Source organism: Bacteroides finegoldii DSM 17565 (genome assembly GCF_000156195.1).
GTDB lineage: Bacteria > Bacteroidota > Bacteroidia > Bacteroidales > Bacteroidaceae > Bacteroides > Bacteroides finegoldii.
This window is the reverse complement of record NZ_GG688319.1, coordinates 1-115,343: the sequence shown is the minus strand read 5'-3', so window position 1 is coordinate 115,343 and position 115,343 is coordinate 1. Positions and strand designations below refer to the sequence as shown.

At 43.2% G+C, this 115,343-nt stretch carries 83 protein-coding genes and 3 pseudogenes (1 of these 86 running past the window's edge); 41 read left to right on the top strand and 45 right to left on the bottom strand.

Going from position 1 to position 115,343, the window contains the following annotated elements:
• The 5 genes in view from BACFIN_RS15230 to BACFIN_RS15250 are tightly spaced (at most 18 nt apart) and all read left to right on the top strand, a layout consistent with a single transcriptional unit that may run on beyond the window.
• On the top strand, positions 1–1,753 hold the 3' portion of the coding sequence (locus tag BACFIN_RS15230; protein ID WP_007750016.1) for a DUF4458 domain-containing protein. 917 nt of this gene lie to the left of the window's left edge; 1,753 of the gene's 2,670 nt are visible here — the last part of the coding sequence; its start codon lies beyond the left edge, outside the window; it ends in the stop codon at positions 1,751–1,753.
• Positions 1,754–1,766: 13 nt separating this feature from the next.
• On the top strand, positions 1,767–3,518 hold the full coding sequence (locus tag BACFIN_RS15235) for a BACON domain-containing protein (protein ID WP_007750012.1): 1,752 nt from the start codon (positions 1,767–1,769) through the stop codon (positions 3,516–3,518).
• A 3-nt stretch (positions 3,519–3,521) separates the two neighbouring features.
• Complete coding sequence (locus tag BACFIN_RS15240; RefSeq protein ID WP_007750010.1) at positions 3,522–5,579, top strand: S8 family peptidase; 2,058 nt, start codon at positions 3,522–3,524, stop codon at positions 5,577–5,579.
• Positions 5,580–5,597: 18 nt separating this feature from the next.
• Positions 5,598–6,401, top strand: coding sequence for a DUF1573 domain-containing protein (locus tag BACFIN_RS15245; RefSeq protein ID WP_007750007.1), 804 nt, complete (start codon positions 5,598–5,600; stop codon positions 6,399–6,401).
• Between the two features lie 16 nt (positions 6,402–6,417).
• On the top strand, positions 6,418–6,885 hold the full coding sequence (locus BACFIN_RS15250; RefSeq protein ID WP_007750004.1) for a lipocalin-like domain-containing protein: 468 nt from the start codon (positions 6,418–6,420) through the stop codon (positions 6,883–6,885).
• 271 nt (positions 6,886–7,156) lie between these two features.
• Here BACFIN_RS15250 and BACFIN_RS20530 read toward each other — a convergent pair.
• From BACFIN_RS20530 to BACFIN_RS15305, 10 genes and pseudogenes are all read right to left on the bottom strand, one after another.
• Positions 7,157–7,497, bottom strand: a pseudogene (locus BACFIN_RS20530) (hypothetical protein); the annotation flags it as partial.
• A gap of 454 nt (positions 7,498–7,951) precedes the next feature.
• Complete coding sequence (locus BACFIN_RS15265) at positions 7,952–8,188, bottom strand: winged helix-turn-helix domain-containing protein (RefSeq protein WP_007749986.1); 237 nt, start codon at positions 8,186–8,188, stop codon at positions 7,952–7,954.
• A gap of 369 nt (positions 8,189–8,557) precedes the next feature.
• On the bottom strand, positions 8,558–9,760 hold the full coding sequence (locus tag BACFIN_RS15270) for a tyrosine-type recombinase/integrase (protein ID WP_007749984.1): 1,203 nt from the start codon (positions 9,758–9,760) through the stop codon (positions 8,558–8,560).
• A gap of 205 nt (positions 9,761–9,965) precedes the next feature.
• Positions 9,966–11,450, bottom strand: a complete 1,485-nt coding sequence (locus BACFIN_RS15275; RefSeq protein WP_007749977.1) for an OmpA family protein — start codon at positions 11,448–11,450, stop codon at positions 9,966–9,968.
• A gap of 53 nt (positions 11,451–11,503) precedes the next feature.
• Positions 11,504–12,961: a MobV family relaxase gene (gene mobV, locus BACFIN_RS15280; RefSeq protein ID WP_007749975.1), complete on the bottom strand. Its 1,458-nt coding sequence runs from the start codon at positions 12,959–12,961 to the stop codon at positions 11,504–11,506.
• Between the two features lie 217 nt (positions 12,962–13,178).
• Positions 13,179–14,027 carry a hypothetical protein gene (locus BACFIN_RS15285; RefSeq protein WP_007749973.1) on the bottom strand — a complete coding sequence of 283 codons (849 nt, stop codon included), beginning with the start codon at positions 14,025–14,027 and terminating at the stop codon, positions 13,179–13,181.
• A complete protein-coding gene (locus BACFIN_RS15290) occupies positions 14,024–14,617 on the bottom strand; it encodes a hypothetical protein (RefSeq protein ID WP_007749972.1) in 594 nt (197 codons plus the stop codon). The genes BACFIN_RS15285 and BACFIN_RS15290 overlap by 4 nt, the downstream gene beginning before the upstream one ends.
• Positions 14,614–15,009, bottom strand: a complete 396-nt coding sequence (locus BACFIN_RS15295; RefSeq protein WP_007749970.1) for a hypothetical protein — start codon at positions 15,007–15,009, stop codon at positions 14,614–14,616. The genes BACFIN_RS15290 and BACFIN_RS15295 overlap by 4 nt, the downstream gene beginning before the upstream one ends.
• Complete coding sequence (locus BACFIN_RS15300; protein ID WP_007749968.1) at positions 15,006–15,458, bottom strand: hypothetical protein; 453 nt, start codon at positions 15,456–15,458, stop codon at positions 15,006–15,008. Before BACFIN_RS15300 ends, BACFIN_RS15295 begins: the two co-directional genes overlap by 4 nt.
• A gap of 20 nt (positions 15,459–15,478) precedes the next feature.
• Entirely contained in the window at positions 15,479–16,528 is a 1,050-nt protein-coding gene (locus BACFIN_RS15305) for a hypothetical protein (protein ID WP_007749958.1), read from the bottom strand.
• A 235-nt stretch (positions 16,529–16,763) separates the two neighbouring features.
• Here BACFIN_RS15305 and BACFIN_RS15310 point away from each other — a divergent pair, with 235 nt between their 5' ends.
• From BACFIN_RS15310 to BACFIN_RS15325, 4 genes are all read left to right on the top strand, one after another.
• A complete protein-coding gene (locus BACFIN_RS15310; protein WP_007749956.1) occupies positions 16,764–17,420 on the top strand; it encodes a recombinase family protein in 657 nt (218 codons plus the stop codon).
• A 316-nt stretch (positions 17,421–17,736) separates the two neighbouring features.
• On the top strand, positions 17,737–18,393 hold the full coding sequence (locus tag BACFIN_RS15315; protein ID WP_007749950.1) for a ParA family protein: 657 nt from the start codon (positions 17,737–17,739) through the stop codon (positions 18,391–18,393).
• Between the two features lie 5 nt (positions 18,394–18,398).
• Positions 18,399–18,770, top strand: coding sequence for a hypothetical protein (locus BACFIN_RS15320; protein WP_007749947.1), 372 nt, complete (start codon positions 18,399–18,401; stop codon positions 18,768–18,770).
• 374 nt (positions 18,771–19,144) lie between these two features.
• Entirely contained in the window at positions 19,145–19,426 is a 282-nt protein-coding gene (locus BACFIN_RS15325) for an HU family DNA-binding protein (protein ID WP_007749943.1), read from the top strand.
• Positions 19,427–19,531: 105 nt separating this feature from the next.
• On the opposite strand, the gene BACFIN_RS15330 is transcribed toward BACFIN_RS15325, so the two are convergent.
• The 3 genes from BACFIN_RS15330 to BACFIN_RS15345 all read right to left on the bottom strand — a co-directional run bounded on the left by BACFIN_RS15330 (position 19,532) and on the right by BACFIN_RS15345 (position 21,554).
• Positions 19,532–19,846 carry a hypothetical protein gene (locus BACFIN_RS15330; RefSeq protein ID WP_007749941.1) on the bottom strand — a complete coding sequence of 105 codons (315 nt, stop codon included), beginning with the start codon at positions 19,844–19,846 and terminating at the stop codon, positions 19,532–19,534.
• Positions 19,847–20,266: 420 nt separating this feature from the next.
• A complete protein-coding gene (locus BACFIN_RS15340) occupies positions 20,267–20,794 on the bottom strand; it encodes a hypothetical protein (protein WP_007749937.1) in 528 nt (175 codons plus the stop codon).
• A 379-nt stretch (positions 20,795–21,173) separates the two neighbouring features.
• Positions 21,174–21,554, bottom strand: a complete 381-nt coding sequence (locus BACFIN_RS15345) for a single-stranded DNA-binding protein (protein WP_007749933.1) — start codon at positions 21,552–21,554, stop codon at positions 21,174–21,176.
• 140 nt (positions 21,555–21,694) lie between these two features.
• Here BACFIN_RS15345 and BACFIN_RS20525 point away from each other — a divergent pair, with 140 nt between their 5' ends.
• The gene (locus BACFIN_RS20525) at positions 21,695–22,030 is read left to right on the top strand and encodes a hypothetical protein (RefSeq protein WP_157037686.1); all 336 of its coding nucleotides are present in this window, start codon (positions 21,695–21,697) and stop codon (positions 22,028–22,030) included.
• Positions 22,031–22,317: 287 nt separating this feature from the next.
• Here BACFIN_RS20525 and BACFIN_RS15350 read toward each other — a convergent pair whose 3' ends face one another.
• The 15 genes and pseudogenes from BACFIN_RS15350 to BACFIN_RS15420 all read right to left on the bottom strand — a co-directional run bounded on the left by BACFIN_RS15350 (position 22,318) and on the right by BACFIN_RS15420 (position 38,646).
• Positions 22,318–22,551, bottom strand: a complete 234-nt coding sequence (locus BACFIN_RS15350) for a hypothetical protein (protein ID WP_007749923.1) — start codon at positions 22,549–22,551, stop codon at positions 22,318–22,320.
• Between the two features lie 36 nt (positions 22,552–22,587).
• Entirely contained in the window at positions 22,588–22,875 is a 288-nt protein-coding gene (locus tag BACFIN_RS15355) for an LPD11 domain-containing protein (protein WP_007749918.1), read from the bottom strand.
• 475 nt (positions 22,876–23,350) lie between these two features.
• Positions 23,351–23,608 carry a hypothetical protein gene (locus BACFIN_RS15360; RefSeq protein ID WP_007749910.1) on the bottom strand — a complete coding sequence of 86 codons (258 nt, stop codon included), beginning with the start codon at positions 23,606–23,608 and terminating at the stop codon, positions 23,351–23,353.
• Positions 23,609–23,622: 14 nt separating this feature from the next.
• A complete protein-coding gene (locus BACFIN_RS15365; protein ID WP_007749907.1) occupies positions 23,623–23,916 on the bottom strand; it encodes a hypothetical protein in 294 nt (97 codons plus the stop codon).
• Between the two features lie 11 nt (positions 23,917–23,927).
• Positions 23,928–24,260 (bottom strand): hypothetical protein, encoded by a 333-nt coding sequence (locus BACFIN_RS15370; RefSeq protein WP_007749904.1) that lies wholly within the window; start codon positions 24,258–24,260, stop codon positions 23,928–23,930.
• A gap of 18 nt (positions 24,261–24,278) precedes the next feature.
• Positions 24,279–24,452: a hypothetical protein gene (locus BACFIN_RS15375; RefSeq protein ID WP_007749901.1), complete on the bottom strand. Its 174-nt coding sequence runs from the start codon at positions 24,450–24,452 to the stop codon at positions 24,279–24,281.
• Positions 24,453–24,469: 17 nt separating this feature from the next.
• Entirely contained in the window at positions 24,470–24,763 is a 294-nt protein-coding gene (locus tag BACFIN_RS15380) for a hypothetical protein (RefSeq protein ID WP_007749899.1), read from the bottom strand.
• 762 nt (positions 24,764–25,525) lie between these two features.
• A pseudogene (locus BACFIN_RS15385) lies at positions 25,526–26,134 on the bottom strand (glycoside hydrolase family 125 protein); the annotation flags it as partial.
• A gap of 38 nt (positions 26,135–26,172) precedes the next feature.
• Positions 26,173–27,333: a glycoside hydrolase family 76 protein gene (locus tag BACFIN_RS15390; protein ID WP_007749894.1), complete on the bottom strand. Its 1,161-nt coding sequence runs from the start codon at positions 27,331–27,333 to the stop codon at positions 26,173–26,175.
• 22 nt (positions 27,334–27,355) lie between these two features.
• On the bottom strand, positions 27,356–28,861 hold the full coding sequence (locus tag BACFIN_RS15395; RefSeq protein WP_007749891.1) for a sulfatase family protein: 1,506 nt from the start codon (positions 28,859–28,861) through the stop codon (positions 27,356–27,358).
• 7 nt (positions 28,862–28,868) lie between these two features.
• On the bottom strand, positions 28,869–30,257 hold the full coding sequence (locus tag BACFIN_RS15400; protein ID WP_007749889.1) for a sulfatase-like hydrolase/transferase: 1,389 nt from the start codon (positions 30,255–30,257) through the stop codon (positions 28,869–28,871).
• Positions 30,258–30,302: 45 nt separating this feature from the next.
• Complete coding sequence (locus BACFIN_RS15405; protein WP_007749887.1) at positions 30,303–31,808, bottom strand: sulfatase family protein; 1,506 nt, start codon at positions 31,806–31,808, stop codon at positions 30,303–30,305.
• A gap of 113 nt (positions 31,809–31,921) precedes the next feature.
• Positions 31,922–33,592, bottom strand: coding sequence for a hypothetical protein (locus BACFIN_RS15410; protein ID WP_230325644.1), 1,671 nt, complete (start codon positions 33,590–33,592; stop codon positions 31,922–31,924).
• Positions 33,593–33,624: 32 nt separating this feature from the next.
• Positions 33,625–35,469, bottom strand: a complete 1,845-nt coding sequence (locus tag BACFIN_RS15415) for a RagB/SusD family nutrient uptake outer membrane protein (RefSeq protein WP_230325643.1) — start codon at positions 35,467–35,469, stop codon at positions 33,625–33,627.
• Positions 35,470–35,490: 21 nt separating this feature from the next.
• Positions 35,491–38,646 (bottom strand): SusC/RagA family TonB-linked outer membrane protein, encoded by a 3,156-nt coding sequence (locus BACFIN_RS15420; protein ID WP_007749881.1) that lies wholly within the window; start codon positions 38,644–38,646, stop codon positions 35,491–35,493.
• A gap of 405 nt (positions 38,647–39,051) precedes the next feature.
• Here BACFIN_RS15420 and BACFIN_RS15425 point away from each other — a divergent pair, with 405 nt between their 5' ends.
• The 4 genes from BACFIN_RS15425 to BACFIN_RS20520 are packed head-to-tail and all read left to right on the top strand — an operon-like array spanning position 39,052 to position 43,372.
• Complete coding sequence (locus BACFIN_RS15425; protein ID WP_007749880.1) at positions 39,052–40,431, top strand: sulfatase-like hydrolase/transferase; 1,380 nt, start codon at positions 39,052–39,054, stop codon at positions 40,429–40,431.
• Positions 40,432–40,452: 21 nt separating this feature from the next.
• A complete protein-coding gene (locus BACFIN_RS15430; RefSeq protein ID WP_007749878.1) occupies positions 40,453–41,814 on the top strand; it encodes a sulfatase-like hydrolase/transferase in 1,362 nt (453 codons plus the stop codon).
• 27 nt (positions 41,815–41,841) lie between these two features.
• The gene (locus BACFIN_RS23205) at positions 41,842–42,357 is read left to right on the top strand and encodes a sulfatase-like hydrolase/transferase (RefSeq protein WP_007749875.1); all 516 of its coding nucleotides are present in this window, start codon (positions 41,842–41,844) and stop codon (positions 42,355–42,357) included.
• Positions 42,338–43,372 (top strand): sulfatase-like hydrolase/transferase, encoded by a 1,035-nt coding sequence (locus BACFIN_RS20520; RefSeq protein WP_007749873.1) that lies wholly within the window; start codon positions 42,338–42,340, stop codon positions 43,370–43,372. Before BACFIN_RS23205 ends, BACFIN_RS20520 begins: the two co-directional genes overlap by 20 nt.
• A 119-nt stretch (positions 43,373–43,491) precedes the next feature.
• Here the strand turns inward: BACFIN_RS20520 and BACFIN_RS15435 are convergent, their stop codons facing one another.
• The 4 genes from BACFIN_RS15435 to BACFIN_RS15450 all read right to left on the bottom strand — a co-directional run bounded on the left by BACFIN_RS15435 (position 43,492) and on the right by BACFIN_RS15450 (position 47,332).
• Positions 43,492–45,093, bottom strand: coding sequence for a DUF6377 domain-containing protein (locus BACFIN_RS15435; protein ID WP_007749871.1), 1,602 nt, complete (start codon positions 45,091–45,093; stop codon positions 43,492–43,494).
• A gap of 187 nt (positions 45,094–45,280) precedes the next feature.
• Positions 45,281–46,201 carry a carbohydrate kinase family protein gene (locus BACFIN_RS15440; RefSeq protein ID WP_007749869.1) on the bottom strand — a complete coding sequence of 307 codons (921 nt, stop codon included), beginning with the start codon at positions 46,199–46,201 and terminating at the stop codon, positions 45,281–45,283.
• The gene (locus BACFIN_RS15445) at positions 46,189–46,794 is read right to left on the bottom strand and encodes an SIS domain-containing protein (protein ID WP_007749866.1); all 606 of its coding nucleotides are present in this window, start codon (positions 46,792–46,794) and stop codon (positions 46,189–46,191) included. The genes BACFIN_RS15440 and BACFIN_RS15445 overlap by 13 nt, the downstream gene beginning before the upstream one ends.
• 4 nt (positions 46,795–46,798) lie before the next feature.
• Positions 46,799–47,332 carry an LOG family protein gene (locus BACFIN_RS15450; protein ID WP_007749864.1) on the bottom strand — a complete coding sequence of 178 codons (534 nt, stop codon included), beginning with the start codon at positions 47,330–47,332 and terminating at the stop codon, positions 46,799–46,801.
• A gap of 104 nt (positions 47,333–47,436) precedes the next feature.
• Here BACFIN_RS15450 and BACFIN_RS15455 point away from each other — a divergent pair, with 104 nt between their 5' ends.
• From BACFIN_RS15455 to BACFIN_RS23200, 11 genes and pseudogenes are all read left to right on the top strand, one after another.
• On the top strand, positions 47,437–48,657 hold the full coding sequence (locus BACFIN_RS15455) for a M16 family metallopeptidase (RefSeq protein ID WP_007749862.1): 1,221 nt from the start codon (positions 47,437–47,439) through the stop codon (positions 48,655–48,657).
• Positions 48,658–48,905: 248 nt separating this feature from the next.
• Complete coding sequence (locus BACFIN_RS15460) at positions 48,906–49,517, top strand: HU family DNA-binding protein (protein ID WP_007749859.1); 612 nt, start codon at positions 48,906–48,908, stop codon at positions 49,515–49,517.
• Between the two features lie 138 nt (positions 49,518–49,655).
• Complete coding sequence (locus BACFIN_RS15465; RefSeq protein WP_007749855.1) at positions 49,656–50,594, top strand: ATP-binding protein; 939 nt, start codon at positions 49,656–49,658, stop codon at positions 50,592–50,594.
• Positions 50,595–50,634: 40 nt separating this feature from the next.
• Positions 50,635–52,278 (top strand): DUF6377 domain-containing protein, encoded by a 1,644-nt coding sequence (locus BACFIN_RS15470; RefSeq protein WP_007749853.1) that lies wholly within the window; start codon positions 50,635–50,637, stop codon positions 52,276–52,278.
• 209 nt (positions 52,279–52,487) lie between these two features.
• Positions 52,488–55,493, top strand: a complete 3,006-nt coding sequence (locus BACFIN_RS15475) for a SusC/RagA family TonB-linked outer membrane protein (RefSeq protein ID WP_007749852.1) — start codon at positions 52,488–52,490, stop codon at positions 55,491–55,493.
• Complete coding sequence (locus tag BACFIN_RS15480) at positions 55,493–57,028, top strand: RagB/SusD family nutrient uptake outer membrane protein (RefSeq protein WP_007749848.1); 1,536 nt, start codon at positions 55,493–55,495, stop codon at positions 57,026–57,028. Before BACFIN_RS15475 ends, BACFIN_RS15480 begins: the two co-directional genes overlap by 1 nt.
• A 20-nt stretch (positions 57,029–57,048) precedes the next feature.
• Positions 57,049–58,539, top strand: coding sequence for a glycoside hydrolase family 30 protein (locus BACFIN_RS15485; RefSeq protein WP_007749847.1), 1,491 nt, complete (start codon positions 57,049–57,051; stop codon positions 58,537–58,539).
• A 21-nt stretch (positions 58,540–58,560) separates the two neighbouring features.
• A complete protein-coding gene (locus BACFIN_RS15490; protein WP_007749845.1) occupies positions 58,561–60,558 on the top strand; it encodes a DUF5016 domain-containing protein in 1,998 nt (665 codons plus the stop codon).
• Between the two features lie 34 nt (positions 60,559–60,592).
• Positions 60,593–63,166 (top strand): GDSL-type esterase/lipase family protein, encoded by a 2,574-nt coding sequence (locus tag BACFIN_RS15495; protein WP_007749843.1) that lies wholly within the window; start codon positions 60,593–60,595, stop codon positions 63,164–63,166.
• A 13-nt stretch (positions 63,167–63,179) separates the two neighbouring features.
• Positions 63,180–65,432 carry a glycoside hydrolase family 3 C-terminal domain-containing protein gene (locus BACFIN_RS15500; protein ID WP_007749841.1) on the top strand — a complete coding sequence of 751 codons (2,253 nt, stop codon included), beginning with the start codon at positions 63,180–63,182 and terminating at the stop codon, positions 65,430–65,432.
• A gap of 104 nt (positions 65,433–65,536) precedes the next feature.
• A pseudogene (locus tag BACFIN_RS23200) lies at positions 65,537–65,722 on the top strand (hypothetical protein); the annotation flags it as partial.
• 28 nt (positions 65,723–65,750) lie between these two features.
• Here the strand turns inward: BACFIN_RS23200 and BACFIN_RS15505 are convergent.
• The 4 genes from BACFIN_RS15505 to dapB all read right to left on the bottom strand — a co-directional run bounded on the left by BACFIN_RS15505 (position 65,751) and on the right by dapB (position 69,750).
• Entirely contained in the window at positions 65,751–66,404 is a 654-nt protein-coding gene (locus BACFIN_RS15505; RefSeq protein WP_007749839.1) for a WbqC family protein, read from the bottom strand.
• 80 nt (positions 66,405–66,484) lie between these two features.
• Positions 66,485–67,426 carry a signal peptidase I gene (gene lepB / locus BACFIN_RS15510; protein WP_007749836.1) on the bottom strand — a complete coding sequence of 314 codons (942 nt, stop codon included), beginning with the start codon at positions 67,424–67,426 and terminating at the stop codon, positions 66,485–66,487.
• 42 nt (positions 67,427–67,468) lie between these two features.
• A complete protein-coding gene (locus BACFIN_RS15515) occupies positions 67,469–68,953 on the bottom strand; it encodes a S26 family signal peptidase (RefSeq protein WP_007749831.1) in 1,485 nt (494 codons plus the stop codon).
• A 32-nt stretch (positions 68,954–68,985) separates the two neighbouring features.
• The gene (gene dapB, locus BACFIN_RS15520) at positions 68,986–69,750 is read right to left on the bottom strand and encodes a 4-hydroxy-tetrahydrodipicolinate reductase (protein WP_007749829.1); all 765 of its coding nucleotides are present in this window, start codon (positions 69,748–69,750) and stop codon (positions 68,986–68,988) included.
• Between the two features lie 83 nt (positions 69,751–69,833).
• On the opposite strand from dapB, the gene BACFIN_RS15525 reads away from it, so the two are divergent.
• Together BACFIN_RS15525 and BACFIN_RS15530 are read left to right on the top strand one after the other, a co-directional pair.
• Entirely contained in the window at positions 69,834–71,117 is a 1,284-nt protein-coding gene (locus tag BACFIN_RS15525) for a DUF2851 family protein (RefSeq protein ID WP_007749828.1), read from the top strand.
• 63 nt (positions 71,118–71,180) lie between these two features.
• Positions 71,181–71,705, top strand: a complete 525-nt coding sequence (locus tag BACFIN_RS15530; protein WP_007749826.1) for a hypothetical protein — start codon at positions 71,181–71,183, stop codon at positions 71,703–71,705.
• A 23-nt stretch (positions 71,706–71,728) separates the two neighbouring features.
• Here the strand turns inward: BACFIN_RS15530 and BACFIN_RS15535 are convergent, their stop codons facing one another.
• From BACFIN_RS15535 to BACFIN_RS15555, 5 genes are read right to left on the bottom strand one after another with little or no spacing between them, the layout of a single operon-like run.
• On the bottom strand, positions 71,729–72,244 hold the full coding sequence (locus BACFIN_RS15535) for a DUF1573 domain-containing protein (protein ID WP_007749824.1): 516 nt from the start codon (positions 72,242–72,244) through the stop codon (positions 71,729–71,731).
• 40 nt (positions 72,245–72,284) lie between these two features.
• On the bottom strand, positions 72,285–74,438 hold the full coding sequence (locus tag BACFIN_RS15540; protein ID WP_032839306.1) for a DUF4838 domain-containing protein: 2,154 nt from the start codon (positions 74,436–74,438) through the stop codon (positions 72,285–72,287).
• Positions 74,413–77,379 carry a hypothetical protein gene (locus tag BACFIN_RS15545; protein WP_007749817.1) on the bottom strand — a complete coding sequence of 989 codons (2,967 nt, stop codon included), beginning with the start codon at positions 77,377–77,379 and terminating at the stop codon, positions 74,413–74,415. Before BACFIN_RS15545 ends, BACFIN_RS15540 begins: the two co-directional genes overlap by 26 nt.
• Positions 77,380–77,402: 23 nt before the next feature.
• Entirely contained in the window at positions 77,403–78,875 is a 1,473-nt protein-coding gene (locus tag BACFIN_RS15550) for a glycosyltransferase family 2 protein (protein ID WP_007749815.1), read from the bottom strand.
• Positions 78,876–78,882: 7 nt separating this feature from the next.
• Positions 78,883–80,055 (bottom strand): HEAT repeat domain-containing protein, encoded by a 1,173-nt coding sequence (locus BACFIN_RS15555; RefSeq protein WP_007749811.1) that lies wholly within the window; start codon positions 80,053–80,055, stop codon positions 78,883–78,885.
• 325 nt (positions 80,056–80,380) lie between these two features.
• Here BACFIN_RS15555 and BACFIN_RS15560 point away from each other — a divergent pair, with 325 nt between their 5' ends.
• The 3 genes from BACFIN_RS15560 to BACFIN_RS15570 all read left to right on the top strand — a co-directional run bounded on the left by BACFIN_RS15560 (position 80,381) and on the right by BACFIN_RS15570 (position 85,633).
• Positions 80,381–81,700: a DUF4842 domain-containing protein gene (locus BACFIN_RS15560; RefSeq protein ID WP_007749804.1), complete on the top strand. Its 1,320-nt coding sequence runs from the start codon at positions 80,381–80,383 to the stop codon at positions 81,698–81,700.
• Positions 81,701–81,816: 116 nt separating this feature from the next.
• A complete protein-coding gene (locus BACFIN_RS15565) occupies positions 81,817–82,509 on the top strand; it encodes a DUF6250 domain-containing protein (RefSeq protein WP_172676218.1) in 693 nt (230 codons plus the stop codon).
• A gap of 46 nt (positions 82,510–82,555) precedes the next feature.
• On the top strand, positions 82,556–85,633 hold the full coding sequence (locus tag BACFIN_RS15570; RefSeq protein ID WP_007749801.1) for a chondroitinase family polysaccharide lyase: 3,078 nt from the start codon (positions 82,556–82,558) through the stop codon (positions 85,631–85,633).
• Between the two features lie 305 nt (positions 85,634–85,938).
• On the opposite strand, the gene BACFIN_RS15575 is transcribed toward BACFIN_RS15570, so the two are convergent.
• Together BACFIN_RS15575 and BACFIN_RS15580 are read right to left on the bottom strand one after the other, a co-directional pair.
• A complete protein-coding gene (locus BACFIN_RS15575) occupies positions 85,939–87,195 on the bottom strand; it encodes a DcaP family trimeric outer membrane transporter (protein WP_032839304.1) in 1,257 nt (418 codons plus the stop codon).
• A 54-nt stretch (positions 87,196–87,249) separates the two neighbouring features.
• Positions 87,250–88,194, bottom strand: coding sequence for a tRNA-dihydrouridine synthase family protein (locus BACFIN_RS15580; RefSeq protein ID WP_032839352.1), 945 nt, complete (start codon positions 88,192–88,194; stop codon positions 87,250–87,252).
• 143 nt (positions 88,195–88,337) lie between these two features.
• On the opposite strand from BACFIN_RS15580, the gene BACFIN_RS15585 reads away from it, so the two are divergent.
• From BACFIN_RS15585 to BACFIN_RS15625, 10 genes are all read left to right on the top strand, one after another.
• On the top strand, positions 88,338–91,517 hold the full coding sequence (locus BACFIN_RS15585) for a SusC/RagA family TonB-linked outer membrane protein (protein WP_007749794.1): 3,180 nt from the start codon (positions 88,338–88,340) through the stop codon (positions 91,515–91,517).
• A gap of 37 nt (positions 91,518–91,554) precedes the next feature.
• The gene (locus BACFIN_RS15590) at positions 91,555–93,366 is read left to right on the top strand and encodes a RagB/SusD family nutrient uptake outer membrane protein (RefSeq protein WP_007749789.1); all 1,812 of its coding nucleotides are present in this window, start codon (positions 91,555–91,557) and stop codon (positions 93,364–93,366) included.
• A 42-nt stretch (positions 93,367–93,408) separates the two neighbouring features.
• Entirely contained in the window at positions 93,409–94,527 is a 1,119-nt protein-coding gene (locus BACFIN_RS15595; RefSeq protein WP_007749787.1) for a DUF5017 domain-containing protein, read from the top strand.
• A 20-nt stretch (positions 94,528–94,547) separates the two neighbouring features.
• Positions 94,548–96,446, top strand: a complete 1,899-nt coding sequence (locus BACFIN_RS15600; RefSeq protein WP_007749785.1) for a PL29 family lyase N-terminal domain-containing protein — start codon at positions 94,548–94,550, stop codon at positions 96,444–96,446.
• 12 nt (positions 96,447–96,458) lie between these two features.
• Positions 96,459–97,319, top strand: a complete 861-nt coding sequence (locus BACFIN_RS15605) for a PL29 family lyase N-terminal domain-containing protein (protein ID WP_007749782.1) — start codon at positions 96,459–96,461, stop codon at positions 97,317–97,319.
• Between the two features lie 28 nt (positions 97,320–97,347).
• Positions 97,348–99,276, top strand: coding sequence for a PL29 family lyase N-terminal domain-containing protein (locus BACFIN_RS15610; protein WP_007749779.1), 1,929 nt, complete (start codon positions 97,348–97,350; stop codon positions 99,274–99,276).
• 99 nt (positions 99,277–99,375) lie between these two features.
• Positions 99,376–101,658: a DUF4955 domain-containing protein gene (locus BACFIN_RS15615; protein WP_149923694.1), complete on the top strand. Its 2,283-nt coding sequence runs from the start codon at positions 99,376–99,378 to the stop codon at positions 101,656–101,658.
• Between the two features lie 14 nt (positions 101,659–101,672).
• Positions 101,673–103,961, top strand: coding sequence for a DUF4955 domain-containing protein (locus BACFIN_RS0219515; RefSeq protein ID WP_007749771.1), 2,289 nt, complete (start codon positions 101,673–101,675; stop codon positions 103,959–103,961).
• A gap of 34 nt (positions 103,962–103,995) precedes the next feature.
• A complete protein-coding gene (locus BACFIN_RS15620) occupies positions 103,996–106,419 on the top strand; it encodes a polysaccharide lyase family 8 super-sandwich domain-containing protein (protein WP_232281633.1) in 2,424 nt (807 codons plus the stop codon).
• A gap of 25 nt (positions 106,420–106,444) precedes the next feature.
• The gene (locus tag BACFIN_RS15625) at positions 106,445–108,241 is read left to right on the top strand and encodes an alpha-L-fucosidase (protein WP_230325676.1); all 1,797 of its coding nucleotides are present in this window, start codon (positions 106,445–106,447) and stop codon (positions 108,239–108,241) included.
• A 292-nt stretch (positions 108,242–108,533) separates the two neighbouring features.
• On the opposite strand, the gene BACFIN_RS15630 is transcribed toward BACFIN_RS15625, so the two are convergent.
• Positions 108,534–110,069 carry a sulfatase-like hydrolase/transferase gene (locus BACFIN_RS15630; protein WP_007749768.1) on the bottom strand — a complete coding sequence of 512 codons (1,536 nt, stop codon included), beginning with the start codon at positions 110,067–110,069 and terminating at the stop codon, positions 108,534–108,536.
• Positions 110,070–110,187: 118 nt separating this feature from the next.
• Positions 110,188–114,249: a hybrid sensor histidine kinase/response regulator transcription factor gene (locus BACFIN_RS15635; protein WP_007749767.1), complete on the bottom strand. Its 4,062-nt coding sequence runs from the start codon at positions 114,247–114,249 to the stop codon at positions 110,188–110,190.
• Positions 114,250–114,360: 111 nt separating this feature from the next.
• Between BACFIN_RS15635 and BACFIN_RS15640 the strand changes: the two genes are divergently transcribed.
• Positions 114,361–115,002, top strand: coding sequence for a carbohydrate-binding family 9-like protein (locus tag BACFIN_RS15640; protein ID WP_007749764.1), 642 nt, complete (start codon positions 114,361–114,363; stop codon positions 115,000–115,002).
• Positions 115,003–115,343: the final 341 nt, after the last annotated feature.

Genomic DNA, 115,343 nt, shown 5'->3' with positions numbered 1-115,343 from the left:
GCCCAACTGGAAATACTACGGTGAAGCAGCTCCTATGGGCTGTAACTGGAACTTCGACAAGGAAATTGACATGTGGGGTGACCAGCCTGGCGTACAGTTGCTGGACAACGGTCGAGTGGCATCGCTCGTAATTTCCGGATTCGGTGCCGATGGTGTAGTGCCCGATGCTATCGGACAGTTGACTGAACTACGTATTCTGAACCTCGGTGCTCACGATGAACTCATTGGTGGACACCTGTTTGAAGGCGTAGGAACTACCATGACTCCAGAACAACGTCAAAGAATCCGCATGGATTATGAACAGAAATTCCTGTATCGTGACATCCGCGAGAACCTCTCACAAATTCTGATTGACGGTATCAATGCCAACCCTGACTTCAAACCTATCAAGAAAAGCAACCGCATTGACAAGAAGGACGTACAGTTCGGTAACCTGACCAACAACATCAAAGGTATCTCTAAAGCCCTGATGCGCTGCACCAAGCTGGAAAACTTCTTCATTGCCAACTCTCCTATCGTGGCAGATAATTTCTGCATGAAATTGGTAGATGACTCTGAATCTGCTTACCGCAAAGCATACGAAGAAGAAGAAAATGACTGGAACTGGAACAACTTCACCATGCTGACAGACATGGAAATCTATAACTGCAAGGAACTGACCTCTCTTCCGATGAACATGCTCTTCGAATTGCCCGAACTGCAGATGCTGAACGTGGCTTGCAACCAGAAAATTAAAGGTGATGTACTGTTGGATAACTGGAAAAAGTTCATCGAAGGAAAGAGCGGCAAGAAAATCCAAGTGCTCTATCTGGGCTATAACAATCTGGAAGAAATGCCGGATTACGAACATCTGAGCCAGATGGAAAAACTGGGCTTGATTGATTTGACCAACAACTCCATAACAGAGGTTAACGCATTCGGTAAGGAAATCAACCTGACCAAGGTATATCTGGACTACAACCAAATCAATAAAATCAACACAACAGAGGATGGTTACTTCTGCGGATATTACGACATGGAATCATTCACTTGTACTTACAACAAGCTGACCGAAATGCCTGATATCTTCAACGCAAAGTCCAAGTATGTCATCGGCTCTGTCAGCTTTGCACACAATGAAATAACCGGTATGCAAAACGATGACAACCACCGCGGTGTGAACACCAACAATCTGGATTTGTCGTACAACCATCTGGAAAAATTCCCTGGAGTAATCATCAAAAAAGGTTCTCCGCTGGGCATCTTGATTCTGCAGGCCAACGGTATGACTACTATTAAGGAAGGTGACCTGGTAGGTCCGAACTCTCACCTGCTGACCAGTCTCGACTTTCAGTTCAACAAACTGAAAGAGATTCCTTTTGAAGATTTCGTACCGGAAAACATGCCTTATATCTATGGCATAGAATTCAGCTACAACCGGTTCGCTGAATTCCCGGTTGCTCCGCTGAACTGTAAAGGTCTGACCGTATTTGGTATCCGTCATCAACGTGATGAAAGCGGTAACCGCTGCTTGAGCCAATGGCCTACCGGCTTGTACACTTGCCCCAGCCTGATGGCCTTCTTTATCGGCTCTAACGACTTGCGCAAGATTGAAGATACCATTTCACCGTATATCCGTATCTTCGAAATCAAGGACAATCCGAACATCTCTATTGATTTGACTCAGGTATGTCCGTATATCCAAGCAGGTCAATACCAACTGATTTATGACAAGACGCAGAATATTCAGGGATGCGATTACTTATTGGATTAAATAAAAAAGGAAAATGAAACATTTACTTAAAATAGCATTAGGATTAGCCCTCTGTCTGGGTCTGTTCACCGCTTGCGATGACGACGAGGACAGTGCTGCTGTCAGCGGCTTCAGTCTGAGCAAGACTGAAGTGGCTGCCAATGCAGAAGGAGGCAAGGAGACGGTCACCGTAAGCTCGGAAGGCGAATGGGTGGCCAAATCATCCGAACCGTGGTTGAGCATTTCGCCGGCCAACGGTTTCGGCAACACAGAGTGTGTCATCACCATCGACGAGGCTCTGAAGAACGAAGTGCGTGAAGCAGAAATCCGCTTCATACCGAAAGGACAAGCTCCCAAGGTAATCACAGTTACTCAGTTGGGCTATGGCAAAATGATTCACGTAAAAGAGGCAGAAGTTAACCTCAAAGCTTCAGACGTGTATGAGAAGCGTTATTTTGAAGCAATCATTACTGCCAATGTTTCTTTCAAGATTGCCTACGAATGGCTCACCACGACCGAAGAGGGTGTGACACTGGAAAACTGGATTTCTTTAGAAAAGAAGAATGAACCGGTATTCAATCTGGAAAGTGCCCGCCCACAAACCTACAAGGTACGCTTTGATTGGAAAATGAATCCGGAATGGATAGAACGTCGGGCTAAAATCAACTTCGAACCGATGGAACAGAACGGAAAATCTGCAGAAGAAGTAGCGATTACGCCGATTCTGGTGACTCAGGCTGCTTCGCCGGTGATTACTGACGATCGAGCCGGAGACTCACTGGCTATCCTTACCATACACGAACGTCTGGCCTCGGATATCGCCATCAACTCCAGCGAAAACATGATGTACTGGGATAACGTAAGCTTATGGAAACGGACAGACAAGGAGTTGCCGGGTCCGGAAGCAGTAGGCCGCGTCCGTTCAGTAAACTTCGGTACCATTACTACCAAAGAATCCCTTCCGCAAGAAGTAAGATACCTGAAATACCTGGAAACTTTCCAAGTATACGGCAATGCCAACACCATGCTGCTGAGCATCGATTTGGAAAATCATATCTGCGAACTGGAATACCTGAAGAACCTGCAGATTGGTGGTTATGGTTTGGTGTCACTGCCTGAAGATTTCGACAGACTGGGAAATTCACTGGAAAGCCTGGACTTGAGCGCCAACAACTTCACCGGTGTACCCGCTGTATTGACTCAAAACAACTTCCCAAAACTGAAAAGTCTGATATTTAGCGGTAACCGCCGCTGGACAGTAAGCAATCTGAAAGATTCTCAATATAACAAAGACACAGAACTGGGCTTCCATATTAATATGGACGAGAATCCAACAGAAATTGACCAACTATTCTTGTGGGATAATCTGGAAGAGCTGGTACTTTCTTATAATTATCTGGAAGGTACTCTGCCTACTTACGAAGGCAGGACAAGCTGGCAGGCAGATGATCTGAAACAATATGGTGATACATTGAACTATCTGCTCCAACATCCAGAAATTCCAAAGATTCTGCCGAACATGAAGCGACTGACACTGAACCTGAACTTCTTTACAGGTAAAATACCCGAATGGTTGCGCTTCCATCCGCACCTGTTGGATTGGTTCCCCGAAGTACTGATTTTCAATCAGCAAGAAATGGGGCAAGACTCCAAGGGAACACCGGTAAAATTCAGCGATGAACCAAGTAGCTTTACATACTACTTCGATGCTTATCCTTTATACAAACAGAAATATGAAGTGGAAGGAGAAGACGAAACATTAAAACCAGAAGAACAAAAGAAGTAACTTATGAAGAAAATATATATCTATGCACTTGCATGTGCCCTGACGGCTATTTCTTGCCAGGACAACGAATGGGTGACCGATAGCACCACTCCGCAAGTCCCTGAAATTGAAATTCCGATGGGAGCAGCAGACGGTGAACTACTCATCAAGTTTGTTCCTGAAATGAGTGATATCCTGGACCAGACACTGACGCGTGCTGGCGGGGTATCCACCCGCTCGGGTATTCCTTCTACCGATGAGGTACTCAACATCCTGGGTGCCTATCACTTTGAAAGAGTGTTCCCGGTAGATCCCAAAACAGAAAAACGTACCCGCGAAGCAGGTATGCACCTGTGGTATATCGTTCGCTTTGACAAAGACACCGACTTGAAAGAAGCCGCCCGGCAACTCAGAAAGTTGGGTGAAATCTCCAAGATTCAAAGCAACCCTATCATCCGGCGTGCCTACGACCCGAAGAAAAAACCGCTGTACCTCTCGGCCAGCGATTTGCAACATGTGACTCGTACCAGCGAAGGACTGACCTTCAACGACCCGGGATTGAAACACCAATGGCATTACCAGAATACGGGTAGCTACGATTTTGTAAAAGAAGGACGTGCCGAAGCTATTGCCGGTGCAGACGTAAATTGCGGCGAAGCTTGGAAACTGTGTAAAGGAGACCCTACCATCATTGTAGCAGTACTCGATGAAGGTGTAATGTGGAACCACCCGGATTTGATTGGCAACATGTGGACCAACGAAGCCGAAGAAATAGGTTCTACAGAAGATAAAGACGGCAACGGCTACAAAGGTGACCGTTACGGTTATAACTTTGTAAAAAACACCGGAGTTATCAGCTGGACATCGGCAGAAGATACCGGTCATGGTACCCACGTAGCCGGAACCATTGCAGCAGTAAATGGCAATAACAAAGGTGTAGGTGGTATTGCCGGCGGTGACGGAACAGAAAATTCAGGAGTTAAGATTATGACCTGCCAGCTGTTCGATGGTGCGTATGGATGTACCTTGGCAGCTGAAGCCAAAGCCATCAAGTATGCCGCCGACAATGGTGCTGTGATTCTGCAGTGTAGCTGGGGTTACAACTCACCGGATGCCAACGAGGCACTGGGCTATACCCCCGGACCGAAAGACGAACAGGATTGGGAAAACCAATATCCTCTGGAAAAAGAAGCACTGGATTACTTCATCCACAATGCCGGTTCACCCAACGGTGTGATAGATGGTGGTCTGGCTATCTTTGCATCGGGTAACGAATATGCACCTTCTTCTTCATATCCTGCAGGCTATTCCAAATGTATTTCTGTCAGTGCCATCGCTGCCGACTTTACTCCGTCTAGCTATACCAACTATGGTGAAGAGATTACCCTCTGTGCACCGGGCGGTGACGGTGACTACTACGGCACGCCAGGGGTAGCAGATGACGAGTTTGCCTGGGAAGGTAAAACACAAGGTCTGATACTCTCTACTGCCATCAAGAACGGACAACCGGCTTATGCTTATATGGAAGGTACTTCCATGGCTTGTCCCCATGTATCGGGCGTAGCTGCCTTGGGGCTGTCGCATGCAGTGAAAGAGCGTCGCCACTTCAAGGTCGCAGAGTTCATTGAACTGATGAAAGAAACTGCCAATGACCAGTTCTATAACTTCTACGATGAAAAAGTGGAAAAACTGTATTATTACAATCACACGACTTTTGGCGCCCCTCCAACTTTAATGAATCTGATAGAGCGTAAAGGGAAAATGGGTAGACTGGTAGATGCCGGTGCATTGCTCAAGGCTATTGGTAATCACGGTTCAGACATGATTGTACCAAATGTATATCTGGCAACGGGGAAAAGTACATCCATTGATCTGGCCCGTTATTTTATAGATGGAGAAAGTCTGAACTACAGTTGTACCGTTGCCAATGAAAATATAGCAACCACAAGTGTAGACAAGACAATACTAACTATAAATGGCATTGCAGACGGTAGTACGACTGTGACTATCCAAGCTGGCAGTAAATCACAGACAATAACGATTACTGTTCGTAAAAATGCTGGTGGCAGTGGCTGGTTATAATCGAGAGATTAAATAGACATGAAGAAGCGACAATTGATGATACTGACACTCTTTGTGGGCGGATTGACCGGTTCCATTCCTGTAATAAAAGCGCAGGAATGGCGGTTAATGTCCCGTGAAGAGATAGAAGCCAAGGTACATCCTGTTTTGTTGGAGCAAGCCGGGGAATTTCTTCATTTTGATACGTGCCGTCTATCGGTAGGTACCATAAATGAAAAAAGTCAACCTAAAACCGTATACTTCCATTTTCAGAATGTAAGTCAGCAAACCATTACGTTGAACAAAGTTACCACTACGTGCGGTTGTACTGTTGCCGGATTCAGCAAAAAGCCATTGGCACCCAATGAGGAAAGTATTATTAGCCTGACTTTTCATCCCAAGAACAGACCGGGTACAGTTGATGCAGAAGCATTGGTATATACCAATCTGTCCGATTTTTCACCTGTGGCACGATTGTCACTATGCGGCTATGTAAGTTCGTCTGATGAATGGAAGCACCTGCCTCAAAATATGGGACATCTACGACTTACCCGCAAGCAGGTGTCATTCAGCAAAGCAGGAAAGATCACCATTGAACGCATTGCATGTGCCAATAGTGGAGACCATCCGCTCAAACTGAGCGCGTTACTGCTACCTTCATGCCTAAAATTCCATACCGAACCTGCGGTACTTGCTCCCGGACAAGAAGGTGATCTTGTGATTACACTTGATAAGACAAAGTTGCCCAGCTTCCATACTGAGGAAAAACATCTTTCTCTCATTATAGATGGTGTGATAGGCAAACCTTCGGAAAAAACGATAGAAGTAATTATTAAAAACTAAAAAATAAAAACAAGATATGAAAACCTTATTCAGAATAATGACGATTTTCTTGATGCTTTTCTGTTTCGCAGGCTGTGACGATGATAAAGAAGAAGTACTGTCCACATTGGACGTTACAGCTGCTAATCTGAATGGGACTTGGAAATTAGTGGAATGGAACGGCGCCCCCCTGCAAGCAGGCAGTTACTGCTACATTACATTCAGCCGTAAGGATAAGACTTATAAAATGTATGATAAGTTTGACAGTATGTATCCCATTCTCAAAACGGGTAGTTTTGAGATTGAAAAAGAAAAGAATTTAGGCTATATCATTAGTGGGGACTATGATTTCGGCAATGGTGAATGGGCTAATTCCTATATCGTAACCGACCTTTTGGCCACTTCCATGATTTGGACTATAAAAGATACCCCATCAGATATACAAAAATTTGAACGCTGCGATAGGGTACCTGAAGAAATAGAAAATGAAGTCCGAGATTTTTAGGAAGGTATCGAAATTCTCGTAGTAATAACGAACGTTATCCGTAGAGGGTGTCAAAACCTCTTTTCTTGAAATATTATCCTTGTTACAGCTATGTGAAAAGGCTAATTTCCATATTCAAGATGTCTTGGTACCTCATTTGACAATATAAAATTCTCAAAATAAATTTCATAGTCTCTTCTATTTTAAGAGAGGAGTAATTAAAGTTTAACAACATTAAAAGGGCATGTCTGTGAAGATATAGCCCTTTTTTAGTAATGAGTTGTTTGAAACAATAAATGACACATCTCGGTTCTTCCGCCTGATAATAGTAGTGGAGTGACGGAAAAACTGACATGCAAAGTCAAGCACTTCGTTACAAGGTGTCCACGCCGTTTCTGTTGTAAACCGCAAGGTGTCACCATTTATTTCAAGATTAGCCCATTCTCCCCGGCAACTCACTTCGTTCCAGTCTTTACCCAAAGCATCTACCATACACCCGAGCCATTTAGTCCCGAATCCGTTTTTAATGAACGGTTCTTTCCGGCTTCCCAGGTCTTTCATTAACCCGTAAAGTTCTTTCACTTCTTTTGCGTCACCGTCTATGACGTACACGCTTTTGCTCCAGTTTCGCATGATTGTAATTTTTGATTGATTTTATTTTTCCCTCTTATCGAAGCCTTTCCGGCTTCCTTTCGGGATTGATTTTACATGCGGGTCCAATAGCGGGAAAAGGACGGCAAAGGCAAGTAAATAAGCCGGGAATTTGACGGAATACCCAAATCTTTGATTTGCGGAAGGCTGCCGTTTGATTCGTGGCCCGGTTAGCGCAGCGGTACTTGACGACCGGACGGACGCTGTACCTTTGCATGGGAAAATCTCACCGACAAGGATTGCCGGAGAAGAGAGACGGGAAAGTGATACCGAAGGAAGATAGAAGGGGAAGGAAAAGAAGCCAATTATACAACGGGAGGCAAATCATGCACGTTGCATTTGTGAGGGGAGTTCTTGACGTAGATGCTCCGAAATGCCCCCAAAAGTTCAGTGTCTAACTTTTGGGGTACAATTCATTCTCTCGGAGGTCTTGTTTTCAGAAATACACGTTCAGCATAAGATATACGTATGCCTTTTTATCTTTCCCATTTGGGTACTGGAGTTCAAACTGAATTTTATCTTCACGTGCCAGCCATCCGATCGCGCTGGCCAGTTCCATATCATCCATTCCAGTACCTTTTTTAACTTCCGTGAGTTCCCATCTTTTATGTGCGTCTGTACTTAGGAAACGCCATAAGATTCCAGCATTTTCGCCAATAATGCTCTTATTCATAATTTTCCTTTTTATAAAGTTGTTTTTTATACATCAAATGTACTGAAATTTATAATCCATTGATGCGGATTTACTGTTGGATTGTAATTTACCCCCCCCCGATTTTATGTTTCTTTAACATATCAAAGAAAATTTAGTATTCCGCAAGATTGAATGTATGTACATGTCTGCAAACAACAAGCATTGCATGGTAAAATAACGCACCGATAAGAAATGTGATAATGCAAAAAACGGATCTCTGTAACGATAAAAAGTTGAAGATGAAATCCTTGTGTAAGAATTTAAGGACATAAAATATGCCATAAACCGAACTTGGGCAAAGTAACGGTTTAATGGCCATATAAACGGATGCACTTATGCAATTCCCTGTTACAGTGATTTAAGAATCAGGCTGTTTGCCTTGTCCACCACCGTGGTGTCGAGTGAAGCGAGATAGATGCGGGTGGTGTTCTCGGAATCGTGTCCCATCGCCTCGCTGATGGTAGCGATAGGAATATTCTTGCTTTTGGCGATACTTGCCCAGCTATGACGTGCCACATAACTCGTCAGCGATATGGCCAGTCCCAACATTTTACCTATTTTCTTCAAGCTCTGATTTACCCGATGCGCGTCGCTCTTGTACTGTTTTCTTGCATCATTGTCGCAATTCTTGATAATAGGTAGCAAATAAGGTGTCCCGGAGGTGTCGAATTTGTCAATCAACTCCTGCATGGGTTTCTCCCACTTGATGAACAACTGCTGGTTGGTCTTGTGCCGACGGTAGGACAAGACACCGTTTTGCAAGTCTTTTTTCTTCAGGAACGCCATGTCAATGAATGACATGCCACGCGTGTAAAAAGAGAACATGAAGATATTCCTCGCGTAATCCATGGCCGGGTGCAAGTTCAAGTCCAAATCCCGAATCTGGCGGATCACGCTCAGAGGAACCGCGCGTTTGACTGTTTTGTCAATGCCCGTATAAACATGTTTGAACGGATTGCGCTGCTCGGTCAGCTCCTTATCTACCGCACGGTTGTATATGGCCCGGAGATTACGCATGTAAAAGGAACTGCTGTTAGGACAGATGCCTTTCGATTTGAGGTATGCCTCGTATGCCATCATCAGGTCGGAATCCACCTCGTCCAGGGGAACGTCCTGTTCTTTCCGGAACCTCGTGAAACTGTTTATGGCTGTCTCGTATGCCGTATATTGTTTCCCGATCTGTTTCAGCTGCCCGACAAGCGTGTGGGCAAAGGATATAAAACTGTGGGTATCGGTCGGTGAAAGGTAACTTTCCACCACATCCTCTGCCGTATAAGATCCGTCCGCACGTTCAAGACGCGAAATAATACTTTTCAACCGTTTGATGTCTTTCCGAAGGGCATCCTTTAAGGAGGCCAGATAGTTGCGGCGATTATCCCCAATCCCGGGAGGGAACACGATTTCCTTGTTTTCCGCATCCCATTCCTGCGGGTACAGTTTATAACCGGTGTGTATCTGTCTTGGTACACGCTTGTGAATCACTTGGTAGAACAATGTGCCCTCTTTCGTACTGGAGGAGGATGCACGGAATTTTGTTTTAACTGTTGCCATTATATATTATTTAATTGTTTCAGATATAAAATAGCCCGCGTAATGACGAAAATGAAAAACCGACCGTGCATCTATGATTTCCCCGGTGTGAAACTTTACGGGAAGCCATGGTGGGGAGACACGGGGAAAGCCTCTGTCCCGGGTGCCCCAAGAGTCCCGGTTCTGTAATCGGCACTCTTGGGTCCATAAAACAATACGGCGGGCATTATTCCACGGTTTGGATAGTCCTGGAAAAGAACAATTCCACTTTCGTATGCCTGTTGGCTTCCGTCGGCAGATAGTCGTCTATGCCGCCTCTGCCGGCTTTTAGAAGTCTCCCGGACGGTATTCCCCGTCGCTCCAGCTCTGTTGCAATAAACTCGGCTCTCGATACGCTCAGCGAGTCGTTGATAACTGCCGTGCCCGTCGAGCTGTCGGCTGCACCCGTAATTTTCACGGACAGATTATGCTTTTTCGCCACGCGGGCCAGTTCGTCGAGATTGAGCATTTGCGAGGTATCTGTCAGGTGGGCCGTATTCAGGGTGAAAAAGAAATAAACGGGAGAACCGATACACTCGTTTCCGGAACATACCAGGGCGATATATTCCGCAGGAGTGGGTATGGTATCGGAAAGGTTACCGGTCGTTTTCCCAGACTTTTCAAGTCCATACCCGTCACCCCGCGTACCCGTAAGGGTGTCCGCCGGTACATTACCGTCTGAACCGTCTCCTTCAAGAAGCGACCTGCCGTCCCAACGGCGGTTCTTCAACCTTGCCCTAAGCGAGTTCAGCCCGCTATAATTATTTACCGGGAATCCGCGTCCAATGGTATCGTCGTCCTCAAAGAGGTGGCTGTATGTATCGAGCAGCCCTTCGATTTCCAGAATCTTTTTCAACTCGGCCAGTGTCCGCCTGTCCTGATCGGACCTTCCTTTGCAGCGTATGTTCTCTTCCTTTAACAAGTTGGCGTAATCCGCAAGCCACTCGTTTTGGCGGATATAGGGTGTTGCGTCTATCGCCCGTTTCCAGCCGGTTCTTCCGATATGGAATGTAAATCCTGCGGTCAGCGACAGCATGTGGTCGCCGGGGCGGTTCGCCTTGCCGTACCCGTCGAAATCCTGAAACGTGGTCATGCCGGAAAGTTCCAGGGTGGCACTTACCCGTTTGGTGATGCGGTACTGTCCCTGCACTCCGTAGGAAATTGCGAACGGGTTATGCCCGTTGGTGGCGTGGTGAAGCAGACCGACACCTGCAAAAGGTGCAAGCCCCCAGCGTACCTGTTCCTGCCGGGCATACCTGCGGCCAAGGACATTCCATAGCAAATCCGCATGGATATGGTGGTAGTCTTGTGTGGACAATGCGCCGTCCTTGAATTGCAACCCGCTGTAGTTTATCCGTGCCCCGACCGAAGGTGTAAACCACTTGCCGACAGCGAGGCTGTACGACGGTTTCAACCGCCCGAACAAGTCTTCGCAGCCGAGAGGCGTGCCGAGAAAGGCGGTCGCTCCTGCGGCGACACTGACAAACCAGTTGCTGTTTCCGGACATCGGCACCACCACTCCGTCAAGATAGACAGGCTGCATCGGCAGGAAGCGTTCGGTGGCAGCGTGAAAGGATGTGCATCGTACAGTGTCTCCTCGTGCGGGTACGACATCTGCACGGGCTTGCAATGAACAAAGTATTGCAAAAACAATGATGATTTGTTTTGTCATATTCCAAAGATTTTATTTGTTAGACTTCTGATTATTGTAAGGCATACCACCACTTATCGTTTGGGCTTCTTGCCGATGGCCGGGCGCATCATGCGATGTGCCATCCTCATACAGCGAAGCGCCCATGCCCGGTTGTCCTCGTCTTCGTCGCGGCCCCATTTAAGGTCGCTCCCGCCACCTCCGCCACCACGGGTTTCGGCAAAAGTGGTGGCGTCGTCAACCATTCCGAGGAAGAGCATCGTCGCACAGTGCATGACTTCCGCGCCACGCTCGGCGATGGACTGCACGAGCGTGCCGTCGAATACCTGACGTTCCGAAACGTCCATCCGTGCCGATATGTTCCGGTATTCGCCGACTAAATTTTCCAGCAGGACATCCTTGAGCAAGCTGTCCACTTTGGAATGTACATCACGTGAATATTGGTAGGCTTCTTTCCTGAGTTCTTCGGTACGCTCCTCAATAGCACTCATGTTCTCTCTCAGGTCGGAGAGCTGCCGGTCAGCCGTCTGTAACTTGTCCTGCTTGTCCGCCAGTTGCCTGCTGATTCCTTGCAGTTCTTTTTCCAACCCTTGAATCTGCGCGGCCAACTGTGCCACATCGCCCCTGTTCGCTTTCAAATCATGTTCGGCTGCCGACAACTGTGCCTGCTTTTCGGCTTTCGACTTTTCGAGGTTATCGACCATTGTCGTGAGACCTTTGACCCTGCGTTCTGCCAGCCGGATGTCCGATTGGAGGCCGGCCAGTGCCTTTTGATGACGGTCGATGTCTTCTTCAATGTTCGTACACTCTTCAGACAGCATCCGGCGGTATTCTTCGGTTGTCCTGTGGCGTGCGCCGGTCTCCGCGACACTTCTTCCACGTGACATACCCCATTTCGTATTGACTTCAGCGAAAAAGTCTGTATGAAGTTGTTTCATCCGTTCGCTGTATTCGTATTTGTCCTTTCCGGCAAAAATCTCCTTGTAGGCAAAGCGTCCCTCCTTGATTGGCAGAAGTGTGCAGTGTACATGCGGATTCAATTCGTCGAGGTGTACAATGAACGCGGCAATATTCTGCTCGCCATATCTGCCGCTCACGAATGAGTAAACGTCTTTCGCCCATTGCTCGATTTCCTTCTTGCGGACGATACGGGCATTGTCCGCACCTTTGTCAAAATTTACTTTCTGCCTCCCGAAGGCAAGTTCGTGCATACGTTCCCGCGAACCGCCGAAAATGATGTTTACCACTGTGCGAAACTTCGGTTCGGCCAACCCTTCGTTAGGGTCTTTGATTCCTCGCCACTCCAGGATTTCTGACATCCGTTCCGGGATGCTGCGCGTCTTGTCGATGGGACGAATCTTCCTCCCGGAGACAACCTCGAAATTCAGGTGTTCACGTGTAGGATCGTAATTGCCTATTTCGACCGCCCGTTTCCAGCCTTTCTCCGTCCACCGGCGCGTATGTTCGTTGCTCTGTGCCGTCGTTATGCCTTTCGACACCCGGACGTCGAGCACTTGTTTTGCATTTGCCATACTGTTTTCTTGTTATTCGGACAATCCCCCGTGTCCCAGCTTGCTGCTTGCCCGGACACCTCTCCCAACGACGTAAGGCGGTTGGGGTATTAGGCTACCCTTCCCTTTGCTCGGTGGCAGACGGGCAAGCCCGGATGCCTCCCTATAACTGGCAGGATACCAGTACCGGGGTAGAGTCGGATTGTTCGCGGTTATACAATCTGTTTCCTGTTCCGGTTCAACCCACCGGTTCCTGCATTTGTGCGGCGAGTGCCAGAAAGGGGCTGCGGAATGATTTAAGGCTTTCTTCTTCCTCGTCCATATCAATGGCAGCCCCGCCCGCTTTGAAATCGAGAATAAGCTCCGCAAGCTCTTTAGAGGTCTCGATAAACGAAGTCCATTCCCCTTCGAGATCGAGGCGGAAAAAATCCATGAAGTCCAGAATATCGTCGAACTTCGACTTGCGCAGTACGCGCTGCATGGCGGCAAGGGCGATACATCCCATTGCCGTCGCACGGATTTTTATCACCCGGGGGTCATCGTTTTTCGACATCAGATCCAGATTGACGCGAATGCCGGTACACGGCCTGTCTTCCACGCCGACTTCGGCCATAGCCTGACGGATGAACTGTCCGCACGCGGTTCCGGTTTGAACGGAATCCGTTTGGCCGGTTATCCAACCGGACAACACGCCACGAAGCCGTGCGGCAAGGTCCGGGTATTCTTGCCCGCTTTCCCCCGCGAGGACTTCGCCGGTCTGCAAAGGCATGGTAATAACAACACTTTTCGTCAGCCGGGTACGTTCCAGTTGTCCGAATGATTCGAGCGTGTCCAGAAATGAGCGGACAGTAGCGCGATGCCAGCGCCACTCTGCGGCAAGGTCGGAAACGGTCACATGGCACTGGCAAGGCCGGAGTCCGTAGTCCTGCTTCCTTAGAAACGGGGAAACGAACCCTGCCAGCGATTTGTTCAACAAGTCACAATAGGCTTCCGTTTTTGTTTTGCGGTCGCCGGTTTTTTCTTTGAGGTAGTCGAAAACCTTGATGTCTGCCAATATACTGGCAGGCTTTTCCTGATTACTTTTCATACTCGTTCTTTTTTTGATGATTTGTCATTATAGGGATTATGGGAATATGCGGCGTTACCCTTGTCCGCATCGTATGGCGGCTTCACCTGCCGGTTATCGTGATAACTTTCGGCAAATGTTCCGGGATGCCTTATCCACCCGGCAACCTTGTCCGCGTCACCATATTCGGACATTACCCGGACAGAGGGATAGAACAAGGCTGCCAAAAGAATGCAGGCGATAGTAACAGCCGTCGTGTAGAGATGCGGCATGAAGCCGATGACCATTGCCACGAGCGCGAAGATGACGAAAGCCCGAGGCCGGTCAAGCAACCGCCGCAGCCACCGGTCCGCACGTTTGGCAGAGGACAACATGGCACACACGATGGTCGAGAGCACGACACCGAACTCGCCGGGATGTCCGCTCGTATAGACATAATGGAAGAGCATCAGCAAGATCAACAAGACCTGCGCGTACAGTTTGCGGGCTTTGGCGCTGCGTGCCATGACATCGTAGAACTTTGCCATGAAACGGCGCTTACTCTTGTACAATGCCATCGGCAAGACGAAAGGCAAGGCAAGGAAAATAAATTGCAGTATAATCCAGATCATAGGTAATAGGGTTTTGAAGGTATGTAAACGGGACGTACCACGAGTTCCAGCCGGATAACGCCGTAGGTCGCCAAACGGATAATGTTCTCGGCATCTTCTGCCGTGATATAGTTCGCCCCTTTTTTAATCCGGGATTTGAACGTGCCGTTCTGTTTCCGGTAGGCCGCCAGAGCCTTATCCAGTTCATGTTCGGGAATCGTCCACGCTGTACCTTTGTCGTATGCGCCATGCGCCTTGTAGGTCCGCAGCACCAGTGTACGGGAAACAAGGTGGTCGGTTCTGCCGCTTCTTGAAATGACATGCTCCTTGTAGAGGTTGGCATCGGCGACCTCTATCCACGTCCGGTAAGCGTCGATGCAGAATACTATTTGCCGGTATATCGTATTTCTCATAGGAAGTCCATCAGTACATCTTCTTTGCATTTCTTGTATTTGAAGTGCCCGTTCCCCTCGTGAAGTTTCAGATCGAGGCACAGGTCGCCGTACATCATTTCCAGCGAATCGTAAACGGTCGCGATAATCCGGCTGACTTTGCCGTCCGCATCCGTCTTGGCGTTCATCTTGAACATCTGGCCGAAAGCCGGGTTGGAATAGGCGCATGTGCTGTGACCGAATTTATCCGACCTGAAAGGGATATGGTGGTAGAGCGTGATTAGTTCTATGTCATCCTCAAACGCATCCATGACCTCTTCCAAATCGTAGGGGTCGCGAAGAGGGAACGTGAGCAGGGCATAATCACCGAAGAACTGAGGGGGCTCCATTGTCGTGATGTCGAGCAGTTGCGGCAGTTGCAGGGGGACGAATGTCATGAAATCGTCGAAAAAATGTCGTAGCATAATCATATCTCGTATTTGTTAAGGCTTTATAATGTGGCGATGAATATCTCCATGAGCATACCGGGCAGCTCTTCCAGGCGGTCGTTTCCCGCGTGCATCATTTCCTTCAACGCCCTGAACGCTTCGGGTGTCCTGCCCGCGAGCTTGTAAAGGGTTTCTTTTTCCCGGTCTGAAAGCAACGCGATGCAGAAACCGTCCAACGAGGCGTATGGCTGGAGTATCATCCAGATATAGGCGTGTGCCTGCTCCGGCGTGGTGACTTTTCCCCGGTGTATATCATCGAGGCAGGTCTCCACGTTCAGTATAAGCCGTCGGTTAGTCCGCATGGCCATATATATCATGGCTTCCTTGTAAGTAATCTCCTGCCGTCCGGCGGCGAGGAATATCCGGGCACAGCACTTTTCCGTGTCGCGCGTAATGTCAGACATGTTTACTTTACCGAAGCTATGCAGGTGTGCCATGAAAGTCCGGAACACGGCATCTTCCTTTTCGATGAACCTTTTCAGGTCATCATGGCCGTGTATGTCGTCCTTCAGCGTCCCGGAAAGCAACGCACGGTAGGACGGCAGTATTTTTTCCTTGTCGCCCCGATAGGCCGGGCGTTTATCCAGCGAGGCAAAGAACGGCCTGACTTCTTCTGCGGAACGGTGCAGTTCCTTGTCCCCGGCATAAGGGGATAACCGTTCTTTGAGCGTCAACACTTCCTTGTAAGTACGCGATCTCGATATAGCCAGCCGGGAAAATTCCGCCCGGATGGAATCGTGCAGCGTGAGGCATTCTTCGCGTGTTCCGGAGTGGACTTGTTGTGTCGTGTCCCTGCGGACATAGGCGAAAACGGAATCCCTTACCGTCAGCCACTGGCGGAGAAGTACCGTCAAACTGTCGGTGGAGAGTCCGTCCTGCATTCTTATTCCGGACAGGTACTCCCTGTATATACCGGCAGGGTTATCTTGGAGTTCAAGCGACGGGTTGCCATATTTCCCTCCGCATGATGAGAGTATGAAAACGGCAGCTGAAGCGGCAGATAATCTGGCTGTAAAAATTGCGGTGTTTAAGTATGATTTAATGTTTACCATATCATATTTTTAATTCAAACATCGCAAAGCTAAGTATTATTTTCAATACAATAGCAAAGCAGAATCATATTTTAATGAGATTTTAATATCATACTTAAAAGTATGATTTACAATGAAAACAAGTGCAGTGAAAGGAGCTTTTTCAGGCGTTTTTCCAGAATTTCATTCAAAGTATGATTGCGGGTAAAATAAAACTCTTATCTTTGCAGTTGTTATCATGACATCGTACAACGACATGGCAAAAGTAGGTTACATATTCAAGGCGAACTTTTATGACGGGTTCGAGGCGGACAAGGAATGGATGCAACAGTACGGCTGCGTACAGGTGATAGAGGAAACGGTCGAGCACGAGGCGCTCAGGCCACAGTGGAAACAGCTCATGGCGAGCCTTGAGAGGGGCGACGAGATTGTGCTGTCCAAATTCAGCAACGCCGTACAAGGAGTGCGCGAACTTGCGTCATTCATTGAGCTTTGCCGCATAAAGGTAATACGAATCATCTCCATTCATGACAGGATTGATTCGCGGGGTGCGCTGTTTCCTGAAACAACGGCAGGTGAAGTATTGTGGATGTTCGGGGCGCTCCCCGAAGAAGCCGCCGCGATACGCAAGGCTTCAGCCCATGTCATGCACCTGCAGCTCAGCATCAAGCCGCCGACAAGGAAAACGGCTGCCCTGCCCAAAGACGACAGGGAAAGCCGGGAGAGAACTATCGTGGACATGTATAACAACGGCTACGATATTGATGACATTCTCGCTGCCAGCGGGTTTTCAAGCCGCAGTTCGATATTCCGCGTGCTCAACAAGCATAACGTGAAGCTCAACCGGGGAAAATTCAGCGGGCCGCTGGGGAAGAGGAAAAAGAAAGAAGGAGACGCCCCTGACGAAGAATAAGCCGGCTCGAAAACAGCTTTCCGGGTGACGGCCCGGCAGGTGCATGGATTGGTGTAAGGCTAATTTCCCGATAGCCGGAAGCTATATTTAATTATATAATTATATAATTAGGTTTTCTCTTAAAAAGCGTTATAACAAGACGCTTTGCATCACATTGAAAATATATATATAATATTGATTTTAAGCATTATTCAGCCTTTTGTTTGTGTATATAATTATATAATTACATAAGATATTAAATATATAATTAAATACTTGGATATTCGGACAATATTCGCTATCTTTGCGGAAAGAAACAAATGAATTTATTACGGCAATGAAGAACAGGATTGTTATATTCAGCAACATAAAAGGAGGCGTGGGGAAAACCACGCTTTGCGCGTTGTTCGCGAGTTACCTCGCGGAGAGAGGCTATCCCGTCATCGCGATCGACGCGGATTTGCAGGCATCGTTGTACCGCCACCGGCAGCGGGAAAAGGATGTCGCTCCCGACGTGCAGGCCCCGTGGAACGTGGATTTGCTGGACACGGCAAAGGGGGATCATTTGAAAAACGTCATGAGCAAACTGAAGACGGTACCGGGTATCGTCCTCATTGACTGTCCGGGTAACTTGAACGACCGGAATCTTGAGTACATCTACAAATCGGCTGACACGGCCATTATCCCCATATCGTTCGACGCGGATACAGTGGACGCGACCGGAATATTCGTTAAAGCCCTGAAAACCGTGTCTTCGGCCAACCTCGTGTTTATACCCAACCGGATCAACACCTCCGAACGGAAATCGGAAGAATTGCGCCAGAGAGCGCAAACAACCGAATTTCTCGGGTTGGTAGGTGTGGTTATGCCGACAGTAAAACAGAGCGTGTCCGTCAAAAGATATACGACCCTGTACCCGTTGGAAAGAAACCAACTTGCGGCAGTCGAGCCGTCATTCTGCAAGATTGTCGAGGAACTTCAACTTAACGATTAAGGACCATGGCAAAGATTAAGAAACCGGAAATAGGCAATCCCCTGGCAGGAATGGGACTTGACGAGATTGTTCGCAATATAACCGCCCCGGAAAAAGCTGCCGTGGAAATCAACAAAGAAACCGCCGGCGAAACTCCGGACACACCCAGGAAAACGGGCAAATCCCGACGTGGCGGAATGAAAGCCTTCGAGGAAAACCTTGCCAGGTACACGGGCGTCAACGAGCAGGGAATCGCCATTTGGCTACCCAAGGAGGTCAAGAAGAAATTAGAGCTTATACGCGTCAACGCGAGCCGCAATATCCCGTTGCGCTCTTTGGCATCTGCTATCATCATGACGTATATAGCTGAAAACGAAGATAAACTAAATTCGTTGTAAATCAAAAATATAGTGATATTTAATTATATAATTGTTTAATTACATAACTGCATAATTCAATAATTATGTGGTTATATAAAAATATAATGGAAGTATGGAAATTTTAGTGTTAATCGCCGTGTTCTGGGTAGTGGGGAAAATCCTGAAGGCTTTGTTCGGCGGCTTCAGTAAAAGCGACTACCGGCGCGACCAGTAGCCGATAGGCACCGGTGATAGAAAACCGGAATAAAGTGACGTGCCTTCTTTGGGCGTGCCGGATCTTTGTCAGCCGAGTAGTTTCACACGGCTTGAATCAGATTTCCGGTATTGTGAAACGGAAGATAGAACGGCAATCATTATCTTTAATGCAAATTTTATTATAAACTTTTTTTGGTATGACAAAAGCAGACATTGTAGCCCGGGTTGCACAACAGACCGGCGTGGAAAAAGCGGTCGCGATGACCGTTGTGGAAGCATTCATGGAGACCGTGAAAGATTCGATGATTGCAGGGAATGATGTTTTCCTGCGGGGCTTCGGCTCTTTCGTCGTTAAACAGAGGGCTGAAAAAGTTGCCCGGAATATTTCAAAGAACACGACTATCGTGATTCCGGCCCACTCTATCCCTGCCTTCAAGCCTGCAAAGACATTCCTGGATGCTGTAAAAGAGGGAAAGTAAAAAAGTTACTCCCGCCGGGAAGCCGTCCGCGAGTTGGCATTCCGGCCGTTTGATAACAAAAGAGGCTGTCAGCCTCTTTTCTTTATATATGGAGCGGGTATATATTTAGTCTGTTACCTCGTAAAAATAGCTTAACTCGTCATCCTTCAGATTTTCCTCCGCGTACAGGTCAGTCTGAGTCCAAAGGGTATTGTAAAGTATCGCCATATCCGGTCTGGTCTCGTGATATTGCCATATCTTGTGATTGAGTACCAATACCAGTTCTGTGAGATATTTGTAGTTATTTTTCCACTCCTCGAAAGCACGGTTGAAGGTGTCCTGAATAGCTGACAACCCAAATCTGTCCGCTATCGAGAAATCATCCCAAAAAGTAGTTTGCAACTCGTAACCGTTCTCCTGCATAAATTCTCTAAATGTCATAACGCTTAAAATTTAAGATGTTAATTTTTTTATTTTCCCTCTGATACATTCCGTACCGAAAGGTTGATTATTTTTTTGCCCACAGGATTGGAGGCAAGTACGGGCAAGGAGGCAACGAAAAATACGCTCTCCAACGAAGTCGGGGAGGAAGATTTTTCGGCTGCAAGCGTCAGCGGTCCTTGCTGGAACTGACAGCCGACAATCAAAATTTGCAGAAAAATAACCGGCTTTCGGCATGGAGTGTTGGGAAATAGGCGTAAGTAAGATAAAACAGGGAAACCGAGGAGTTATAAGAGGATTTCTTTCCGGTTGGAAGAACTGGTTACAAAAGGGCATACTGGGTATAAGCGTTTCATCGGCCAGAAAAGAGAATACCGCAACGCATCCGCCAAAGATGGTTGCGGTATTTGTGGACAGCATTTATGCTGCTTTGTCCGGCTTGCGCTGCCTTGTTTTCCAACCGTACACGGCGGCTACATACGGATAGAGGGAACGTGTTCTCCGGCGGAAACCTTCTCCGTCGATTTCACGATTGTAAATCTTATCGGCGATACGTTCCGCTTCGTCACGGTCTTTGGCGATACGATACAAGGTGTAGTTCGTACCGTCATGGTGGCCCATCCGTCCGCGAATGTTGTAGCCGTCGCCGTACCATTCTGCATCGTCGCACAGGGATTTCAAAATATCGGCAATGGTGCTGCCCAATATTTGATAGCCTTGTCTCCTACCGTTCCATAATCCCAAGTTTCCGAACACGACAATAATACCGTCCACTTCTTCATTCAGGTTGCTCCGTTCATCGTCCAACCAGCGATATACTTCTTCTGCCCACTCTTCATCGCTGACCTCGTAACTGTCATCGTCCAATATTTCCCTCTGGGAATTTTGATATTCTTCTTTTGCCGTTTCGTCCAACAGGTCATAGCTTGACCAAATCATCTGCTTCATGTGTTTTGAATTTTAAGTTTGACTTCTGTTTTTTATCCCTGCTTTCGGAGGGTTCCCCTCGTCCGGCGGGATTTGATTTTACGTGCGGACCACAAGGCGGACAAAAGGGAAACAAGGCAAGGAGGAAGCGGATAGTCCCGTGGACGATTTCATTTGCGTTCAACAAGTATTGACGAGCTTGCGAGTTGATGGTTGTTAACCGGAAATGAAGCCGCGCCTTGCCGATTCCCGACCGCCTTAACTTTGCACGGGAAAATCAATGGACGGCGGCGGACTCTTCGTGTGGAGTATGAAGGAGTATAAAAGTGTGGACGTTCCGGAACGGTAACGAGCAAAACAAAAGCGGCTTGAAAGCCGCTTTGTCCGGATAAGGCAGAGGTTATTTCTTGCCTTTTTTCGGTTTCTCTTCCGACTCGGCGGGAGCTTCCTCCTTTTCGACGGCCGGATAGAACTTGGTGGCGACCATCACGATGCGGTTGTGCTTCACGCCGTCCTTGTCGGACCACTCTTCGGGTTTGAAATAACCCTCCACGGTCAGGAGCGTACCTTTGGTCAGTTGGTCGAACGAACCGGCATTCTCTTTTTTGCGCCATGCTTCCATGCTCATTAGAGCTGATATGCGGCTGGTTTCATCGCCGTTCTTCTCCTGACGGCTGATTGCCAATGGGAAACGTGCTACACTGGTGTTGGTGAACTGGCGGATTTCAGCGTCCTTTGGCACGAATCCGGTTACTACGAAACTGTTCTCGATCTTTTTCATTGCGATTGTTTTTTGAAGTTAATGAATCATTTTTACGGTGCGGAAAAAGTAGGTGCAGTCAAAGGGATGCACCAAGGATAGTGCGTAAATACTCTTTATTTTGGAGCGTAGCCCCAAACCGAAGGCCCGATAAAGGAAGATTGACGCGGTACGCCATTGGTCAAGGCCGCATGGCCGTTCCCGTCTGCACACTAACTTTGCAACGGAATAATGATGATGACTTCGATAGGAAACGGTCGCGAAAAGACGAGGCCAAACAGCTCGTGGCGGATTTTGGACCGGAAGGACTTGTTCGCCTGACAGACAACGCAGGGGTGGCTTGTTCCGGCATGAAGCCGGGAAGAACATCAGGCATAGGGAGCATGTTATCCGCCGACAAGGTGGAAACGGCACAAGCGGGTATGCCGTCCGACCAACCCATAGGGCTGCTTTCGCGGGGGATTTCGACTGACGAAGAACCGGCAATCGGCGTGTGAGGGTATCAGTGTGGGGCTGTCCTGTCTGTTCCCGGTCGAAGGAATAGAGAGACGGCTGAAGGAAAAACGGCGGAACGCTGCCTTATGGACGAAGCGGCAAGGCGGTTCTCGCACGAGTGGACGTTCGATATGAAAGGGGATGGCACAGCCAGAAGGTATAAAGGGTTGTTTCCGTAGGAAACGGTATGGGAGTCTATTAGGGAGATAAAAAAGGGATTCCTGCCGGTGTACCTGTTTAGCCGGTATAAGCGGGCTGAAACCGATGTTACGTTCAGCCCGCTTGCATTTTACCTATTTTCTGTTTCGGTCTGTAATTCCACCGGCTCATCATCCCATGTCAGCTCCTTGCCGAGTAGTTTGTAAACAGACCCTTTGGGGAGTTCTATCTCGATTGATACGCTTCCTCGTTCGCTCTCGATATACACTTCTTCCAAATACTCCCAATGCCCACACCAGCCCCTAACGGGCTTTTCGGGCATAATCCATTCTGTTCCGTCTTTATTTACTGCCAACCATGCCATAATATTACATTTTTAATCTGTTTCTCTGTGATAATTTTATTCTTCTTGTGTTATCATTCTCTTGCTGTATTCCAAAATTTTATCCATCGTAAGCCATTCCGGTTTTTCGTCTTCTTTGAAACTCTCATGCAGTTTTATCATAAACTCAATTTGTAATTTTTCGTCACCAGCCCATAAGGATTTGGGGTGTCTGTTACCGTAATTAAGGTAATACTCACAATCTGACTGTAAGCGTCCTAATAACTGGTATCTGAAAACCGAATCCCTGTGTATTACTTCTTCTACCGTTACTCTTCCATTTGAATTTGTTACATCGTTTGCCATAATCTATAAAATTTTGAGTTTTCTTTTTTCCCTCTTATAGCACCTGCTACTTTCGGGCTTGATTTAATTATGTCGCCTCGAAAGGTGTCATGGCTCTTTATGCAAGGTTTCACGATTAAATACTACCCGTGCGAAGCGGAGGGTGGAGATTTTGTCGTGAACCGTCAGGCTTTGACCTTGCATACAAGAATGACATGACAAGTACCTTTGCGACACAATTCATATCAGGCAGCCCGAAAGCGATGTGCGAATACAGGGAAGAGAAGGTCTCTTGCAAAAGGTCCGATAGTTTATATAAAAGGGTTGCAGCGAAAAGAAAAATATAAACGGGTATTCCGGGGCAGTATAAGAATTTTGATCGTGAGGATAAAAGGGGATTGCGCCGGCGTGTCTGCTGTGAGAAAAAGAAACGGGCTGAAACTGGCAGTTCCAGTTCAGCCCGCAAAGTGCATTAAAGGTCTTTTGCCTGTTCCCGTCAGAAATGGGCTACCATTATCCGGTGTCTGAAGATCCTGGTTTTATCACTCGGTCGCCGTTGGTTTATCCAGATATGGTGTGCTCCGTATCCGAATATGAAATACTCGTCGAGCTTGGTTTCGTTCTTCAAGCGTTCCATACTTGCACGAAGTTCGGTTTCGTCAGTTGAAAAAAGAATCGTGTTCATGATTCGGAAGTAGATTTCTTCCGCTTCATCGCAATAGCGGCAAAATGCGTGTTCGATTGTTACGTTCATAATTCGTGGCTCTTTCAATTTAATTGGGGTGTTTCGGGTATATTGTTCATTATTGTTTCTCCGTGTTGGTTGAAAATCTCCATTGTAGGATTGCCATCGTTTTCTTCGGGAAACATAAATTCTGATGTATCGGTCAATGCTTGCCACTCTTCATAGCAAAGACGGTTGTCAATGATGTTCGACACGTCCTCACAGTTCCACGAGCGGACGATTGCCTTGGCTTCCTCGTAACCGTCCGCTTCCACACTGAAATAATCCCGTTCCCAACTTGTAACCTTACGGTCTTGATAAAATTTGTATTTTCCCATATCCTTGTTTTTTAACTGTTTACTTCTACAATATCCTCGATTCTGCCGTACAGTATTGAGCGTAACGCTGTTTTGTCAATCGCATAATACTCGTGAATGCTTCCGTGCTGTTTTACGAAATACCGTTTGAGAACGTCGGAAAAGTCAAAGTGATAACCGCTCAAGGCAATCCCACGTCTGAAGTAGATGCTTTCTCGCACGTTACGGGTAATCCAGTTTTTTTCTTCCCGGTTTAACTTGCCTCCGTTGTTCAGGTGTACCCGCAATTTGTAAACCTTGCTGTCTTGTAATGTCGCCAGTTCGGGAATGTCCCATTTGACGAATTTTGCTGCTATCTGTGTCATACGTTTGCTATCGTTTAATCAATGGATAATCACTTCATCACGGTATTCTGAAATTTCCTTGCCGCTTTCAAGGCGGACAACTATGGTATTGCCATAGTCGCCCACGATTGTGCCTTCCGTGTAACCTTTATATGGATTGAGTAGCGTGCAGGATAAGCCGATAATATCGCTGTCTTCTTCGTATTCGTACATAGTGAATGTGTTTTAGGTTACAACTTGATGTCCCATTTGCCTTGCGAGAATATCCGAAAGCTCACGTATTCGTTCTCCAGCTCGTATGTCAGTATGCGGATATAGATTTTGTCTTTGGCATCCAATAAGGCTATTAGTTCGTCGATTTCTTTTTCCGGATATTCCCAACGGGAAGAAAATTCGGCATCTAATGTGTCGTCATACCGATTGACAAAGACGTTGAAATTGTCATCCAGAAATGCCTCTATCTTTGCGAGGTCTTGTTTGTTTTCCGTCCTTGCGTGGAAAATGTTTGTTGCGTAGTTTGCCATAACTTTGAATTTTAAATTTTCTTTTTTCCCTCTTGTAGCATACAGCTACTTTCGGGCTTGATTTAATTATGTCGCCTCGAAAGGTGTCATGGCTCTTTATGCAAGGTTTCACGATTAAATACTACCCGTGCGGAGCGAAGGGTGGAGATTTTGTCGTGAATCGTCAGGCTTTGACCTTGCATACAAGAAAGACATGACAAGTACCTTTGCGACACAATTCACATCAGGTAGCCCGAAAGCGGATGTGTGAATACCGGGAAGAAGATCCTGCAAAAGGAGAGGTTGCTTGTAAAATGGGATTTGCAGCGAAAAGAGAAAAGATGAAGTAGATTCCGTAATTTTTACCGCACGATTAGAATGGGAGAAATTCAGTTTAGTTTAGTACATTAGCCTATATATATGCTAAATCAAAGTAAACTATATTTAGGTAGGCATATTTGCCTGCCTATAAATTTGTGTATGGAAGAAAATACTTACCTTTGTAGAGGTCTCAAAAAAAGACTTCTTTTTTTCTTTTCGCTGCAACGATTATTCGACGACACGGAATTTATGAATGGGAACTGTAAAATGGAGGCTAAAATGAATTAAGGATGTCGAAAGTAGAAGCAAGTGCAGGAAAAGAAACACAATGAAAATAAAAAAACGGGAAATCGCTAAAATGTACAATTTTGTTCCTCTTTTGTTTCTCAATTAAAAAACCGTATTTTATAAATATCTTATTTTCAATTTATTAAGTATGTATTTTTTAGTGGATTAATTTTATTTCCAATATTGATAGGCCAGACGTAGTGGGTAACATAGAGAATCTATTTCCCATTTACGTTCGTGCAGTTCCGGTTTCATGTCGGTCAGGTCGGACATCCAATCTCCTCCCACAGCCCCGTCATTGAAAGCATTGGCGTATGGATCGATATTTATACATTTAAATTGTCTGCGTATCACTCCTTCGAGCATTTTCTTCAATTCGGGGTCTTTATTCGCTAATTGTATATAAGGCCAAACCTGTGCTCCGGAGTCGCGTAACCACATGGCATGGATATCTCCTGTGTAGACGAAAGTATCAGGCTTACCGTCTGTTGTACGGTAATGAACTGTTGTCTCAAGAGTATTTGGAAAACAATTCTCGAACATCCATGCCAATTTTTGATTAGTAAGTAGCTTTTTCACCCTGGTGATTTCCGCTTCCACGGCTTTTGATGTAAAAAGCCGCTTGTTTACGGGTGGACGATTACTTTTATAAGCGGCAATTTCAACAGCTTGATTAACCACACTGGTATGATCCTTAGCCAGAATAAGTTCTGTAGCTTTAGCAGGACCTCCCATTAATAGGATGGTCGTGATGATACATATTCCGATATTTCTTTTCTTCATATCTCTATTGTTTTTAAGAGGGTTATTAAAAGTGATTATTATAAATCGATTCCGCCTAGTCTTCCATACATTTCTATGAAAGCAGCTTGTGTCAAGAGCCATTTTTTCTCGTTTTTATCTGTACCGCTCCAATCTGTCTGGAACAAGCCCCGTTCATCTCTGGCATGATGCCATGCGTAATCAAGACTTTTTTGGAAATCAGTTAGATAAGTCTTGTTATGGTCTATTTGATAAAGTTCAATGAAGCCTCTAAGCATAACGGCTGTGAACCAGATATTTCCTTTTTTCAGTAATCGGAATATTTGTCCGTCTGGGGAGATGAAATGGGTGAAGAAGTGCTTGTGGCACGCTTCTGCTATATTTTGTGCGTCTTTCAGATAACTTTTCTGTTTGGTAATTTGATAAAGTAGGGCAGCTGCTTGCATCATTTGCCCACTGTTGTAGGCAAATTTGGCACGACCGATTTTCTTGTTGAGTGAGATGTTGTCAAAGTATAAATGATCTTTTGGATCTTCCAGATTCTTTTTAGTCCATTCGTATAACTCTTTTCCTTCTTTTAAATAGGCATTGTCTTGAGTAGCCTGAAATAGCTTGAGAGCAAATACAGCTCCCGGTGCATTAGAACAAGTATTTTTAGATTCCTTCTTTTGTTCGCACCAGTAGATTCCTCCGCCGAGTACGTCATCTTTACCACTAAGGATAAACTTCCATATTAGTTTAGCCTTTTCCAGGTAAGCTTGTTTTCCTGTCATTCGATAAGAATCGGTAAAATCGATACCTAACCAAACGTTATCGTCATAAAAACGGTCGGAGAGAGGTTGACTGCTGATATAAGATGAGTAAGCGAATGGCTCTCGCCGTGTGTCAAAATACTCTTCTAATCCGGATAGTACTTTGTTTTCCAAAAGTTTTCTGTACTTCTTTTTTCCGGTGCTCTCCAGTAATGCATTTACTGCAGAGAATGTACCCGAATACGGCCAAAGGTAGGAATATTCATTGCGTCTTTTTGCTTGTTCTTCTGATGCCAGATAAGTTGCCTTATTGTTTTGGTCAAAAGGATAATTCTCTCGTAAAAGACACGTGTTGGGTGTTGCATAGTGTTGGTAAAGAGCATCCAAAGTTTGCTGTGCTTTTTCTATGTTAGGGTTGGTATTTGATAGAGTTAACGCACAAATAATGTTCACTAATAAGTAATGCATGGTTTTATTATTTTATAAATGATTATTGCATAAAGATATTTACTTGTTTCCATTTATCTTCAGTGTCGTTTGCTACTTCTGCTCCTGGTGTGGAACGTCCTTCTTTTACATACTTCCTGATGAGTCGTGTCATTTCTTTTATTTCCTGTTCATAGCGTTTGTCGTGGATAATATTTTCTTTTTCTGATGGGTCTTTTTCAAGATCAAATAGTTGCATTGAGGGTAGTTGGGCCAAATCTGTAGGTTTATTGGGGTATCCCCATCCGCCTGAACCTCCATTAAAAACTAGTTTAAGTCGTGGTGTGCGTAGAGACAAATATCCTTTCCCTGATTCATAAACAAGGTCTTTCCGGGTAGAAGTTCCTTCTTTACTTAATATAGGCCATATGCTGTAACTATCTACAGCTTCTTCAGTTTTTAGTTTATGATTAACCATTTGTGCAAAGGTCGCATAGAAATCGGTAAGAGAAACAAGGGAATTACTTATTTTATTTGAGAACTTCCCTTTCCAAGACACTATCAAAGGAATTCTGTGTCCTCCTTCGTAAATATCTGTTTTATATCCTCTGTAAATATAACTAGGAAAATGACCTTGCTTCTCCATTTCTGTTACACCGATATAAGGAGCGCAGCCATTATCAGAAGTAAAAATAATGATGGTATTATCCAATTGGTTATTTTTCTTCAATGTTTCCACGATTTGTTGTACCATATCATCTATCATGACTACAAAATTTCCGTAGGCTCCTATTGTTGTTTTACCTTTATATTTGTCTGACGGCAACACAGGTGTGTGTGGTGCTGTAATAGGCAAGTATAGGAAGAATGGTTTTTTACTGTTACGTTGTTTGTCAATATAGTCTATACTATGACGTATTATGTTTGGTAGACAATCCTGTGGATCAAAGTCGGCTCCTGCCACTCCTCCGTGCATTAAACCGAGCCCCTTCTGCGGTTCAATGATATGGTCGGGTAGAGCAGTTACTTTATTGTTTTCTACATAAACATAAGGAGCTATGTCAAGAGAAGAAGGTATACCATAAAAATAGTCGAATCCTCGGTCTGTGGGACCATTTTTTATAGGTAATGAAAAGTCTACATCTTTCTTGTTTTTGGCATTTTGAGGATAGCCCCAATCCCAGCCTAAATGCCATTTTCCAATACAGGCGGTATTGTAGCCATTTTCAGAAAACATTTGGGCGATTGTCCGACGGTCGGGGGTAATCATAGCAGGCGAGTAACCGTCAAGTACACCTTCTTTTAATTTTGTTCGCCAAGGGTATCTTCCAGTGAGAATGGAATATCGTGACGGTGTTGACAAGGCGGAAGAGGAGTGGGCATCTGTAAAAGTAATCCCATCTTGAGTTAGATTATCAATGTTAGGAGTAGGAATCTTAGATTCTGGATTGAATGCTGAGATGTCTCCATATCCTAAATCGTCCGCCAATATAAATATTACATTGGGGGATTGTGCTCTTACGGCTGCTGTCGCAAGTAATGCGGATGAAAGGGTGATTAGTTTATGCATGTTTTTTTTAATATGAGTGTAATATTTGCTCTAGACTTATGTTTTTAGGGGTTTGTAATAAAGGAAATTCTGGTAGTATGCACATGGGTATTGCAGGATCTCCTACTTTCCAAGCTGGTATATTTGCAAAGCGTCTTTCTAGTTTTCTTCTTGATTTTTCAGCTTCGGCATTTCCTTTACCCTTTGCAATAGGATTCGTTTCTTTAGGATCCTTTATTGTATCGTAAAAATTACCATCTGAATAGAGCTTATATCGCATGTCTCTAAAGAATTGTTTTGCATTTTTACTTGCGGACGCGTTAAATCTTGAATCATAATGACAGAATACCCATTCGCGAGACTTGCCTTTTTCTCCCCTTATTTGAGGTAAAAAGCTTTCTCCATCTATATCCCATTGTTTAGGTACTTTAATATTCATAGCTTCTGCAAAAGTAGGCATAAAATCGGTGAAATCTATCATATCTGCACATTCATGCTTTGTATTGTTATTTTTTCCCCAATAAACTATCATAGGTACACGTACTCCGGTATCGATTGTTAGCCCCTTTCCACCCCTTACTATTGTTCCATCTTTCATGGTTGTTCTTATGTTACGGTTTGTTCCGTTATCTCCAATAAAAATGATAATGGTATTGTTCAATAAGTTTGAATTTTCTAACTTGTTGAATATCATGTTTATGTTTTTATCCACATGTTCTACCATTTTTGCGAAATTGGCGGTATTGCGTACTTCACGCATGGAGGGATCTTTCCATGCATCACTTTGAGGAGTGGGGTAAAAGGGATCATGCACTAATACCATAGGATAATATATGAAAAAGGGCTTAGTTTTGTTCTCTTCAATAAAATCAATCACGTATTGAGTGAATATATCCGGTCCATATTCATTGTTTGAGTAAAGCTTTATATTTCCATCTTGTTCTATTAGTGGAGCGGCGTATCTTTCTTTTATCATCCTGTCATAGCTTAATTGCCAAAGGCAATAGTGATCGAAACCAAAATGATTAGGCAGATTTCTGTTTCTGCCTAATTGCCATTTGCCAGCTATCATAGTGGTATATCCGGCGTCCTTTGCTAAATGGGCAAAAGTTTTCTCCTTTTGGTTTAAGTGTCCAAAGCAGGAGTAATTTTTATTATTGTATTTACCTGTCATTAGTTGTACGCGTGATGGTGTGCTTAAGGGTTGGGAGAAACAGTTGTCGAATCTCACTCCTATTTCTGAAAGTTTGTCAAGGTTTGGTGTTTGATAGGTACTGCCATAACATCCTAAACATTCACGTCCCATATCATCGGCTAAGATCAGCACAATATTAGGCTGTTTGTTAGCTGTTTGGGCCATCAAAACGGAAGGAATTATAGCGAGACATTCCCATAAGAAGCTATTAATGACTTTCATTTGTTGATAGCTTTAGATGTTTATATTCTAACTTCTAGGTTTTGTTTATTGCATGAATATTTCGATTTGCTTCCAGCTATTACCAGTATCATTCGCACTCCTCTTTCCTGGGGTAGAACGTCCTTCTTCCACATACTTTTTGATCATCTGTGTCATTTTATCCACATCTTTTTTGTAGCGTTTGTTACTGATGATATTCTTCTTCTCCGAAGGGTCTTCTTTAAGGTTAAAGAGTTGCATGCTGGGCAGTTTGGCTAGATCAGCAGGTTTATTAGGGTATCCCCATCCTCCTGAACCACTGTGGAATACTAATTTTAGCTGAAGCGTACGTAGAGATAGATAGCCTTTTCCCGATTCATAGATAAGATCTTTTCGGGCAGAATTTCCCTTTTTGCTTAGTATAGGCCATATACTATAACTGTCCACCGCTTCTTCATCTTTCAATTGGTAGTTCACCATTTGGGCAAAGGTGGCATAGAAGTCGGTGAGTGATACCAATGAACCGTTGGTTTCGTTCGTATATTTTCCTTGCCAGGAAACGATGAGTGGAATACGGTGTCCACCTTCATAAATGTCGTTTTTATAACCTCTGTAGATGTAACTTGGGTGATGCCCTTTATTTTCCATTTCTTCTACACCTATGTATGGAGCGCATCCATTATCTGAAGTGAAAATAATGATGGTGTTCTCTAATTGGTTGTTTTTCTTCAGTGTTTTTACGATTTGCTGTACCATGTCGTCTATCATGACCACGAAATCTCCATAATCTCCTATGATTGTCTGACCTTGATATTTCTCTGCCGGCAATACGGGAGTATGCGGTGCTGTGATAGGAAGATATAGGAAGAACGGCTTTTTACTGTCACGCTGTTTATTAATGTAGTCTATGCCATGACGTATAATATTGGGTAGGCAGTCTTGTGGCTCAAAATCGGCACCTGCGACTCCATTACGTATCAGTTTGATCCCCTTTTGTGGGCCAATGGTGCGATTGGGAAGAGCTGTCACTTTATCGTTTTCTACATAAACGTGTGGAGCTGTTCCGAGTGAAGCAGGTATACCGTAAAAATAATCGAATCCTCTATCCGTAGGACCATTCTTGATAGGGAGTGAGAAATCCACATCCTGTTTGTTTTTGGCATTTTGAGGATATGCCCAATCCCAGCCAAGATGCCATTTTCCTATACAAGCAGTGTTGTAGCCGTTTTCAGAAAACATTTGGGCGATTGTACGGCGGTCGGGAGTAATCATAGCTGGAGAGAATCCGTTCAATACTCCACTTTTCATAGTTGTTCTCCAAGGATACCTTCCAGTGATAATGGAATAGCGTGAAGGAGTGGAGAGCGCGGAAGATGAATGGGCATCCGTAAAGGAAATTCCGGAGTGTGTCAGGTTATCAATGTTCGGAGTGTGGATTTTGGATTCCGGATTGAATGCTGAAATGTCTCCATAGCCTAAATCGTCTGCTAATATGAATATCACATTGGGCGATTGTGCCTTTACGGCAGTTGCCGCAAGGAGTATAGATGAGACTGTTATTAGTTTGTTCATCACTTTTGATTAAATCTTTTGTGAATTTTATTTTCTTTTCAATTGGTCAACGTGAGTTCAATGAACTTTCAGAATGGTACAATGTGAAAAATCATCAAACCCACGTTTGTTATTTATTCTTGTACTATAACATTTATAGGACAAGTGAATCCTTTTTCAAATTTTGGGTATGCCGTACCCGAATTAGGCAGTGACTCGAATATGAAAGTGAATGTTCCCGCTTTATTCAACAAGGTACCTGCATCCGCATTGAAATCGACATACGATATGAAATACTTTTCATTTAGTTTTGAATCTTCAAAGAAATGAACGATCTCATTACTTTTTTTATTGGCTGTTCCAGCTCCAATTTTGGACTTATCACCGGCAACCTTTACAACATCTGGTGTGTAGAAACCTCTGAACCAATTGTTTTTGTTATCATCATGTGCTTTGAAGTTATAACCTGTTGGTGTTGTAGCCCCTTCCGGCTTGTATGTTGCAAACCAAATGCGCATAGCAGTATTACCTCCAAGTACTTCCCCTTTGGTCAGTATTTTCGTCTGCTGGTTACTTTTCTGTATTAATTCGCCTCGTATTGCTTTTACGGGATCGCTTTCTGTAGGTTCCCAATCTTCATTGAAAGTCGGTACGTCAGGAGTATCGGTAGTAAGGTTAGGGTTGACTATAAATCCGGATACAGGATTTTCTGTAATTGTAAATTCAAAAGGTACCCATCCTGTTTCTCCTGTGACAGGATGTTTGGGAAAATACTGTATGATGTCATTACCGGCATCTGTATTTGTATACTTGATGTATATTTTATAGTTACCTGGTTTTTCGATATAAGATTTGGGGGTTGAAGCACTGATAGTCCAAGATGCGGATGACATGGGACGTGTGCGGTTTCCGCCATAGAGTATATCAGGTGTGTTTTCGTCCCACATGCCTACAGATATTGGTTTTGAGTTTGTTCCATGAAAGAATATATCATTTTCTCCCCAAACGTGACTTAGAGTACCGTCTTTTAATGTAAAAGCTTCGGGGTATTGTTCTATATTTTCTGGTGTGGGAGTAAATAAGATAAGTGTTTTTACGCCATTATCTTCGGTAAAACCGGGACGAATGGCATTATTGGCAATCATTATGGAATTGTAGCGTAGATTAGCCACGCAGTTGTATGTAAGTCCTGAAATTTTGATTTCTGTGGAGGGACTGGACATTCGGGCATACCAAAATATTTGTTCGTTTTGTGCTCCGGTTGTTGGAGTAGATTGGTTTACCCAGTTAATTTCTCCACCGAGAAGAACAAAAGGTTTTTCACTAGTAGGAATAAGTTCGCGTGGAGGACGTTGAGTGCCCTCAGCCCAAATTGGAATTGTTTTAGTGATGGTGGTGCCAATTTTTTTTCCGTTTTCAAAAATGTCAAACGAAATAGGTACCGATCCATCCTGCGTTGGGGTTCCGCTTATCGGGAAATAAGCATATTGTTTGTCTCCCTGAAAGGAGAGTTGTACCTCTCCGTCCTCTATTTTCAATCCGGTTTCGGATGACCGATCAATAAACTTGACGAATAGTTTGCGCCCAAACCCATTGACGAACGGAATCCCTAAGCGGTCACCCGGTTCATTTTCATCACCAGCAAAAGCAGGGGTACCTTTAGCAAGGAATCCATCTACATAAATGGTCGATTCTTGTACGTTCAACCCTTTTTCTTGTATAACATATTCCATTCCAGGGTGTTCGCAGGAACAGAACAAACCTGAAATAAACAGTATGGATAGTAATATGATAATCTTATTCATAATCATGTTTCCTTTCGTTTATATAACATTTGTTATCTTGCACCATAATTCTGTGTCAGTTTAGGATTGGAACGTATCTCCTGTGACGGAATTGGGAATAAGGTACAGTATTGGTCAATCTCAAATTTTTCGCTCTTCATATAGTAGTTGTTCATATTAGGAGAACTGTTGGAAGTATAGGCATTATAGAAATCTGTGAAGTGTTGGTTCATCACTTCTACAGCTTTTCCTGAACGAACGAGGTCAAACCAGCGGTGGCCTTCGAAAGCCAACTCCAGTGTCCGTTCGTCATAGATTGCCTGATAAACTTTTTCTGGAGTATCTAGAACCCATTCTTTATTAGAGTCTCCAGATGCAAGGTACGGAACAATACCGGCTCTTTCCCGTACAAGGTTAATTGTATTGTTCAAAATGCTTTGTGACAGAACTCCGTCATTTATATGTGCTTCCGCTTCTGCCAATAACAGCAGTACGTCCGCAAAACGGAGGATATACCAGTTGTCATCAGAATCATTTACTTTATATTCTGATGAACCCATGTATTTGCCGCACATCCACTGGTCGTCTGCACTAAAGCCTTTGACAGAAGTCCGGAAAGAGGTACCAGTATAAGGGTCGTAAGGATATGCGACGTTTTGTGTATAATCTTTGTTCTCATTAACCGGAAGATAAGAAATACCATCTGTGTCTAATTTGATGTTACCGTTGCTGATACGTGTATCGGTGTAGACAACATCATCGAATTTGCGTACTTCATATTGATAATCGGGATACATGGAATCCCATTTCTTTGCCATGTCCATAAAATATCCGGTCGGTGCGCATGCACCGTTTCCTTGATTCGAAATGGGAGATGGAATATATCCGTTTGAGTTGGCTTTATTGCGGGGTGCATAAGATGCGGGTGAGAAAAGAGTGTAGAACGGGCTGCCCAATCCTTCTACCTGCCCTGTTTTGTATTCCACTTCCCATATAGATTCGCTTGAATGTTTGTTTGTGGGCTTGAATAATTCACTGAAATTCGGGTACAATTCGTATCCTCCATTGTTTATCACATCTTCTAGATAATATTTGGCGGCTTCGTATTGCGTAGTGGTCGTTTCCGGATAAAATACGGTAATGTTTGGATTGGCAGATATATCTTTCCATGCTTCTACGTTGGGATAAGCAGCTTCTGTGATGTCGTTCGGCATGGATAGAAGTACTTTTCCCAGTAAAGCTTCTGCCGCATATTTGTTAACTCTTCCTGTTGGAGTTTTTTCTCCGTTATTTGTTGAGCGATAAAGATTGTTAGATTCGATGGCGGTGGTCAAATCGGTGAGAATCCGTATATAGACCTCTTCTGTCGATGCACGCAGATGGCCTCTGGAATCGGTGTATTCTTGCGGGATATCCATAATGATGGGTACTCCGCCGTAAGCGCGAACTAAGTTGAAATAGAAAAGGGCACGTAGTACTTCGGCTTCTGCAATGTACTTCTGAACGGCTTCATCATTCCCGAAAAGTTCTTTTCCTTTTTCGATGACCGTGTTGGCTCTTATGATTCCTTTGTAGTGATGAGCCCAATAGTTTTGATTTCCACTATTGTTGGCAGATATGGTAAATTTTTCAATTTCATGTCGGAAAGTATTGGCATAGTAATTAGTCTGATTTGGAAATGCTACATCCGAACGCACATCACCGAAAAGATAGATGCTGGCCGAATACAGTCCGTTATCTCTTAATGAAGAGTAAGTTGAGTACAATGCCGAACGTATATCATCGGGCGACTTATAGAAATTTTTACCCGTTAAAGTGGTTTCCGGTTCAATATCTAGAAAACCGGTGCAACCGGACATGCAGGTAGCGATCAATGCCACTGTAAATATATTCTTCATATTCTTTTTCATACTTTAGATTTATAATGTAGCTTTCAGCCCTATAGTGAAATTTCTAGATAAAGGATATCCGGTACGGTCGATGCCTGGTGCGGTAGCTGAACGGAATGTGTTGGCTTCGGGGTTCATACCGGTATATTTAGTGAAAGTATGCAAGTTGTCAATATTGAAACTTAGTACTAATCCATTCAGAAAGGTCTTTCGGAGCGTTTTCTTGTCGAATGTGTATGAAAGCTGGATGTTACGGATGGACAGATAAGAACCGTCTTCGAGATATCGGTTGGTAAATTTACTCATTTCCGTAGTTGGATGTACATCATTGGAGGTGTAAGTACGGTCTGCTAAGCCGTTACCCGGCGATTCGGGCGAACGCCATCTATCTGCTACTTTAATGGAAAGGTTGCCATTGTTGTTTCCGCGCAGTGTCTCACGTAATGTATAGTTGTAAATCTGATTTCCGTATTGTCCGTTCAACTGAAAACTAAATGAAAAGTTTCTGTATGAGAATGTGTTGACCATACCGGCATTGAAACGCGGATAAGGATTTCCTATAATAGTACGGTCATTGTCATCATAAAGTCCGTCACCGTTAAGGTCGTACCATTTGCAGTCTCCCGGCCGAACGTTCGGGTCGAAAGCTAGTCCTGAATAAGGGTCATTCCGCAATGCTTGAATTTCTTCCATTGACTGGTAAATGCCGCCAAATACATTTCCGTAGAACATACCTATCGGATAGCCTACTTTAGTAATGTTTGATTCTGCTACTCCATCGATGATGGCTTCAGAATCGAGTCCTAGTGCTAATACTTTGTTCCGGTTGGCAGAGATGTTGAACGTAGTTGTCCATTTGAATTTGCCGGTCAGGTTGCGGGATACAATATTGAACTCGATACCTTTGTTTTCAACGGAACCGACGTTTTGTAACATGCGTGAAACTCCTAAAGTGCTTGGAACGATTGTATTCAGAAGCATATCGGAAGTGATAGACTTGTACAAATCAAGTTGCATGAATATTCGGTTGTGGAAAAGTCCTATGTCTACACCTAAATTTGTCTGTTTAGACACTTCCCATTTCAAGTCTGGATTCGCAATGTTTGACGGAGCCCAACCACTTACGACAGAACCATCGACTATATACGATTGCTGTGACATTTTGGTTTCATAGTTATAGTCTCCGATAGCATTGTTACCAGATAAACCAAAACTACCTCGTAATTTCAGTTCACTAAGTACTTGCTTGAGTGGCTTCATGAATTTTTCTTCCGTCATGGCCCATCCTGCGGAAATGGAGGGGAAATAACCATATTTGTTGTTTTTTCCGAAGCGGCTTGAACCATCTGCACGGAATATTCCTTGAATCATATATTTTCTTTTGTAATCATAGGTCAGTCGGGCTATGTAGGATAGCATACGGTCTTCAGTCTTATCATAAGATCCTCCGTTGACTACACCTCCGTTGATGGAAGGAAGAGATTCTGTAGCAAAATGATAGGCGGATGTGTAGAGTTTGTTGAGCTGGTTGCTTTGTATAGTCATACCTCCTACGGCACTGATGTTATGGTCTCCGAATTCTTTCTGATAGGTCAGTATGTTTTCGTTAATCCACATGAGCTTGCGGGTCATTGTGGTGGAAGCTTCAGAGTCAGTACGGTTTTTGCCAATGGAAGCCGGATACCATATTGAGTTTTCGGATGACATGATATCAATAGCCAATGATGGTTTGAACGTTAATCCTTTGGCCAACTTTAATTCGAAGTTAAGACCACCAACAATACGATTCTGATTCGTTTCGTTTTTGTATTCGTGAGCGATTCTGACTGGGTTGTCTTGATTGTCAGCCAATGGCGAATCGGTAAGAGTGGGGAATGCGCCAGTTTCGGGATCTCTTGAATCGGTTGCATTAGTTGGTGCCAGGTTGTACTCTAATGTGGAGAAATATTCTCCATTCGGGAGTTTGACCGGGAAAAAGGGATACATGGAAATTGCGGTTCGGATTACACTGTTTGAGCCTTCTCCGCCTTCTCGGGTCCTCTTCTGATTGATAAACGTAGGAGCAAAGTTGACAGTTACTTTGGCCCATTTATTTAATTCAATGTCGAAGTTGGAACGGAAAGCGAATCTTTTCATTCCAGTACATATCAGAATACCTTCCTGATCGAAGTATTCGCCGGAAATTCGGTAACGCATATTTTTACCTCCTCCCGAGATAGACAGATTGTATTTCTGCTGAATGGCATTCTGGAAGATGGTATCTTGCCAGTCAGTGTTGAGATTCTCGTCGAAAGGGAAATAGTCCTGATTTTGGTTTGTTGTGTAGCGAAATCTTTCATTCAGATTCTTATCTTTATAATATTCCAGCAATTGGGCTGTGTTCATCAATTCAAATTTATGTTGTATTTGTGCTATGGTAGTTGCGGCATTGATGGTTACTGTCGGTTTGGCACTTTCACCGCGTTTGGTCGTGATAAGTATTACACCATTAGCACCGCGCGAGCCATATACGGCGGTTGAAGCGGCATCTTTCAGAATCTGAATGTTGGCTACGTCATCAGGATTGACTGCTGACAGGCCGCCTTCCATCGGTATTCCGTCGACAATGTATAAAGGTTGCGAGCCAGCAGTAACGGTACCGATACCACGAACTTCTACATTAATATCACCACCGGGAGTTGCATCAGAAGTCTGTATACGAACTCCGGGCACTAAACCTGAGATAGTCTGTTCGATGGAAGAACCCACATATCCAGATAATTCTTCGGATTTGATGGAGGTCATGGCAGACGTTATTGTTCTTTTTGTCTGCGTTCCATAGCCAATGACTACGGTTTCATCCAACATATAGCCGTCTTCAATCATGACTACTTTAATCAGTTTTTGGGGATCTTTGATTGTGATTTCCTGTTTCTGAAACCCGATGAACGAAAATTCAAGAACTGGATTCTTACCTTTTGTTTGAATCTTGAAAGTTCCATCGATAGTAGTGGTTGTTCCATAATTGGAGTTTTGGCAAAGGACATTCACACCTGGTATGGGTTGTCCTTGCTCGTCAACAACGGTTCCTGTTGCAAATGTTCGGGCATTCTGTGCGTATGTATTTCCACCTGTATATGAAGAAACTTCAAATATGGAAAATACAATAGTTAAAAAGAGAATGCGGATAGAAATCATATTTCTCATATAGTAGTAAATTAGTTATGCCACAAAAATACAATCAATATGTATATCTCCTATGGTATGTAAAAGCTAAAGGGAGAAATTGTAAAAGAGATAATATTTAAATTGCTTATTAGTAGCATGTTATCTGAAATATTTGATGATAAAATGTAATGACTATGTGAATAGTTTAATGCTGATGGATATACTGAATATAAGATGGTAGTGCTTTTTTCTTTTCCTTTTTGTAGCTACATAATTGCTATTTAATTATATTTTATATTGCTGATTATTAACATGATACCTTTTAAGATACTTATATTTTCATCAAAATAAAATCTAGGAGGTTTCAATGGTATGAGCATTTCGTATATTTGCATGAAATAAAAGTTTTTGTTTTCCTTTCAACAACCAAATTCGCATAAAATTATGAAGAATTACTCGAGACATTTCGTAGCCGCTACTTGTGCTTTAGCAGCATTTTCTCCCGTTGAAATGATGGCCCAAAAACAACCGAACTTTGTCATTATCGTTGCAGATGATATGGGGTATGGTGATGTGGGCATATACGGCAATGAGTATATAAAGACTCCGAATATTGATCAAATAGCCCGGGAAGGGATGATGTTCACAGATTTCCATTCGAATGGTTCAGTCAGTAGCCCGACACGTTGTGGGCTTTTAACTGGGCGTTATCAACAGAGAGCTGGCTTGGAGAAAGTTCTTTTGGTACCCCGAGATGATAAAGATAAGGAGGTAGGACTTCCGTCGGAAGAAATAACTTTTGCAAAAATCTTGGGAGATAATGGATACCGGACAGCTTTGATTGGTAAATGGCATTTAGGATACTTGCAGAAACATCATCCGATGAACTTTGGCTTTCAGAAATTTGTAGGTTTTAAATCCGGAAATGTCGACTATCAGAGCCACCGCAACCGTTATGGTGATATGGATTGGTGGGATGGATTGGAGATGAAAGATATGTCGGGATACACAACAACCTTGCTAACAACGCTCTCCGAAGATTATATTAAGGAAAATAAAGATAAGCCGTTTTGTCTGTATATAGCACATGCGGCTCCTCATTCTCCCATGCAGGGACCTGATGAGAAAGCGGTTCGTACAGAGGCCACTCCGGAAGGGGATAAAAACTCTGATAGATCGAATAAGGAAATCTATAAAGACATGGTAGAGGAACTAGACTGGAGTGTAGGGAGGATTCTGGAGACACTGAAGAAATATAAACTGGATGAGAATACTTTCGTTGTCTTTTTCTCCGACAATGGTCCGGTGATAAATAATGGAGGTTCTGCTGGAGGATATAAAGGTGCTAAAGGAAGTCCATGGGAAGGAGGTCATCGTGTTCCTGGCATTTGTTATATGCCCGGTACTATTAAAGAGGGTACAACATGCGAACAAACAGTGATGAGTTTCGACCTTTTTCCAACTATGCTGGATATGGCTGACATTCATTATGACGATTCAAAGAAGAAACTGGATGGAACCTCTCTGGTGCCTTTGTTCAAAGGAGAAAATCTTGCTCCAAGGCTTTTATTTTGGGGTAATGGTAATAAGACTATATCAGTGAGAGACGGTAAATGGAAACTGGTTCGTTACAATCAAAAGGGGGGCATTACGCTGCATTTGTTTGATTTGAACAATGACCCGTACGAGAAAAACAATTTGAGCAAGCAAGAACCTGAATTGGTTGAAAGACTGGATAAAGAGATTACCCGCTGGGCTGAGTCCGTCTATTCGGAAGTTCCTGATCAGTTTGCTCGAAAAGTACAGCGCACGAATAAAAAATAACACTTAACATATATAGTAACTATGAAGATAGAAAAAACAGCCTTGTTGGCATTGGGAGCTGCTATGGCTTCCGGTGCGGCTTTGGCTTCGAATACGGTTGATAAAGCGATTCCTAATGTCTTGCTGATTCTTGTAGATGATCTTGGATTGGGCGATTTGTCCTGCCAATATGCCAAAGATTTGAGTACTCCCAATATTGATCGCATCTTTGAAACGGGAGTGCGTTTGGATAATTTTTATGCCAATTCATCGGTATCTTCTCCTTCGCGTGCCGCACTGTTGACCGGGTGTTTCCCGGCTATGGTAGGAGTGCCCGGAGTCATACGTCCCTCCATCGACCAAAATTGGGGTTATTTCGGTCCGTCTGCCGTCACTATGCCCGAGGTACTCAAGAATGGTGGTTATAGAACCGCGCTGATTGGTAAGTGGCATTTGGGTTGGGAGAGTCCGAATCTTCCTAATGAAAGAGGGTTTGATCATTTTCATGGCTTTCTTGCGGATATGATGGATGATTATTACACGCATCGGCGACAGGGAGGAAATTATATGTATCTGAATGACAAGGAAATCGATCCTAAAGGCCATGCTACCGAATTATTTACTTCATGGAGTGTGGATTATATCAAGAAAGAAGCAAAAGAGAAGAATCCCTTTTTTCTTTATCTTGCTTACAATGCTCCCCATTCTCCTTTGCAACCTCCGGTAGAATGGGTGAACAAGGTGCAAGAGAGAGACAAGTCTCTGCCCGTCAAGCGTGCAAGATTGATAGCCCTGATTGAACATTTGGATTATAATATAGGTAAGGTGATACAATCTCTTGAGGAAAGTGGTCAATTGAATAATACGTTGGTGATATTTGCTTCTGACAATGGAGGAGACCGGGGAAGTATGGCGAACAATGGTCCTACCCGGGGTGCCAAAGGCGATATGTTTGAGGGTGGTATTCATGTCGCTTGCGCATTGAATATGCCGGGAGTTTTCGAAGGCGGCCGACGTGACAATCACTTCGTGGTGATGATGGACCTTATGCCCACTATATGTGACTTTGTGAATGTACCGGTCAAGCATGAGATAGACGGTATTTCCGTACTGGATGCCATTAAGGGAAAGACCCAGAACACAGAAGACCGCTTTGTCTTCTGGCTCCGAAATGAAGGTGGCGCGCAGTTTGGTGGCAAGTCACAGAGTGCAGTGAGGTATAATGAGTACAAACTATTACAGAATCTTCCCTTTGAAAAGGCGCAGATGTTCAATTTGGAAGAGGACTCTTTGGAAACTACTCCGTTACCTTTGCAAGGGGATATGTTTCGGAAATTGAACAATGCAATGACTGGGCATTATCGTGCTTGGGGGGCAGTCCCTTGCCAGGCACCGTCTAAGTAGAAACTTAAATCATAAAATAAAACTAGTATGATGAATTTCAAAATGAAAAACAAGACTCTGTTCTTATGCCTTCCGGCAATGTTGAACATACCTTTTGGAGGCTCTTCTGTATTCGGGGCAAATTCGGAAAAAGACAATAAAGAAAATAGCCTGAAACGCCCCAATGTACTTGTATTGCTAACGGATGACCAGACATTCAGCACTATCCATGCCTGGGGTAATAATGAAATTCAGACTCCGAATATGGATAGGCTTGTCAATCAGGGTATGTCATTCACCCAAACTCACGTAATGGGCGGGCTCAATGGCGCCATCTCGCAGCCCAGTCGTGCGATGCTCCTTACCGGACGCGGTTTGATGGACGTACACCGCAACGGACAAATCATCCCCAAGAATGAGAAAACATTTCCCGAACTGTTCCGTGAGAACGACTATACAACCTTCGGAACCGGCAAATGGCACAGTGACAAAGCTGCATTCAACCGTTCGTTCTCTACGGGTGCGAACATTTTTTTTCGGAGGAATGCATCCCTATGGAAATGAAAAGGAAGAAAAGGGACACCGATGCCCTTATCTGCATGAGTACGATCCGACAGGGAAATACAAAAATGGGCAATGGGTAAACGCATCACTCAATACTTTCTCGTCTGAGTTGTATGCCGATGCCGCCATCAAGTTCATTGAAACAAATGCATCGAACGATAATCCGTTTCTGATGTATGTCGCATTTACTTCGCCGCATGATCCGCGTAACGTATTACCTGATTACGGACGCAAATACGGCAGCAAGGAAATTACGATGCCAAAGAATTTTGTCACACAGCATCCGTTTGATAATGGAGACCTTAATGAACGTGATGAAAAACTGTTGCCTACTCCGCGTGTACCGGAACAGGTGCTTGCTGAAAGGGCTAACTATTATAGTATGGTGAACGAGGTAGATGTTCAGATAGGGCGTATCCTTGATATGCTTGAAAAAAGCGGCAAGGCCGATAACACCATCATCGTATTTGCTGCGGACAACGGCCTTTGTGTCGGAGAACACGGCCTATTGGGCAAACAGAACTTATATGAAGCGGCGGTGAGAGTGCCTTTGGTAATATGCGGACCTAATATCCCGCAAAATGTTACAAGCGATGCCTACTGTTATCTTTATGACCTTTACCCCACTCTCTGTGATCTTTCGAATATAAAGGCACCGACTACTGTTAAGGGTATTTCATTAGCGCAAACCATACAGAACCCAAAAGTGAAAAAGCGTAAGGACATATTGCTGACATATATTAACCTTCAACGAGCTATCAAGAAGGATGGTTTCAAACTTATACTCTATAATGTAGACGGTCAGCGTCATCCGCAGCTTTTCGACCTTAAGGCCGACCCAATGGAAATGAATAATCTTTATGATAATCCTAAGTATAGTAAGAAACGTGAAGAGCTTACTAAATTACTTTATGCCCGAATGGCGTCTGTTGGCGATTTCTGTGATCCTACTAAACCGGATTGGGGCTATCCGACGAAACTGAAATGGGAGCAGATTGTCAAAGTCAATCCTTGATGTAGGCAGATGTGTGCAAAGGGCTTTTTTAGCACCAATATGAGAAAGTATTATTCCCACTGCAATGAGAGAAAACAGCTTATTACAGTGGGTGTTTTTTGTTATGGTGAGAGTAGCTTTTATTGCCCGATACGTCCCACTCTTTCTTCGAAAGAGTTACGGTCGCCAATAGCTTTGCTTCTCATTTTCGAGCGGTAATTGTAAATGGTAGACAGCGAATATTGCAAGAAATGGGCTATTTTTACACTGTCCGTGATTCCTAACCGAATTAGTGCAAAGATTCTCAGTTCAGGAGTCAGCAGTTTGCCTGTACCGGGTATTATGGCATTTTCGGGTGATAAGAGCGCATTGAAGTCTGCTACGAAGTTTGGGAATAAGTTGAGGATTGCTTTGTCGAAATTATTATAAAACTCTGCCAAGTCTCCTTCTGTATTTAGCGAAGACTTGAGGAAAGAAACCACTTTATTGATATCTTCACTCTTTGCTATTTTAAGGGCTCTTTTTTTGAAACTATCTATCTGAGTGATATAGTTGGTGTATTGCTCCATATATAATCCCACATATTCTTCCTTAATTTTACTGCTATCAGCCAGTGCAGAGTTTATGTTTTGTATTTCATCCAAATGATATGACAGGCTTTTATTGGCTTGTTCCACTTTTTTCTTTTGCTTCTTTAGTTGGGTGAAAAGTATAAATAATAGGATACAAACAAGGCACAGCGAACTGAGTAGGCTACTGATAATAACAAATTTGCGTTTTTCTTTCTCTTGAAAAGCTTTGTCAATGAAGAGATACATATCCGAGGCTTCGATAGTATTAATTCTTGCATTACATAAAATCGCATCTTCCATTGCATTTTTCATGTATGCGTATGCCCGATCTATATCTCCACTTTCAAAAATAAGTTTTGCCAATATTCGCAAAGAACGGTTTTCTCTAGTTCCGTTTATTACATCAGATATGGCGGATATGGTAAAATACCTGACCGCATTCTTAGAGTCACCTTTGCCTTGATAAGCGGAGGCTAATGAATAAGCTAATATACCGGCATTCCGCGAATATTGGGGATAGCTTAAATAAGCACTGTCAAGCATATGGATGGCATCATTATATTTCTTTTTGTGTAGCAGGATAGGAGCAATTGTGAAAGCTCGTATATTGGAAGGGACTTCTGCGCATTGGAGTAAGGAGTCGCGATAAGTTTGTTCTATCAAATCATTCTTGCGTGATTCTATTTCATTGGAAGCAAAATTCTTCTGGTGATTGTAGATAGTGGCTTGCCCGAGGAAGTATTCCACTTTAAGTTTGGGAGATAATAATTCATGTTGTATGGGATTGACGATGGACAATGCCTCTTTGAAAAATCCCATGGAAGATAGAATACGTGCATAGTCTAGCTTGGCTTCTATGATAAGCTCTCTATCTCCACTTTCTTGAGCTAACTCATTCATATGAATAGCATAGGTTAAAGCGGAATCTTTTTGAAAGGAAGAATAGGCGAAACATAATAATTCGGCTATTTGTACTTTTTTACGTATTTTATGATGTAACTTCAGTTCTATTTTAAGACTATCTATTTGCTCTTGCTTTTGTTCTGCATAATCTAATTTATACTTTAGGGCTTTATCTAATGTTTTTAGTAATGACTTGATTTCATCGTTAGCTGTAGCCGGATTGATAAAAATAAAGCAGAGTAATACAGGTAAAATGAACTTTCTCATGATTATATTAGATTTTATCGCTAAAGTTGAATTTGGGATAAAGGTAAATATAATATTTGATAAATACTAGCTTGTGATTTAATTCTCATGTTTGAGATTTATAATTCTATACCGAACCGTAAAAGTAAATACCGGTTTGATATGGAATCTTTTTCAAAAATGCCTATATAAAATTAGGAAATAATTGTTATTTATATTTTTGTGCGAACTCCACCGAAACCGAATTGCTGAAACTTTGGCAAACTTCAGCGGCAAAGTCTTTTCCGCACTGAATGATTTTATCCCAGATCTCTTCATTCAAGTTGTTCAAATCGCGGTAACGGACATCATATTTAAGCAATCCGTAGATCAGGCCTGCGTTAAAGTTATCACCGGCTCCAATGGTGCTGACGGCTTCCAACGGCTCTATCGGATATTCTTTGCTGACCAGGTTGGTACGCAAAGATACTTTGTCGCCACCGGCGGTGCAGACAAAACGGGGACAGTAGAACTTTATCTTATCTTTGTATATCTTGTCTACGTCCTGCATATTATACATGTAGAGGAAGTCCTCCAAAGAACCGCGCACAATATCTGCATATTCCAGATTCTCGATAATGGTAGGGGCCAGTTTCATCGCTTCATTCTTGTGTGAAGAACGGAAGTTAGGATCATAGTAGATAATGGCTCTCTTCTCGCGCGCCTGATCCAATAACTCGAGAATCTTCTCCCGCAATACCGGATTCAAGGCATAGTATGAACCTACCATGACAATATCATCCTCCTCCAATTTGGGAAACAGTACATCCAGACGTTGCTTCGGATAGTCCTTGTAAAAGATATATTCAGCGTCACTTTGCTCATTGAGGAAAGCGAGCGATACAGGTGATTTGCCATCGGGAAATACATTCACATGATTGGTTGGGATGTTGTTTTCACGCATGAATTGCAGGATGATATTCCCTACACGGTCATTGCCGGTCTCACTGATGAAACCGACGTTGACTCCCATCCTTCCTAAGGACACGATGCCGTTGAACACGGAGCCTCCCGGCACGGCTGCGGAAGGCTGTTCTCCTCGAAAGATGATATCGAGGATGGTCTCTCCGATACCGATTACTTTTCGCATAGTGACCTTGATTTTTCTCCCAGGTAACCGCCGTGGTGGCGTTTAGAATATTCTTCTATGGTGAATTGGGTCTTTTTCATGGTCTGTACCACTAAGATGTCACCGATGACGGTCATCGCGGTTGTCGAGGTGGTAGGAGTCATTCCTAATGTACAGACTTCAGCCGGTTTTCCGGTGCTCAGGCAGACATCCGATTCTTGTGCCAACGGACTGTCCGGATTTCCGGTGATTACGATGAACTTCAAGTCCGGATCGAGGTTATGTGCCAACCGGGTCAGTTCGACAATCTCACGTGTCTTGCCGGAATTGGAGATTAATAAAAGCAAGTCGTTCTTCTGCAAGATTCCCAAGTCACCGTGTTGCGCTTCGCTGGGGTGCAGGAAAACGGACGGAATACCGGTGGAACAGAAAGTAGTAGCAATGTTCATCGCAATTTGTCCGGCCTTTCCCATGCCGGAAGTAACCAGTTTCCCGTTTTTCTGATGTACTTGCTCTACAATCAGTTGTATAGCTTTCTCGTATGCGTCTGTTACAGGGATGTTGAGCACGGCTTGTGCTTCCTGTTGCAATAGTTGTTTGATGGAGTCTATCATATGATCAGTTTATTTTTTCTTTTAATTCTTCCGGCGTGTTTGCTATTTCGTAATAGGTGGAAAAAGGCTGCCGGGCAAATCCTTTATCTTCTAATGTCTTGAGTGTTTTCAACAGTTCGTCATAGAAACCGTATTCGTTGTAGAAGATGACTTTTTTCCGGTGGTATCCGATGGAAGCGGCAGCCATTACATGGAATATCTCGTCCAATGTGCCTATGCCTCCCGGCAATGCTACCAGGATATCCGATTTCTCTGTCATGATATCTTTCCGCTCACTAAGGTTGTGGGTATGGATCACTTCATCAAGGAACGTGCAGACACGTCCTTTCTCTTCCAGTTTGGTAGGAACTACACCGATTACTTTACCGCCGTTTTCCTTCACGGCACGCGCTACGCATTCCATAAGTCCGAGATCGGCTCCTCCATAAATCAACGTTTTACCTGTTTTACCCATCCACTCACCGATTTGGCGGGCACTTTCAAAGTACATTTTGTCAATGTTTGCGGCGGCAGAACAGAATATTCCTATCTTTTCCATATACGTTGTTACTGTTATAGTCCACAAATATCTGCAATTTTCTATAAACAGCAATAAGTTTTATTGTATTTTTGCGGCATAATTCAATAAGGAAGTAGAAAACAATGCATTATAACGAATATACACTACCGAATGGTCTTCGTATTATCCATGAACCGACTCTCTCGAAAGTAGCTTATTGTGGTTTTGCCATCGACGCCGGAACACGAGACGAGGCGGAGCACGAACAGGGGATGGCTCATTTTGTGGAGCATCTCATCTTTAAGGGGACGGAGAAGCGGAAAGCCTGGCATATCCTTAACCGGATGGAGAATGTAGGCGGCGACTTGAATGCCTACACCAATAAAGAAGAAACGGTAGTCTATTCCGCTTTCCTGACCGAACATCTGGAACGGGCGCTCGAATTGCTAGGGGATATTGTGTTTCATTCCACTTTTCCCCAACACGAGATTGAGAAGGAAACGGAGGTTATCATTGATGAAATCCAATCATACGAAGACACTCCGTCGGAATTGATATTCGATGATTTCGAGGATATGATTTTCCGTAACCACCCGTTGGGGAGGAACATCCTGGGTAAGCCGGAACTGTTGCGTAGCTTTCGCACCGAAGATGTCCTTTCGTTTACGTGCCGGTTCTATCAGCCGGGAAATATGGTATTCTTCGTTCAAGGGCAATATGACTTCAGAAGAATAATCCGTCTGGCGGAGAAGTATCTGTCGGATGTCCCTGCCGGAGAGGTAAACAGCCGACGTGTGCCTCCTCCGCTTTATGCTCCCGAGCATTTGATGGTCGCTAAGGATACGCATCAGGCTCATGTGATGATTGGCAGTCGTGGATACAATGCGTATGACGATAAGCGTACGGCGCTTTATTTGCTGAACAATATTCTTGGCGGTCCCGGTATGAACAGCAAGCTGAATGTATCTCTGCGCGAACGTAGGGGACTGGTATATAATGTCGAGTCCAATCTGACTTCTTACACCGATACGGGAGCTTTCTGTATCTACTTCGGCACTGATGTTGAAGATATGGATACCTGTTTGAAACTGACTTATAAGGAGTTGAAGCGGATGCGGGATACGAAGATGACTTCGTCCCAGTTGGCGGCGGCCAAGAAGCAACTGATAGGGCAAATAGGAGTGGCTTCGGACAATTTTGAAAATAATGCTTTGGGAATGGCGAAAACCTATTTGCATTATCACAAATACGAGTCGTCCGAGCTTGTCTTTAAACGCATAGAAGCTTTGACGGCGGAACAGTTGTTGGAGGTGTCCAATGAAATGTTTGCAGAGGAATATTTGTCCACGTTGATTTACAAATAATTAGTAGGCGGTCTTGCTTTTCGCTGATTAAATTCGTATCTTTACAGATTTTATTCTTTTCTCTAAAGAGATGTCACTCTATAAGGTGCCGTTTGTCACCCTATAAAGTGCCTTTTGTCCCTTTGTAAGGTGCCGATGGTCACCTTGCAAGGTGACGACTTCCCGGCTACATAAAACCGCACTGTTTTCTGCACTGAACATTCTTATTCTCTGCACTGAAGAGTCCTAAACATAGTAAGAAAAGAATTATGGCTTATTACAATTTGAAGAAAAAACCGTCCCTTACCACGAAAGAGGGTGAGAAGGAAACAATGTATGCCGACATTGTGTATAGCGGAACGATTACGGCAGAGCGTCTTATCCGGACAGTGGCCCAGAGAACCGGTTTCAAGGAGGGGATGATAGAAGGAATCCTTTCCGAGTTGCAGAACGAGACGTTGGAGTACCTGGGTGAAGGATACCGCGTCGAATTGGGAGAATTCGGTTTCTTTTCAGCCAAAGTAAAGTCCCGCCTGGTGGAGAACAAGAATGACTTGCGTTCAAATTCAGTTTCCTTTGATGGAGTGAATTTCCGTGCATCCAAGTCTTTCCGTACCGGTATCAGGGGAGATTTGGAACGTAGGAGATGTATCGGTTTCCGTACTTCGAAAGAGTGGAACAGGGAGCAACTGGAACAAATTGTATTGCAGCATATCCGGAAGCATGGGTTCATCACAAGGGCTACTTATACTGAACTCACAGGTCGCTTGAAGAACTCCGCGCTTGCCGACCTCAAATCTTTTGCGGCCGAAGGGATTATCAAGAGAGTGGGACGTGGCAATCAGATGCATTTTATTGTGCCGCTCGTTGACGATCTGTAGCTTGTGTGCGTATTTGCGGAACGGATGAAGAGTGATTCTAATTAAAAAAGAGGGATGCTACTTGTTTTCGTCTGTATAATTCGTATTTTTGTAGCAGATCAGATACGTGTGTGATAACAATCTAAAAACAGAAGCAGTATGTTGGTAACGGGTAGAAAACTCCCCATCGGGATTCAGACTTTCGAGGATATTCGCAATGACGGGTATCTGTATGTGGACAAAACGGCATTGATGTGGACTATAGCGAACATTGGCAAGCCTTTCTTTTTAAGTCGTCCGCGCCGGTTCGGAAAAAGTCTGTTGATATCTACGTTCGAAGCCTACTTCAAGGGGAGACGTGAGCTTTTTACGGGGTTTGCTGTGGAAGAGTTGAAGAAGAAGTGGGAAGAGCATCCAGTGCTTCATCTTGACTTGAATGCCCGTAAGTACACCACTCCGGCGGATTTGGATGCTATTTTAAATCAGCACTTAGAACGATGGGAAGCGGTGTATGGAGAAGAAAAGCGTGACCGTGCTTCGGAAGAACGTTTTGCTTATGTCATCCGTCGTGCTTCCGAACAGACGGGCAAGGGTGTTGTGGTATTGGTGGATGAGTATGATAAGCCATTGTTGCAGGCCATTCAGAATGAACCTCTTCTTGAGTCTTATCGTTCTACCTTAAAGGCTTTTTACGGGGTATTGAAGAGTGCGGACCGTTACCTCCGTTTTGCGTTTCTGACCGGTGTCACAAAGTTTTCTCAAGTTAGTGTGTTCAGTGACTTGAATCAGTTGAATAGCCAGACTGAACGTCATTATCAAGTCATCATATATTTAATATTCAAGCTGATGGGGCAGTTCACCCAAGCGGAGGTCCATAGCTCACGGGGTCGTGCAGACGCTGTTGTAAAGACTCCTAAGTTTGTTTATGTATTCGAGTTTAAGTTGAAAGGAACTGCCGGACAGACACTGCAACAGATTGAAGAGAAAGGCTATACGCTTCCTTATGCGGCGGAGGGTCGGCAAGTGATAAAAGTCGGTGTGGAGTTCAGTGCGGAAAAGCGGAATGTGGAGCGCTGGATGGTGGAAGAAGAAAAATAACTGAATAACTAACTTTTGTATTTTAAAGCTTGATACTCCAATGAAAAAGAATAGTCTGTTATTCCTTGTATTTCTTTCTTTGCCGTTATATACTTGGGCCGATAAGACTTTAGATTCACTCTTGAACGTGCTTGACCGGACGATTCAAGAGCATGAGACATACGTTGCCCAACGTGAGTTGCGTATCGGACATCTTAAGTTATTGGTAAATGGAATAGAGGTCAAGTCAGCGGAACATTACAACTTGAATAATCAGATATACAAAGAATACAGAGCTTTTATCTGCGATTCCGCCATTCATTATTTGAATGAGAATATACGGATTGCAGAGTATCTGCATGATACAGACCGGAAGATAGAAAGCAAGCTGCAGCTCTCATTACTACTATCTTCGACGGGGATGTATACAGAGTCTATCGACGTTTTGGAGTCGGTAGACCGTCAGGAGGTAGCCGCTCGCTTAATCCCGGATTATTACACTTGTTTCGATCATGTGTATGGAGAATTGAGCGTTTATACACAGGATAAAGCCCTTTCGGGACATTATTGGAGTATCTCGCAGGCATATAGGGATTCTTTGTACGCCATATTGCCGCCTGCATCGGAAGAACGTCTGTTGATGCGTGAAGCGTTGCTTCGTGACCAACATCAATATGAGGAAGCCTTGAAAATAAATGACCTCCGATTGGCGGAGATGGAGCCGTATACACCTCAATATGCGATGGCCACTTATCATCGTTCCCTCATCTACAAGTACAGTGGGGATCATCTAGGGGAGGAGAAGAATCTCTGCATCTCCGCTATTTCAGATATCCGTTCGGCTATTAAAGATCATGCGTCGCTGTGGATGCTTGCCCAACTTCTTTATGAGGACGGAGATATGGAGCGTGCCTATCAGTATATGCGTTTCTCATGGAATGCGACCAAGTTCTACAATGCCCGTTTGCGTAGCTGGCAAAGTGCTGATGTACTTTCACTGATTGACAAGACTTATCAGGCAATGATTGAAAAGCAGAATGGTCGTCTCCAGCAATATCTGTTGCTTATCACTACATTGCTGGTACTGTTGATAGTGGCTTTGGGCTATATCTATCGTCAGATGAAGAAACTTGCGGATGCACGAAACCATCTTCAACAGGCTAACGAGCAGTTAAACGGACTGAATGAGGAGTTGAGGCAGATGAACAGTTGCCTGTCCTCCACCAACATAGAACTTTCAGAGTCCAATCAGATTAAGGAGGAATATATCGCGCGGTTTATCAAGCTGTGCTCCACCTATATTAACCGTTTGGATGCTTATCGGCGTATGGTGAATAAGAAAGTATCCGCCGGACAGATAGCAGAACTTTTAAAGATAACCCGTTCGCAGGATGCTCTTGACGAAGAGTTGGAAGAGTTGTATGCCAACTTCGATACAGCCTTTCTACATCTGTTCCCCGATTTCGTGAAGAAGTTTAATGACCTGCTGCAGGATAATGAACGGATTGTATTGAAGAAAGACGAACTGTTGAATACCGAATTACGTATTTTCGCTTTGATACGTCTAGGCATTGAAGACAGTTCACAGATCGCCGAGTTCCTTCGTTATTCGGTGAACACAATCTATAATTACCGTGCAAAAGTGAAGAACAAAACTCGTGGCTCGAGAGAGGATTTTGAGGATTTAGTACGAAAAATCCGCTAATCAAGGTTGTAAACTATCCACTTTTTTAGACTGAAGAAAAGAGAGTAAGCTTTTGGAAATGAATTGTTTGCCTTTTAATGGTATCCACTTATTGTCCCCTCCTTATGAATTCGTTCTCATTTCTTTATAATTTTGACCTGTGCTTCGGAAGCAATGAGAGGAACTCCATTGCGGACGGACGTTTATTATTAACTTTAAAATTAGTACGCATGAAAAAGAACAGGCGAAAAATCCTTTCGGGGAGTCGCAAGATTCTCTTTGCTATTCTGGCAATGTTTCTATCATTGAGTGCATCCGCACAACAAATTACTGCCTCCGGTCAGGTGCTGGATGCGCAGAACGAACCGCTTATCGGTGTTAGTGTACAGGAAAAAGGAACGACTAACGGTGCGATTACCGATCTGGACGGTAACTTTTCATTAAATGTTCAACAAAATGCCATTCTGGTATTCTCTTATGTGGGCTATAAGTCGCAGGAGATGAAGGCTACCCGTCAAATGAAGGTCACACTTCAGGAAGATAATGAAGTGCTCGATGAAGTGGTGGTAATCGGTTATGGCTCGGTGAAACGGAAAGATGTGACGACAGCCATTTCTTCCGTATCCACCAAAGATCTGGATATGCGTCCCATTGTATCTGCCGGACAGGCCATTCAGGGTAAGGCGGCAGGTGTATCGGTCATCCAGCCCAATGGTACGCCGGGAGGCGAGATGTCTATCCGTGTGCGTGGTACTACTTCAATGAATGGAAGTAACGATCCGCTATATGTAGTAGACGGAGTGCCGGTAGACAATATCAAGTTCCTTTCTCCGAATGATATTGAGAGTATGCAGATCTTGAAAGATGCTTCTTCCGCATCTATATACGGTTCGCGTGCCGCTAACGGTGTGATTCTTATTACGACAAAAGCAGGTGCGACGGGAAATGCGAAAGTTTCTCTGACTGCCCAGTTCGGACTGAATAAAGTGGCCGATAAAGTGGAGTCCTTGAATGCATCACAGTACAAAGAATTGCAGGACGAGATCGGACTGGTGTCTCTGCCTGACGGATTGCCCGACCGCACCGATTGGTTTGACGAGACATACCAGACAGGGAAGACCCAGAATTATCAGATTGCTGTATCCAATGGCAACGAGAAGATGAAATACTATCTTTCTGCCGGATATCTGAATGAACAAGGTGTGTTGGATATCTCTTACTACAAACGTTATAACTTCCGTGTGAATCTCGAAAATCAGGTTCGTAAATGGTTGACTGTTAGTGCTAATATCTCTTATTCCGACTATACAAGCAATGGAGGAGGCGCTATGGGTACAGGAGCGAATCGGGGAGGTGTTATTCTGGCGGTTATCAATACTCCGACGTATGCTCCGGTTTGGGACGCTTTGAACCCGAACCAATATTATAATAATTTTTATGGAGTGGGCAATATCACCAATCCACTGGAGAATATGGCACGTGCAAAGAACAATAAAGATAAAGAAAATCGTTTATTGGCTTCCGGTAACGTGTTGCTGACGATTCTTCCTGAGTTGAAATTCAAATCGACACTTACTCTTGACCGCCGTAATGCTGTCAATACTACTTTCCTTGATCCTATTTCCACTACTTGGGGACGCAACCAATATGGAGAGGCTTCGGATAATCGGAACATGAATACGGTCCTGACATTTGATAATGTCTTGACTTATAATAAGAACTTCAAAAAGCATGGACTGGAAGTCATGGTCGGTTCGTCGTGGACGGATTCCGACTATTCAAACAGTTGGATTAACGGTTCTCATTATCGTGATGACCAGATCCAGACCTTGAATGCAGCCAATAAGATTTCTTGGGATAATACCGGAACAGGGGCTTCCCAATGGGGTATCATGTCATTCTTCGGACGTGTAGCCTATAATTTCGACAGTAAGTATCTGCTGACTGCCAATATCCGTGCTGATGGTTCCTCTAAACTGCATCCTGACCATCGCTGGGGGGTATTCCCATCATTTTCTGCCGCTTGGCGTATCTCTTCAGAAAAGTTTATGGAAGATCTGACTTGGATTGATGACTTGAAGCTGCGTGGAGGTTGGGGACAAACGGGTAACCAATCGGGTATCGGAGACTATGCTTATCTGCAACGTTATAACATCGGTCGTATCGAATGGTTTAAGAAAGGTGAGGAAGGGGATAAGACGGATTATGCCAATGCCGTACCGACCATCAGTCAGGCGAACTTACGTACATCCGATTTAACTTGGGAGACAACCACACAGACAAATATAGGTTTGGATTTGACAGTCTTGAATGGACGTTTGACGTTCAATGCGGACTACTACTATAAGAAAACAAAGAATATGCTGATGAATGTATCTCTGCCTGCCGGTGCTGCCGCAGCCACTTCGATAGCCAGAAACGAAGGTGAAATGGTGAACAAGGGTTTTGAATTTTCTATCAGTTCGAAGAACTTCCGTGGCGGAGCATTTACTTGGGATACGGATTTCAATATTTCTTTCAACCGGAATAAACTGACGAAGCTGGAACTGCAAAAAGTGTATTATGATGCGAAGACAGCGGATGTAGTCAATGATTATGTCGTACGTAATGAGCCGGGGCGTGCTTTGGGAGGTTTCTATGGCTATATTAGCGACGGTGTGGACCCGGAAACCGGTGAGCTGATGTATCGTGACTTGAATCATGATGGTAAGATCTCATCTTCCGACCGTACTTATATCGGTGACCCGAATCCGGATTTCACTTACGGTATGACCAACACATTCTCTTGGAAAGGTTTTAATCTGAGTATCTTTATACAAGGTTCGTACGGAAATGATGTTTATAACGCTTCACGTATCGAAACGGAAGGTATGTATGATGGTAAGAATCAGTCGACCCGCGTGCTGGGACGCTGGAGAATACCCGGACAGATAACGGATGTGCCGAAAGCCAATTTTAAACTGTTGAATTCTACTTATTTCGTGGAGGATGGCAGTTATCTGCGGTTGAAAGACGTCTCTTTGTCATACAACGTGAAAGGCAAACTCTTGAAGAAATGGGGAATCACCCGTCTGCAACCTTATTTTACAGCTACCAACCTGTTGACGTGGACCAGTTACTCCGGTATGGATCCGGAAGTGAACCAATGGGGTAATAGCGGTACGGTGCAGGGTATCGACTGGGGAACTTACCCGCATTGCAGATCATACGTGTTTGGTATTAATGTTGAATTCTAATGAAAGGAAAGATTATGAAACTAAGAACTATATTTTGTGGATTGACGTCCGGTTTGTTATTGGGGATTTCTTCCTGTTCACTGGATTATGAGCCATTAGACACCTATTCGGATGTGACAGAAGGAATAACGGATAACGGAACGAAGATTGTGTTCAAGGATAAGGCAGCTGTTGAAAGCCATCTGACTACGCTTTACAATCAGATGCGTGATCGTCAGGAACATTGGTATGTGGATTTGCTGCTGATTGCGGATTCTCATTCAGACAATGCCTATGCAGGTACTACGGGAGCGGAAGTTGTTCCGTTTGAAAATAATTCTATTGAAGGATCGAATTCTGTATTGGAGCGTGACTGGAACCGGTATTTGGAGGATATTGCCCGTGCCAATAAGCTGATTTGCAACATCGACCTGGTGAAAGATAATTCATTGACTGCCGACGAACGGGCACAGTATAAAGCGGAAGCGGAGATATTCCGTGCTATGATTATGTTTGATATGGTGCGTCTTTGGGGAGACTTTCCGGTGATTACAACTGTGGCGGATGATATTACTTCGGATAATATTGAAGATGTATATTCCCAGTATTTTCCTGAGCAAAATACGGAACTTGAAGCTTACCAACAGATTGAGAAAGATTTATTGGATGCTGTGAAGTATGCACCGGACAATACACTGAGCAATAAGACATTATTCACCAAATCGGTGGCACGTACATTATTAGCTAAAATTTATGCAGAAAAGCCGTTACGTGACTATACGAAGGTAATCCAATATTGTGATGAAGTGAAAGCGGATGGCTTCGATTTGGTAGAAGACTTCAGCGATTTGTTTGGCATGAACGATGCTAATACGGATGCGAAAGTACGTAATACAAAGGAAGCTATTCTTGAGGCACAGTTTACTCCCGGAGCGGGCAATTGGTGTTCGTGGATGTTCGGACGCGATTTGGTGAACTGGAATACCAACTTCACATGGGCGAAATGGGTAACTCCGTCACGTGACTTGATTAATGCTTTCAAGAAAGAAGGTGATGAGGTTCGTTTTAAAGAGTCGGTTGTTTATTATGACTGTTCGTGGAGCAATTATTATCCGTCGGATAATTATCCGTTCATGTATAAATGCCGTTCGGCCAATAGTAGTATCATAAAATATCGTTATGCTGATGTGTTGTTGCTGAAGGCAGAGGCATTGATAATGCAGGATACACCTGATTTGGAAGCGGCTGCCGGTATTATTGATGAAATACGGAAACGTGCCGGTTTGGGGAAACTTCCTTCATCTATCCGTGAAAACAAGAATTCCATGATTGACGCTTTGCTTAAAGAACGTCGGTTGGAGCTGGCTTTTGAAGGACAACGGTGGTTTGATTTAGTACGTTTGGACAAGGTAGAAGAAGTGATGAATGCTGTGTATGCGAAAGATTCAGGACGCAAGGCACAGGTTTATGCTTTCGATAAGAACTCCTATCGCTTGCCTATCCCGCAGTCAGTAATTGATGCGAATGATAAGATTCAACAGAATCCGGGTTATTAATATATTAGAAACTTAAGATTATGATAAACATGAGAAATATAGCATTGACTTTTTTAGGATGCTTCACCATATTAGCTGCATGCAGCAACAGTGACGACGCAGAAAAACCGGTAGTACCTGTTCCAACCGGAGATGTAACGATTTATGCAACGACCAACAGCCTGACACGTGATTTAACCCGTGATGCGGTTAATTTCAGCTCGAAGGATAACCTAGCACCTACTTCTATCACGCTGGATCCTACAGAACAATACCAAACAATGGATGGTTTCGGGGCAGCCATAACGGGAGCTACCTGCTTTAATCTTTTACAGATGCAGCCGACGGACCGCCATGATTTCCTGACCGAAACATTCTCTGATAATAGTGGTTTCGGGTTTAGTTATATTCGTATTTCGATTGGTTGTTCGGACTTTTCGTTGAGCGAATATACTTGTTGCGATACGAAAGGAATAGAGAACTTTGCTTTGCAGAGTGAAGAGAAAAACTATATCTTGCCGATTCTGAAAGAGATTCTGTCTATTAATCCTTCTATTAAGATTATTGCAGCCCCCTGGACTTGCCCTTTGTGGATGAAGGTAAAGAGTTTGGAAGATCTTACCCCGCTGACGACGTGGACAAGCGGACAGCTGAATCCTGCTTATTATCAAGACTATGCTACCTATTTCGTAAAATGGGTACAGGCATTTAAGGCCGAAGGTATTGATATTTATGCTGTGACTCCTCAAAATGAGCCATTGAATCATGGCAATTCGGCTTCGATGTACATGAGTTGGGAAGAACAGAGAGACTTTGTGAAAACTGCACTCGGACCTCAGTTCAAGGCTGCGGGATTGGATACAAAGATTTATGCCTATGATCATAATTATGATTACAGCAATCTTGAGGCAGAGAAACAGTATCCGGTCAAGATTTACGGTGATAGCGATGCATCCCAGTATATAGCCGGTGCAGCATATCACAATTATGGCGGCGATCGTGAGGAACTGCTGGAAATCCATAAAGCTTATCCCGAGAAAGAACTACTGTTTACGGAAACTTCTATCGGTACATGGAATAGCGGACGTGACTTGTCAAAGCGATTGCTGGAAGATATGAAAGAAGTTGCATTGGGAACAGTGAACAATTGGTGTAAAGGGGTGATTGTATGGAATCTGATGCTTGATAATGACCGTGCTCCCAATCGTGAAGGTGGTTGCCAGACTTGCTATGGAGCGGTGGATATCAGCAATAGTGACTATAAGACAATCATTCGTAACTCACATTATTATATTATTGCCCATCTTTCAAGTGTAGTGAAACCGGGCGCAGTACGTATCGGTGCATCCGGCTATTCCGACAGCAATATTATGTATTCTGCTTTCGAGAATACGGATGGTACATACGCCTTTGTTTTGATGAATAACAATGAGAAGACAAAGAGGATAACTATCAGTGATGGTAAACGTCATTTTGCTTATGATGTTCCTGGCAAGTCTGTGACCTCTTACCGTTGGGCGAAGTTGAAATAAGAACCTTAAAAGTATAAAGACATGAATAAAAGTATCTATATAATATTGGCATTGATAGGAATACTGGTCATGAATTCCTGTAGTGACGATGAATTCCTTTCGGGTAATCCGGATATGGAACTCGGAACTGGGAAAGTAAGTGCGCTTTATGGCGATAGTCTCCCGTTCACCATTAAGGCTTCGGATGTGGATGTACCTCTTTCTACTTTGAAAGCGAAACTTTTTTATGGAGAGGAATTGGTGTCGGAAACTGTGATTCGCACCAAGACAAGTGGTAGCGATTATACGGGCAAAGTCTTTGTGCCTTATTATCCCAACGTGATTGATGGTAGGGCTACTTTGAAGTTTGTCCTTCAGAATATCCATTTCACTACTACGGAAATGGAGCGGGAGGTTGTTTTGTCCCGACCGGACTTCCCTTATGTCACTTTGGTTGACGAAATGGGTGAAGAATATCTGATGAAGAGGCAGTCTCTGTATAATTATAGTGTGACCGGTAGATTTCCTCAGGATATGAAGGCTTATTTTAAAACCCCGAAAGTCGGTGAAAACGGTAACGAACTGACTTTCGGATGGGATAATGAGAATCAGCTTTCGGAAGGGAAGAATGTGGATCCCATCACTTTCTCCGGTACGGAGGCAGAACCTTATGAGGTAACTTTCAATGTTCTTACATACGCAGTTTCTCCATTGGTCAATGTATTGTTTGACGGAGAGAAGATGATAGCACAGGATGCGAATACTTATCTGATACAGAAATCATTTACTCAGGGACAGTCCATAGTAGTTGTGGGTATAGATCTGGATGGCTGGTGGATTAATCCGGATTATTTTAGGAAAGAATCCAATGGTACATTGACTTTCTTACCGGTGAATGGCAAGTATCGTGTAGTAGCTAATATGAAGCAGAAATATTTTAGTGTGACCCGCATGAACGGTGATGAGGAGGCTACTCTTTCTGATGACGGACATGGTGCTATTTGGTTAATGGGTTGGGGAGTCGGCTCTCCTTCATTGGATAGCCAGTTTGGGTGGAATATCGGAAGCAACTATTGTATGCCGGAAATTTCATCAAAGAAATATCAGTTTACCGGAGTGGCAGGCCCTGAACATGGTTCATCAATAGGACAGCGTTTCCGTTTTGATTATATAAGTGCTAAGTTCTTCTTCCAGAATGGTTATGGAGGAGAATTTTCTCAGATAACATTGGCTTCCGGTACAGAAGCATTGTTGAAGTTGACAGATAGCAAAAATTTTGAACTTGCTAATGATGTAAAGCTGGAAGAGGGAGCGACCTATGTACTTACTGTTGATTTGACAGCCGGAAATGATAAGGCAGTAATTTCTTTCAAGAAGATTTCAGATGGAGAGGTGAAACCGCAACCGACACTAGTACAGACATTGTATTTTGATTTCGGTGGTAATGAAAGTGGAACTCGCGGGGAACCGACAGTCTCCCCGGATAATAATGGAAATTACTGGAATAATATTATTAATAATGATGGATTTTATGCAAAGAAGGGCTCTGTTTATACCAATTTTGTAAATTCAAGGAATGATCAGACAGGCTTTTCATTGACGTTGAATTCACGTTTTACGGCTAATAAAGCAGGTGGTTTGACGAATCCGGATAAAGACAAATTAGGTGATTTAGCAGTGATTACAGCCACCGGTGATTATTTCTTCTTAGAAAAGTTGGAAGATAATGGTAACTTTACTCTTTCGGGCTTGGATAAAAATAAAGGGTACAAATTTTATATGTTTGCTAGTCGAGACGCAACTCAGATTCGTACAGCACGCTACACGATAGCTGGTACAAACGAATGGGCAGGAGAATTACAGGCGGCCGGCGCCGATTGTGGAGGTACTGGGAAGAATCATAATGTAGAGAATATCTGTGAATCGGATTGGGTGTATCCGGATGAAGAAGGAAAGATTTTGTTTACAGTCTCCCGTGCGACAGGTGATTATATCCCTTTGAATATCATGAAAATGGAAGAATGGTCCGGCATACGATAACTATATCATATATTAATCTATAAAAAGAAGGGACATGAAAAAACATATACTTTTGGTTATGGCACTCTTTGGAGTGCTTACTGTTGGGTCTTGCAATGACGATGAGCCTGTTGTTTCTCCCATACCGGGGGAAGACGAAGAGGTAGTGATACCTGCGCCGGAGCCTATCAATCCTGTATTGGTACAAACTCTTTATTTTGATTTTGGTTCGGTAGGAGGGGGAACGAGAGGGTCTCAAACTGAAAGTCCGGATGAGAACGGACACTATTGGAATAACATTTATAATAATGATGGGATTTATGCTGCTGTTAACTCTGTATTTGAAGACTTTGTTAACTCGGAAGGTACTTCCGTAGGCTATAAACTGACGTTGAATACCCGTTTTTCTACTAATGGAGGTTCTGGCGGAGGTGGTTTGTTAACTCCTGACGCAGAGTTGTTGAAAGATTTTGCCGTATCTACAGCTACAGAAGATTATTTCTATATAGAGAGTGGGGAGAATGGCAATAACTTTACCATTTCCGGCTTGGATAAGGAGAAGGCATATAAGTTCTATGCGTTCGGTAGCCGAAGTGCCACAGAGAAACGTGTTGCTTATTATACGATGTCCGGGTTGAACAGTTATCAAGGTGAGTTGCAGATTGCCGGAACAAATTTAGGCGGAGAAGGGGTTAACCAGAATATTGCTAATATCTGCGAGTCCGGATTAGTCTATCCGGATGAAGAAGGCACCCTGACCTTTGCTGTTTCTCGTAGTACGGGAGCATATATGGCAATAAATGCTTTGAAGCTAGAAGAATATACCGATGTAAAACGTCCCCAAACATTTACTTCGTTGACAATAACCGGTAGTGCGGTAGAAGAAGGAGAAGTGCCTATGCACATGATTTCTCCGACAGACAAGGTAAGTAATAAGTTTGAAGCTTTTTTGTCACTTCAATCGGGTAAGTTTTCTTTCAAGGGGGTAACATCGGAGGGTGTATCTACTGATATTGGAAAGGGACATGAACCTGGTGTTGTGGCGATGAATAGTTACGGTATCTCGGCAGAGGTGACAGGTCCGGTATATATTGTAGTGGATATGTCAAAGAAGAGTTATACCATTACTCCGGTAGAAGAATGGAGTATTGTTGGGAGTGTTACGGAAGGAGGTTGGAATGCCGGAACTGGTGTACCGCTTGCCTATCAAGGTAAAGGTGTATGGGGTGGACGGGTAAAACTGACCGGACTTGGTACGGCAAGTGACCGTGCCCGCTTCAACTTTATTATGAACAAAAGTTGGGATTATACAATGAAACGTATTTCTGATACTTCTAATGAAGTGGCTTTCTCCAATTCTGGCTATTCTACCAGTGATATAAATTTGAATCATGGTACGTATAATATCACTTTAGATCTCCGTCGTTTCGCTTTCTATATTGATTGTGGTGAAGAAGGTATAGATCCTTTTAAGATTTCTGTAATGGGATCTTCTGTCGCTAACGGACAGGGGGCAGACAGTAATCATGGTTATGCCTATATGTTCGGTGAATTGCAGGACGAGCGTTTCAAGAATCAGGAGACCCGTCTGCCATGGTATACATCTGGTATTTCTATTGGTGGAAACAGTACATTGAATTTGTTGGCTCGTTACAATGATTTGTTGTATGACTGCGGCAAGTATGTTATCTTCGGACTTTCTTTGGGTAATGAGGGAATACATGGGGCTGCCGATCAGCAGGCTATCTATAATCAATTCAAAGACAATATGCAGACTTTGATTAGTAAAGCGCGTGAAGACGGTAAATATCCCGTGATGATGAATAATTATACTCGTGGAGATTTTGAGGAGAGCGATTATAGATATGTAAAACAGATGAATCTGCTGATTCATGAGTGGGATCTTCCTTCTGTCAATATGTTAGGTGCAATAGATAACGGTAGTGGTAAATGGGCAGACGGTTATCAGAATGGTACGGATCTTTATCATCCGAATACAGAAGGACACCGTGAATTCCTTTATGCTATGGTTCCTTCGTTATTTGATGCAATAGAAGCTGGTAAGACTCTTCCTGCACGTGTCTCCGGAACTTCATATACTTTGGCGGGAAAGGTTTTGGAATTTACTCCGGAAGAAACAGTACATCCGTTTACAATCTCTTTTAAGGTGAAAGGTGCTACAGATGGAACGATTGCCACTTTTACAAATGGTGGCAATACTATGGGAACTTTGAAGATTCAGGAGGGAAAGGTAGTATATAACTCTCCATCGCAAGGTAAAATAGTAGGTGGAAATGTTACGGATAATCAATGGCATGTAGTATCTTTGACACATTATTATGCACAAGGACGTACATTGCTATACACCGATAAGAGTTTAGCAGGAGAATTGAACGAGAGACTGACTGTAGGTAAGTTTATTATCGGTGATAATAGTTCTACAGAGGGCAGAGAGTACAGTGAACTGTTCTTCTACCGTTCGGCAATGAATGAGGAAGAAATAAACAAACTTTGTGATGGAAGTATGTTGAAGTCCAGTTTGGAAATCTATGCTCCGTTGGATGGTTCGAAATCAACAATTGAGAATCTGGCTCAAAGTATGAATACTGTGGTAGTAAAGTCTGAATAAGAATAGAAATTATATGAATATGAAACTCAAAGCAATGTTACTTGGCCTGTCCATAATGACCGCATTGCCTGTCTGTGCGCAGAAACCGGTATATTTGGATACAAACAAGCCAATCGAAGAGCGAGTGAAAGATGCGTTGAACCGGATGACTCTTGAAGAAAAGGTCAGGATGATTCATGCACAGTCTAAATTTAGTTCGGCAGGCGTACCCCGTCTCGGTATTCCGGAAGTATGGGCTACCGATGGGCCTCACGGTATCCGTCCGGAAGTATTATGGGATGAATGGAATCAGGCAGGATGGACAAACGATTCTTGTATTGCTTATCCCGCACTCACATGCCTTGCCGCGACATGGAATCCCAAAATGTCCTACCTTTATGGAAAAAGTATCGGTGAAGAGGCGCGTTACCGCAAGAAAGACATCTTGTTGGGTCCCGGTGTGAATATCTACCGTACTCCCTTGAACGGACGTAACTTCGAGTATATGGGAGAAGACCCGTATCTGTCCGCCACTATGGTGGTTCCTTACATCAAAGGTGTACAAGAGAACGGGGTAGCTGCCTGTGTGAAGCATTATGCCTTGAACAATCAGGAGTTCAACCGTCATACCACCAATGTACAATTAAGTGATCGTGCTCTTTATGAGATATACCTGCCTGCTTTTAAAGCAGCTGTTCAGGAAGGTGGAACATGGTCGATTATGGGCTCTTATAATCTTTATCAGGGACAGCACGCCTGTCACAACAAGCGCCTGCTTCGAGATATTCTTCGCGATGAATGGGGCTTTGATGGCGTTGTAGTGTCCGACTGGGGTGGTGTGCACAACACCGAACAGGCTATTCATAACGGCATGGACTTGGAGTTTGGTTCATGGACGAACGGACTGTCTGCCGGAACGAGAAATGCGTATGATAATTATTACCTTGCTTTCCCTTACCTGAAACTGATAAAAGAGGGTAAAGTAGGAACAAAGGAACTGGATGAAAAGGTTAGTAATGTCCTTCGTCTGATTTTCCGTACTTCAATGGACCCGCACAAACCATTTGGCTCTTTAGGTTCTCCCGAACACGGGCAAGCCGGACGTCAGATTGGAGAAGAAGGGATTGTACTGTTGCAGAACAACGGTAACGTACTGCCTATCGATTTGAATAAAGCTAAAAAAATAGCCGTTATCGGTGAAAATGCCATTAAGATGATGACTGTGGGCGGTGGTAGTTCTTCTTTGAAAGTGAAATATGAGATTTCTCCGTTGGATGGACTGAAAAGTCGTGTGGGCTCAAAAGCAGAAGTGGTATATGCCCGTGGGTATGTAGGCGACCCGACAGGAGAGTATAACGGTGTGAAAACCGGTCAGGACTTGAAAGACAACCGTTCGGAAGATGAACTGCTCGCTGAGGCTTTGCAAGTGGCTAAAGATGCCGACTATGTTATTTTCTTCGGTGGCTTGAACAAGAGCAATCATCAGGATTGTGAAGATTCGGACCGCGCTTCTTTAGGTTTGCCTTACGCGCAGGATAGAGTGATAAGCGAACTGGCAAAGGTGAATAAAAACCTGATTGTTGTCAATATCTCCGGCAATGCAGTGGCTATGCCTTGGGTGAATGAAGTGCCTGCTATTGTTCAGGGTTGGTTCTTGGGTTCGGAAGCCGGGACAGCTCTTGCTTCCGTATTGGTAGGAGACGCCAATCCTTCGGGAAAACTTCCTTTCACCTTCCCGGCAAAACTGGAAGATGTAGGGGCTCATAAATTGGGCGAATATCCGGGCAATAAGGAAGAACTGGCACAGTCTAAACATAGAGGAGATACGATTAATGAAATCTATCGGGAAGATATTTTTGTAGGTTACCGTTGGGCGGATAAAGAAAAAATCAAACCGCTGTTCCCGTTCGGACACGGATTGAGCTACACTACTTTCGCCTATGGAAAGCCTTCGGCTGACAAGAAAACAATGACAGCAGATGATACTATCTCTTTCACGGTCAATGTGAAGAATACAGGAACTCGTGAGGGGCAAGAAGTTGTTCAGCTTTATATCAGCGATAAGAAATCCTCTCTCCCTCGTCCGATCAAAGAGTTGAAAGGTTTCCAGAAAGTGAAACTGGCTCCGGGAGAAGAGAAAGCGGTAACGCTGACGATTGATAAGAAAGCATTGAGCTTCTTTGATGATGCCAAACACGAATGGGTGGCCGAACCGGGCAAGTTTGAAGCAATTATCGGTAGTTCATCCAGGGATACTAAAGGTATTGTACCATTTGAGTTGAAATAGGTAGATGTTTGGTTAGAGATTTTTTAAGGAGATGACAGAGAGTCTGGGTACTCGGAAAACGCTAAGTGATTGCAACAAATTGACTTAGCGTTTTTTATTGCCTAATTTTCCCCGTTAAGATTTTTAAGGAGGATAGGGCAGATTATATCCTTTCTTTACAACAGGCGCAAGATGATGAAACCAACCGGCCTTTTGGGGATTTCATGGCGGTGCAATTGAGAAAATCACTGTCTTTGGAAATTCAAAAATATAAAGCTTCTCACAATAAAGGATTTAGCTTTATGTTTTAATCTTGTAGGACTTCTTTTGATAAGACTTTCATCCATTTGTATATCTTTCACCGCTTAGTACCAACAGACTTTCCGGTCCCATATTGAACAACAGGTCTATGATACTCAAATTAGGTAGAAAACCCAGTTTGGACTCAAAAACCTGATAGTAGGGTTGCGGAACAAACTCTTTATCCACTTCCCTGAAATCCTTTTTCGGATGAATCACTTCCCGAAAATCGGATTCTCCGGGAGCAAACTCCATCTTATATTCGGAAGTGCGCTCAATGGTGGGGTGAATATCTATCAATTCACAGACCATCCGGCATAGTTCTTCGTTGAAATCGATTAAAAATTCGTATTTCTTTTCGTAGAAAGGACGGAAGTCGTCCTTGTAGTACTCAAAGAAAGGAGTATTGTTGTAGGCCGATTCGATGGCGTTCCAGTGCAGATGTCTCCAGTTGCCGTGGTCGGAGATGCGGATATCCTTCATTGGGCACTTCAATGTATCGGGCTTTACGGTTGGGATGGAAAGAGCTAACTCACCCGATGGACCGGCAATGGTGCACCGGTTGCGGTAGGTTTGTTTTATATAGTGGTCGTATTGTTCTACAAATACCTTGTCATAAGCCAGTAGTTTGGTATAATATTCAACGGGAGCGAGATAGGCTGAAGATAAATAAGCGATGTTCATTTCTTTCATTTTAATTCGTTTAGGAGGCTCTGTTATTAAGGATATTATGAGATATAATGAAGGGGTTGTTTCTTTTATGATCCGGAAGATTATTTTACTGTTCTGAAGAAACGCCTCCATCGATATCCGTCAAACAACCCTGTTTCTTTTTCTTTAGAGAACCAAATGATGGAGGCTTTTCCGATGATATGGTCTTGCGGGACAAATCCGAAGAGCCGTGAGTCGGAGAAGTTGACGGTATTGTTAGACCCCATCCAATAGTAATCTTTGGTGAAATAACAGTGTTGTGTGGGTTTTCCGTTCACGTAGAGAGTGTCGTTCTTTATTTCTGCCTGTTTGCCTTCGTGCATCACGAGGGTATTCCGCAGCAAGGTCATGTTCCAGGGATAGACCCGAATAAATTTCCCTTTTCCGGGGACAATCAGCGGATTTGGTTCGGCATCTTCTTTGTTTGACAAAGGTTGAACGAAGCTCTCTTTCCCATTCATGGCCTGTTCCAGCAGATAATATTCGTAGCGGCTGAAACTGCGCACATGGGTGCTGTCATTACTTCCCATCAATCCGTCGTTGGTGATGGAAAGGGTATGCATGAGTGACGTAATCAGATTTTCTTTTGAAGCGGGGTACGAATAAAGTCTTTTCTTATCCGGGTTGAACTGTGCTTCGGGTGAAATAACTGAGAAAAGGGAATCAACAAATAAGGTGTCACCCGGTACTCCGAGACAACGGCTGATATAGATTTCCCGGCGGTCGATGATAGGTTCCCGGATTCCGGCCGGATTATTGAATACTACGATATCTTGTCGCTGTACAGGACTTTCGCACCAACGATGATAGGAGAAGAGCGACATGAAAGGAACTCGTAACCCGTAACTCCATTTGTTGACTAGGATGCGTTCACCTTGGAAAATGGAGTTTTCCATACCGGTGGAAGGTATAAGGTAGGATGTAAAAGCAAATCCCCGGAGCAGAAGCACTACGACTACTGCTCCGGCAAATGCTAGTGTCCATTTGAATTTACGAATGTTCATCAATATTTATCACCTTATCACGCTATTCTATCCGTACACTTATCATCCTACCCACTTGAAGAGTCGGTTCCAACGGATCTTACCATCAAACCATCCGCGGTCTTTATCGAGCGACAGCCATACGACGATCGGTTTGCCTACTACGTGGTCTTCGGGCACGAATCCCCAATAACGGGAATCGGCGGAATTATGACGGTTGTCACCCATCATCCAATAATAGTCCATCTTGAAGGTATATTGATCGGTCTTTTCACCGTTGATGTAGATACCGTCCGGTTTCACTTCGAGCTTGTTGCCTTCGTAGGCTACGATACAACGCTCATAGATAGGCAGATTGTCTTCTGTGAGGGTAATGGTAGCTCCTTTGGCAGGAATCCAGATCGGACCGTAATTGTTGCGGTTCCATTTGGTATAAAGATTGAGCGGATACATCTGTCCGGCATAATCTTCGGGTTCCATTACTATTTTGCTGATTAGCTTTTTGTTGCCCAAAAGCGTTTCATACATCTTCTTGGTTAGCGGGAAATGATATACCGGATTCAGTTTGCCCTGTGCATTCCGGCTGTCCAGTCCCATTTCCAGCAATCCGCTTTCCCAGCCGGAGTCTTCTATCAGCATGGTGTCGTCCTTGCTGATACCTAGTTCACGAAGCATATCTTCGGGAATGTACGGACCGGTGGTCTGTACGAAATAGTTGAATTGCAGGTTTTCGGGGTTCTCAATCGCTTTACCGTCAATCATCACTTGTCCGTTGACAATCTGGAGCGTATCACCGGGAAGACCTACACAACGTTTAACGTAATTCTCTCTGCGGTCTACAGGACGCCAGAGGACTTCCCCGTAAGTACGTGGATTATTTAAAATCTGTTTCCGTCCGGCAGCGTAGTACAGGTCGTATACGGCACGCTGCTGTGCACGAGTTAAGCTGTCCATATCGATCCGTTTGGAATAGATACGTTGTCCTTCACCGTAAGCCAGCGTGTAAAAATCTGTAGTCTGTTGGTAGTTGACCGCTACCGTGTCACCTGCCGGAAAATTGAATACGACAATATCGTTCAACTTCACTTTGCCGAATCCCGGCACTCGTTTATATTTCCACTGTGGCCATTCTATGTATGATTTAGAGTTGAAGACGGGCAGTGTATGTTGTGCCAACGGCATAGAAAGCGGTGTATTCGGCACACGAGGACCGTAGCTCATCTTGCTTACGTACAGAAAATCGCCTACCAGCAATGATTTCTCCAACGAGGAGGAGGGAATCTGGTAGTTCTGGAAGATGTAGATATTGACGAAGTAAACGGCGACCAGTGCGAAAACAATGGCGTCTATCCAGCTCATCACGCTGCGGACAACCGGATTCTTCGACTTTTTCCAGAAAGACCAAGGTACTTTCTTTGTGATATAAATATCGAAAATGAAAGGAACAACAATCAATCCCCACCAACTCCGTACCCAGATAAGGAAGGCAAGATAAAGAAGAATAGCAATGGCGCATTTAATCCATTGTGCGCGTGTGGCTTGTCTCATAATGGTATATATTTGAACTAGGTTCTGAAATCTTAATCGTTCAAGAATGGAAATAAATCACTCATGCCCAAGAATCCTTCGTGCTGGGCTGTATATTCGGCTGCCAATACAGCTCCGAGTACAAAACCTCCACGGCTTTTTGCATCGTGTGTGAGGGTAATGCTGTCCACATCCGATTCGTACCGGATGGTGTGCAGACCGAACACTTCTCCTTCACGGATGGAAGCGATGGGAAGTTCGTTCGGAGCGCAGTCGTTGGTTCCGCTAATGCTCCCGTCCGGTGCGGCGAATGTTCCTTTCACCCATTTGTCCTTGCGGTCCATATTCTGTAAGATACCTTCCGCCAGAGTGATGGCTGTTCCGCTCGGAGCGTCCAGTTTGTGAATATGATGCGTCTCGCTCATCGTCACGTCATAATTGGGGAACTGATTCATGATCTTAGCCAGATACTTATTGACAGCCGAGAAGATGGTAACTCCCAGACTGAAGTTGGACGACCAGAAAAGGGTCTTTCCACCTTCCGTACAAAGCTTTTTGATTTCTTCGCCATGTTCGGTCATCCATCCGGTGCTGCCTGATACCAGCTTCACATCGGCTTTGAAGGCTTTCATATAATTACTGTAAGCTACCATCGGATTGGTAAACTCAATGGCTACGTCAGCCGATTTGAATGCTTCCGATTCGAAGTCTTCCTGATTATTGATGTCGATGATACAGACAATTTCATGTCCGCGACTACGGGCTACCTTTTCTATCTCCTTGCCCATCTTTCCGTAACCGATCAATGCTATTTTCATTGTTTTCTGACTTATATTCAAAATAATAGTTGCAAAGATAGGATTTTTATTACATTTGCAGTGCACATTAACGTCTTGTTAACATGGAACATCTTCTCCACTACGTGTGGAAACATAAATTATTTCCTCTGAAAGTACTGCAAACCACTGAAGGCTTACCGGTAGAAGTGATTGATTCCGGTCTGCAAAATCCCAATGCCGGTCCTGACTTTTTTAATGCGAAACTAAAAATTGACGGTACGCTATGGGTGGGAAATATAGAAATACATATACACTCTTCGGATTGGCTCCGTCACGGTCACGATAAGGATAAAGCATACGATTCGGTCATTCTTCATGTGGTCGGTGAGGCGGATATGGAGGTAACCCGCACGGACGGCGGGCGAATTCCGCAATTAATATTGACTTGTCCTGAAAATGTGCAGTCTCACTATCATGAGCTCTGTGTAGCCGATCAGTATCCGGCTTGTTATCCTATCCTCGCCTCTCTTCCCAAACTTACCGTCCATTCTTGGCTGACAGCTTTGCAAACGGAACGTTTGGAACAAAAAGCCCGCTTGATAACGGAGCGCCTTAAGCATTGCAATCATAATTGGGAGGATGCCTTCTTCGTCACTCTTGCCCGCAATTTCGGTTTCGGCTTGAATGGAGACGCTTTTGAAACGTGGGCAGGAATGTTGCCTTTCCGTGCGATAGATAAACATCGCAATGATTTGTTCCAGATAGAGGCTTTCTTTTACGGCTTGGCAGGATTGTTGGAAGATTCGTTTCTTAAAAAAGGGCAGGAGGATGAGTATAGTCTACGTCTTATCAAGGAGTTCCGTTACTTGCAGCGGAAGTTTGAATTCACCCAAGTGATGAATGCTACTCTTTGGCGTTTTCTCCGACTTCGTCCCGAAAACTTTCCTACTGTTCGTCTGGCTCAGTTGGCCTACCTTTATCAAAGAGGGGGTAAGCTGTTCTCGCGGTTGCTGGAAGCAGGGACACTGGCGGAGGTGAGGACACTTCTTGAGGTCGGCACTTCTTCTTATTGGGAAAGTCATTATCTGTTCGGCCGGACTTCCTCGCAAAAGAAGAAAACGATGGGAGAACGGTCAAAAGACCTGATTATTATCAATACTGTAGTTCCTTTTCTTTATACCTACGGACTGCATAAGGCAGACGAGGGAATGTGCGAACGTGCCGGACGCTTTCTGGAAGAATTGAAAGCGGAAGACAATCATATTATCCGTTCGTGGAGTGCGGCAGGTCTTCCGGTGGTCAGTGCGGCGGACAGTCAGGCGTTGATACAGTTGCAGAAAGAGTATTGCGACCGGAGAAAATGCCTGTATTGCCGTTTTGGTTATGAATATTTGCGGCACAAATAATCAAGATATCAAACTAGTCATTATCTTTGCAGTGTCAATCAAACTCTTAATTTATATCGTGTTATGAGAGCTGAAAAGTTTGTATACTGCTTGCTGATGATAGTGTTGTTTGCTGGTATTCCCACCGGTAAGGCGGTGGCGCAATCCGGTGAGGACTTCAAACCGTTTTTGGATAAGTTTACTTCCAGTGCAGCATTCCAGTACACTCGCATTAAGTTCCCGTTGAAAACTCCGATTACCTTATTGGCGGATGATGGTGAAACAGAGAAGACATTCCCTTTTACTAAGGAAAAATGGCCTTTATTGGATAGCGAGACAATGAAAGAAGAACGTATCGCGCAAGAAGAGGGGGGAATTTATGTTTCCAAATTCACATTGAACGAGCCTGATCGCAAAGTGTTTGAAGCCGGTTATGAGGAATCGGAAGTCGACTTGCGTGTCGAATTCCAGCTCTTGTCTGATGGAAAATGGTATGTAGTAGATTGTTATACAGGATGGTACGGCTACGACCTGCCTATTGCTGAATTGAAACAGACGATACAACAAGTAAAGGAAGAGAATGCAGCTTTCAAGGAAATACATCCCTAGCGAATAGCCGGTAGGAACTTTGTTTATGGCGTCCCTACATAATACCCCAGTTCGGACTCTTTTCCGTCCACCATCTCTTTGACAATACCGTTTTTGGCATTGAACTCTTGGAAGAGTTCCTCATAGTCACGTGTATAGTCGGCGTCCGGTACTACATTGACATCAAAGGTCAATTCCGCTTTCCCGTTGGGAAGCATATTCCCGAAAATCCGGATGCGGTGAACAACCTCGCCTATATTTTTAATACTGTTGTAGGTTGCCTTGAATTGTCTGATACCCTCTTCCGGAATGATGATATGTGAACTTTTATCCAGAATGATACAGCCACAAGAAGGCTGGATATCCGAAATGACCAGAGGAGCGTCACCGGTGTTGGTGATTGTGAACATGATATCTAGTTGTTGCCCTTGTTTGATAGAATAATAGTGCCTTACCGAGTCTTTTATGACCATAGTTGTAGGACGTACTTTCTTCTTACACCCTGAGAGGAAGAAGGGTAATACTGTTAATAAGAGGATATAAAGTACCGATTTGTTCATAGTGGATGTTTTATGTTAGGGGTTACCTTATTTTTACTTTTTATGGAACGAATGCGATTTCATCTATACCGATCTGGGCTCTTGGCTTTTTAGCTCCCATGACCTTTATACTTACCAGTTCTGCCCTGTTCAAATCTATCGGAGTGGTTATTTTTACTAATTCGCCCTTTTCAACGGAATCATCCGTCTCCAGATTGATTGTCTTATAGATTGCTCCGTCCTTCGATATTTCGATTTGCCGGGGAGGGTAGAAACGATGTCTGGGAAGATTCAAGAAACTGATATAAATGTTTCCTGTCTTATTGATACCTTTTACAGGCAGACTGATTTCATATTTTTCTTTCGGAAGAGTTGTCCAGCCGCAATGATAATTGCCGGGTAAACCGTGCGTGCTGTCTGTGAGTCTCTTCAACCCATCTTTGTCCGTTGGGGGAGTTGAAGAAGGCATGATTCCGAGAAATAAGTTCTTTTTAATGTCGGAAGCAAGTATATACTGTTCCCATTCTTTTATATAGTAGTCGATTTCATCGGCCGATTCATTATAGTACTCCATCCCCGTGAAAGCATGATGTTCTTTGAGTTGGGTAAGCCATTTCCGCACTTGCGGAGTCGGTTGGATTTGTTTTCCGTTTCGTTGGGCATATCCGTAAGGATCATAACTGTGGTTGCGTCCCATCTCCAGACGTGTATAAGACAAGGCTGTCTGGAGTTCATGGAGCTTTTTACGCTCTTTCCCTTTCGCATCGGAAACATAATCGCCCATTTCATCATAGAATTTGATAAACTTTTCCGGATTGAGGAATGACTGCTCCAATTCTGCAATACCGGCATAGATACCTAACTTCTTACCGGACTGGACGCTGTTTTCCAAGTTAATGTAATAGTCGTACAGCCATTTCTTTGATAGGGGGTACTCTTGATTGAAATAGTCTCTGACCAGTTCCTCAACGGGAAGTTCCGGGTTGATGAGAAGTGCCGACAGTGCAAAAGTCCTCATTGCATCGAAAGAAGAATAGCTGTATCCGCTTCCGTTGAAGAAAATGCCACTGGCTCCGTTCTGCTTGAAGAACCGGAGTCTCTGCTGGGCTATCTTCAATATGGGGAAAGGTGTCAGATAGTCATCGAAGTTGTTGATGTAATCCCATATATAAATGTTCTTCGTAACTTTCTTCCATTGATTCAGCTGTTGCATAAACTTTTTTTCCTGTGCATTCTTGCCGTCTATCCGTCGGAGTGGAAAGTCTATGGCGCTGACAATGATACCTGCATTGGACGGCAACTGTTTGTCCGTAACCTGCTTGGTGCTCAGATAGGATATGGTAAAAAAGGAATGTTTAGGAAAGCGTTGCGACAGCCGGAGTAACAGTTCTGTGACGGCAGGTGTTGCGTTCTTCTCCGTATTTCCCATCGCTGTGCAACTGGCGCAAGTACAGGCGTACGGAGTATCATCCGGAGCAATGACAAAACGAGAACTTCCCTTTTCACCGATATTATCTACGATATAGCTTTCAATTTGCCGATACATCTCTTCGGAAGAGAAACAAAGTTGTGAGTCGTCTGTCTTACCGTGGATGGTAGCATATACCTTATCTACATTGTCTCCTAATACTTTTCTCAGGTTGTGTCCCCATATACCCCAACTGTCGTCAAAGTTATTGAGTCCCATTACTCCCGTATAATCGGGATTCAGACCGGAAGGGGAATAGATACTTTGATAATCAAAAGCAAACGTACCGCAAGTATCTGTCAGATTGATGATGGCGGGAGGAAGGTCGGAACCGTCGATACGCGGGTCTTCCTTGCTTATCTTTTTTATCAATTGGTATTGCAGCCACAACATTTGTCTGTCATCGGCTGCTGTGAGTTCTATTTCCGATCCTTTGATGGCGATCCTGAACCCTTCCTGCAAGGTCGGATCTATGCGTATGATAACACGCCACATTTCCTTCTCTGATACCCCGAAAGCGACCATTTCATCGTCATTTGCACGCTTTTTGAGGTGCTCGTACAGGTATTTGGCCCATCGGGTATCTTTGTCCGTCGGGTCTTCGCCGATTGTGATGAGGTAGCCTTCCTTGGAGGCAAATATCTCGGTGCGCGCCTGCATATGGCAGCCGGATAAAAGGCAGCAAACGCATATCATTCCTGCCAGTAGGGGGCATAGCTTATCAGAATGAAATATAAATCTGTGCATAGATATTATATAGGTTTTTATAGCGTGTCGATACCGTTTCTATTCGATGGATCGGATCCGTTCCCCGCACTGTATTCGTCTGGTTATAATAGGTATTCCAAGTCCCCATCAGGCCGATGGTAATGTTGGGACTGACCATATATTGGCCTCCCAAACCTACCATTGTGTTGGTATGTGAGAAGGAACCGGGCAACGCATAGTCTAATACGGCCGTTTCCGGTGCCGAACCGATACTTGCCATGGCATTGATATTTGTCTTTCCATCGCTGGCAGGGAAATATTTCGCACCGACCTGCGCATTGTAATAGAATTTGGAGTTAAAGAAATGAAGGTCGAGTTTGGCATTAAGCCGGACCTCTTCGATGGTCTTGGCTACCTCTCCGCCAACGGTGAGCAGGTTTGTTTTCGACTCATCCCATCCGGTGAATATGTATCCGTTTTCTCCGTTACTGCCGGCAAAGAATTCGTTATTCCACTCATAATGCTTGTTGTAGGCAGTTACCCGTCTGTAGCCGACATGTCCCGCTATTTCCCAATCATTCTTGAGATAATGGCGCAATGCTACATCGGCAGTAATGTCCGGGAAGTATTTGGTGGCAAAAGCGGCATTGATCGTAGTGCTCCATTTCGGTGAGAAGTGATGCGTCCATTCGCCTTGTACCTGAATGCCGACTCCGCCCGGTGTCTGTTCCTCCGCCTCCATATTATCGCTTGCCGATCCGCTTCTTCCAGCATAGTTGATACGTCCGGTATAAGTATTTTCCCGGTTTTTACGGGTATATTCGGCTGTGGCGACAGAGGTGATAATATCCTCTTCACCATAGCGGGCACGCAGATAAGTCAGGGCTATCTCATTTTTAAGCGTCATGCTTCGTAAGCCCGATAAATGCCGTTGGAAAGAGCGATATTCCATGATTGAAGGCTCGTAGAACTTCTGATAATAGTATGCGGAATCAGCTTGTCTGTTAGCCTCATACACCACTCCCTTTGTGTATTTCAAAGATTTGTTCTGACTGTCGAAAAGTAACGCTGTGTCAAGCACCGCAAGGGCTTGCTCAGGTTCTTTCGCTTTTGTCAGTTGCAAAGCGCGGTATTCACTGCTTTGCGAGAAAGCGCCTATAATCTCCTTATTACTCGGATATTTATTGAGTATCGGCTTCAAGAATTCTAGCGAAGCTTCGTATTTTTTGTCACGGTCCAATACGGTAGCCCTTTTGGCTTGATAGAATGGCTCTTCCGGATAGAAATTGATACCTTGTGCCGTATATTTCTCGAATTCATCGTATTTTCCCAATAATCCAGACGAGTTGATGGCATAGCGTAGTCCTAAATCACTCGATGGATTCAGGCTGACGAGTTTGACGGCTTCATCGTATGCTTTCTGCGTAGCCCCCGCTTCCATACATTTCTTGATGTAAGGAATTGCCAGTTCCTCGTATCCTATCACGTAGAAAATGCGCATATCCTCATCACTCTGTTCGATGGCAGACAGATAAAGTTGCAGAGCTTCTTCTGTTTTATCCATTTTATCGAGGATAAATGCCCTTTTCAACGTGCCGTTTTCGTAATCGGGGAAATGAAGTGTGATGGTATCCAATGTGGCGAGCGCTTCGTTGTAACGCTTCATATTGATATAGCAACTCAGTGCTTTTTCCCATGCGGCACCGTTTACTTCGTTGTCTATATGCCTTTGTGAAACGAATAATACATGAGGCAATGCCTCCGAATACAGGCCGAGTTCCATAAGTCTTTCGGCTTTTTTCATGTGAAGGGAAGACATGGCCAAAGTAATATCGTAATCATCGGGATACATATCATACAGCTTCTTTAAAGCCGAGTAAGCGAGATCGTCCTCATTCATTTGACGATAAAGCATATATTCCTTATACAAGATTCCCTTGTCTGTGTTACCGTATTGTTTCTTCGCCTCTCTGATATAGAAGAGCGCGTCATCGGTGTATCCTCTTGTCACGGAGGTATTCAGCAGATAATCCAATGCTTCCTTATCCTTGTTTCCGCCTTCATAAGCCATTCCGTAGAGTACATAAGGATCCCGTTGCTTTTCGGAGCGGGCGGCTTCCAGCAACAGATTGTTATACATACGCCGTATTGCCGGACTGTTATTTCTTCTCATCTGTTCCTGTACAAATACCAATGCTTCCGGAAAACGTGCCAATTCACCGAGAATTCCGGCTCTTTTGATGATAAGTGCGGAACTTCCGGGAATAGCCGCCAATCCATTGGATGACCATCCTAAAGCGGCTTCCCGGTTACCTTTCTGCAAATGCAGGTTGATAATGTCCAGATAAAACTCTTCATTATCGGGAGATATCTTGATGAGCTCGGTCAGTCTTTCGATTGCTTCCTTCCGGTTACCGCCTTTTTTCATCTGGCGATATCCCATTTCCAGACTATATACATAATCCTTCCGTAAAATGGTATCGTTCGGATAAATCTGATTGATACGTCTCAGCAAACGGTCGGCTTCCACATCGTTGTTCTGTTTGCGGTACAACTCAATCTTTCTGCGCCACAATCCGCGCCAATACGGATTTACTTCCAGCAACTCATTTACATAGCAAATCGCACTGGAGTAATTTTCTGTGATGTCTTCGACATCCACCAGTAAATGTTTGGCATTGACATTATTATAATTATCCTCCACCGCTTTGACAAGATGATAACGAGACTGATCGTAGTCTTTCTCATGGAACCAGTATTTACCCATGAGCCATTGAAGATCGGAGACTTTCGGGTATTTCTGAAGTCCTTCATCCAACAGTGCTTTCCCCGCTTCCCACTCTTCATTGGCAAAATGCTCTTGTATGATCTGGGCATATTGCTCCGGCGTCTGGAAACCTTTGTCGCTTCCGATGGAAGAGGTTATCAGCAGGAGCAAACAAGCTAATATGGTGATCTTATGGAGAAATACTCTGTTCATCTTATCTTGTTATTTATACATTCTTATATTGTTGCGGGTTCAGGATTGACTTTGGTATCTTCCTCATTGGCATTTCCTGTCTTCTGTTTGAATCCTGTCCGTTCCATCTTCTTCCACTTGAAGTCTCTCTTGGTCAAATAACTGAGGTATCCCCTTAGGGAACAGAATGTAATGATGGGATGATAGAAAATCGGTTCCAATATGGAGGCAATGATAATCCATAAATATTCGTATCCTCTTTTATAAAGCATTCCGACGTAGTAATCGTAAGTGATAACCACGATGGACAGGAATTGGCAGAATACGTAAATGGTCAGGTAAATCATCCATGCCGTATTCCAGTTGACAGCCCCTGTGAAAGCCAGGTAAATGAAAACGCTGAATCCTGTAACCTCAATGATGGGTGCCAAGAATTCAAAGATAAACATATAAGGTAGGGTTAACAGCCCCATTTGTTTATAGGTTTTTTTGAAAATCATCTTGTGATGGACGCTCAATGTCTGGAATAATCCCCGTGCCCAACGGGTACGTTGGCGGTAAAGCATTGCCAGGTTGGGAGGTCCTTCCGTCCAACAGCAGGTGTCCGGTATCTGCACTATCTTGTAAGGCCGGGAGAAGTCGCACATATATCCTACCATGCGGGTAATCATGTCCATGTCTTCCGCAAAGGAAGTGCCGTCATAACCTCCGGCCGCAATAGCTACGGAACGGTCAAAAAGCCCGAATCCACCGGATACATTCGGCATCCCATTGATGGCTGACCATCCCATCTTACCTATCAGATAGGAACGCATATATTCCAAATTCTGGAAAAGCGGAATAGGGGTACGCGGAGTCTTGACATCAACAATCTGCCCGTCCTTCACTACGCAACCGTTAGCCATCAGCATAGTTCCGCTCACGGCAATCACTTGTTTGTCAGAAGATATGATCGGTGAAATACAACGATACAATGCATACTTCTCCAGAATACAGTCCACATCTGTACAGATAAAATAAGGATAGGAAGAGGCGTTGATACCTGCGTTGGAAGCGTCCGCTTTCGTTCCTCCGTTCTCTTTATCGACAACGATGAGGCGGCTGTATTTCGGATTTGTAGACTTCAGAAGCCTTTTGAACGGTTTGGTCTTGATTCGTTCGATGTATGCGTATGGTACTTCTATCAGTTCATAATATTCGGTAATTTTCTCCAAAGTCTTGTCCGTGCTACCGTCATTCACGATAATAACTTCGAAAACTGGATATTCGAGGGCAAGCATCGAGTTAACATTATCGATAATAGTCTTTTCTTCGTTGTAGGCAGGGGCAATGACCGAAACACCCGGTGTATAGGGAGATTCTTTGATAATTTTCCGTACATAACTTTCCACATAGTAGTCTTTTCTCCGTTTCAAAGAAATGAAAGAGAGGAAAGCGAATACGATAAAAGATATCGCCAGCATACTCGTATAAAAGAATACGAAATAATTGAAGAAGGTAAATAGTATATCTTTCATATTCTTTTTATATTAACTGGTTAATAAGCGGGTGTTTTGTATGAGCGAATAAGATCGCTGTATGAGAATCGGCTTTTCTCTCCAATTGTTCGAATGTTTTCCTGCCCATAGCACTGTAATCGTAAAGGGCTTTCAGAATCACTCGCTTTGTTCCCCAATTGTCAGCGTCATCGTAAGCATTGTACAGGAATCCTAAAGCCTTATCAGTTTTCAAGTCTGCAATAGCTGTGATAATCTGCCGTTTGACTTCTTCGGGCTGCACATTGTACATCTCAATTAGCTTCGGTTCTACCTCTTTGTACTTAAGTTTACCTAACGTCTTTATTGCCTCGCTTCGTATTTCTACAGAACGGGCATTGATTTGCTTGGCGAGAGTCGGAGCACTTTCTGTTTCATTATAAAGTCTGATTTCATTAATGAAGAATATCTTCACATTTTCTTCAGCCGAAGTATTTACCCATTTAATGAAACTAGGCGTATTGTAGCCTACTTTCCGGCGGTGTTCGAGGATAGCATGTAATTCCATCATATCCCATTGCCTTAGCTTCATGCTGATGTCTTCATCGAAGAAACGGAACGGGTTTCCCTGACTTAGCCACATATATGTATAGCGTGCCGAATTCCTTAGCTCTATTTTGCGGTGATAAAGGAAACGCACCAATACTGCTTCAGAGGCATATCCATTGATGGATTGAATGATTTTCAGGGCTTGTATCTTGGCTCTCTTAGCTCCGAATTGAAGTTCATGTTCGAGGAAACGGGTTATTTGGAATACAGTTTGTATTGAATGGTAGTTCACTTCATTGATTTCATTCTCATGTGCAGTCTTTATCTCGGTCAGCAGTTGAGTAATGATACGAAGCTCGTTGGGTTTAGGACGCTTTTTGGTATCATACTTCAGTCTGTCAGCTATCTCTTCGTCACTTATTGTGCTGGAATCTAAAGAGATAGATAGCATATCTTCATAGTATTTGTCATAAGCCTTTTGGTATCTACGTTTTTCTTTCTTTCTGTTGAATATACCATATATGATATGTAATAAAAGAAATAGGTACGCAATGATGCAGAACATTACAGCAATCGAACATATTCTTATTATTAAAGGATAGCCAATAAACTTGTAATATATCCAATAGAAATAATATTCTATGTAATCTATGCCATATAATACTTGCTCCATTTCTTTTGATATATTTAGCCAAAAAAAACTTGTATATTCAAAGCGATATTCTTATATTTGTTGTATGGAATATCTTGTCTTATGCAAATATAAGAAATAACTTGTATATATTATCCATCGCCGATGAACAAGGCTTTTGCGGTAAGTTTATGGCTACTTGTTATTTTCGATGGAAAGGGTAAAAATTAAAGATAAACAAGGCTGTTATATGATTTAATGTTAAGTATTTTTGTGATTGGTTAACAAAAGAGGCTCGCTTATGGATGGCATAAAGCGTGGTTTCAATTGAGAAAAGGAAGATGAACAGTTATTAAATTTGAGAATTATGATGAAAATTAGAAGTTTGATGTATGTCCTTATGGGAACATTTACCATTGTTGCCTGTACAAACAGTGACAATGAAGCAACAACGGGAGATAGTTCTACGGACAAGATCTCTACGGGATTTGACTGGGCGACAAGCCGTACAGTCTCGGTATCTATAACATCGGCTAACAAGACACTTATTTCTTTATATTCTGATGCGGAATGTAAAATTCCTTTGTTGGAGAATGCTCTTGTAGAAGGTGAAACAACTGTGGATTTGAATATTCCGATGCATTCTCAGACTGTATATGCTAAATATGCTGCTATGTCAGGTCCCCAAGTACGGACAATTAATTTGAAAGCGGTTACTCGGGCAGATGGTTCTATTAATTTGGAGGATGCAGTAGCGCCAACAAGTGAAGAGGATGCGGGTTTTCGTTTTTATCATAACACAGGAGTTGCTATGTTTGAAGACAACTGGCCGAAGCAATCTAATGGTCCTGACAACGATTTGAATGATGTTGTCATCGAGTATGACCTAAAGGTTACCGAATGCCAAGTAGAAAACTTGTTACCTGCACATGGCTATAAAGAAGGGCTTTTGCTTACTTTGGATCTTCGTGCCAAAGGAGGATATTATCCGACAAAGTTGGGTGTGGAGTTGATTGGACTTGATAAGAAGTATATTAATGAGATTACTTCTCGTATTCTTTGGAAAGGCGGACAAGGTATGGAAGAAGAAATGGTCAGAGAAGAAACTGGGGGTGATTTTGTAGAGGTAAATATGAATACTTATAAACTGACTGTCGATGCAAAGACAGGTAATCCGGTGATTATGTTGGATGGATTGTCCGCACTTGGTGATAAACAGAATTTCTTTCAAACAACAGAAGGTTATATTGTCATAGGAAAACCGATGTTACGTGCTGAAATTAAGTTTGCCGGTAAGAATCGTTCTGAAATTACTGATAATGAAGGGAAAAATCAACTGGAAGCTTATAGAAATTTGATTTTGGATACAAAAAAACAAAATTTCTTTATTGTGACGAATGATAATACAGAGATTCACATGAAAGGATATGAGCCAACCCGTTTCTATACAAATTATGATGTTGATGCAGCAAAAGCTGATGTTGAAATGATAAATGGTATTCCATATTGTAATAAGAACGGTTTCGTTTGGGGGGTAAAAGTACCTGTGGGTGTGAAGCATACATACGAAAGAGTGCCTTTTGCCGAAGCTTATCCTCAGTTTACTGAATGGGCACAAAGTAATGGAGCTCAGAATAAAGATTGGTATTTGGCACCATTATATGGAAAAGTAGTAGAAGCTTGGTAATACAAATGCATACCCAATACGTTATTTGAGGTATTTTGTACAATTTGAACCCCTCTTTTTTCGAAAAGAGGGGTTTCTTTGTATCCGAAAGAATGATCTTTAAACTAATACCATAAATAATGAAGCGATTTTTTATTAGCTACAGTCTGATTACTTTTCTTCTTTTGGATAGTGTGGTGCTTTTTGCGCAACATACTAGCTCTTTTGTAAAACAGTGGAAAATAGAAGATGAATCCCATGCTTTACAGATAATAGAACATGCCGATACATTGGAACTGATTGTACCGGGTGGGTTGACTCTATGGTCCTCACAGCGTCTGACGGGTGATTATGAAATCAGTTACCATATCTGTATGGTGATGAAAGGGGGAAGGCACGATCGTCTGAGTGATTTGAATTGCTTTTGGGCTGCCAATGATCCTAAACATCCCGACGATCTTTTTGCTCGCAGCCAGTGGCGCAACGGTGTCTTTAAGAACTATAATACATTGAACCTTTTTTACGTTGGATACGGGGGAAATGATAATTCTACCACCCGTTTTCGACGTTACAGAGGAGAATATTATGGTATTGCAGATGATAAAGTCAAACCGTTATTGAAGGAGTATACTGATACGCCGCATTTGCTTGTACCCAATAAATGGTATGAAATCCGGATTCGGGTAGAAAAAGGAATGACTACTTACGCGGTGAATGGTGAAGAATTATTCCGCTATACCCTCACCGGAAACGAAGGAGACGGACATTTCGGCCTGCGCCTTTTGCAAAACCACGTGTTGTTTACCGGCTTTAAAGTGACTTCTTTTTGAGACTGTTTATACCGCATATAGAAACCTAAATAAGATATAAATACCCATGATGAAACAACTCTTTACCAGATTACGGGTGATTACCCTATTTTCATTTTTGTATTCAGCATTTCTTCATGCGCAAGTCGTGACCGACGAGCGGATGTTCTCTTTTGAGGAATCGAAGATTCCGGATTACATAACAGGTGTCAATTCGCAACTCTCTATTTCCGATACACATTATAAAGACGGAAAACATTCGCTGAAATGGGTCTTTGAGCCTGGAGGGGTATTGGAATTGAAGAAGGATTTAAAGTTTGAAAAGAAAGATCCGACGGGTAAAGATTTATATCTTTCTGCTTTTATAATATGGGTGTACAATGAGGAGCCTCAGGACGCAACAATTGAGTTTGAGTTTTTGAAAGATGGCAAGAAATGTACTTCGTTTCCTTTCGGAATCAATTTCAGCGGTTGGCGTGCTGCATGGGTTTGCTACGAACGGGATATGCAGGGTACTCCGGAAGAAGGGATGAATGAGCTTCGTATTGTTGCTCCGAATGAAAAAGGAAGCCTTTTCATCGATCATTTGATCACTGCGACGAAGGTGGATGCCCGTCAGCAAACAGCCGACTTACAAGTTCCTTTTGTCAATGCCGGAACTAATAATCATTGGTTGGTTGTCTATAAACATTCATTGTTGCAGCCGGATATCGAACTGACTCCGGTGAGCGAGGCGCAAAAGAAAGAGATGAAGTTGCTGGAGAAGCGTTTCCGTGACATGAACTATACAAAAGGTAAAGTATCGGATAAAGAGATACAGACCATCCGCAAGAAATATGATTTCTATCAGATTACCTATAAGAATGGCAAGGTTTCGGGGGTACCTATTTTTATGGTACGTGCTTCGGAAGCTTATGAACGCATTATACCGAATTGGGACAAAGATATGCTGACCAAGATGGGTGTGGAGATGCGTGCTTATTTCGACTTGATGAAGAGAATTGCTGTTGCCTATAATAATAGTACGGCGAATCCGGAAGTTCAGAATGAAATGAAGGAGAAATTCCTGGCAATGTATGACCATATTACCGATCAGGGAGTGACGTACGGTAGTTGTTGGGGAAATATTCATCATTACGGGTATAGTGTCCGTGGTCTGTATCTGGCTTATTTTCTGATGAAGGATGTGTTGCGTGAGGCTGGTAAATTGCAGGAAGCCGAACGTACCTTGCGTTGGTATGCCATCACTAATGAAGTATATCCGAAGCCGGAAAGTAACGGTATTGATATGGATTCATTCAATACACAGACTACCGGCCGTATAGCAAGCATTCTGATGATGGAAGATACTCCTGAAAAGTTACAATACTTGCGGTCATTTTCCCGTTGGATAGATTACGGGTGTCGTCCGGCTCCGGGATTGGCCGGTTCGTTTAAGGTGGATGGCGCTGCTTTTCATCATCGCAACCTTTATCCGGCTTATGCCGTCGGTGGTTTGGATGGGGCGACTAATATGATTTATCTTCTCAACCGGACAGAGTTTGCTGTCTCTGAGCTGGCGCATGAAACAGTGAGGAATGTGCTACTTGCCATGCGTTTTTATTGCAATAAGCTGAACTTCCCATTGGCTTTGTCCGGGCGTCATCCCGATGGAAAGGGGAAATTGGTGCCGATGCATTATGCAATGATGGCTATGGCGGGAACTCCCGATGGAAAGGCGGAATTTGACGAAGAAATGGCAGCCGCTTATTTGCGCTTGGTGTCCGGTGCTTCTTCCGATGGCCAAGAACCGGAGTATATGCCGAAGGTATCCAATGCACAAGAGAAAAAGATTGCAAAGCGGCTCGTAGAGAAAGGTTTCCGGCCCGAACCTGATCCGCAGGGAAATCTGGCGCTGGGGTATGGTTGTGCCTCTGTGCAACGTCGCAGTAACTGGTCGGCAGTGGCTCGCGGACATTCCCGCTATCTTTGGGCGGCCGAGCATTATTTGGGACGTAATCTCTATGGCCGTTACTTTGCACATGGAAGTTTGCAGATTCTTACCGCAGCTCCGGGACAGATTGTGACTCCTGCTACTAGCGGATGGCAACAGGAAGGTTTCGACTGGAACCGTATTCCGGGTGTGACTTCCATTCATCTTCCCCTCGAACAGTTGAAAGCGAAAGTTATGAATGTGGACAGGTTCTCCGGTATGGAAGAGATGCTCTATTCCGATGAGGCTTTTGCCGGCGGACTGTCACAACAGAAAGAGAATGGGAACTTCGGTATGAAGTTGCATGAACATGATAAGTATAACGGAACTCACCGGGCACGTAAATCCTTCCATTTCATCGGTGAAACAATCGTTTGTCTAGGATCGGATATTGAAAACGCCAATGCGGAATATCCTACTGAAACCACTATATTCCAATTGGCGGTAACCGACAAAGCAGGACATGATTATTGGAAAGGTTATCAAGGTGAAGGTGAATTATGGATGGATCATTTCGGAACCGGATATTATGTACCTGTTACGGCTCGTTTTGAGAAGAAGTTCCCGCAACATTCCCGTATGCAGGATACCGGTAAGGAGACGAAAGGGGATTGGGTATCATTGGTTGTCGATCATGGAAAAGCCCCTAAAGGTGGAAGTTATGAGTATGCTGTTCTTCCGCAGACAAGTACGGCTACCTTACAAGCGTTCGCCAAGAAGCCTGCATATAAAGTTCTCCAACAAGACCGTAATGCCCACATCGTACAGTCTTTATCGGACAATATCTATTCTTATGTACTGTTTGAAACTCCACAAGCGTTGCTTCCCGGCGGATTATTGCAACGGACAGATACTTCGTGTCTGGTTATGATTCGCAAAGAATCTCCGGAAAAGATGTTGTTGACCGTATCGCAACCGGATTTGGCATTGTATCGCGGTGCAAGCGACGAGGCTTTTGATAAAGACGGAAAGCGGGTAGAGCGCAGTATCTATTCCCGCCCGTGGATTGATAACGAGAGTGGTGAGATTCCGGTAACTGTAACGTTGAAAGGACAGTGGAATATAAAGGAAACTCCGTTCTGTAAAGTACTCTCCGTTGACAAGAAACAAACAGTACTCCGCTTCACTTGCAAAGATGGTGCAAGTCTTGAAGTCATGCTGGAGAAGCGATAGTTCCCTACATTGAAAACTTTGGTTTCCTGCCTTGCAACTTTAGTTTCAAGCGCATGAAACTGAAGTTTCTTACCGATGAAACCAAAGTTTCCGCGTATGGAAACTAAAGTTTCTAACGACTGAAACTGTATAGTTCCTTCCGCATAAGATTGACTGTAATAAGCTGGCAACGTGTGACAGCAGTTCCTTCTGTCACATTGCCATCACACACTGCTGTCACAGTCTTACGGGTTTATTATCAATGATTTATCCCCTTTTATGTGACGGATGACAGCAGATGGATGAGTTTAACTTTATGAGAGAGGTTAGAACATGAACATGGCAACCGCTACGATACGGTTATTGCATACAGCATGCGCATTTTTAATTTTCCCGTTCATTGGGTTGAGAGAACCATACCATGCTGTGCTTAACGTATACTCCAGTCCGAATTTCCAGTGAGGAACATTATAAGTCAGTTCTGCACCCGCCGTTACCAATTGGTCGAGATTTGTACCTGTTCCGTAAAGTTGTGCTTTTCCATTCGGAGCATATAATTCGTCGCTTGTTCCCAAGTTCTTGGCGTATCCGACGAAAATTCCCGGTTTCCACTTCTTTCCATAGACAAGGTTGAACCACGAGCTGGAAACACGAATTGGAGTGTACTTCTGTTCTCCTGTACGTTCATCGATAGATTCGATACCGAATCCACCGAGTCCGGAAGCCTGTGTAAGGTTGGAGCCCAAAACGCTTTTGGCTCCGATAAACCAATCTTTATTGGTATATTTCATGTGAGCCTCATAGGATAAAGTAGTGATTCGTTCGTCTACTTTGAATCTCTTCCCATTTCCACCGATAGCTTCCTTTCGTGGTTTCATTGATAGCATTTCGATTCCCGCACCAATCAGGAATCCTCCGTTTTTATAATCGGCTCCTACGTAAATTTCCGGAATACAGCCGTTTTTCAAGTATTCGTGGCTCTTTTTACTCTTGGTGGGGTTATCTAAATCGATACCTTGCGAGGTATATTGGGATTGCCATACGGCAGCTCCTGTCAGTTGGAAGTTCTTATTAGTATAGCGGTAACGAATTTGTGGTGCACGGCTGAATGGCTGAAAAGGTGCTCCGACAGAAAGATTCAGAATCTGCGGAGAAACATCTCCAAATAGTGGATGCCAAGTTTGACCGAGCAATAAGGCCGATTTTCCCCAATCCAGATTGAGATAAGCATGGCGCAGGCGGACTACCGAATAAGAAGTACCGGTACCCCGAAAGTCGGCTTCTATTTTGGCGGAAGTCTTGGCTGTCCCCAGTTTAGGACCGGCCACGTCTACTCCCAGACGTGAATATAAAGTATAGAAGTTGCTGCTTGGCGTTCCATTCAAGTCATTCCCGTCTTCGTCACGTACTTTATCTTTCGGATACATATAAAATAATCCGTCTACGGTTTCTTCATTGGCGCGACTGTTGTAGTAGAGGTCGGTGCGAATCTGTCCGTAAAATTTAAACTTGAAGTCCTTTATTTGAGCAAAACTGCCCGATACCATCATCAGGCAAAGAAAGATTAGAATGTATTTTTTCATCATGTGTTTGTTTATAGACGGGCGCAAAATTACAAAAAATAACCGTCAATTAACTTATCGTTGACCAAAAAAGCTAAGAACGGCTTGGTTGTACTTCTGGAATGTGCCGCTTTTATGGATTGCTTTTAGCAATTTCCGGTCTGCTTCAGGTGCCAGGTATTCCCAGAAGGTTTTCATTTTATTGAGCAGTTGCCCTTCCCCTCCTTCCAATTGTGCGGCATATTGGCTGTATACGGATGTGTGCATGGAGTGTAGCTTGTTTCTCATTTCATCGGCGGATAGTGTACGGTTCTCTTTGTATTCCAGTGCCAATGCCGGATTGGCTAGTAATCCCCGTCCGATCATTACTCCCGCCAGCATGGGAAACTGCTCTTGGATGCGCAGGATATCTTCCCGTCTTTTTATATCACCGTTATAAATAAGCGGATGTTTGCAAACGCTTTGAAAAGCGGCAAAGCCTTCGAGGTCTACGTCTCCTTTATATTGCTGTTTGCCCAAGCGGGGATGCATCGTTACCTGTCTTAGAGGAAGGTCGTTTAATAGGGGAGCGATGGCGAGACACTCCTCCGGATTTTCCCAGCCTAATCTCATTTTTACGGAAAAGCGGATTTGCGGGTACTTTACGACTATACCTAATAATGTCTTGACCTCTTCCGGATAAGGAAGTATTCCCGAGCCGTTATGCCGTTTGGCTAAAATAGGGAAAGGACATCCCAGATTGATGTCTGCTTCGCCATATCCTTTTTCAATGAAAAGGGAAAGAATGGTCTCCGCTTTTTCTGCGGACGGAGCAATCAACTGAGGAACTAAATGCGGCACATGATTGTTTGCGAAATCAATCTCTCTGATATCTTTATTCCTGAAACTTTCCTTCTCAATTCGTACAAACGGGGTATAATAAGTGTCTATACCACCGAAAACGGCAGCATGCGCATTGCGGTAAAATGCTTCTGTATAGCCTTGTAGTGGGGCGAAATGAATGGGTAGCTGTTGCATAATGCTCTTTTTGCACAAAGATATATCGAATATCTTTGATATGTATGTTTTTGTACCATAATTGAATAATTTTGGTTGGTAAAATTGTGGATGTATCTTTAAATTTGCGCATTGACTAATCTAATTTTAAATGTAAAACGAATAGTATGCAAACCGAATTCCAATTTAAGTTATCATGGAAGAGAGGTCTCAGTGTGTTACTGTTAACCTTATTTTCATTCTCTCTTGCTGTGGCCCAAGTACTAGTACGGGGTACTGTCATCGATCAAACAGGAGAATCGGTTCCTGGTGCAAGCATCCAAGTAAAAGGAGGCACACAAGGTACGACTTCCGATCTCGACGGTAAATTCTCACTTAATGTTCCCAACAAGAAGTCTGTTCTTGTTATCTCTTTTATCGGATACACGACGCAGGAGTTGCCGGTTGATGTATCGAAACCTATGTCTGTTGTATTGAAAGAAGATACAAAAACGTTGGACGAAGTTGTTGTCGTTGGTTATCAGGAGGTCAAGAAGAAAGACCTGACCGGTGCTGTGGCAAAGGTAAATATGGAAGATTTGCTTAAAACCCCTTCCTCTTCATTCGATCAGACATTGGGAGGACGTATCGCCGGAGTAAATGTGAGTTCAGGCGAAGGTATGCCGGGTGGAACGATGAATATCGTTATCCGTGGTAATAACTCCTTGACTCAAGACAACTCTCCGTTGTATGTCATTGATGGTTTCCCTGTAGAAGATCCGGCTATCGCAGCTACTATTAACCCCTCCGATGTAGAATCAGTAGATGTGCTGAAGGATGCTTCGGCTACGGCTATTTATGGAGCACGTGGTGCTAACGGTGTTGTAATCATGACTACAAAGAAAGGTAAGATTGGAAAGCCGCAGCTTAAGTACGATGGAAGTTTCGGTGTGCAAAAAGTTACCAATACGATTCCTATGATGGATGCCTACGAGTTTGTAAAGTTGCAGAACGAAATGTTTCCGGCAGATACTAAGAAAAACTATCTGAAAGAATATGAAGGTAAGCAATGGACATTGGAAGATTATCGCAATGTTGCACAATATGACTGGCAGGATGAAATTTTCCGTACCGCTTGGCAGCAGAGTCATAACGTCAGTTTGATGGGAGGAACGGAAGGCGTCCGTTATAATGCTTCCGCTTCTTATTTTGACCAGGACGGTATCGTGCTGAACTCAAACTACAAACGCTTCCAGACACGTATGAATACGGTAGTCCGTCGCGGTAAACTGAATATGAGCATAACAGCCAACTATTCACGTGCTATCCAGACAGGTAGTTCTACCTCTTTATATTCATCCAGTGGTATGAATAACTTGTTTTATAGTGTATGGGGATATCGTCCTGTGACTGAACCGGATGTTCCATTGAGCACATTGATGGATAACGCACTCGATTCATCGGTAGAGCCGACGAATGACTATCGTTTCAATCCGATTATGTCATTAAAGAATGAATACCGTAAGAATTATACGAACAATCTTCAGTTGAACGGATTTGTGGAATATGAATTCATTAAAGGTCTGAAGTTGAAAGTGTCGGGAGGCTATACATACGACGCCCGTAACAATGATACCTTCAATAACTCGAAGACACGTTACGGTAGCCCTATTTCTACAGATAAGGTAAATGCTCAGGTGGTTCGCAATCAACGGCTGACTTGGTTGAACGAGAATGTCTTGACTTATCAGACTAATATAAAGAAGAAACACTTCTTTAATTCTTTGCTGGGTGTTACCTTGCAGAATTCGGATTATGAATACTACTCTTTCAAAACAACCAACATCCCGAATGAATCGATGGGAATGGCAGGTATGAGTGAAGGTATTCCCGCTACTACAAGCTCGGAGAAGTCTTCATGGTCTATGATGTCTTATTTGGGGCGTGTGAATTATAATTATAAATCGAAGTACTATGCGACAGCGTCTTTCCGTGTCGATGGTTCTTCTAAGTTTGCTAAAAAGAACCGTTACGGTTTCTTCCCTTCAGGCTCTTTGGCATGGAACTTTACTGAAGAAGATTTCATGAGCAAATATAAATCCGTCATCTCTAGCGGTAAGTTGCGTGCAAGCTGGGGGTTGACAGGTAACAACCGTGTAGGCGAGTATGAAACGTATGCTTTATTGAAAATGTTGAAGGCAACTTCAAATAATGTTCAGACAGGTGTATATCCGTTTGAGAATAACCTGAACAGTATCGGTATGGTGCCTATCTCCTTGTTAAATAAGGATCTGAAATGGGAAACAACAGAACAATGGAATGTCGGTTTGGATCTGGGCTTCTTTAACGAACGCATCGGGATCAATGTTGACTGGTATATGAAGACTACCCGTGACCTGCTGTTGGATGCCGATTTGTCTTACACGACAGGCTTCAAGAGTGCAATGAAAAATGTGGGTAAAGTACGTAACTCGGGTGTGGAATTTACTTTGAATACAGTAAACATCCAGAAAAACGGTTTTAAATGGAGTACTAACTTCAATATTGCATTCAATAAGAATGAGGTGCTGGAGCTGGCTGAAAACCAGACATCATTGCTGACTGCCGCTTATTTCGACCAGGCCTACAATACGCAACCTACTTATATTGCCAAGAAGGGTTATTCAATGGGTATGATGTACGGTTATCAGTATGAAGGTACTTATAAATACGAGGATTTCTACAAATCAGGTGATACGTATGTGTTGCGTCCGGGTGTTCCTTACTTCTCCAGCGAAAGTAATACACAGCCGGGTATGCCGAAATATAAAGATCTGAATGGTGATGGTGTGATAGATACCAACGACCGTACGATGATCGGACGTGGCTTACCTATTCATACGGGTGGTTTCACGAATGATTTCGAGTACAAAGGATTCGACTTGAGTATTTTCTTCCAATGGTCTTATGGAAACGATATTTTGAATGCCAACCGTTTGTTCTTTGAAAACGTGAACAACTCACGTAATTTGAACCAATATGCAAGTTATGCCAACCGTTGGACTCCGGAAAATCCGTATAGTGATATTCCGGTTGCCAAGAACTCAAGTTCTAATAAAGTGGTTTCTTCGCGTGTGATTGAAGACGGTTCTTTCCTACGTCTGAAAACTCTGACATTAGGTTATACTTTGCCGAAGAAAGTAATTAAGAAGTGGGGAATCGGCAATGCCCGTGTATATGTGGCAGGGCAGAATCTTTGGACAATCTCCGGCTATTCCGGTTATGATCCTGAAGTGTCTATCCGTAACGGTGCTTTAACGCCGGGACTTGACTACTCTGCTTATCCGAGAGCTTATGCAATCAACTTCGGAGTCAATTTAGGATTTTAATATTATTTGATCAGATAATAGATATAAATAAGAATTTATGAAAACGATAAAAATAACATTCCTTTCTTTGGTAGCCGCATGTACGATGGCCTCATGTGACTTTTTGGAAAAGGAGCCTTATAAGATTACTCCGGAAAATTACTTCCAAAATGAAACGGAAGTTTCCAATTTCCTGACCGGTATTTATGCAAATCTATCGCAGACCTCTTTTTATGGTAATGATTACATGGTTCTTGCAGGCGGTGACGACTTGGAATTTTATGGCGGGTCTACCGGACGTATTTCTAATACAGGTTTGATTTGTAACAATACGACAACCAGTGACGCTGCTGTTACACAGTTCTGGGCGGATTTGTATAGTGGTATCGAACGTGCGAATATGCTACTTGAACATATTGACAATGTACCGAGTATGAGTGCGGAAAAAACAGCCCAATATAAATCGGAGGCTCGTTTCCTGCGTGCATTCTATTACTTTAATCTGGTTCAATGTTGGGGAGATGTTCCTTTGAAATTGGAATCTACTTATTCATCCGGTACTGTAACTGACAAAGATATTGCCCGTACCGACAAAAATGTGATTTATAAGTTTATAGTGAAAGAGATGGAAGAGGCAGCCGATGAAGGTTTACTTTCAGCCAAAGATCTGGGATATAAGCCTAATCGTATTTCAAAGTCTGCCGCATGGGGAATTTTGGCGCGTGTCTATTTGTTTTGGGCAGGTGAGCATAATCGTGATGACCAACCGGAACCTGCGGAAGCGAAATCTTACTTTGAACGTGCCAGTCATTTCGGACAGTTGGTAATGGGTGAGGGACATGAACTTGCAGAAGATTATTGGGATGCATTTATTGATATGTGTTCAGATAAGTACAATACATCTGGTTCTAATGAAAGCATTTGGGAGGTAGAATTTGCAGGTGACGGTACAGGTGATGTTCGTTCTGAAGGACGTATTGGTAATACAATCGGGCTTCAATGTGCAGACTTTTCTTCTCAATCTAGTTTGGTTGGAAAGGCTGATCCGGGATACTCTTACGGATTCTTGTGGGCTACACCGAAGCTTTATGATTTGTATACAAGAAATAATGATAAAGAACGTTTCACTTGGAACATAGCACCTTTTACGTATCGTGCGCTTGATTCGGATGCAGATAAGGATATTAAAGGTAAAACCGGTATTGTAGGGAGAACTTTTGAGAACCAGGAATTGTATGAATTAGTAACAGGATCTGGATGGTATGGCGAGAAATCTTATGATTATGATGGAGCGGACGAAGGTAAGGAATTCGTTAATAAAGGAAGTCAAAGAGGAGATGTTTATAAGAAAGCTGTTGCACCAGAAGAAGTAAGAAAGGATTTATGTTGTGCGAAGTTCCGTCGTGAATATGAGCCTGCTGCCAAAAGAAATAAGAATCTCACTTCTATTAACTTTCCTATTCTTCGTTATTCAGATGTGTTGCTGATGGTTGCCGAAGCGGAAAATGAATATTGGGGATATCCGACAGATTTGGCAAAAGAATGTCTTCGAGATGTACGTATACGTGCAGGAATATCAGATAATACAAATGATCTTAATTCGCAGAACGCTTTCCGTAATGCTATAAAAGATGAACGTGCTATGGAATTATGTTTTGAATTTACTCGTCGCTTTGACTTAATTCGTTGGGGAGAATTTGTGGATAAGATGAATGAACAAGTAGATTTGGCGTTAAGTGGAATAAATTGGAATCAAGGTTCTCAGGTTGCACCATTTTTCCGTGTGACTTCTGCTTATCAGTATTTTCCGATTCCGGATGCGGAAAAAGCTGTGAACAAACTTATTACAGGTAATAATCCCGGTTGGTAATCACCTTGAGTTTATTTAATTATTTAAGAAAAGAATGTAACGATGAAAACATATAAATTGTTATTATTAAGCTTGGGCGTTTTTTGCTTCACTGCGTGTGAAAAAGAACTGGACCGAGATTTAACGGATGCCAATGTGAGCGTGGCAACTGATGAGAATGTAAGGTATGAGGGAAATATCTTGACTGTAAAGAAAGGAACTCCGATCACATTCCTTCTTCATGGTGATCCGGATTATGTGTCTTTCTTTAGTGGTGAGCTTGGTCATCAATATGTCTATCGAGATCGGAAAGAATATTCGGCTGAAGATGTTGAATCGTGTGAGTTGAAGTTTGGAATTTGGACAGCAACAGGAAATGCAAATTCATGTACTAACCAATTGGATGTCTTTTATATGGCTGAAGAACAAGCCCCTAATTTAGAAACTACTACATTTTTTCCGGGAATGAGTAAGACTGATTTTGAAGCGGACTCGATTTTAGTAGAAAAAACGACAGAATGGAAAGCTTTGATATCACGGGAAGAGTTGCCTAACAAAGTGTTAGGTAGTGCTGCCAGTGCGCTAAATTATAGTAGATCAGTAAAAGAATTTATAGGTAAAAAGTTTACACTGGCTATTGTGCTGAATAAAGATGGGAAAAAGGCATCAGATTATCCAACTTATAGTGATGGAACTCCTATCCCTCAGTCTACATTCAACTTTACTGGTATGCGTGTTGAAACAACTTGGAGAAACGGACGTGTGACAACTGCTTATGCATCTTCTTTCGGCTTTACTCCTTTGAATATGAAGAATAAAACAGTGTTTAAGGATCAGGATGAGATTAATATGCCCAAAGACCGTGAGTATGGTTCTGTATCAACAGGAGTTTCGGGTATGTGGAATTTGAGCAGTATAGCAAATGGCGGATTCACCGTTACAGGAGCGGCTTCTGGTTTTGATTGGAAATATACTTGGTTGGTTTCTGATTATTTGAATTTCCTTGAATGTCCGGAACCAGATTTACCCGTGAAGGTAAAAGATGTTTCTTTGGATGTGGATACTTATAGTTATACATACGATCAGGTGGGTACTTATACCGCTACATTCCTGATGAATAATTTTAGTTATGCACATGAGGATTCTAAGGTTTGTGAGTTGATAATCAATGTAACAGAATAACTTTAAATACTATACAGATTATGAAGTACATAAAATTGTATATACTTTTCTTCTTGATGATCTTTGCCGTTACAGGTTGTACAACGGATGATTTGAAAGATGATGTGAACGACCTGAAAGATAGGGTGACGCTTATTGAGGAACAGGTGAAATTGTTGAATGATAATTTGGCGGTGATAGCTTATATTCTTGACACGCAGAATAAGACAATCAGTGAGGTGAAGAATGTAACCGATAATGGAGAGGTTACACAGAAGAAAATTGTTCTGAGCGATGGTACGGAATTGACGTTGACTATAGGTAAACCTGGAACTATAAATGAGCCTGAAGTTACAGTAGGAGAAGATAAAATGTGGTATATCAATGGAGAACCTACCGGTGTGATAGCCATAGGTGAGCCGGGAAAAAATGGTGAAGGTTATCCTGAGTTCCGTGTGCAGGATGGTGATTGGCAGGTACGCTTTGGTGACGGTGAGTGGAAGCCTGTAACTGGCGGTGAAAATGTGGCTGACGGTTCTTTGGGCGATCAGTTTTTTGTGAAAGCCGAAGTGGTAGATGATAATTTTGTGGTAACAATGACAGATGGCATGGTACATACACTTCCTATTGTTGCCGATTTAGCTTGCGCTATTGATAAGACAAGCATAGGTTTAGACGAAGAGGGTTTTTGGGTAATCGAGAAAGATACAAGAGTAGAAGTGCTTGTGAAGATAACAGGTGAAAATCCGCAAGTTACTTATCCGCAGGGTTGGAGGGCGACATTGAGTGAACTGGAAACTGCGGATGATAAAGGTAACAATTATAAATTGTATATCTATGCTCCTGCTGCTACAATCAAGACTATGAATACTCGTGCTGCTGCGAATAACACTTCCGATATAACTGTTCAGGTGCAGAAAGGTTCATTGTGGGCGGTAGATAAGATAAAAGTGAAAACACCGAAAGAACTGAACACAAATGAAGGAAAATATAATGATGGTCAAGCGATCCGTGTAGGTGGATTGGAAATAACAAGAGAATTATATGGTGATATTAAGGCTGTTCCTGCAGATGGTAAATTGACTGAAGGTGGTGTCTATTTCATTTCTGAAAATGGAAAGTCGTTGATTTATGATTTGCCTATTTCGGGTGTGACAGATTTAATTATCCTGCCAAATACGGAAGAGATAACAGATATAAAATTAACGGTGACTAAGCAGATTTATTTGAATAGGACATTTGTTTGTCAGAATGTGGCTCTTTTGAATAAAGTTGTAAATCAAGATTCATTTCATTATCCATTGCGTGTGATGGGTGAGACAGGTGTGAATATAGTGATGGACCATTGTAAAATAGAGAATCTAGTTGTTACTAAGGGATTTGCGATGGGAGGTGCGTCTAAAGCTACATTGGATAATTTTATTATTACCAATTCGGACATTGAAATAGCAATGGGCGGAAGCGGTTTCTACTTAATGACTCAAATGGGAAGTAAGAATGTTAATGTCGAAAATAACTTAATCTATAATTCTTCTGAAACAGATGTACTGGAGGCTAAAATATGCAATAGTAATTTGTTAACAATAGAGAACTTAAACTTGGCATCCAATACGCTTATTGACATAGAATCATCCGGAACGAGTGTTTATGGACTTATTAGAGGGACCGTAACCAATGCGACTGTGAAGAATAATCTTTATTGGTTGTCTAAAGCTAAGAAAGGAGCATTTTTCTTCTCAGGAAATGCTTCTACGGTGGCTAATTTAAATGTCGGCAATAACTATGGATATTCTAGCTCAGGGAAGCAGTTGCGTATGTTTCAGAGTGCTGCGATAAATCCGGATATTGAATTAGTGGCTGATTTGTTTGCAACTTTCGACAAATCAACCGGCACATTTGTTCCTAAAGATGAATATAAAGCCTACGGTGCTCAACGTTAAAACTAAGATAATATGAAAAAGATATTAATACTACTATTAAGCCTATTACCTGTCATTACTTTTACAGCGTGTGATGATAAGGATGATATACGCAAAGACATTGATGAACTGAATGCTCGCTTGGACGCATTAACCGATAATTTGGAAAGTCTGAATACAAGCATTAAATCTTTCCAAGAGGCTATGCAGGGAATTGTTCTTATCACTGAATATTCTATGGATGAGAAAGGCAATTATACCTTGAAAATGAGTGATGGTATGGAACTGACTGTTTATAGCGGATTACCTGACGAAGATATACCGGTATTGGGAGTCAGTGAAGACGGTTATTGGACCTATACTCTCAATGGTGAAACAATAAAATTGTCTAGCAAGGCAAAGCCTGAAGACGGAAAAGACGGTGAAACGCCGACGATCTCAATTGATGAAGAGGGCTATTGGTGTTATACCATTGCAGGTGGCGAAACACAGCGTATCGGAGGACCTTATAACATTGCGGATATTACAAAGATTCCCGGAAGTATATTTGCGGATGTGGTGGTTAAGGATAATGTAATGACTTTTTCTTTTGTAGGAGGAGGTACAACAGATATTCCTCTGTTGGGAGGACTGAATATGACTTTTGCAGATGGAGCAACTAGTCTGACCTCTGTAACGATTGCGAAGAATACTCTGAAAGAGTTGAAAGTAGAACAGATTAATGTGGATAAGATAATCATTGATCCTACACCTCTGATGGTAGATTTGACCGATACGTCATTGACTATTCAGACGACAGGGGTAGATCCGGGAGTGTATGATGTTCATTTTCAGATATTCTCTAAGGAGGGCTATCGTTTGATTAAATCGTTGAAAGTGACAGTTAGTGAATAAGTGGAATCAATAAAGTAAAGAAATTATTATGAGATACTATAAATCATTCATATTATTCAGTTTGTTGGCACTAGTCTTTGTTGCGTGTGACACAGACGATTTGGAAAAGGACATTGATGCCTTGAAAGACCGTGTGGCGAGTGTGGAAGCACAAGTACAACGGTTGAACGATGAGATGAATATCTTGCGTGTAGCATTGGATGGCAATAAAACGATTACAGATTATTCCATTGATGGTGACACCTATACGTTGACTTTAAGCAATGGTGAGACATTGACATTGACGCAGGGCGAGGTAGGAGGTAATTATCCATCTATTGATATCAGTGATGACGGTTATTGGGTAATTGCCGGAAGCAAGACCGAATGGCGTGCTAAAGCAGAAAACGGTGAGGATGCGACGATAACTCCGCAGTTTAAGATTGAAGCGAACCCAGATGCTGATGGCAAGAAGTATTGGCAGGTAAGCTACGATAATGGTTCTACTTGGAAGTTTTTGGAAAATGGCTTAGCAGAAGGAGTAAATGAAAATACTCCGTTGATAAATAAAGTAGAGGTGAAAGACGGCTGTTTCAATGTTACGATTGGCAGTGAAGTTTACCAAATTCCTGTAGTGAAAGGTTTGGAATGTGCCATCAATGTTCCGGAAAGTGTGGCTGACGGGGCTTGGATGATAGCTGGTGGCGTTGAGGCTTCTTTTACAGTAAAAGTAAATTTGGCAGATGGTGATTTGGTTAGGGTAAATGCTCCGGCAGCTTGGAATGCGAAAGTTTCAGAGTATTCAGCCGGTACTACGGAAGTTACCGTAACCGTAACTCCTCCTTCCACTCCGAGTGAATGTACAATTAGGGTAGAAGTCACTCATGGAGTAAATACAGCTACTGATCAAATAAAGGCTAAAACGATTTCGGACAGTTACTGGGCGGAGTATCAGGCTGGATTTGATATCAAGATTGGGGATGTGGTGATTAATAAGTTTGATTATCCGGATGCGAAACTACTTCAAGATGGTGAAACTGTTCCTGCTACAGGTGTTTATTTTATTGCAGATGGTGCTACTGTGAAAAAAAGTGGTCCTGTTACTGATTTAGTTTTGATTGCAGAAAGGAAAGATAATAAATATTCTTCTAAAATATCTACCACAGGTAATATCTCTTTAGGAAATTTAGCAGAAGGCATAGGCTTCTTATGTAAAGGTGTTTCTTTGTCATCAGAAGGAACTAGTAGTGTCTATTGGTTTAATCTATCTGGGAATATAATTGAGAGATTGTATTTTGATCATTGTAGAATCGAGTTTATGGTAGACAAAAATTTCTCAAATTTCAATAACGCTAAATCTGGTATAAAGAATTTATTGATAGAATCTTGCCATATAGCGATACCGGCACAGCAAGCTAAAGAAGATCGGACAGCCTTGTTTTTAAGATATGATCAAGGACAATATGGCAATATGACGATACGTAATAATGTATTTTACTGTACAACAGAAAATAAAGCAGTTTCATTAGCTCCATTAATGACAACAGCTAAAGCCACTGTGCTGGATGGAATAGATGTTTGTATTGAGAATAATACCTTGATAAATACATTATTGAATCATGATAACTCTACTTCTGGTCTTATGAAGATACCTTATAGGAAAGGATGGAAGATGAAGAATAATTTAGTTTGGTATGATGTAGCTCTTATAGCAAATAAAAATGCAACGGCTAGCTTCTTATCAGAATTAGGAAGTATGGAGACTTTTGATATTGAAGATATCTCCAATAACAAAGTATTCACAACTATTGAAGACAATCCGTTGATATGGGGTATTTTTAGAGATAATAAGGTTTTTGAGGATAATGTCATAATCCCAGAGTTAACAACTCCGTTTGTTGATGGCACACTTGTTGATACCGAAGGTAAATACACTCTTAAGCCTGAATATCAAGGCATAGGTGCAACAATCGAATAGTTGTTGCAACAGATTAGAATAAATAAAGGAGAGTCTGTTGGCATGAATAGAAGCTGGCAGATTCTTCTTTTCTTATTGTACCACTTAAATTCGAAAAACATGAAATATCGTTTACACTATTTGGCTACTTGTTTATTTATTGCTATGTCATTTATATCTTGTTCAGATGATGAAGTAATAAGTAATCAACCTATTCCAGAGCAACCTGAACAGTTAACGGAACTTATTGCTCAATACAACACTAATATTTCCGCCTATCAGGCCATGATGGATAATAAAGCGGAGATTGTTGATTATATCACTGATAGTAAAGGCTTCTATAAATTGCAACTTAGCAATCAACAGATTGTAGACGCTAATGCTCAGGCTACTGAAGATAAAGATATTCCTCTTCTGAGTATTGACGAAGATGGTTATTGGAATTATCTGTTAGGCGGGACTTCAGCTGTCCTTACTGACCTGCAAGGAAATCCTGCTCCTGCTTTAAGCAAGACGGGGAAAGGTATATTTACTCCTCAAATTGCATTAGGTAAAGACGGTTATTGGCAGGTTTCTTACAATGGAATTCAATGGAAACGTTTAGGTGATAATATTGCTCCATCGTTGGCTGAGAAAACGGCTGCTAACTTTTCTCTTTATCGTTCCGTTATTTTAGATGAAGTAACCAATACTATTACTTTAGAATCTCGTGCGGGTAACGGTATACTTAAACTGAATACGGTTAATAATGGTACGGCACAGGCATGGAAGAAATTTTTAATGAATAGTGATGATAATGTGTTGCTGGATTATTCGTATGCCGGATATGATCACGGTGAAACTGCTCCTAAGGATGGTTTTGCTTGGGGGTATAAGGTTTGTAATGTGAAACAACGCATGGAACAGGAGAATATTACTGCTTTAGAAGCTTTTATTCGTATATTGGATGAAAATAAACTTATTCGTAAAACGACTTCGAATGCTACTAATGCGAATGCCAAGATTGTGATTTACTTTCCTGCAGGTGAGTATGTTCTGCATGAAGAAGCTGGAAAGAACTTCCCTTATGATATTTTAGGAGGAAACTTCATTATCAAGGGGGATGGTCCTCAATTGACTTGGCTGGTGATGAAAACGCCGAATGGAGATACGGAGGCTACTAATGTTCCTATGTTAAGTATCAAACATACTAATAGCCCGAATAATGCAGGACATTCTCCGTTATTGGCGAATGTTGTAGAAAATGCGAAGAAAGGTGAGTCTAATCTTGTGGTTTCTTCAACTACCGGATTGAAGCCGGGTAAATGGGTACAGTTACGTTTGCGGAGTGGTAATAAAGATTTATTGGCAAAAGAACTTGGTCCTATTACCCCGACCGGTTCGTGGTCAATAGAACAACAGCCTGTTCCTATTACGGCAGAGAAATCTAATGATAATTACGGAATTAAAGTTACGGAATTTCATCAAATAAAATCAGTCGGTGGTAATCGCGTTGTTTTCTATGAACCGATTATGCATGATATTGACACCCAGTATGACGATTGTTTGGGTTGGGAAATTCGCGAATATAAGTATTACGAAAATGTGGGAATAGAGGATTTAACTTTCGTAGGCCAGGCAATCACTCCCTATTATCATCACGGTGATGGTGCACCGAGTAACGTAGATGCATGGCGATATGATCAAGAATATAGACCGATCGCTATGGTACGATTAGTTAATTCCTGGGTACGTAATGTAGATTTTGAGAGTGTAAGTGAGGCGTTGACTATTTCCGAATCAGCCAATTGCTCTGCCTATAATATTGAAATCAGAGGTAATCGTGGACATGGAGCAGTACGTTCTGCCGGTTCGACACGTATATTCATTGGTAAGATAAATGATCAAAGTAAAGATGGAACTGCTAATAAATACGGAGTTATCGGTCAAGGACAGTGGCATGGATGTGGTGTTTCCAAACCAAGTATTGGTAATGTGATTTGGAATTCGAACTGGGGTAGTAATGCTTGTTTCGAATCTCATGCCACACAACCTCGTGCTACTCTATTTGATAATTGTAGTGGTGGGTTGGTTCGTTATCATGCAGGTGGCGCAGAAGATGAGGCGCCGAATCATTTGAGTGATTTGACTATATGGAATCTGAATGTGACCGGAACAATTGATGAACAGAAGCGAGACTTTTCTACTAATTTCACTTGGTGGAATAATACAGATAAGTGGTGGAAGATTTATCCGCCTATCGTAGTCGGTACTCATGGCCAGGCCGTGACATTCTCACAAGAGGAAAACCAGCTTGCTTATGAAGAAAGTACTGGAACGAGGGTTACTCCCGAGTCTCTTTATGAGGCACAGTTGGAAAAACGTCTGGGAGCAGTACCAGCTTGGTTAAGGGCTTTGAAATAATAATACTTGAATAAATGAATAATTTCGTAAAGAAATTCCGGCAAATGGCACCTGTGATAAGTATGATTATATCACAGGTGTTGTTGCTTGGATGTAAGGATGAAGACTCAAAAGAATATATCGAAGGGCAGATTCCGGAGACGGAGGTTGCTGCGTATATTGCACAAATGAATCAGGATATTGCTGATATGCAGCAGTTGGCAGATGGAAAGTTGAGGGTACTCACTTATTTCCAGGAACAGGACAATGTTTGGGTAATGGAGTTGGAGAACGGTCATCTTCTAAGGATCTATCCAGAGGTAGGGAAAAACGAAAAAAAGGAAATTCCCATATTGGGGATTAATGAAGAAGGATATTGGATATACGAGTTCTATAATACGGAGGACATACTGACTGACGTGAACGGTGAGCCGGTAGCTGCCCTTGCCAAAACGGGAAAGGGGACATTTGTACCACGGTTGAGGCTAAATGAAAAGAACTATTGGGAAGTGTCATTCAACGGGATGCAATGGAAGCAACTGACTAGTAGGCCGACAGATGTGATATCTACTACATCGGCTGCTTATTCTTTAATGAATGGACTTGTCGCTGATGAAAAAAATAAGACTGTCGGTTTGTCTTTGTGTTGTGGAGAGTTGATAATAACTTCTGTTGTGCTGGGAAAAGGTACTACTGAAGCTTGGAATAAATTTGTGTTAGGAACTTCGGATAATGTTCTGCTCGATTTTTCGTATGCCGGATATCATCATGGGGAAGTAGCTCCTCCAGATGGCTTCTCTTTGGGATATGAGGTGATGAATGTGAAAGAACGGATGAATGCGAAAAATCTGACAGCTCGGGCTGCATTGATTGATATTTTGCAAGAGAAGAATCTGACCCGCAAGAATGATACAAATGGCAATAATCCGAATGCCCGTGTTGTGATCTATTTCCCTGAAGGAGAGTATGTGTTGCATAATGAGGACGATAATGGTATGAGAGAGCCGGAAGCGGGAAAGACGTATGCAACAGATAGTAAAGGGAATAATACAAGTTATAGTATTCCTATTACTGGCGGACATTTGGTTATTAAAGGTGACGGTCCGGATAAGACTAAGTTGATTATGGCGACTCCTAATTTGCCCGGAAGTACAGAGGTGATGTATTCATCTCCATGTATGTTTGAACTGAAACATAATTCGGATACCCGCAAGATGTGCACTGTAACCTCTGACGCAAAAAAAGGTACCTATGTGGTAGAAGTAGATGATGCAACCGGTTTGAACAAGGGTGATTGGGTGTGTCTGTATTTAAAGGATAATACTCCTGAACTGGTAGATAAAGAATTGTCTCCATATAAGGCGGAGGCAACGATGACTAATATAATAGAGAATGGTGTACAGATACAGGATTTCCATCAGATTATAGCTAAAAGTGGTAATCGTATTACTTTTAAAGAGCCGATTATGCATGAAGTGGAAGCACGTTGGAAATGGGAGATTCATCGGTATCCGCATTATGAAGAAGTGGGAGTGGAGGATTTGTCTTTTGTGGGACAGGCAAAAGATGATTTCAAACATCATGGCACTTGGGAGGACGATGGTGCATACAAGCCGTTGAATATGGTTCGATTGACTAATTCATGGATGCGGCGTGTGAAGTTCACAAGTGTGAGTGAAGCTACTTCCATTATCAATAGTGCCAATGTGTCGGCTTATGATATCACGATAGATGGTAATCGCGGACATTCCGCTATCCGTTCCGCAGGTTCTTCGCGTGTGTTTATCGGTAAGGTGACAGACCGTACGAATGGATTGTTGATTGATGATAGAAATACACGTGAGGAAGGTGCCGGACAATATCACGCTTGCGGTGTTTCCAAACCGAGTATGGGGGCGGTTATCTGGCGTGTGCATTGGGGGAAAGACGCTTGCTTCGAGTCTCATGCCACACAACCTCGTGCCACATTGATAGATGCTTGTAAGGGTGGGTTCATGCAATTCCGTCAGGGAGGTGATTATGATCAGTTGCCTAATCATTTGGATGATCTTACTATTTGGAATATGTATTCGGAAAGATCCCGGGTTGCAAGTGGTAATTCCGCTCCTTCCGGAGTATTCGATTGGTGGCGTATCGGCTTTAAAGGGTGGAAATTCTTGCCACCGACGATTGTCGGTTTTCATGGCGATCCGTTGAATTTTGTACAAGAGCAGGTAAAGCTTGACGAAAGTCATGGTACTCCGGTAGAGCCGGAGTCATTGTATGAGGCACAATTGGAACGTCGTTTGGGTTTTGTGCCTGATTGGCTGAAAGCGTTGAAATAGGTATAAAGAAAGCTACTACAAAAGATAAATAATTATGAAATTGAAGAACTGGATTGGTTTATTACCATTTTGTGTAGGGATATGTCTATCCCCTTATACTATGGGTAATGTCCACACAAACTATTCGGCACAGACAGAAATGTCAGTGTCTGATGTGGAAGTGAAGAAGAAAGAGTTGAAGGAGTTTAGGAAGAAATATAAACTGCCTGCTCCGAAAGCGAATCAAAGAGAAATAGATGCCGCTTTGATGCAAGTACAGCTATGGCAGTTGGAACGGTACGATGAAAAGACTGTTACCGGAGTCTCACCGTTTAAAGAAAAAGTGACTCTTCAGCAAGGACGGGATATTGCCAAAACGGTACGTGTGTTGGCCTTTGCTGCTGAACGTGACGGAGGAGATGCGGAAGAAAGTTTCAATCTCTATTTGGATTTTCTCTTTACGGAGAAAGTTATAGAGCGTATGCCCAAATATAAATATAGTAACTATAATGATGTACGCAGAGTTCCGGCAGATTTCTTGAGTGCCTTGTCTGTATGTGACGATGTACGTAAAAGTCGGTTAATTGCTGCTGTGTGGAATTTGCTGGAGGCGGACCGATTATATCTCAGTGCGGAAGAGTTGAGACTGAAGGTGAACTCAGACTATATTTATAATGTTCTTCCGCATTTGTTTATTTGTGCGGTTCATAACCCAAATGATGAACAAGCTATCAAGGACTTAACCGCTTTCTCTCATTTCCTGTCGGGATGTACCCAGTACAGCCCTAGCGGATATGATATACTGAAACCTGACGGAACAGGATTTCATCATAATACCCATTATAACGGATATATGTATTCATATCGCACTTGGGTGGAATATATGGGACGACTGAAAGGCACTTCCTTCCGTATTGAGAAGGAGGCGTATCAACGGATGAGCAAAGCTGTGGTTAGTATTTATTTGATGGCGGTACGTTCTGAATCGGATAAAGACCGTTATTTTGCGAATAGTATGGCGGGCAGACACCCTTTTACCGGTTTGGGGATTAATTTCTCGCGACAATTGTTTGAGACATTGATTGAAGTGGGAGGAGATGTGCTAGGGATTCCGTATGATCAGGAATTAGCTTCTTACTACAATTATTTTTATAAGACGAAGAAGTATAAGGACGCTCCCGAACTGAAAGCGGATGGCTTTTATCAGTTTAATTTCAGCCCGGCAGGAGTTTACAGACAGGGTAATTGGCTGGCAGTGATGCGTTGTCCGACTACCAACTTCTGGGGTGGAGAGATATATAATAAAACCAACCGGTTCGGCAGATACCAAAGTCATGGAACGCTGGAAATACTTTATGAAGGTGGACTTGCCAAGTGTGGTTATCCCGCTGATAAAGAAAAGAAGAGTGCCGGTTGGGACTGGAATATGATGCCCGGAAGTACTACAGTACATTATACGGATTGGAAGGAAATGACGCCTAATAAAAATGATGCTGACCGTTTCGACCAAAAATCAACAACGACTAATTTTGCAGGAGCATTGGCTTGGAAAGACTGTGGCCTTTTTGCGGCTGCTTTCGATCAGGATGATCGTTGGGGAAGTCGTCGTTTTGAACCGACTAACCTTTCTTTCTGCAAGTCTGTATTTGCCGTTGATGGAATGTTGTATAGTCTTGGTACTGATATAGAGGCGAAAGGCGACTATTCGGATGAATGGATTACTGCTACAAATCTTTTCCAATCTATTGTATCTAAAGAATCCGGAGATATGACTGTAAACGGACAGATAATGAAAGCAGGAAAAGAACAGATTATAGAACCACAGGTTGCCGCTTGGATGGTTACTCCTACCACTACCGGGTATTTTGTTCCGAAAGGACACGACCGGTTGGTGATTAAGTACGGTGAACAGACTACTCCTTCATCAGCGGGTATGGCTGCCGGAATGGGAAAGGAGACTGCTGCAAAGGCTTATCTTCATCATGGGGTGAAGCCGGAAAAGAAAAGTTACCAGTTTATGGTTGTTCCGGGTACTACTTCCGAACGGATGAAGGAACTTGCCAAGAAGCAAGAGCAGGAGAAACTGTTTAAGGTCATCACTGCACAAGATTCTGTGCATATAGTGAAGTATCTTCCTACATCTACCATTGCATACGCTCTGTTTGCTCCGGTCTCTAATTTATCGGCGGGAGTGGTATGTGCTTCTAAAACGGAGTTACTGGTAATGGAACGTCTGGATAAAAGTGGAAGCGGACTGGAACTGGCGTTGTGCAATCCTAATCTTCGTCCGAAAACGATTGGCAAAAATAATTGGCGGACTACACCTACACAAGCTTCAATAGAGCTGAAGGGTAAATGGACTGTGAAAAGCGGTGATGAAAGCCAAAAGATTACGTTGGAAGAGAATGCAGCGGGAAATACAGTATTGAAGACTGTATTGTCCCAGGGAATGCCTGTTTATGTGTCGTTAGTGAAATAGTAGATCAAGAAAGAATGGTATGAATATGAAGAAGTTGTTAAGTATATTAATGTTGAGTTGGGCGTTTGTTTACGGACAGGCACAACAGTCGGTAGATATGGACTGGTGGCGTGAAGGTCGCTTTGGTATGTTTATTCATTGGGGATTGTATTCAGTTGCTGCCGGTGAATGGAATGGAAAGCCGGTGGATGGCATCGGTGAGTGGATACAGAATTTTGCCAAGGTCCCTAACAATGAATATGAGAAACTGGCTGATAAACTCACGTTAGCTAAATATAATCCGGAAGAATGGGTGAAATTAGCAAAGCAAGCCGGAGCTCGTTATATTGTATTTACGACTAAACACCATGAAGGCTTTTGTATGTATCCGAGCGAGGTGTCTGATTTTGATATTGAGCGTACTCCTTATAAAAGAGATCCTTTGAAAGAACTGGTAGAAGCTTGCCGTAAGCATGGGGTAAAAGTCGGATTCTACTATTCTCATCGGCAAGATTGGCGGGAAGAAGACGCTGCTGTGATGCAGAATGAATATGACGGGCATTATGGTAAGCCGAAATCGGAAGTAAAACCGAATCTGGACCGTTATATCAGGGAAAAGGCTTTACCGCAAATGCGGGAATTGCTTACCCGATACGGTAAAATTGATTTGTTATGGTATGACACTCCGTTTGACTTGACGAAAGAACAGAGTCGGACATTTGTAAATGTAGTCAGAGAATTACAGCCGGAATGTATTGTGAATGGTCGTGTGGGTTATAATCTGGGAGATTATGGAGCATTGGGAGACAATGAGATGCCTTGTTCGCGTGTGAATATGGATTTGGAAATGGTGGCTACCATGAATCATACTTGGGGATACAAAAAGAACGACCAAAACTGGAAGAGCCCGAAAGATATTCTTTGCTCATTGATAGAATGTGCGAGTCGTGGAGTGAACTATATGGTGAATATCGGTCCGAAGGAGGATGGAACCGTACCACAACCGAGCATTGATATAATGGATTTCATCGGAAGGTGGATGCAGAAGAATTCGGAAGCTGTCTACGGAACAACCGGAAATCCTTTTAATGATAACTTCCCTTGGGGGTATGTTACACATAAGGGTAATGTGATTTATCTGCATCTTTTGAGGGAACCTCTGAACCGTTGTATTGCATTGAAGGGTTTGTTGACATCCATTACAAAGGCAGAAATACTTGCTTCCGGTAAGAAAGTGACGGTGACTGATCAATCGTATCCGGTATTGACAGTGCCTGCTCATCTGAATTATGATGAAATTCCGGTGCTGAAGTTGGTATGTAAGTCTCCGGTGCGTTTTAGCGAGGATAATTACATGAACGAAAATGTAGTCAGTATTCCGGTGGCAAATGGTAAGATTATTCCGGGCAAAGAGGGAAGTTTGACGATTGCTGAGGGTGGAAATACACAAAACTTCCATGCAGGTACTGGTAAGTTGCAGCTGAAATGTGTGATTGATGAGCCGGGTACTTACAAAGTACGTGTATTCACCAGTCGCCATTGGAGAAGATCATTTGCTGAGGGAGCTAGAATTACATTGAAAGTGGATGATAATACTCCGTTCAATTCCGTATTGATGAAGAAAGACGGGGAGTTGTCCAATGTACGCCAGAACTCCTACCCGGAAACATGGAGTGATATCGGTACGGTACACTTCAAGCAGAAAGGCACAAAAGGGTTGGAACTTTCTGTGAATGCAACAGGCACGTTTAGCCGTTTGGGATTCTTTGGGGAGGATATCCAGAATGAGAGTGAGAAAAACATTCGCTTTATGAGAATAGAGCTAATCAAAGAAGCCTACTGATGTTCAAAGAGCAGACAATTCTTTACTTTTATGAAATAACTTTTTTCAACAGAGGTCAAAGTAAAAGAGAGGAGCCTCACGGTTCCTCTCTTTAGGGGGTTAAATTGATTAAAGTCCGATTTTATTATACGTTTTCAATAAGGTTAGAAAAATCGTGTGATATATTGCTTTTTGTTGTAACGCATATTCACTGTTTTATATTTTCTACAAATGTATGGATTTTGCGTGGGTGTAGTGGGTGTTATTATTCAAGATAGGTGCAAAATCATACAAATCTATTATTCTCATATTTCTATTCTTCTTTTACACTTTCCAATAATGCGGATAACTCTTTTACAATCTCGGGATGTGACTTCGCTATATTTGTTTTCTCCGATGGGTCGGATGAGAGATCATATAGCTGAGGCTGCTTGTCATTACCCAGTTCCATCTTTGTCCAGAATTCAATAGCAGGACCATCGCTTGGTTCAATATATTTCCATTCTCCCTTAACAATGGCAAGTGTGTTATTCAGGTTTTGTTGGACTACATACTCACGACCTGTATTGTTTTTGCCTAAAAGCACATCCAGATGTTCCTGGCTGTCGGGGGCTGCACCCTTGCGCAAGGGCTGATTCAGAAGCGAAGCAAGTGATGCGTAAGTGTCGATCTGCGAGAAAAGAGCTTGTTGTTTGGAAGGCTGTATTTTAGCAGGCCAGCGAATGATAAAAGGAATGCGGGTACCGGCTTCGTAAGCACTGTATTTGCCACCGCGATAGATTCCCATTGGAGTATGACCATTGAGATTCTCGTAGGCATAGTCCTGATAGCCGTCGTCAATCACGGGACCGTTGTCGCTGGTAAAGATCAGGATAGTGTTGTCCGCTATGTTGAGGCTGTCCAATGTGTGCATGATTTCACCGATAGTCCAGTCTAACTGAAGAATGACATCGCCACGTGTTCCAAGTCCGCTTTTTCCTGCGAAACGTGGGTGAGGGATGCGCGGTACATGTACGTCTTGCGTACCCATATATAAAAAGAAGGGTTCTTCCTGATGGGATGCAATGAAATTCTTGGCCTTGTCAGTGATAATGTCGGCTATGTTTTCATCTTGCCAAAGAGCGGATTTTCCTCCGGTCATCCAGCCGATACGGGGAATACCGTTAATAATGGTATTGTTGTGTCCTTGACTGGGCTTTAATTTCACAAGTTCCGGATTTTCTTCTCCCGTAGGCCAGTCACCTACTTTGTGGTCGTAGCTGACGGTGATGGGATCGTTCGGATCAAGATTCACTACACGTCCGTTTTCAACGAATACACAAGGAACACGGTCTACGGTTGCCGGAATGATGAACTCATAATCGAAACCGATACTTTGCGCATTCGGACTGATTTGGCTGTTGAAGTCTGTTCCGCCTTTCGGTCCCAGTCCCAAATGCCATTTGCCTACTGCACCAGTAGCGTATCCGGCGTCTTTCAGCATATCGGCCATTGTAACGCAGGCAGTGTCGATGATAAGTTCCGAGTTTCCGGGAGCAATACCCGTGTTTTCCTGCCGCCAGGGATACATACCCGTCAAGAGCCCGAAACGGGAAGGGGTACTGGTAGCTGAAGTGGCGTAAGCATTGGTAAATTGTACTCCTTGTCCTGCCAGACGGTCAATATTGGGAGTACTAATTTTACTCGCTCCGTAACAGCTCAAGTCACCGATACCAAGATCATCCGCAAATATATAAATGATGTTCGGATTCTGAACGTTTTGTCCGTTGTTCTTTTGAGATGCGTGATTGCAGCCGGTTAGCATGGCAATGCCGGGCAATAACGGGAATAGGCGTGAAACGTTTCTCATAATGTTTATCTTTTAGGGGGTAATGTTACTGATACAAAGATAAACAATTGAGAAAACAAGGATGACTAGTAATGTACAACTGAAGTACAAAATAGTACACTCTTGATAATACCGGATATTACGCTGTTTCTTCTTCCCCTTCTTCTTTCTCTTCCCCTTTACGGTAGGCCAATGGACTGACGTGATAAATCTCTTTGAAGCACTTGCTGAAATAGCGCGAAGAAGAGAAGCCGATTCGGTCGGAGATTTCCGTGATATTTAGTTCCGGATTGTTCCGGAGCATGACAGCTCCTTTCTTGAGACGTATACTTAGGATGAAGTCGTTCGGAGTCTGTCCGGTAACGGCTTTCAACTTGGTAAACAGATTAGTACGTGCCATACCCATTTCGCGGGCGAAAATGTTGACGTTGAAATCCGGGTTGTCCAAATGGCGTTCAATAATAGCCATAGCACGGTCCAGCATTTCCTTATCCATCGGGTTGGTAGCCAGCATTTGTGCGAAAGCCTGCGGTTGCTTGCTGAATTTTTCCTGTAACAGTCTGCGGGAATTAACCAAGTTGTTGCAACGGGAAATCAGCAGGTTCGTATTGAACGGCTTGGTGATATAGTCGTCCGCACCGATTTTCAGTCCCTCAATATTATGTTCTATCGCAGTACGGGCTGTCAACAGTACCACCGGAATATGGCAGGTATTAAAGTCTGTCTTGATTCGTTTGCAAAGTTCTGTTCCGGACATACGGGGCATGACGACATCACTTAATATAATGCTAGGCATCTCTTCCCTCACTTTTTCCAAAGCCTCTTCACCGTCGGATGCGGTTGTGACCTGATAGAATGTTTCGAAAATGCTGACTAGCATTTGTTTGATAGATTCATTGTCTTCCACAATCAACATCTTGGCATCCTCAATACGCTTGTTGTTCTCTTCTTCTTTCCATGCGGTATCGGGCAATACCTCAACCGAAGGAACGAACACGTCTGTTGGTTGCTGAATGGTGGATTCTACATCTTCCTTGACGATCTGCTCTTCCGTAAAGTGTTGGTTCCCAAGCTTGAGGGTGATGATGAAGCTGCTTCCCTTGCCGGGTTCACTTTCCACACGGATAGTGCCGTGATGCAGTTCTACGATTCCCTTTGTCAGCGCCAAACCAATGCCTGTTCCGGCTCCGGTGTTTAATGAGTCCAGATGTTCGGTCTGGTAGAAACGGTCGAATATCTTATCGATTTCGGCAGCAGCAATACCCGAACCGGTATCTTTTATTTCTATGATGGCATGGTCTTGCTCCTGCGACACCTTGATTGTTATCGTATCTTCTGCTTTGGTATGTTTCAGAGCATTGGATAGAAGGTTATTGATTACTTTCTGCATCTGTTTCTGGTCATACCATACTTCAATGTCATCTGTTTGCTTGATGAAGTTGAAGTTTATCTGCTTGCTGCTTGCATACTCTAAGAAGAGCAAATAATTCTCGTAGAGGAACTCCACCAAATTATGCTTGCTCGTCTTTATTTTCATGTGTCCCTGTTCCTGTTTACGGAAATCAAGTAATTCTGTAATCAGTTCCCGCAACTGTAGACTGTTCTTATAGATTCCTAATACCTTATTATATATATTAGGAGTAAATGTCTGTACTTGTAACAACGTTTCCACTTGTCCTACAATCAGGGTAAGCGGGGTACGGAACTCATGGGAGATATTGGTAAAGAAACGAAGTTTGGACTGGTTCAGTGCTTCCAGGTCTTCGATATGCTTCTTTTCGTATTTCAATGATTCCCGCAGCTTGATACGTGAATTGTAGTTCTGGATAAGGAACCAGAACAGACTGATTGTAATGACTGTATAGATCAGATAAGCCCACCATGTCTCGTACCAGGAAGGAAGTACCAGAATCTGGAGCCGTGCCTCTTCGATACCGTCCCGTTGCGATTTGATGATTAATGTATACTTGCCCGGATTCAGGTTGGTGTATGTGATAAGCGTCTGTTGGCGGTATGTATGGTTCCACTCGTCGGAGAAACCTTCAAGGCGGTAGACTATCTCGTCTCTATTGGCGGGAATGAAATTGGATGTTGCATACTCCAGACTGAACATGGATTGATCTGATTTCAGGCTGATTTTGGGGGTATGACAGATGGATTGTTCGAGAATTCCCGTCTCATCTCCGGGAAGTACTTCTTTACCGTTGACTAACAGGCGTGAAAGAATAATACTATATGATTTCGGTGTGAAATGCAACTTCTTCTCCCAGAAAGAGATCATTCCCTGAATACCTCCCAAAAATACTTCTCCATCGTGGGTTACGAATAGGGCATTCTCATTGACGGCTGTTAACGGGAATCCGTTTTCCGTACCATAATTGTAGAACTTCTTGTGCGGATAGTCGAACTGTGAGAATCCTTGATTGGTGATTAATAATAAACTTCCTTTTTGGATAGATGATTCGAATACTTCATAGATGCAATCGCTGGATAAACCATCTTTTTGTACATCGAAATTCTCGAAGTCATTGCTCTCTTCACGATAACGGTCAAGACCGCTTCCGGAAGTGGAGAACCACAGGTTGCCACTACTATCCAGCGTAATATTGTTGATGTTATTATTGCTGAGGCTATTCGGAGTAGCCGGATTATGTGAATAATTGGTCAGCTCACCGCTATCAAAGCGATAAGAGTAAACTCCTTCTCCGGTGGCCGCAATCCATAAAGTACCATTTTTATCGAAGCAAAGGCTGGCCACCATGCCGATATTTCTTCCTTCTTTGGTCTCTTTAAAAAGTTGTCGGCAACTACCCGTGGACGGGCTGAAAAGGCAGACTCCGTTTTGTGTGGCGATGACCAGCTTGTCTTTGTAGGGTACGATATCGCGTACAATATCCGATGGCAGTGAAGCGGGATCTCCTGCTTTCATCCTATATATGGTAAAGCGATTGGTTCGCAAGTCGAGTTTATTTAATCCTCCCAGATGTGTACCAATCCACATGATGTCGTTGTTCCGGTCGTAATAGATCGCTTTTACGTTATTGTGCGAAATAGTATTTTTCCCTTCTTCATGTCGATACCAACGGTAGGTATTGCTTTTCCGGTTGTAGACATTGACACCTCCCCCTTCGGTGCAAATCCACAGATTACCGTCTTTGTCTTCTGTCATTCTTCCTACAATCGGACTGCTTAAACCTTCTTTTTCTGTGTTTCCTACTTTGTAGCGGGTGTATATTTCGTACTCCGGGTTAAAGTAATTGACACCTCCGAAATAAGTTCCTAGCCAGATGGTTCCCTGACCGTCTTTTACAATACACCAAATAGAAGAGTGAGTGAGTCCGTCCGGTCTGCTGTCATCGGCTGTGTAAACCTGGAACTGACCGCTACTTTTGTCATAACGGTTCAAACCGTAGAATGTTCCTATCCATAAATTACCGGCATTGTCTTCACAACAGCTTCTGACAAAGTCGGAACATAGACTGTTCGGGTTTTGGGGGTCATGCCGAAGATTTTTGATGTTACCGTCTGTCGTTATGTGGTATAGTCCTTCCTCCCAACTACCTATCCATAACTCTTTGGAGGAGTCTTCATAGATACTTGTGATATTGCCTTTTGTGATAGGTTGGGATACTGTTTTGTTCTCCGACAGGCAGTAAACTCCGTTGCCGGTTGTCCCCATCCAGAGGTTCTTTTTATCGTCCAGATGCAGGCAGGATAAAGTGATATCCTTTCCCGCCAAATGATAATAAAGGTCGAAGTTGCCCGTACTTTCGTTATACACGAAAACTTCCTCTCTTTTACCTATATATAGTTTCTCATTATAGTAGATGGCGTCTACATTCCCTTGCAGTAGTGTTTTAAACCGCTGAGTAGTCAGGTCAAATTCTGCGATACCGTCGGTACAAAGCAGGTACACTTTCCCCTTCTTATTTCCGGTGATACGCAATACTGTGTTGCTGAACAGGCTGTTCGGATCATTTTTTTTGAGTTTAAAACTTTTGATATCGTTACCGTTATACCGGTTCAGTCCCTCGCGTGTGCCGATCCATATAATTCCTCTTTCGTCAATATACATGCTATTGACAGAGAACTGTGAAAGGCCGTCATCCGTGGTCAAATGACTGAAAGTGATGTTTTGACCTTGTGTATGGACTGCAGAGATGCTTAAAAACAGCAGAAATAAAAGGGTTACTTTTTTCACTAATTCGTTCTTTTAAGGTATTACTATTGGCAAATATATCGTTTTTATTTGATTTCTGTGAACCTTATTAGAAGAAAGTTCGTATATTTGTATCATCCAAACGAAAGAAATATGAAAGTAAAGAAAATTAGTGCGGCTAACGTAGAGGCTTGTTCGCTTCCGAAATTGTTCGATGAAGAAAAGATTGATTTCCAACCCATTCAATGTGTTAATTGGGCTGAGTATCCCTACAAGCCTAAAGTAAATTTTCGCATAGCTCACACGCAGGACTCTATTTTGTTGCATTTTAAGGTAAAGGAAGAGAGTATACGTGCCAGATATGGAGAAGATAATGGTTCTGTATGGACCGACTCCTGTGTAGAATTCTTTTCTATACCGGCAGATGACGGGGTGTATTATAATATCGAATGTAATTGTATCGGAACGATTCTGATTGGTGCAGGTCCTGCACGCAATGGCCGTGAACATGCTCCGAAAGAAATAACCGCCCTTGTGCAACGCTGGTCCAGTTTGGGTAATGTGCCTTTTGAAGAGCAGGCTGACGAATCCGGTTGGGAAGTAGCCTTGATTATCCCTTATAAAGTGTTCTTCAAACATCAGATTGATTCTCTTGATGGAAAAGAGATAAAAGCTAACTTCTATAAATGTGGTGATGAGTTGCAGACTCCCCATTTCCTGTCATGGAATCCGATAGAAATAGAGAAACCGGATTTCCATCGTCCCGACTTTTTCGGAACATTGGAGTTTGAATAATTTCTCACCACAGAGGACGCAGAGGACACGGAGAAAGAAAGATAAAAGTACATAATCCGGATATAGGGATATTCAGTAAATGTTCCTCTTTCTAAAAAATCAAGAGAAAAGCTCACGTAAAGCAAAGCTTTTCTCTTGATTTTTTCGTTCAACTCTCCCAGTCTTCTATCTTTTTTGTAGAATATTGTTTACATATTCTTGTTTTTTCCTTCCCACCCATGCATTATGTACATGTCTTTTTTAGGGGAAGTTAAAACCTCTCCTGTTTTCCTGTTATTTTAGTCAGATTATGCTGCCTTTCTTTTTTCTTTCGACCTTTTCTATCATACATACCGCATTGG

Bases quoted from the DNA above. Each gene is read 5' to 3' on its own strand.
- BACFIN_RS15235 (WP_007750012.1), top strand. From the start codon at position 1,767: ATGAAACATTTACTTAAAATAGCATTAGGATTAGCCCTCTGTCTGGGT.
- BACFIN_RS15240 (WP_007750010.1), top strand. From the start codon at position 3,522: ATGAAGAAAATATATATCTATGCACTTGCATGTGCCCTGACGGCTATT.
- BACFIN_RS15245 (WP_007750007.1), top strand. From the start codon at position 5,598: ATGAAGAAGCGACAATTGATGATACTGACACTCTTTGTGGGCGGATTG.
- BACFIN_RS15250 (WP_007750004.1), top strand. From the start codon at position 6,418: ATGAAAACCTTATTCAGAATAATGACGATTTTCTTGATGCTTTTCTGT.
- BACFIN_RS15265 (WP_007749986.1), bottom strand. From the start codon at position 8,188: ATGAATAAGAGCATTATTGGCGAAAATGCTGGAATCTTATGGCGTTTC.
- BACFIN_RS15270 (WP_007749984.1), bottom strand. From the start codon at position 9,760: ATGGCAACAGTTAAAACAAAATTCCGTGCATCCTCCTCCAGTACGAAA.
- BACFIN_RS15275 (WP_007749977.1), bottom strand. From the start codon at position 11,450: ATGACAAAACAAATCATCATTGTTTTTGCAATACTTTGTTCATTGCAA.
- mobV (WP_007749975.1), bottom strand. From the start codon at position 12,961: ATGGCAAATGCAAAACAAGTGCTCGACGTCCGGGTGTCGAAAGGCATA.
- BACFIN_RS15285 (WP_007749973.1), bottom strand. From the start codon at position 14,027: ATGAAAAGTAATCAGGAAAAGCCTGCCAGTATATTGGCAGACATCAAG.
- BACFIN_RS15290 (WP_007749972.1), bottom strand. From the start codon at position 14,617: ATGATCTGGATTATACTGCAATTTATTTTCCTTGCCTTGCCTTTCGTC.
- BACFIN_RS15295 (WP_007749970.1), bottom strand. From the start codon at position 15,009: ATGAGAAATACGATATACCGGCAAATAGTATTCTGCATCGACGCTTAC.
- BACFIN_RS15300 (WP_007749968.1), bottom strand. From the start codon at position 15,458: ATGATTATGCTACGACATTTTTTCGACGATTTCATGACATTCGTCCCC.
- BACFIN_RS15305 (WP_007749958.1), bottom strand. From the start codon at position 16,528: ATGGTAAACATTAAATCATACTTAAACACCGCAATTTTTACAGCCAGA.
- BACFIN_RS15310 (WP_007749956.1), top strand. From the start codon at position 16,764: ATGGCAAAAGTAGGTTACATATTCAAGGCGAACTTTTATGACGGGTTC.
- BACFIN_RS15315 (WP_007749950.1), top strand. From the start codon at position 17,737: ATGAAGAACAGGATTGTTATATTCAGCAACATAAAAGGAGGCGTGGGG.
- BACFIN_RS15320 (WP_007749947.1), top strand. From the start codon at position 18,399: ATGGCAAAGATTAAGAAACCGGAAATAGGCAATCCCCTGGCAGGAATG.
- BACFIN_RS15325 (WP_007749943.1), top strand. From the start codon at position 19,145: ATGACAAAAGCAGACATTGTAGCCCGGGTTGCACAACAGACCGGCGTG.
- BACFIN_RS15330 (WP_007749941.1), bottom strand. From the start codon at position 19,846: ATGACATTTAGAGAATTTATGCAGGAGAACGGTTACGAGTTGCAAACT.
- BACFIN_RS15340 (WP_007749937.1), bottom strand. From the start codon at position 20,794: ATGAAGCAGATGATTTGGTCAAGCTATGACCTGTTGGACGAAACGGCA.
- BACFIN_RS15345 (WP_007749933.1), bottom strand. From the start codon at position 21,554: ATGAAAAAGATCGAGAACAGTTTCGTAGTAACCGGATTCGTGCCAAAG.
- BACFIN_RS15350 (WP_007749923.1), bottom strand. From the start codon at position 22,551: ATGGCATGGTTGGCAGTAAATAAAGACGGAACAGAATGGATTATGCCC.
- BACFIN_RS15355 (WP_007749918.1), bottom strand. From the start codon at position 22,875: ATGGCAAACGATGTAACAAATTCAAATGGAAGAGTAACGGTAGAAGAA.
- BACFIN_RS15360 (WP_007749910.1), bottom strand. From the start codon at position 23,608: ATGAACGTAACAATCGAACACGCATTTTGCCGCTATTGCGATGAAGCG.
- BACFIN_RS15365 (WP_007749907.1), bottom strand. From the start codon at position 23,916: ATGGGAAAATACAAATTTTATCAAGACCGTAAGGTTACAAGTTGGGAA.
- BACFIN_RS15370 (WP_007749904.1), bottom strand. From the start codon at position 24,260: ATGACACAGATAGCAGCAAAATTCGTCAAATGGGACATTCCCGAACTG.
- BACFIN_RS15375 (WP_007749901.1), bottom strand. From the start codon at position 24,452: ATGTACGAATACGAAGAAGACAGCGATATTATCGGCTTATCCTGCACG.
- BACFIN_RS15380 (WP_007749899.1), bottom strand. From the start codon at position 24,763: ATGGCAAACTACGCAACAAACATTTTCCACGCAAGGACGGAAAACAAA.
- BACFIN_RS15390 (WP_007749894.1), bottom strand. From the start codon at position 27,333: ATGCATTACTTATTAGTGAACATTATTTGTGCGTTAACTCTATCAAAT.
- BACFIN_RS15395 (WP_007749891.1), bottom strand. From the start codon at position 28,861: ATGCATAAACTAATCACCCTTTCATCCGCATTACTTGCGACAGCAGCC.
- BACFIN_RS15400 (WP_007749889.1), bottom strand. From the start codon at position 30,257: ATGAAAGTCATTAATAGCTTCTTATGGGAATGTCTCGCTATAATTCCT.
- BACFIN_RS15405 (WP_007749887.1), bottom strand. From the start codon at position 31,808: ATGAACAAACTAATAACAGTCTCATCTATACTCCTTGCGGCAACTGCC.
- BACFIN_RS15410 (WP_230325644.1), bottom strand. From the start codon at position 33,592: ATGAATAAGATTATCATATTACTATCCATACTGTTTATTTCAGGTTTG.
- BACFIN_RS15415 (WP_230325643.1), bottom strand. From the start codon at position 35,469: ATGAAGAATATATTTACAGTGGCATTGATCGCTACCTGCATGTCCGGT.
- BACFIN_RS15420 (WP_007749881.1), bottom strand. From the start codon at position 38,646: ATGAGAAATATGATTTCTATCCGCATTCTCTTTTTAACTATTGTATTT.
- BACFIN_RS15425 (WP_007749880.1), top strand. From the start codon at position 39,052: ATGAAGAATTACTCGAGACATTTCGTAGCCGCTACTTGTGCTTTAGCA.
- BACFIN_RS15430 (WP_007749878.1), top strand. From the start codon at position 40,453: ATGAAGATAGAAAAAACAGCCTTGTTGGCATTGGGAGCTGCTATGGCT.
- BACFIN_RS23205 (WP_007749875.1), top strand. From the start codon at position 41,842: ATGATGAATTTCAAAATGAAAAACAAGACTCTGTTCTTATGCCTTCCG.
- BACFIN_RS20520 (WP_007749873.1), top strand. From the start codon at position 42,338: ATGCATCCCTATGGAAATGAAAAGGAAGAAAAGGGACACCGATGCCCT.
- BACFIN_RS15435 (WP_007749871.1), bottom strand. From the start codon at position 45,093: ATGAGAAAGTTCATTTTACCTGTATTACTCTGCTTTATTTTTATCAAT.
- BACFIN_RS15440 (WP_007749869.1), bottom strand. From the start codon at position 46,201: ATGCGAAAAGTAATCGGTATCGGAGAGACCATCCTCGATATCATCTTT.
- BACFIN_RS15445 (WP_007749866.1), bottom strand. From the start codon at position 46,794: ATGATAGACTCCATCAAACAACTATTGCAACAGGAAGCACAAGCCGTG.
- BACFIN_RS15450 (WP_007749864.1), bottom strand. From the start codon at position 47,332: ATGGAAAAGATAGGAATATTCTGTTCTGCCGCCGCAAACATTGACAAA.
- BACFIN_RS15455 (WP_007749862.1), top strand. From the start codon at position 47,437: ATGCATTATAACGAATATACACTACCGAATGGTCTTCGTATTATCCAT.
- BACFIN_RS15460 (WP_007749859.1), top strand. From the start codon at position 48,906: ATGGCTTATTACAATTTGAAGAAAAAACCGTCCCTTACCACGAAAGAG.
- BACFIN_RS15465 (WP_007749855.1), top strand. From the start codon at position 49,656: ATGTTGGTAACGGGTAGAAAACTCCCCATCGGGATTCAGACTTTCGAG.
- BACFIN_RS15470 (WP_007749853.1), top strand. From the start codon at position 50,635: ATGAAAAAGAATAGTCTGTTATTCCTTGTATTTCTTTCTTTGCCGTTA.
- BACFIN_RS15475 (WP_007749852.1), top strand. From the start codon at position 52,488: ATGAAAAAGAACAGGCGAAAAATCCTTTCGGGGAGTCGCAAGATTCTC.
- BACFIN_RS15480 (WP_007749848.1), top strand. From the start codon at position 55,493: ATGAAAGGAAAGATTATGAAACTAAGAACTATATTTTGTGGATTGACG.
- BACFIN_RS15485 (WP_007749847.1), top strand. From the start codon at position 57,049: ATGATAAACATGAGAAATATAGCATTGACTTTTTTAGGATGCTTCACC.
- BACFIN_RS15490 (WP_007749845.1), top strand. From the start codon at position 58,561: ATGAATAAAAGTATCTATATAATATTGGCATTGATAGGAATACTGGTC.
- BACFIN_RS15495 (WP_007749843.1), top strand. From the start codon at position 60,593: ATGAAAAAACATATACTTTTGGTTATGGCACTCTTTGGAGTGCTTACT.
- BACFIN_RS15500 (WP_007749841.1), top strand. From the start codon at position 63,180: ATGAATATGAAACTCAAAGCAATGTTACTTGGCCTGTCCATAATGACC.
- BACFIN_RS15505 (WP_007749839.1), bottom strand. From the start codon at position 66,404: ATGAAAGAAATGAACATCGCTTATTTATCTTCAGCCTATCTCGCTCCC.
- lepB (WP_007749836.1), bottom strand. From the start codon at position 67,426: ATGAACATTCGTAAATTCAAATGGACACTAGCATTTGCCGGAGCAGTA.
- BACFIN_RS15515 (WP_007749831.1), bottom strand. From the start codon at position 68,953: ATGAGACAAGCCACACGCGCACAATGGATTAAATGCGCCATTGCTATT.
- dapB (WP_007749829.1), bottom strand. From the start codon at position 69,750: ATGAAAATAGCATTGATCGGTTACGGAAAGATGGGCAAGGAGATAGAA.
- BACFIN_RS15525 (WP_007749828.1), top strand. From the start codon at position 69,834: ATGGAACATCTTCTCCACTACGTGTGGAAACATAAATTATTTCCTCTG.
- BACFIN_RS15530 (WP_007749826.1), top strand. From the start codon at position 71,181: ATGAGAGCTGAAAAGTTTGTATACTGCTTGCTGATGATAGTGTTGTTT.
- BACFIN_RS15535 (WP_007749824.1), bottom strand. From the start codon at position 72,244: ATGAACAAATCGGTACTTTATATCCTCTTATTAACAGTATTACCCTTC.
- BACFIN_RS15540 (WP_032839306.1), bottom strand. From the start codon at position 74,438: ATGCACAGATTTATATTTCATTCTGATAAGCTATGCCCCCTACTGGCA.
- BACFIN_RS15545 (WP_007749817.1), bottom strand. From the start codon at position 77,379: ATGAACAGAGTATTTCTCCATAAGATCACCATATTAGCTTGTTTGCTC.
- BACFIN_RS15550 (WP_007749815.1), bottom strand. From the start codon at position 78,875: ATGAAAGATATACTATTTACCTTCTTCAATTATTTCGTATTCTTTTAT.
- BACFIN_RS15555 (WP_007749811.1), bottom strand. From the start codon at position 80,055: ATGGAGCAAGTATTATATGGCATAGATTACATAGAATATTATTTCTAT.
- BACFIN_RS15560 (WP_007749804.1), top strand. From the start codon at position 80,381: ATGATGAAAATTAGAAGTTTGATGTATGTCCTTATGGGAACATTTACC.
- BACFIN_RS15570 (WP_007749801.1), top strand. From the start codon at position 82,556: ATGATGAAACAACTCTTTACCAGATTACGGGTGATTACCCTATTTTCA.
- BACFIN_RS15575 (WP_032839304.1), bottom strand. From the start codon at position 87,195: ATGAAAAAATACATTCTAATCTTTCTTTGCCTGATGATGGTATCGGGC.
- BACFIN_RS15585 (WP_007749794.1), top strand. From the start codon at position 88,338: ATGCAAACCGAATTCCAATTTAAGTTATCATGGAAGAGAGGTCTCAGT.
- BACFIN_RS15590 (WP_007749789.1), top strand. From the start codon at position 91,555: ATGAAAACGATAAAAATAACATTCCTTTCTTTGGTAGCCGCATGTACG.
- BACFIN_RS15595 (WP_007749787.1), top strand. From the start codon at position 93,409: ATGAAAACATATAAATTGTTATTATTAAGCTTGGGCGTTTTTTGCTTC.
- BACFIN_RS15600 (WP_007749785.1), top strand. From the start codon at position 94,548: ATGAAGTACATAAAATTGTATATACTTTTCTTCTTGATGATCTTTGCC.
- BACFIN_RS15605 (WP_007749782.1), top strand. From the start codon at position 96,459: ATGAAAAAGATATTAATACTACTATTAAGCCTATTACCTGTCATTACT.
- BACFIN_RS15610 (WP_007749779.1), top strand. From the start codon at position 97,348: ATGAGATACTATAAATCATTCATATTATTCAGTTTGTTGGCACTAGTC.
- BACFIN_RS15615 (WP_149923694.1), top strand. From the start codon at position 99,376: ATGAAATATCGTTTACACTATTTGGCTACTTGTTTATTTATTGCTATG.
- BACFIN_RS0219515 (WP_007749771.1), top strand. From the start codon at position 101,673: ATGAATAATTTCGTAAAGAAATTCCGGCAAATGGCACCTGTGATAAGT.
- BACFIN_RS15620 (WP_232281633.1), top strand. From the start codon at position 103,996: ATGAAATTGAAGAACTGGATTGGTTTATTACCATTTTGTGTAGGGATA.
- BACFIN_RS15625 (WP_230325676.1), top strand. From the start codon at position 106,445: ATGAAGAAGTTGTTAAGTATATTAATGTTGAGTTGGGCGTTTGTTTAC.
- BACFIN_RS15630 (WP_007749768.1), bottom strand. From the start codon at position 110,069: ATGAGAAACGTTTCACGCCTATTCCCGTTATTGCCCGGCATTGCCATG.
- BACFIN_RS15640 (WP_007749764.1), top strand. From the start codon at position 114,361: ATGAAAGTAAAGAAAATTAGTGCGGCTAACGTAGAGGCTTGTTCGCTT.